A 115,343-nucleotide genomic window follows, 5' to 3' on the forward strand; every position below is an offset into this window, starting at 1 on the left:
TTGGTACAGTATTTAAAGCCTTTTCAATTAAATGTGTACTGCTGTTGAGATGTAATACTTGCACCCCATTAGAACCAACTACTAAAAAAGCTACTGGACTAATGGAAACCCCAGCCCCGCTTCCTCCTCCAAATGGATGCCCTTGTTTGTTCTCTTTATGCTGATTTTGCCCACCGTTATGTTTTTCAGTAATGAAATCCCCTTTAAAATCACTTCCACCAGCTCCAAAACCAAAAGCCACTTGAGATACTGTTAATACTACATTTCCGTCAGCTGTTGAAACCGGGCTCCCAACAATTGTATTTACATCTACCATCTCTTTTAAATTTGTCATTGCCGTTTTCATTAAATTTTCAATTGGATGTTCCATTATGTATTGCACCCTTTCCTCATTATTCCTTTTTATATTTTCCAAAATAGAGGAAGTCATACTAACTTTTCCTATTTCAAGAAAACATTTTCCTCCTTTTAAAAGATACTACTCCCTGTACATGCTCCGGTATAGTGAAACTTTAATCAGTGGGATGTGCACGTTTCTCGACTCCCACAAATAGCGGGATAAAAAAGAAAAAGAGATACATACTACTATTGAACCTTGTTATGAAAGGAGTCATGACTTTGACTGAGAAATTTGATGATTATAAAAGAAAAGATAGAATAGATAGTGATTATAGTGACTATAAAGAAGAGTACGCCGCTGAGGTTGCACCACAACGCATTGATTATGATTACGATGATAAAGACGATAAAGATGTTGTAAAATCGTCCGCTGCTGGATCAACTGCTGGTTTTATCGCTCTTGCGCTATCTATCTTATCGCTATTTACATTTCCAACACTATTTGGTCTTGTTTCTGTTTTACTCGGTATTTACGCTTATAATCGCGGAGCTACTGTAACTGGCGGTATCGCTGCAGTTGTCGGTGGAATTGCTGCACTTATCGCAATTTTATTCCGAGTAGCACTTATTGGTCTATTGTTCTCCCTGTTCTAAAAAAGAAAAAGGTATCTCGCTTAACGCGGGATACCTTATCCTGTAAACACATCTTCCGATGGATATTTTATTTTTTGTTTTGCTGGTCGCGCTAAAGAGAACACAAGTGTTAATGGTCCAATTAATCCGCAGAACATAACAAACATAATAATACATTTTCCGAATGCCGATAGCTTTGCAGTAATTCCCATCGTTAATCCGACTGTGCCAAACGCTGATATTGTCTCAAATAATAATTGAATAAAGCTGAAGTTTTCTGTAAGCATTAATATGAATACCGCTGCTAAAATAAGTATTTGACTGGCAACAGCAATCGCTAAGGCCCTCGTTACTGTCGACATTTTAATTGTACGCTGAAATAAAACAATTTCCTCCTTTTTTCTAAAGAAAGAAAGGACAGATGTAATTAAGATAACAAACGTCGTTAATTTAATTCCTCCACCTGTCGATACACTTCCTGCACCAATAAACATCAAAATCATCGTAAATAATATAGATGATTCTTCCATACCTCCATAGTCAACCGTATTAAATCCAGCTGTCCGCGGAGTAATACCTTGAAAGAAGGAAGCCCATAGTTTTTCATTTAAAGATAAATTCCCTAACGTCTTCACATTATTATATTCCAATACAAAAATCACAATCATTGCTATAATATTTAGCACTACTGTTCCAATAATCATTATTTTTGAGTGAAGTGATAATTTTCGAAAACTGCGGCTATACCATATATCAATTAATACGGTAAAACCGAGTCCCCCAATTACAATTAAAGAGCAAATCCCAATATTAATAATGGGATCCCCTACATATCTTGTTAAATTATCTGGCCATAAAGCAAATCCTGCATTATTATAAGATGCAATTACATGAAAAATACTATAATATAAACCTTTTCCAAAACCAAACTCTGGAATAAAGCGAAACGATAAAAAGATGACCCCAATAAGTTCAATACAAATCGAAAATATAAAGACACGCTTTACTAATTTTACAAGACCACCTATATTTGTTTGATTAAATGCTTCTCCAATTAATAAACGATGGCGTAATCCGATTTTTTTACCTAGTACCCAAACAATTAAAATGGCAATTGTCATAAGACCTAGACCACCTGTTTGAATTAAAAACATAATAACAATTTCGCCAAACATCGTAAATGTACTTGCTGTATCCACTACTCCCAAACCAGTTACGGTCGCTGCTGACGTTGCTGTAAAGAAAGCATCTACCCAACTAATATGTACTTTCGTTGCGAATGGTAATTTTAATAACAAACCGCCAACCACAATTAAGCAGAAAAAGCCTAATGCTAATATTTGTGGTGGGTTTAATCGTATAAGACGATTATACAGCCCTTGTTTTTTTGTTATGTCCATATCACTAACTCCCTTATTAAAGTGAAGCTTTCCCCTCATACAATAAAAAGCTTTTTAAAAGCCCTTAAATAATTGGGACAAACCTTATATTCTCATAATATAGTTGAGCATAATCCTTTTTTTCATAGATTACAACTTTTATTTATATTCAGATTCCTTTTCGTTTTATGCTGGGAAAACTCTATATCCTAACTCAATATTGCTAGCAATAACAATTTCATATGTACTATTTTTCAAATCCCCATATCTTTCACTCTATGTTCACATAGAGGTCACATCCACCTTTTATAGTATATGTATCGAAGCTGTTCCTCCCTAATTTATAAGACATTCCCCAGTGTCTTTGAATAGCTTCCATCCCTAATTAAATTGACATAAATTGTCCCCTTCCTTGACCATCTTATATATGATGGTCTTATTTTTTTGTTTTCTCTATCTTTTATTCCGCTATTTGTGGGCAATAAACGCCCGATTGGTTAAGGCTAATAATCAACAGGGGATGAACAAAAAACACTCATTAAATTTTCATTTTATTTAAAACTCCCTCTCTCTTTCACTCTATATTCACACAGAGGTCACATCCACCTTTTATAGTATATGTATCGAAGTTGTTCCTCCCTAATTTATAAGACATTCCCCAGTGTCTTTGAACAGCTTCCATCCCTAATTAAATTGACATAAATTGTCCCCTTCCTTGACCATCTTATATATGATGGTCTTATTTTTTTGTCTTTCTATCTTTTATTTAAAACTCCCCCTCTCTTTCACTCTATGTTCACACAGAGGTCACATCTACCTTTTATAGTATATGTATCGAAGTTGTTCCTCCCTAATTTATAAGACATTCCCCAGTGTCTTTGAACAGCTTCCATCCCTAATTAAATTGACATAAATTGTCCCCTTCCTTGACCATCTTATATATGATGGTCTTATTTTTTTGTCTTTCTATCTTTTATTTAAAACTCCCCCTCTCTTTCACCCTATGTTCACATGAGAGTCACACCTATCTTTTATAGTATATGTATCGAAGTTGTTCCTCCCTAATTTATAAGACATTCCCCAGTGTCTTAAAGCAACTTCCATCCCTAATTAAATTGACATAAATTGTCCCCTTCCCTTGACCATCCTATGTGATGGTCTATTTTATTTTCCAAACACAAAATCGGTCTATCTACACTTAAACAAAAATGAAAAATTCAGAAAATATTGTCAAATTAGGTATTTTTTCGGTATAATTACTTTAGAAAGAAATTTCGCAAAAACAAAAGGGGGGATTTTATTGAAACAAACAAAAGCAATCTTAATCGCATTATTTCTAGGTCTAGTTGTTGGACTCACTCTAAATTTAGCTGCTCCATCTATCTTTGAGCCACTAAATCAATATGTGTTCAACCCAATTGGTCAATTGTTTATTCGACTTATTAAAATGCTAGTTGTTCCTGTTGTGTTCATTTCTATCGTACTTGGTGCTGCCGGCCTTGGAGATCCGAAACAACTTGGAAGAATCGGTTTAAAATCAATTTCATTCTTTCTCGTAACAACTGCGGTTGCCATCTCTATAGCGGTTACATTTGCACTTATTATAAAACCAGGAGCTGGCGGTAATTTTAAAACAGAAGGTCTTAAGTATGAAGGTGCAAAAACTGAAACATCTTTCGTCGACACATTGCTAAATATCGTACCAGATAACCCAGCAAAAGCGATGGCTGACGGAAACATGTTACAAATCATTGCCTTTGCCGTATTGATTGGACTCGGTATAGCTATTTTAGGAAAACGAGTTCAAGGTATCCATTCATTACTTGAACAGGGCAACGAATTAATGATGTATCTTGTTAATCTCGTTATGAAATTAGCCCCAATTGGAACATTCGGTTTGCTCGCTTCATCCGTTGGTAAAATGGGGCTTGCAGGCGTCGCTGCGATGTTCAAGTATATGATTGTCGTTATGTTAGTACTCATTATTCACGGGGTCTTTGTATATGGCGGCTTATTAAAGGTATTAGCAAAAGAAAGTATTGTTCGTTTCTTTAAACATTTCGGACCAGTAATGGCAATTGGATTTAGTACATCTAGCTCTAATGCATCGCTTCCATTTGCAATGAAAACAGCACAAGATAAGCTTGGCGTTCCAAAAGCGATAAGCTCATTTGTACAACCACTAGGGGCAACTATTAATATGGATGGTACTGCCATTATGCAAGGAGTAGCCACTGTATTTATCGCTCAAGTATACGGAGTTGAACTTACATTACCGCAATTAGCTATGGTCGTATTAACTGCTGTACTAGCTAGTATCGGTACTGCTGGTGTACCTGGTGTTGGACTTGTAATGCTTACAATGGTTTTAAATCAAGTAAATCTACCAGTAGAAGGTATCGCTTTAATTATCGGTATTGACCGTATTCTAGATATGTCTAGAACAGCTGTAAACATTTCTGGTGATGCAATTTGCGCAATGATTGTCGCAAAATCAGAAGAAAAATATAATACGGATCAATCGGCAGCATCGTAAATCAAAAAAGGAGTGAATTATTTCACTCCTTTTTTGATTTACTCCCTTTTTTAGAACGATATTCTTTCCCTTTATTATCATTACCAGTTTCAAATTCAGTGCTAAATTCCTGATTAAACTGGCCGGACTTTGGTGATCCTTGATTACCGCTCCCTTTACTACCGTTACGATTCGTCATATTTCTCCCTCCTTCCTTGTATTAGTAGTATGGCGCTCTATCTTTTTTCATACACATTTTATTTATTAACATCTATTACACACGAAAGAAGATCTCCCATCTATAAGGAAGACCTTCTATTTTATCACGTAAGCGTTTTCTTGTTTATAATCACTTAAATAAGTTTTTTGGAAATTGAAATCATTACATTCATTTCATCTTCTGAAAGTGCAGAGAATCTTTCTTGTAAATATTGTTTTTTCGCATCTTCCATTTTCGCAACTAAATCTTTCCCTTGTTCTGTAATCTCTAAATACACAACTCGGCGATCTGATGTAGAACGTGAACGAGTTACAAAACCCTTATTAATTAATTTTTCTGTAACAGCTGTAATATGACTATTCGACACATTTAATTCATTTGCTACACGCGATACCATTTCTTTATTCGTACGATTTAATATTCTTAGGACGATGAATTCATTCCACGGTATGTAACCACCAAATATTTTTCCGATATCATTACGCAACGTGCGAAACATAGCAAACACATTTGTCGATAGTTCTTCCATTAATTGCTCTCGATTTTGAGACAACATTGACAGCTCCTTTTATTTCATTTAGTTAAATAAAAACCTTATTAATAATTTTACATGAAATCTTACTTTTTGTCACCTTATTTTCCCATAATTCGTAGTTTTTTAATATGTATTTCATGATAAAATGAAGTCAACTTCCAGAAAAAGGGGTATTTTAATGCATGAGGAGGATAGGTTCTCAAATCTCAGCCTAAAAGATAAAACAATTATCATTAGTATTATTGCTCTTTTTCTCATTATAGTTTTTACATTTATATTTTTTGTATATGTAGGAATCTTTCAAATTACAGGTATAGCGTATAGTTCACGTACTGCTTTACTTCTCTTTTTTTTATTAATCACTTTCTTAGATGGTATTACATTATTTATTTTCAGTTTCTTCAAAGCGCTGCTATATCCATTGACTCAAAACATGTCAAATTGGATTTCTCTCACTCTTTTCTCATTCATTGAAATTACACTAGATTGGTTCGTCATTCATACTGCTGATGATTGGATAGAAAGCGTACAAATGTCCAACTTAACTGAATTATGTGTCATACTATTCTTTTTTCTATTAAATAAATTATTAAGTGACAAGAAAGAGTAAGATTACAAGCTTTTCTATATAAAAATTGGTACAATGAAAGCAAATCTTACTAAAGAGGTGTTAATTATGAACTTACAACAATGGGCTGATAAAGGTATGTCCTTTGATACATATGTGAATGAAATGCAAGTAAACCAATACGAGCTACTACACATTTACAATAATTTTTTAATTCCAAATGAATTACTTCCTGTATTAGAAGAACGTCAAAATGATGGCTGGCGTGTTATCGTATTAACTGCTGATTGGTGTGGCGATGCTCTTTTATGCGTACCTGTTATGAAACGAATTTCTGAAGTTGCAAATATTGATATGAGTTTATTAATTCGCGATGAAAACTTAGAATTAATGGATCAATATTTAACAAATGGAACAGCACGTGCGATTCCAATCTTTATTTTCATTGATAAAGATGGAAATGAACAAGCTGTTTGGGGACCACGCGCTCCAAAAGTACAAGAATTAGTAACTTCAATGCGCGCTACATTACCTGAAAAAGAAGATCCAACTTTCGAAGAAAAACAAAAAGAAATGTATGCTAATTTCCGTGCTACATTAGCTGATGATACTTCTCTTTGGGAACATGTAATGGAAAACATGATGGAAAAAGTAGTAAAATAAAAACCTGCCGAGCTCGGCAGGTTTTTTTATTACATAATGAAGAAATAGAATACCGCAGCTAAAATGAAACGATAATAAGCGAACGGTGTTAGTTTTACACGAGATAATAATTTCAAGAATGAAACAATTGCAAGCATCGCAACAACGAATGCAGTTACAAATCCTGTTACAAATAGCGTTATATCTGCTGAGCTTAATACATCCCAACTTTTAATTAAATCTAAGCCACTTGCAGCTACCATCATCGGTACCGCTAAAATGAACGTATATTCAGCTGCCGCTGTATGCGACACGCGAGCTAATAAACCACCACTTATTGTAGAACCAGAACGAGAAAATCCTGGCCAAAGAGCTAAACATTGGAACATTCCAATTGTAAATGCCTGTTTATATGTGATTTCATCTAACGTTCTTGCTGTACTTGGTTTCGAAAACTTCTCAGCAACAATCATTAAAATACCACCGGCTACTAAGCTAATAACAACTGGTCCTGGACCAAATAAAACCTCTTTAATAGTGCTATGGAATAATACGCCAAGTACCCCGGCAGGAATCATCCCGATAATAATATGTAATAAATTTAACGATGGTCCGTCTGTTACTTTACCTATTCCAACTAACGACCATAGACGCTTCCAAAATATAACAACAACTGCTAAAATCGATCCCAATTGGATAACAACTTCAAAAACTTTCGCTCTCTCATCGTCAAATCCAATTAAATGTCCTGTTAAAATCATATGTCCTGTTGATGATACTGGTAGAAACTCTGTTAACCCTTCAACAGCACCCATGATTAAACCAATTAACCAATCAGCCACAAGTAGTGCCTCCTTAATAACAAATAATATGTAATTTTTTCACACCTTATCATAATACCTTATCCCTTTTCAAAGTGCATCCTTTTTTTATTGGCTTCATATGTTATAGGCGCGTATTTCTTTTCTAATCTTTGATTAAATTGTATGATAGTAAGAGTTTGTTTTTTTATACGGAAAGGGGATTTTATGAAAGAAACTACTTCATTCTCACAAAAGTTAAAGCAATTTGTATTACTATTTTTTCCGATTTTCGTAACGCAAATGTCATTATTTGCGATGAGTTTTTTTGATACAACGATGTCAGGACATGCAAGTCCAACTGATTTAGCAGGTGTTGCAATTGGAACAAGTATATGGATTCCAGTTAGTACGGGGTTAACAGGAATTTTAATGGCTACTACTCCCATTGTTGCACAGCTCGTTGGATCCAAGAAAAAAGAGGACGTTCCCCACGTTGTCATACAAGCAGTTTATTTAGCAATTTGTGCTAGCTTCGTTGTTATCCTCATCGGTTTTTTCGTCGTTTCACCTATTTTAAATGGCATGCGCTTAGAAGAACCTGTGGAACGTATTGCAGCGCAATTTTTAAGTATTATCGCAATAGGAATTATACCTTTATTCACTTACACTGTTTTACGTGGATTTATTGATGCATTAGGAAAAACTCGAACAACGATGATTATTACATTATTATCATTACCAATTAATGTAATATTAAATTACCTATTAATTTTTGGTAACTTCGGTTTCCCAAAGCTCGGTGGTGTCGGAGCAGCAATTGCTTCCACTGCAACATATTGGTGCATTTTAATTATTACAGTCATTATTATTCAGACGAAAGAGCCTTTTGCCTCTTTCAACATTTTCAAACAATTATACCGACCTTCTCTTTCGAGTTGGATAGCATTCTTAAAACTTGGCGTCCCTATCGGATTTGCTATCTTTTTTGAAACGAGTATTTTCGCTGCGGTAACGCTCATGATGAGTAATTTTAGTACGACAACTATTGCAGCTCACCAAGCAGCTATGAACTTTGCTTCCTTGTTATATATGACTCCGCTAAGTTTAGCAATGGCAATGACTATTGCGGTTGGATTCGAAGTTGGAGCAAAACGTTACGATAATGCAAAACAATACGGACTGATTGGAATTGGATTAGCCCTTGCCTTTGCTTTATTATATTCGATTCTTCTCTACTTCTTTGATGATCAAATTGCTTCTATTTATACGACAGATGCAAAAGTTCATCATTTAGCAAAAGAATTTCTTATCTTTGCAATTTTATTTCAAATTTCAGATGCAATTGCAACCCCTGTACAAGGAGCTTTGCGTGGTTATAAAGATGTAAATGTTGCTCTAATTATGACTTTAATTGCTTATTGGATAATAGGTCTACCACTAGGTTACATATTAGCGACGTATACAGAATGGGCCGCGAAAGGCTATTGGATCGGTCTTATTATCGGTCTAGCATTTGGCGCTGCCTTCCTACTTATCCGTCTCTTTCAAGTACAACGAAAATATACAACACAAAACAGCCGCTAATAATAAAGCGGCTGTTTTCTTTATGCATATTTTTTCTTGTAACGTATAATATAATGAAAAAGAAAGGTGGGTACATATGGACGACAAAGAAAAAAAGCAATCATTCGATGAAGAATTTGCCCCTGAAATTTCACCTGGATATCGGCAAGATGTACATAAGCCACCTAAATATAAAAACACTTCGTTTTTAATGGGCATTACCATTTTCGCTGCTGTATTACTCATACTTATCATTTTCGTTTATTTTTGATGAAAGGTGGCCTATTATATGAAGAAACAAGATTCCAATCGTTCAAAAAGAACTGTTAAAACACAAAAAGGATATGCAGGAGATTCTGTTCATACTCTTAAACAAGTCGAGCAAGGGAATTTATATATTGCTCAAAAAGAACTTGGTCAACAAAATGAAAATCTTTAAAGGCCCTTTATTCCTTAAGGGTCTTTTTATTCCGCATTAAGTAATACACCCTCAAATGTTCTATTGAGCAATGAATTTCCTTTATTGTACGCGCTGCTTTTGTTCTAGCACCATAAATATATTATTAACCTTTACAATTTTCACTTCATAATTCAATTTCATTTCGCTTCTCTTACTCTTACCATTTTCAGTACCCGCAACGTACGCTACAGCTTGATAAAGAAAACTCTCATTGGTCTCTTCACGTATCTCCTCGTTTGTAAATTTATACTCTAAATCTTGAAAACGATTTGGATAATAATTTCCCATTAATTGTTCATACCCTCTATTTAAAAATAGTTCTTCACCTTTTCGTTTCACATCTTCTTTATTAGTAGACCCAAACACTGATAGTTGCTCGGTCACAAAATGCTCTCCTACCTTTTTCATTTCATTATGAGTTAAGTTTTCTATACTTTTGTTCTTTAACTCCTTATTTAACTCGTACTGATCAATCGGTTTAAAGGTAGCAAAAACCTCCTCTTTATATGACCAAAACAATACAAAAGCGATACATAGAGAAATGATTAACAGTCTTTTTTTCGTAATACTCCCGCCCTTCTTCATAATAATAGATATATTTTAACATATAGAAAGAAAATTCTGATATCATAAAATAGAATAACTTAACTCAGAAACGAGGAACAATTATGGACTCTTACAAACATTATATAAAAGAAGCTTTGCCTAATCTTTCTATACATTCATATAAACAAAATGAAGAAGGATGGGATAATGTAGCAGTTATAGTAAATGATGAGCTACTGTTTCGTTTCCCGCGAAAACAGGAATATGCGATGCGAATTCCGTTAGAAAAAGAACTATGCGCAATTCTCACTCAATCACTACAAGAAATCGAAGTTCCACAATATCACCTAATTTATAAAAATGAATCTGATGAGGTTCCTCTTTGTAGTTACTATACTCTCATTCATGGTGAACCATTAAAAACAGAAACAGTTGCCACGCTGGAGGATCCAAAGCTGAAAGCAATTATTACACAATTAGCTACTTTCCTTGCGGTACTACATAGTATTCCTTTACACCAAGTTACAACGCTATGTTTCCCTATTGAAAAAACATGTACCTACTGGAAAGAGCTACAAACAAAATTAAACCAATATCTCACTACTAGCCTTACTTCATTACAGAAACTAGCCTTAAATCGCTTATTTGAAAATTTCTTTGCATGTTTAGCTACATCCACTTTTCAAAACACAATCATTCACGCTGATTTTACTCATCATCACATTTTATTTAACAAGCATAACAAAAGCATTTCAGGTGTTATCGATTTTGGTGATGCGCAAATTGGCGATCCTGCTTTTGATTTTGCAGGACTATATTATGATTTCGGACATGAGTTTACTACATCTGTATATGAACAGTACAGTACACTTATTTCTCATCATGATCCATTACTCATTCATCGTATTACTACCTTTTATCAATACAGTCCTTTACTACATAATATTATTTATAATTTTGAGTCAGAGAATGAACTCGAATTCATTACAGGCACAGAACAGCTAAAAACGATATTACAGGGATGAGATTACATTCTCTCCCTATATACTCTCTCCTCATACATCATTAACTTTTTATCCATTTCAACAATAACTTTATACAATTGAAACGCCTGTAAAATTTGCAGTTGAATTTCAAAAGGAGCATTTTGTTCTTTTAACCATTGAAATACTTTTGTTTCATCTTTCATTGATTATTCCTCCCTTTATTCTGATTTGTGGGTAGCCCGATTAATGAGGGCTGATAATCAGTGGGTGATTGACAAAACCCCCACTGATTAAAGTTTCACTTTATTAAAATCTGCTACAAATATACCGTAAATGATGAAAAGCTTTTCATGTCAATAACAAAAAAGGATGCAAAGTTGCATCCTTTAATGAACTATATTTTTCTTCTGTTTCGCTTCTGTCTTTACTTCTTCCCCTTGGCATTCACTACGAAACGCACAACTTATACACTCAGAACGAAAATGACGCTCTGTATAATGCTCAGGTTGCTCTAACATTTCTTTCATTCTAGATAAATCAGCCATTCCAGTTATAATATCTTCCTGTTTCGGAATGTACTCATACTTAGTTCCTTCTATTAAATTAATAACTTCAATTTTTCCTGGAAGAACTCCGAAAGCTTTATAACTGAATACTGTCATTAGCTTCTGACAAAGAGCAAGCATTTCCTCATCTGCATCGACAACATACTTTTTAATTACAAACGACTCAGCACTCCACTCACCAACTTCAAATGTCAATGACATGTGGACACCTAACTCTTCCATATATGTTTGAAACTTCTCGTATAAAAACAATGGTGGTGTCTGACTATCATCCTTTTCAACGAACTGTAATAAGTGATCCGTTAGCTTCGCTAATACAATATAGTATTCCGTCTTCGAAGCAAACATATTAATCCTTACTTTTTTCCAATACTTTTCTATTAATATTAAAAGTACAATTTTCGTTTGTTGACCCGCAGGTAGCGTGTAATACTCGTTAATAATTTGATTGACAATCATTTGTGCTATTTGTTGCCATTCAAATGAAGAAGGTTCTCTTCTTTTTATGTGACGAAAATAAAATTTATGCGGACAACGCATAAAATCATACAAATGATAATCTGTCATCGTTTTGATTGAGATTTTCTCATGCACTTGCTCTTCAGCTCCCTTCTGCCATTAAGAAAGGTGTTTTACAAATTCAGCTCCAAACTGTAAACATTTTTCTACATCTTCATCTTCTGGCGTTAATTCTACTTTTAGTCCTTCTAACACAACTGCTGCCCCGCGCTCTTGTAGCTTTTCTATTAAAATGTCAACTGCCACTCCGTATTTCGGATAAGCCGAATCACATGATCCGAATACTGCCGCTTTTTTCCCAGTTAAATCAATAGAATCCATTGCATCATAAAAATCTAAGAAATCATCAGGAAGATCGCCATCTCCCCAAGTGTATGCACCTAAAATAATTCCATCATACTGTTCTAATATAGAAGCTTCTGGTGAATCCATAATATCAATAACTTCAATTTCATTTTCTGTTTCACGAATTACGCCGGCAATATGGTCAGCCATTTCCTCTGTATTTCCACTCATACTTGCAAAAATCATTACTAACTTACTCAACTGAACCTCTCCCTTTACTTTGTATCTCTTTTTCTGTTTGAATGCTCTTCTTCTCATCTACATATTCAGACCGAATTACATTTCTTTGCCATTCCATATGCTGATCAACATCTTTATTTTTATCTTTTAATCCCCTCCGCAGAAGGTGAAAATTCTTTCTCATTAACATGTCGCATCCATCCTATTGATAATAATTATCAATTTCAACTATATTTAGATTAATTGACATTGATTATCAATGTCAATAACTATTTTTAAAAAAATGATTAAAATGTACAAGCTTGTCCGTTAGCTATTCATATACTATGAATGAGCATAGTTCTTTCTCAGCCCTCTCTGACGGAAAGAAATAAAAGCAACTGCAATAGAGTGCAGTTGCCTTTTTTTGTTTTTCTATAATTTTAGTAATCTTATAGTCGTCTCTAAAAATAGCTCCACTCCACAAATTAATGCTGATTCATCCACGTCAAATTTCGGATGATGATGTGGATAACAAGTATATATATTTTCATTACCTGTTCCTAATTTAATGAAACAACCAGGTGCTTTTCTTAAATATGCTGAAAAATCTTCTCCACCCATAGAAGGTTCAAGCTTCACAACACGCTCATTCCCAAACAAATGTAGTGCACTTTCTTCTACTATTTTCGTAATATATTCATCATTAATAACCGGATCATATCCATATCGATACGTATATGTATACGATCCTCCATGTGCTTCTGTAATTCCTTTCACAATTTTCTCGATTTTCCCTTCTGCTTCCACCCTCAATGCTTGATTAAATGAACGAACAGTTCCCATTAAAGTTGCTGTACTAGGAATAATATTGTCAGCCGTTCCCCCATGAAATTGTGTAACTGAAACAACCCTTTGCATAAAAGCACTTGTATTTCTTGATACGATATGTTGTAGATTTGTAATAATCTGTGCTCCGATAGCAATAGGATCTATCGTTTCTTCTGGTCGCGCCGCATGTCCTCCTTTGCCTTGAATCTCAACTGTAAATACGTCTGGAGCTGCCATCATCGGTCCATATGCAATTCCTATCTTTCCACTCTCAAGTCCTGACATAACATGTAAACCTATTACATAATCAACACCGTCCATTACACCTGCCTCAACCATTTCTTGTCCCCCACCGGGATACACCTCTTCTGCGTGCTGAAAGAATAGACGAATCTCACCTGCAAAATCTTCCTTTATATTTGATAACACCTCTGCTGTACTTAATAAAATAGCTGCGTGAGCATCGTGCCCACATGCATGCATCATTCCTTTATTCACAGATGTATAAGATTTACTTGTCTCCTCTTGAATTGGCAAAGCGTCTATATCAGCTCGAATCGCAATTACTTTCCCTTGCTTCACACCTCTTTTAATTGCTAGTACACTATACTTCGTCGGTCTCGTTACTTCAAAAGAAGAAAATGAGCATAATGTATCATATATAAATTGCGAAGTTTCTTTTTCATGAAATGATAATTCCGGATACTTATGGAAATGCCTTCTCCATTTCACGATATTTTCTTCCGAAATTAGATTCTTCCACACTCTATTCATGATAATTTCCTCCTTTTCAAAAGAACTAGAAATTTAAAAGTTTACTCCGTCTTAAATGATTAATAAAAACAAACACTGTATTTTTACGTATTCTTATAGTCCACTTTTATGTATTCACACAATCCACTTTCTATTTACATGTCAAACCCATTACAAATTCATGCTGAATGTAATATAATTGCTAAGTTAGGGATTTTCTTTTTTAGTATTTAGTGCTAATATCAAAAAAGAGCCTTTTGACTTATTTTTACCTAAAATGTGGGATTTTGTTTTTTTCACAATAATGTAGGACATGATACCTACAAAGAGCTATTATTTCATTAAGAGAGGGAAAGACATGGAAAGATTAAAAGAGATATGGTCTCGACCACTCACACAATGGGTTGCAAAGACGGTTTATTATCTTGCAATTTTATTTGCATTACTTTGGTTGTATGGATTCCATGATACAAACACAAGTACATTTATTTACAATGAATTCTAGGGTGGGAACGTTATGAAGTTATTAGAACAAATTGAAAAGTGGGCTGCAGAAACGCCTGATCAAACCGCTTTTGTTTGGCGAGATGCGAAAATTACGTACAAACAATTAAAGGAAGATTCTGATGCGTTGGCACATTGGATTTCTTCTGAGTATCCAGACGATCGTTCACCAATTATGGTGTATGGCCATATGCAACCTGAAATGATTATTAACTTTTTAGGATGTGTAAAAGCTGGACATGCTTACATTCCTGTAGATTTATCTATCCCAGCTGATCGTGTACAACGTATTGCTGAAAATTCTGGTGCGAAATTACTTTTATCGGCAACAGCAGTAACTGTAACTGATTTACCAGTTCGCATCGTAAGTGAAGACAACTTAAAAGATATTTTCTTTACTCATAAAGGGAACACTCCAAATCCTGAACATGCGGTAAAAGGTGATGAGAACTTCTACATTATTTACACATCAGGAAGCACAGGTAATCCGAAAGGGGTTCAGATTACTTATAACTGCCTTGTTAGCTTTACAAAATGGGCTGTAGAAGATTTCAACTTACAAACAGGGCAAGTATTCTTAAACCAAGCACCTTTCTCATTTGATTTATCTGTAATGGATATTTACCCATCATTAGTAACAGGTGGTACACTTTGGGCAATCGATAAAGATATGATTGCGCGTCCAAAAGACTTGTTTGCTTCTTTAGAGCAATCGGATATTCAAGTATGGACTTCCACACCTTCTTTCGCTGAAATGTGTTTAATGGAAGCATCTTTCTCTGAGAGTATGCTACCGAACATGAAAACATTCTTATTCTGCGGTGAAGTGTTACCAAATGAAGTAGCTAGAAAATTAATTGAGCGTTTCCCTAAAGCAACAATTATGAATACGTATGGTCCAACAGAAGCTACTGTCGCTGTAACAGGTATTCACGTTACAGAAGAAGTGCTTGATCAATACAAATCACTTCCAGTTGGCTATTGTAAATCAGACTGTCGCCTTCTTATTATGAAAGAAGATGGCACGATCGCACCTGATGGTGAAAAAGGTGAAATCGTAATTGTCGGTCCAAGCGTAAGCGTTGGATATTTAGGAAGCCCTGAATTAACAGAAAAAGCATTTACTATGATTGACGGTGAGCGCGCCTATAAAACAGGCGATGCTGGCTATGTTGAAAATGGTCTTCTATTCTATAATGGTCGTCTTGATTTCCAAATTAAGCTGCATGGTTATCGAATGGAATTAGAAGAAATTGAGCATCACCTTCGTGCGTGTTCTTACGTAGAAGGAGCAGTTATCGTTCCAATTAAAAAAGGTGAGAAATACGATTATTTATTAGCGGTTGTTGTTCCTGGGGAGCATTCGTTTGAAAAAGAATTCAAATTAACATCTGCAATCAAAAAAGAACTCAATGAGCGATTACCAAACTACATGATTCCACGTAAATTCATGTATCAATCTTCTATTCCAATGACACCAAATGGAAAGGTAGATCGCAAAAAATTATTGAGTGAGGTTACAGCATGACCGCATATGGATCATTTTATTTTTTCGCTATAGTGGGCATTTTATTAATACCTACTATCATAGCTGGATTAAAAGGTAAAATGTTGCGCAAATATAATGCCGTTTTAACATTAGTCATGATTGCTATTATCTTCTCAGATAAACCAAAGCAAGCAATGATGCTAGCTGCATTTATTATTTGGCAATATGTCCTTATTAAAGGCTATTTAATTTTAAGAAAACAAAATAATAGTACATTCACATTTTGCATAGCTGTTATTTTATCGATTTTGCCTCTTATTTTGGCAAAAATCGCGCCGTTTGCATCGTTTTTACCTGAGTTAAAACTTGTTGTTTTCCTAGGTATATCTTACGTAACATTCAGAGCAGTTCAAATGGTATTTGAAGTTCGTGATGGTTTAATTAAAGAGCTTTCTTTCTTTAACTTCTGGGAATTCGTTTTATTCTTCCCTGCGATTTCAACAGGACCTATCGATCGTTACCGAAGATTCCAAAAAGATATTCAAAAGCCACCTAGCGCTGAAGAATATCAAAATTTACTATATACAGGACTAAATCGTATTTTCCAAGGTTTCTTGTATAAATTTATTATTGCTTACTTAATAAAGCAATATTGTATGGATCCAGCATTCGCTCAACACGATACAATATTTTCAAATATGATTTACATGTATAGCTATAGCTTATATCTATTCTTTGATTTTGCTGGTTATAGCTCTTTTGTAATTGGTGTAAGTTACATGATGGGAATTAAAACGCCAGAAAACTTCAATAAGCCATTCCTTAGTCGTAATATTAAAGACTTCTGGAACCGCTGGCACATGAGTTTATCATTCTGGTTCCGTGATTTTATTTACATGCGTTTCGTCTTTTTTGCAACGAAGAAAAAGTTAATTAAGAACCGTTACACCATTTCGTATATCGGGGCATTTTTAAACTTCTTCATTATGGGAATTTGGCACATCCAAGGAAGCGCTGTTGCGCAGTATGTTATTTATGGTCTATACCATGCCGCACTGTTTATTTTATTCGATATTTTTGAACGAAAAAACAAGAAGCATAAGTTTTGGCCAAACAATAAATTTACACACATCCTTGCGATTGTAATTACGTTCCACGTTGTATGTTTCGGTTTCCTAATCTTCTCTGGACACCTTAACAGATACTTTTAATGCACCCTTCTTATTCCATTAAGAAGTTGCACATATAATAATTTCGGATATAAAGGAGATTTTAAAAATGGCAGAATTCAAAGAGCAAGTATTAGATATTTTAGAAGAAGTATGTGAAAACGATATTGTGAAAGAAAACTTAGATGTTCAATTATTTGAAGAAGGTATCCTTGATTCTTTCGCTGTAGTATCTTTATTAGTTGAATTCCAAGAGCGTTTAGATATTGAAGTTTCTATTTCTGATTTTGACCGTGACGAGTGGGCTACACCAAACATGGTTATTAAAAAGTTGGAAGAAATCCGATGAACAAAGCAAAATTTGGTCCGATGCTTTTAGCATTGGCCCTTTTTGCTGTATTCTTACTTATTCCAACGCGCTTCCTACTTCCACTTTTAAGTGATGAAAAAGTAGAACAAGCTGCTACTTCTTTAAAAGAAGAAAAAATTCAAAGTATGATTTTACAGCAAAAGATGTTAGCAGATCCAAAATATCTTCCGATGTACGGTTCATCGGAATTCGCACGTATGGATGCTTTCCATCCATCTAATTATTTTAAAGTAAAGCCTGAAGGATTTACGCCATTCCTTCTTGGACGCGGCGGAACACAAGACCTTGTACATGTATTAAACTTCTTATCTACAATGGATCAATTGAAAGATAAGAAAATGGTATTCGTTCTTTCTCCACAATGGTTTGTACCACAAGGTATTGACGAAACGCACTTTGCACCTAACTTTTCAAAACAACAAGGTTACCACTTCATTTTCAACAATGATTTAAAACCTGAAATGAAAAAACAAATTGCAAAGCGTTTATTAAACTTTGAGATTGTAAAAAAAGAAACTTTATTAAAAATTTCGCTTGAAGGTATCGCTTATGATGATACGAAGTATAAAGTAAAAGCACTTGCTGCTAAACCTTTCGCTTATATTTACCGTAACATTTTAGATCGTAAAGATTTATTTACAGCTATGTTTAATATTAAACCGCACAAAGAGAAGCTCGATTCTTCATTAAAACAAATGAACTGGGAAGAGGCTCGTAAACATGCGGATCAAACAGGTGCAGCAGAATCTAGATCTAATGAATATGGTATCGAAGATGGTTACTTCAATAGCAAAATTAAGAAAAAATTAAAGCAACGTGAAGGTTACTTAAAAAATGATGCTTATGACCAATCGCCAGAATATGAAGATTTACAAATTGTACTTGATTTATTAAAACAATCTGGTGCAAAACCACTCTTCATTTCTGTTCCTGTCAAAGGTCCTTGGTACGACTACGCTGGCTTCCCGAAAGAACGCCGCGAAGCATACTATAAGAAAGTTCATGAGCAAATTGAAAAAGCTGGTTATCCAATTGCCGACTTCTCAAATCATGAATACGATAAATACTTCTTAAAAGATCATATGCACTTAGGTTGGAAAGGCTGGGTTTACATCGACGAAGCCATCCAACAATTTTATAAAGCAAACTAACGAAAAGACCGCTTGAATTACTCAAGTGGTCTTTTTGTATATATTTTGTAATTGCTCGATTGCATTCGCCGCTTCTTTCATAACTCGCTCCACTACATGCTGAGCTGATTCGATTCGTGCCAATGATGCTGCCTGCCCTGCCCAAAGTGACATATATTCTTCCTTATTTTGCTTCGCTGCCTCTTGGCGTATTTTAGAAGTTAATACGTTTTGCACTGGATATACCGGAAGCCCTTCTTCTTTTCCTTCATGTCTCTCTATAAATTCATTCCGAATACCGCGTGCATATTTCCCGGAAAACGCACGAGTTACAGTTGTGCTCGTATCTGTACTATGTAAAACCGCTTCTTTATACACATCGTGCGTAATACTCTCTTCACTTGTTAAAAAGGCTGATCCCATTTGAACACCTTCTGCTCCTAGTGCCAATGCCGCAACAAGCCCTTGTCCGTTCATTACACCACCTGCTGCGACAATTGGGATATGCGGAACAGCCCCTACTAACTGAGGTATTAACGCAAACGTACCAATCATAGCATCTCGTTCTTTCCCAATAAACGTTCCTCTATGCCCTCCTGCTTCGCTACCTTGCCCAATAATAATATCTACTCCTAGCTCAGCAAGTACTTTCGCTTCCTTCACATGGGTAGCTGTTCCGATAACTTTTATTCCACTTCTTTTTAAATCATTTATTTCTTCTTTTTCTAACGTTTGAAATGCAAAGCTAACGACCGGTACTTTTTCATCTAATAGCACTTGTAATTGTTCCTTATAGCTTTTTGGAAGCTTTAACGTTCCTTCTACTTCTATACCTAATTCTCTATTCACTCCGCTTAGTAATACTTTCGCCTCATCTACCTTCTCTTCTTCTATTTCTATCTCTTTCGTTACAAGTAAATTAACACCGAAAGGCTTATCTGTTAGTTCTCTTATTCTATAAATCGCTTCACGAATTTGTTCTGGGCTCATATAGCCCGCTCCAAGCGTCCCTAATCCTCCACTATTACTTACTGCTGCAACAAGTTCTGGCGTCGTAATCGCGCCTGCCATACCGGCTTGAACAACGGGATACTCAATTTTTAATATGTCTGTTACTCGACTTGTAAACATCATTTCCCCTCCTATTTCCTTTATATCTTCTTTATTTGATAAGCTTTCCCCTGCTTTTGCAAGGGTTGAACTTCATATGAAGCGAATATATTGAAAGAGAAGGAGGCTGAGCTTAATGATTTATCCAAATGCATTAAAACAAGGTGATACAGTAATGATTATTGCACCATCTGGTCCACCTACAATCGAAAATGTATTAAAAGGTGTGAATGTATTACAAGAGATGGGGTTATCCGTAATAATCGGGAAGAGTGTTTACGAGAAATATGGATTTTTAGCCGGAAGTGATCAAGTTCGGCTTGACGATATACATGAAGCATTTACAAATAATGAAGTGAAGGCAATTTTTTGTGCACGAGGTGGTTATGGAAGTGCTCGTCTTCTTCCTCACATTCAATATGAAGTTATTAGGCAGAATCCAAAAATCTTTTGGGGATATAGCGATATTACAGCTTTACATACTGCTGTTTCACGTTATGCAAAGCTTATAACATTTCATGGTCCGATGATTGAAGAACTAGGAAAAGGCATTGATTCCCTATCTTTATCCTCTTTTAATCAGCTATTCCATCCGTATTCAACCATTTTATCTGCATCAGAATGTATCGTACCTAGCTCTCACAGTACAGTTACAGGTACGTTAGTTGGAGGAAATTTAGCTGTGTTAACAAGTATAATTGGCTCGCCCTACGAGATAAATACGGACAATACACTTTTATTACTTGAAGACATTGGTGAAGAACCGTACCGCATTGACCGTATGTTAAATCAGCTACTTTTATCTGGAAAGTTTAATGAATGCAGGGGCGTTATTTTCACAAGTTGTCACGACTGCACTCCTTCAAAGCCCTCTCAATCATTGCAAACAATATTATATGAATATTTCGCGCCATATCATATACCTGTCCTATTCGATTTACCAATTGGACATATAAGTCCAAACATCGGTATTCCACTTGGAGCTACAGCAACAATAAACACGAATAATAAAACAGTCTCTATTTCTTCTGGTATAGCCACTCCATATTCAAATTAAAAAGGAAAAGCGATTACGCTTTTCCTTTTACTTATAATAATTAAAAATTCGTCCAGATGCGATATCTGCAATTTCTTCTGGAATAAATGTTTTACTTATATCAGTGCCAACATTTAATACAGCTGTAGCATCTTTCTCAATGCTACCAAATAACTCTTTCCCACGTATCGTAATAAGGGGCGTTCCTTCTGGCAACACATCTTTTACAAATTCCATTTGTGTAAAGAACGGAACGATCCATCTACCTTCTCCTTGGAAATGACGCAAACGAAGTATTCCTTCTGTTGCCCCGTCCTCTGCTTCTAGTGAACCAGCAACATAAAACTCAGTAGATAAGAGCAATTCATAAAATTCCTTTTGCTTCTGTTTATCATCCCCTGCTACAACAAGTACCTCTTCTAATTTCTTTACTGAAATTTGCTCCATATGATGCCACCCCTATTTTCAAAATGATTGTACTTAGATTATACGAAATATTCTTATTTTTTTCTACATAATTCGCAATTATTTTCTTAAAATAATTTTAATACTTCTTTTGTCGTCACAATCGTAGCAAACTCTTCATGTAAATTTACAAGTGTCATATTGTGAATATCCTCTGCACTATACTCCTTACCATCTAAACCTTTACGGTTAAACGTAGCCGTTGCATCACTCACTAAATATGTTGTAAATCCTAAATTCCCTGCCATTCGTGTCGTAGTTTCCACGCAATGATTTGTCGTTAATCCTACAACCACTACTGCATTACATTTGTTCTTTCTTAATTGCTCTTCTAAATTTGCCCCAATGAACGCGCTGTTAACGAATTTCTGAATAACCACTTCACCAAGTAGTGGTTGCACTTCTTCTTTAAAGTTTACCGTTTCCGCTCTCTCATAAAACATTGACTGAGCATTTTCTTTATTTACATGTTGAATATGAAAAACTGGTCGTTCCCTTTTTCTCCATTCTTCTAACAAAATTCTCATGTTTTCTTCAGCAAAAATATTATTTCTCTCGCCCCAATCTGGTAATTGAAATGCCTTTTGTACATCGATTATGATAAGTGCTATTTGATTTGTCATCATTTCCCCCTTAATTTGGCTGTAATTGAAATAGAAAACCCAGTTGTTGTGACGCAGTAATAAAGCAAACATAGGCGCAAAGCTCTACAATTTCTTTTTCTGTCCAATATTGTTTTAATACGTGAAACATAGTATCATCTATTGCTTTTCGGTCATGAACAAATGTATGCGCAAAAGTAACAGCTACACCAATCTCCTCTGCCTTTTGCACATCATCAGGTCTTCCCTTTGCCATACAGTACGGACATTCATTCCCATACGCTAATGTTCTTCTCACTTGCTCCTTCAACTCTGCTGAAAGAGTTCCTGTATTGTACAGTGTATCTTCTAACGTACTCCACGAATGTAATATATCCGAATTATGCCCTAATAACTTTTGAAACTTTGTATCTCCTACATTTGATAATGAAATTCTCTCCATCATTTCCCCTCCTATTTCCTTCTGTTTTATTGTAAAATAAATAACGTTCACTTTACATTTCATATGAATCTTAATTTATATTTTCCCTTTACAAAAATCATTATTTTACTGGAGGTATATTTACAAATGCAATTAGACCGTGTTGATCGAAAAATTTTAAATGAATTATATAATGATAGTCGCCTTTCGATGCGTGAATTGGCGAAACGAGTAAACTTATCTGCTCCGTCTACTTCAGAACGTGTTCGTAAGCTCGAAAGCGAAGGTGTTATTCAAAAATACACAATCGATATTGATTATAAAAAGGCAGGACTCGTTTTAGATTGTATTTTAGAAATCACTTTAAAAAATGGTGATACAACACGTATGCAACAATTTATTCAGTCTTATCCATCTGCAAGTTTTTGTTACCGAGTAACAGGAAGCTTATGCTACATTGTAAAAATTTCTGTTCCTTCACTCGTTGAACTTGAAGAATTTATCAATGATGTTTCTTCATATGCAACGACAGTTTCTCATATCGTATTATCAGAAGTATCTCTTACTCCTGATATTGAACATATCTTCCCAGAAGATTAATTTGTTTTTATTCAAAAAATATAAAAAAACCCCTTACAATAAGAATAAAAATAATATATTATGTATTAAAATACATAAAGTTCGAGAAAGGGGCTTTACATTGAAAATCTGGTTTTATGAAAAAACGGCACAATTAGATGACTTGCTTGGTATTTGGGACAATGTTCCAACCATCCCGCGAATTGGTGAAAAAGTGGAGATTTTAAAGACGGTCCGCACTGTTACAGATATTAAATATGTAAAGAACGGTAATAATTTTCGAGTAGAAATTATTACAAATTAAAAAGTAGCTCTTTAGGAGCTACTTTTTAATTATCTATTATGTGCTTTCTTTATAACGATTTTATCTTCTTCTACAGATACTGTTACATAATCATTTTCTTCTAACCGAAGCTTATTTACAGCCTCATCTGGTAACTCTATGGCCATCAATCTATCGGTTAAGATCACTTGACTATACACTTCATTTTCTTGTGATGAACTCACTACTTTTTGCTCATTTATAAAACGTACTGGTGGCACGCCAACTTCTTTTACTGTACGCCATTGTTTCCAAACATAAGGAATTAACCATAGTAATCCAACAACTGTAAGACCGATACCAATCCATAAATTACTTTGCGCTTGTAATTCAGTAATTGAGATTGTACCGCTTTCTTCTCCACCGAAAAATTGCATACTTGTTGCAATCAAATTATTTAGAGCGTGCACAGCTATATTCGTCCATATATTTTTTGTCTTTATGTATAAAAGACACATAACGACACCAAACATGAACGCACCAATAACATCAAAATGTCCTAAGCCAAAAATAATTGAAGATATAATTACAGCTTTTTTAATTCCCCATTTATAAGCCATTCGCTGTAAGAAAAATCCCCTAAAAATAACCTCTTCCATAATAGGTGCTAACACACATGCTGAAATGAAAGTAAATATCGTCATATATACGTTACTCGTATTAATAACATTTCCGTCTTCTAGCATAGTAACTAAGAAATTCGGTAACGTATGTGCTAATATGTAAAATTGAATCTGAGATATGCCAACTGAAAAAATCATCCCCATTATCGTTGCTAATACAATTAATCCCCAAGATAAACGTCCTGGCTTATCAAAAAAACTGTTAAATACAACATTATTTTTATTTGTTTTTACGTATAGCCAAAGTAACGGAAATACAAAAAATACAGTTATTTGTGAAATAACCTCCATCGTATTCTCAGAAACATTTGTTAGATCTAATGGAATCATTATAAGGAACACCCCTATAATCATCCATCCAAAAAAGCTACGTAGCCTTATACGTGAAAATGCATAGTGCATATAAAACACCCCCAAAGATAGTAAAAATAAACTTTAATTAGTACTTTATAGGCAATCCTTTCCCTATAAATAGCAGGATAACTAAATTATAATATGAATATAGTTGAAATCCTTCCTATTTTTCTCATTTTTTTAAACAGCATATCTCTTAAAATACCATATCGCTGTTCTTCAAGTTGCAATCCAAGTGAAATTTATGTAATAAAAATCCCCGTTTTTACAAGCGGGGATTTCTTTTATTATAATACGTCACGTTTTTGGAATAATGCACTTGATGCTACAAGTAACACAACAAAGTATGCAGCTACAAGTAATAATGAAGTTGTAAACGTAAATTCTGTAAATGTTGGTTCCATTCCACCATTGATTAATTTATTGCTATCGTAAGCTCTTAAATCCAAATGGTTGAATACTACAAACTTCGCTACACCTTTTGCAAACATTATTAATACCATATTAATTGCACCTTGTAAGAAGAATAGGAACATCGTAATAATTAATGGTAATACAGATTTTCTAAATACGTTTGCTAAGAAAAATGCAAGTGTTGCAAAGAAAAATGGTGATAGCAGCTGATATAATATTGTTTTTAAAACAATTCCTAACGTTAATTCAGTTTTACTACCGTCCATTACAATTAATCCAATAATCATAGCAATTAACGTACTAGCAAATACAATAAATAACATCGTTAATAACACTGTAATATATTTAGAAAATAAAACTGTCATTCGTTTTCTTGGACGAATTAATAATTGTTTAATCGTTCCTTTTTGGAATTCATCTGTAATTGTACGCGAAGCTGTTGTAATTCCAAAAACCGTTGCGAATATCATAATTAAGCCGATATCTGAACTTACAAAATCTAAGTAAGATCCATTTAAACTACCAGCTTCACCCCATTTCGCCAGTACTACTGCTCCTAAAATCTCCAATAAAGCAATGACACCAATTAAAATATACATACCTTTTTTCGCATGCAACTTTAAAAATTCATTTTGAATTAATTTAAACATTACGCTTTCACTCCCCCAGTAATCGCTAAGAACTCATCCTCTAACGTTTTATTTTGAACAGTAACTCCGTATACAAGCACATCAGCATGAACAAGTTTTTTTACAAGTTGCGGAATGTTGTCTTTTGTTACAGATGCTACAATTACATTCCCTTTTGCTTTACCTTTAATGATTTCATTCGCTTTCTGAACTTCATCTACTTCAAACGCTACAACGACTGCCTCATCATGTTTCACTTTTTCATGTAAGTTGTACTCTTGTACAAACTCACCTTGTTTAATAATAACGACGCGATCACACATTAATTCAATTTCACTCAATAAGTGACTTGATACGATTACAGCAATATTCTCTTCTTTCGCTAAACGTTGTAAATAATCACGAATTTGGCGAATACCAGCTGGATCTAATCCATTTGTCGGCTCATCTAAAATTAAGATTTTCGGCTGATGCAGTAATGCCTGTGCAATTCCTAAACGTTGTTTCATACCAAGTGAATATGTTTTCACCTTTTTATGAATCGCATGCTCTAACTCAACAAGCTTTACAATCTCAGCAATGCGCTCTTTACTAATTGGTGTAATGGCCATGTTCGCAAAATGCTTTAAGTTTTGCATTCCTGTCATATAATCATATAGTTCAGGATTTTCTACAATCGCTCCAATTTGCTCTAGTGCCTTTTCACGCTCCGAGCGAATACTATGTCCACAAATTGTAATATCGCCCTCTGTCATTGAAATAAGACCTGTCATCATACGGATCGTCGTCGTCTTACCGCTACCGTTCGGTCCAAGGAATCCGTATACTTCTCCTTCACGAACCTCAAATGATAAACCACGAATAATTTCCGTTCCACCAATCTTTTTTCGAACATTCTCTAACTTTACTACTACGTTTCCCAATGCTGATTCCTCCTTTAGACTTCTAGTTTTTTATCGATAATATAAGCAATTACATATATTATTAGAGCACTAACCATTACCATGAAACTTATATTAAAAATGTTAAATCCATTTTCTTGAAACATATTAATAAACAGACTCTTGCTTTCACTATGATATTCTACTCTTCGCAATACTTGGAAAGCTGGAGCTAATTTTCCTAGCAAGGTTGTCGCTAAAGTAATCGCGATATTTATTACTAGAAAAATAATAACGATTAGTATATTTTGCGCCTTTTTCTTTTTCGTAAGTAACTTTACTAGAGTAATTACCAATATGATTTGTAAAACACTAAACAAAAACTCAAATAAATCGCTTATCGTATATATTAAATTATTAATTATGCCTACTTGCATAATCTCTTTTGCTTCTACATATACAGAAGTCGTAGGAAAAGCTAATACATAACTTACGTAGAAAAGAATTCCACATATCCCATACCATATAGCCATTGCGATAAATGAGAAAATAAGCATAGAAATTACATATTGTTTCCCAGATATTGCTGTAAGTCGTAACATTGGATTAGTTAGTAAGCGTGAATATGATTTCATTGTTTGTATAAACATATAAACAATATAAAAGAAAAATATAATCATAATGATTCCAAATATACCCTCTTGTCTACTGATAGCCGCATCACTTTTTCTTACAATCATTTGTGAAAATAACACAGCTTCAATTAGCACAAAGAATAAAAAAGTAACAATATATCTTTTCTTATTTACATTCCATAAATAGGAAAGTACTGACTTCACTTACTAAACACCTCCTTAAACAATTCATGAACTGCTTTTCCTCTCTGAAAACGAATTTCTTCTACATTTTCATATAGAACCATTTCTCCATCTTTTAAAAAGATCACTTCATCAAAAATATTTTCAATTTCATTTATTAAGTGAGTGGAAATTAATATCGTACAATCTTCCCTATAGAACTGTAGAATTAGATCCAATACATGTTCTCTAGAAAGAGGATCAATCCCGCCCAATGGCTCATCCAGTACATATAGCTTCGCTTTTCGAGAAAACGTTAAAATAATCTGCAACTTCTCAACCATACCTTTTGACAATGCTGTAATTTTTTCTTCTAACGGTATTTTAAATTCTGCAATCGTATCTACCGCTTTTTGAATATCGAAGTCTTTATAAAAATCTCGATAGAAAAATACAGCGTTTTTTACAGTCATCCAATCATCAAAGATTGGCTTATCGGACATAAATGAAACAATTTCTTTCGTCTGTAACCCTACCTTTTTACCGTCTATTGTAATACTACCTTCAGAAGGGTGTTGCAAGCCTGCAATCATTTTCAATAACGTCGTTTTCCCGCTCCCGTTATCTCCAACAAGCCCAACGATTTTCCCTTCCGTAATCTCTATGTTTAATTCACGGATCACTGCTTTTAATCCGTATCTCTTCCATAAGTTTTCTATTTTCAATAGCTCTGTCATTGGCTCTCCTCCCTCTTATCATGTAATGAAGAACGAAGAATTGTAAGAATTTCTTCTTCTGAAAAACCTAAATTGTCCATTCCATCTATAAAAGAATGAAGTAATTCTTTCGCCATCTCTTTTCGCAGCTCCATAATTTTCTCCCCTTCATTCGTTACATACCGTCCCATTCCTCTACGTGTGACAACAACTCCATCCCGTTCTAGCTCTTGAAATGTACGCTGAATCGTATTTGGATTCACTTGTAATTCACTCGCTAATTCACGGACAGAGGGAATTTTATCACCAGGCAATAAATGTCCTGTTACGATCTCTTTTTTTATGTATTCCATTACCTGAATGTAAATTGGTGTATTTGGAGAAAACTCTATTTTCATTTCTTCCCTCCTTTTGTATCGGTGTACTAGTTAAATAATACACCGATACAAAAGGTTTGTAAATACCCATTTAATTACAAAAAAGTTCTATCCGTTAAACGAATAGAACTTCCCAAATATAAATCGCTATACAAAAATAATAGTGTTATGTAAACAAAATTATAAAGAAAAACTGTCTTATCAATGAATAAGACAGTTTTTCTTTATAATCCTATATTAAAAGTTAAACACGAAGTCATCGTCAGCTAACTTTTCAACGTTCGTTGCTTTTACGTAACCATTTCCTTTTACAGAGAAGAAATCATGGTTTTTCGTATCTGTACGTAAACCATTTAAAACGATTGGGTTAATTTCTTCTTCTTCAAACTTCGGCTCAAGTCCTAAGTTCATAAGCCCTTTATTCGCATTGTAACGAACGAAACGATTTACATCTTCTACAAGACCGATAGAAGTGTAAATTTCTTCTGTATAGGCCATTTCAATTTCATATAGTTCCATTAATAAATCTTGTGTTTCTTTTTGCACTTCTTGTTGCTCTTCTGCAGAAAGTTCTGCGAAGATTTGTTGTGCTAAAATACCGACGAATACGCCGTGAATTGACTCATCACGAATTATCAAGTTGATAATCTCACCACTTGCTGTTAGTTTTCCTTGACCAGCTAAGTAAAGTGGATAGAAGAATCCGCTATAGAATAAGTAACTTTCTAAGAACACACTTGCTACCATTGCCATGTATAACTCTTTTTTTGTTACTTCAGGCTTTAATAAACGACGATAGTAACTAGTAATAATACCAGCTTTTTTCTCAAGTAACGGATGATTGTCTACCCAGTCAAAAATATCATCAATCTCTTCTTCTGTAGCTAATGTTGTGAAAATGTGACTATAACTTTTCGCATGTACTTCTTCCATAGCTCCCATGAAAGCTAATACACTTTTCGCTTGTAAATTTTCAAGATGAACCAGTACAAGTGGCATTCCTTCGCCACCTTGTTTCGTATCTAAAAGTGTTAAACCACCTAATACACGCTTATAAGCAATTTGCTCTTCTTTCGATAATTGCACCCAAGTATTTTTGTCAGACGAAACCGCAATTTCTTCTTCTGTCCAAAACTGAGCGATGTTTTGCTTCCAAAACATTAAACTAAAATCATCTTCTTTTTTGTTCCAGTTTACCGCACGCATTAAATCGCCCCTTCTCTAAATATGATAACTAAGCATGAGCAGGGTTCAGAAAACCCTGCTCATCATGTCTCACTTTTTATATTAAACGGTACAAGCCACACACTCTTCCACGCTTAATTTACGTGTTCTCGTATAATACAGACTCTTTAAGCCTTTTTTATGTGCATAGATGTAGTAACGTGCTAATTCACGTGTTGAAATATCACTATTAACGTAAAGAATTGTACTAATTCCTTGGTCAATATGTTCTTGAATTTCTGCGATTAAATCAATTAATTTAAACTGATTCATATCGTAAGAAGATTTATAGTACCAGAACGTATCTTTTGATAAATACGGCATTGGATAATATGTTGTCGCATTCGCATATGTTCTTGATTCGATTTGACTTACGATCGGCATTACGCTTGAAGTTGCATTTTGAACGTAACTGATTGATTGTGTTGGAGCAATGGCAAGACGATATGAGTTGTATAAACCATTCTTCTGTACTTGCTCTTTTAAACTTGTCCAATCTTCTTTTGTTGGAATATGAATTCCTTCAAATAGTTGCTGAACTTTTTCAGTTACTGGGCTGTAATCTGTCGTTTCATACTTTTCGAAGTATGTGCCATTCGCATAATCAGATTTATCGAAGTCCTTAAATGTCTCGCCTTTTTCTGTAGCGATTTCCATACTTTTCTCAATAGAGTAGTAATTTAACATCATAAAGAATGTACGAGCGAATTCTTTCGCTTCTGCACTTTCATAAGCGATTTTATTTTTTGCTAAATATCCGTGTAAGTTCATTGCTCCAAGTCCAACTGAATGAAGCTCGTCATTTGCTTTTTTCACAGTTGGTGCATTCGGAATAATCGTCATATCAGAAACAGCTGTTAAAGCTTCCATTCCCGCATGAACTGCTTCACGAATTTCTTTATTTTCCATTACGTTTACGATATTTAACGATCCTAAGTTACAGTTAATATCACGACGGATAATGTCATCTGTACCGTAATCATTTATTTCTGAAGTTTCTTGAAGCTGGAAGATTTCTGTACATAAGTTCGACATCTTCACAGTTCCAATATCCTTCAATGGATGTTGATTATTTGCATTTGATTTAAACATTAAGTATGGGTAACCAGACTCAAGCTGAATCATAGCGATTTTAATAAGCATATCACGTGCACTAATATCTAGTGGCTTCTTCTTCACTTTCGGATTGCTCATTAATTCATCGTACATTTCATCAATGTCAATATCATCTAAATGCTTGCCATATTCTTTATAAACCGTATAAGGCGCGAAAACATGGAAAGGTTCGTTTTTCTCAGCAAGCTCAAAGAACTTACTTGGAACGATAATTCCGATTGATAGAGACTGAATACGGCTCTTCTCATCGGCATTTATTTTTTTTGTATCAAGGAATTCAATAATATCCCAATGGAAAATGTTTAAATATACTGCACCGGCACCTTTTCGTTGGCCAAGCTGATTCGCATATGAAAACGAATCTTCAAGCAATTTCATAACAGGTACTACGCCACTTGCAGCGTTGTCGATACCTTTAATTTGCTCACCGCGTGCGCGTAGCTTAGATAAGTTTAAAGCTACTCCCCCGCCGATTTTCGATAATTGCATCGCAGTATTAATGTTAAAGCCGATCGAATTTAAGCTATCGTCCATCTCTAACAAGAAACAAGACACCATTTCTCCTCTTCTGCTTCTTCCCGCATTTAAAAAGGTTGGTGTCGCTGGTTGGTAGTTTTGTTTTACAATCATGCTTGCGAATTGTCTTGCCTTCGAAACATCACCGCGTCCTAAGTATAATGAAACAATTGCTACACGATCTTCATAGCTTTCTAAGTATTGTTTTTGATCATTCGTTTTTAACGCATAATCTTTGTAGAACTTAGATGCTGCCATATAAGATTGGAACTCGAAGTTTTCACCATAAGCGATGTTATATACTTCCTCTACTTCCTCCAAGCTATACTCGTCCAGAACGTTGTAATAGTAATCATGTTCTTTCATATACTCCATTCGCTCTGCCACGCTATTAAAAGGAACGGTATTCTCTCTAGCTTCTTCCATAAAGACTTCTAATGCCTCTTTATCTTTATGAAGCTGATAAAAACCGTCCTGCATTTGCGTGATTTCATTATTCAGTTCAATGTGTCGCAATCTCCCGCACCCTTTCCTTAAAATATTCTACATCGTTATTTGTTCCAGATAACTCAAATTTTGATACAATAGGCACTTCATATTTAGTAGAAATCTTGTCAGCACTTGCACCGAACATGTCTCCCCAGTTACGATTGCCGCTTGCAGATACGCCTTTTAATTTTTCATTATTGCGCTCTAAAAAGTCTAAAACACGTTCTGGTACATTGCCAAAACCTGTTGTATACGTAATAAGAATAAAGTCTTCATCTATTACTAGATCTTCATCAATTTGAACGGCCGGCATATTTAATTTGTGAATGAAACGCTTCACGTTTCCTGTCATAGAATCATATGCAACTAACATTTCCGACCCTCCCTCTCAAATCTATATTCTCTATATGTTGTTCTTGATTTCTCTATATATTGTATTACGTTTCAAAATAAGACACAAGATATATGTATAAATTCTTTCTTTTTTTAACTTTTACTTTTCGACATGATAGCCGTTTTTTTTCAATACAATGACTATGAAACAACATTCTAAAACTCATGTCAATAAAGTGCTTTTCAAAAAAGTTGTCAACGAATTTAACCTTATTTTTAAAAAAGTTAACAATATATTTTGTCATAAAACGGTAGATGCTGAAGAAATATATTTCTCCAGCATCACGCAAAAAAGAACAGATATGAAACTATAATCTGCTCTAAAAAACGATTACATTTATCAAATTTACCTTATTAAATATATTATACATATACTTTCGTTTCTCGTTACATACTAAAAGATAACTATTATAGAAAAAGATTATTATTATGGAACTTCAATTTATTTATGAAAAGTTTATTCAGAGTGCTCAATGCGCAAAATATCTTTTACAAATATATGATGCGGATTTTCATCTTTATCAATCATTGTACATACCGGAGCCTCTTCATCAAAGTATACAATCATTCCTTCTACGTACTGATATGTATGTCGAACTTGTACAGTTACTTTAATTTCTACTGCTTCTTCATATGCTCTTTTTATTTTCTGAAGCATTTTTGCTGAACATTTTCGTTTCTCTGGATACATAACCATTCCCATAAATCGATTGCCGGCTCTATCTTTCCACATATAATCCCAATGTGGTAAAATGCCTTGTTTAAAATCGCCCATAATTCCCCTCTCCTTTATCTTTTATTTATCCCGCATTAAACGTCCGATTGGTGAAAGGCTACTAATCAGTGAGAGATGCCCTGCTGATCAAAATTCCCCTTTATGAACGTGGCGTTTCTGAATATGTATAAATCACTTGCCCGCCTCGCTGTGCGTTACCAATGAAATGCTTAAAGTCTTCTCTATTTACAACAACTTCTCTGAACGTATAAAATACATCTTTCGTAACAACATACTCCTTTATTTCACCATTTTTTAGCTGATCTAAAATTGTATTTGCTAATTCTTTATCCATGTATTTCACCTCTCTGCAATATTTTATTTTATCGTATATTCTATAGGTCAACAACTGTAAATTTATCCCGCTATTTGCAGGTAGTGCGATTGGTGTTGACTACTAATCAGTCGTGGAATGAACAAAAAATCTTACTGATTAACGTTTCACTTTATCTCGTTATTATGCCATGATTTTATTTTCGTTATTTCGCAAACAATATCGTTTTACTATATGTCCACTAAATATCATATACTAACATAGCTACTTCTCTATATCAAACATTTCGGCATTCAATTATGCAAAGTTCCATACCACTATGCTACAATATACAAATAGAACTAGGAGGGATACTATGATTCGGAAAGCAAAAAAGACAGATGCAATGGCAATAGCTCCTTTATTGTATAATGCTCTGCATGAAATTGCTGAAAAAATCACAGGTAGCACAGATGAAGCAGAAGTATTACTAGGACTTGAGACATGGTTCTCAAAAGAAAATAACCGTCTGAGCTACGAAAACTGTTTTGTCTATGAACAAGACGAGAGTGCAGTTGGAGTTATTGTCGCTTATCACGGTAGTGAAGCAACACAGCTTGACGCACCAATTGTACATCACTTAAGAGAATTACATAAAGATGAATCAATTACGTTAGAAAAAGAAGCTGAGCTTGATGAGTATTACATTGATACACTATCAGTTTCAAGTGCACACGGCGGAAAAGGTATCGGTTCTAAATTAATTGAAGCTGCCGAAATCTATGCAACTGAAAAAGGACATGAAAAAATCGCTTTACTTGTTAATTTAGAAAACACACGCGCCTATTCACTATACGAAAAGTTAGGTTATAAAAAAGATGAAATTGTTATGCTAGTAGGCGAACCTTATGCTCATCTCGTAAAACCATTAAACGTCAAAATTTCTGTATCTTAAAAAGAAAGCACACGATTTATATAAATCGTGTGCTTTTATGTTAAATTCGTATTTAATATATTTCCATCCATCGCCTCGTGAAACGTATATGTTGTACATCCCCATGGCTTTCTATGCAAAATAGGCGAACCAGACCATCCCATTGCCCTCAGCTCCGTTCCAATCATCGAATTAAAATAATTATGACCTACAAGAGCAATACTTCCATGTACGAGAGCATAACGATGTAATACGTAAGCTGCTTGCCTTGCCCTCTCTCTTACTTCCTTATAAGATTCAACATTTTTATGGTAACCAAGTATCCATAATGCTCGTCCAATACACATCCATACGTTAAGTTTACACTTCAACCATTTTGGCGCATAAAAGCTCGCCGGAACTGCCACTTCCCTAAAAAGAGAATTTTGTATAAAACATAAAGAATCCATTAATTCAGCTGCTGACTGTACAGCACACTTTTGATCACTCGTTACAATCAATTTCGCTACTTCAACCGCTTCTCTTGTTTCCAATGGTATAGGTTGTTTTTCTGTTATAGTATGTAAGTCATATACTTTTATCCATTCATGAAAGGATGTAACCGTCATTGGTTCTATAGTACAATCTAAGCGACCATGACGAATAAAAGAAATCTTCATTCTTTTCACTCTCCATTCATCACTTATGAACTCTATTATGCACTAGTTCTAAACATCATACCACGCAAGAAAATAAAGTTATATACCTTTACATCTCCCCACCATTATCATGTGTTATCGAAGCATGGATACCATCCATCCCATCAAAATATGTACTCGTATCATATTGACGAATCTTTTTTAAATGCATATAAGAAAATAAAAATAAAATTAAAGCTATAACACTCCCCACAAATTCAAACATCATTTTACCGCCTCTAATTTCTCCCACTTCAGCAGGTTATTCTACTTTTTCATTATACCTCGATATAAAGATTCTCGCATTTTTGCTATTTTTTTCAAAAAACATGGATTTTCTACATATTTTCTTACAAAAAGTGAATATTTTTCGAATTTTTACTTTGGAAACATTTACAAAGTAGGAAATATGGTTCAAAATAGGAGGAAATAAAAAAACCCAAATTTATTCTTTTTTTGGGAAAACTGTAACAAGGAGAGTTGCTTATGCAGATCGCAGAAACTGGAGATATCATCGAATTTAAAGGTGGAATGCAAGGCCGTGTTCAAAAAGTAAATCAAAACTCTGTTATTGTTGATATAACAATTATGAAGAATTTTAGAGAACTAGATATGGAACCTCTTACAGTTGTAAGTCATAAAAACTATACTGTCATTAATCAAAATGCATAATATAATAGAAAGAAAGGGCCTGTATACTATACAGGCCCTTTCTTTCTATTAACGATTATCAATTGTTTCCGGATATAGATCGTGGTTCATCATGCGGTAATCAGCCATTTGTTCATACTTCGTCCCTGGGCGCCCGTAGTTGCAGTATGGATCAATTGAAATACCACCACGTGGTGTGAATTTCCCCCATACCTCAATATAACGTGGATCCATTAATTTAATTAAATCGTTCATAATAACGTTCATGCAATCTTCATGGAAATCACCATGATTGCGGAAACTAAATAAATACAACTTTAAAGATTTACTCTCTACCATTTTTTGCTCTGGAATATAGCTAATATAAATTGTTGCAAAATCTGGTTGTCCTGTTTTCGGGCATAAACTTGTAAATTCAGGACAATTGAATTTTACAAAATAATCACGGTTTGGATGATTATTATCAAATACCTCTAATATTTCTGGGCTATATTCAAATAAATATTTTGTATTTTGATTCCCTAGTAATGTTACATCTTTTAAATCTTCATCTAATCTTCCTGTCATTTTAAACATCCCTTCTCGTTATACGCCGCGCTTATTTCCCCATACTAACGCATGAAGCTGAGGCAATACTTTTGCATCATTCATCTCTTTACAATTTACAGCTTTATCAATCAGCCATTCATACTTATCTAATAATTTTTTTATAAGCATCGCATCATCCACTGTTTTTGTATCATCGTTTCCTACTTGTAAGAAAAATGGTACCTTTGGATAACGTTCGTGCATCTTAACTGCATATTCAAAATCATGATCATCGAATACTACTACTTTTAAACTAATATCTTTTCCTGCTAGTTTCTGAATAATAGCATCTAACCTCTGAAAATCTGTTTTCATCGTTGAACTTGGTGGTTTTGGAGAAATTGTTATCTCATCAATTTGAAGTAACCAATCTTGCCATTTACTCCCTTGCGTTTCAATTGCCGTTCGCATTCCATTTTCTTTTAATATAGAAAGAAGAAACTCAATATTTTTCAGTAATGCCGGATTTCCACCTGAAATCGTAACATGAGAAAAATTTTCTCCTCCAATTGCAACAAGCTCATCCCAAATATCTTCTGGTGTCATCTGTCTAATTTGATCTTTAGCTGATCCATCCCACGTAAAAGCAGAATCACACCAAGCACAGCTATAATCACAACCAGCTGTACGGATAAACATTGTCTTTTGCCCTACAACCATTCCTTCACCTTGAATAGTCGGACCGAATATTTCTAAGACAGGGATTTTACTCATCAAGCATCCACTCCCGTCTTACTTCCGCATAACTAGTCGGCGTCTCAAATAGACGAACAAATTCAACGCGAGCTCCTTTATATTCGTTCACTCGATTCTCTTTTGTTAGTGCTTCTGCCATCTTTTCATAAATCCAAACGACCATATTTTCAGCAGTCGTATTCATTGCAGGTAACGTTTCGTTTAAATAACGATGATCTAGATAAATTTCTATTTCATTCTTCCAAATTTCTTTTATATCTCCAAAGTCAATTGCAAGACCTATTTCATTTACATATCCACTAATTCCAAATACAACTTTATATGTGTGACCATGTAAGTTTTTACATTTCCCTTCATAACAGTGTAAATGGTGTGCTGCATCAAATGTAAATTCCTTGCTGACCATTACTCTTTTATTATGGTATTTGAGTTGTTTACGCTGAATATCCTTGTCCATTTTTTGCAAATTCTCTACGATGCGAAATCCAAAAAAGTTATCCATTAGTTGTTCGCTCCTTCGCGTTCTTGTAGGTACGTATCTAATCCTGCTTTACGAAGTTGACATGCTGGACATTCACCGCAACCATCACCAATGATTCCGTTATAACATGTTAATGTTTTTTCTCGAACAAACTCAAATGCTCCAAGTTCATCTGATAATTTCCATGTTTCAGCCTTATCAATCCACATAAGTGGCGTGTGAATGACAAACGGGTAATCCATAGATAAATTTAAAGTAACATTTAACGATTTCACAAACACGTCACGGCAGTCTGGATAACCACTGAAATCAGTTTCACATACACCCGTTACAATATGACGTGCTCCAACTTGTTTTGCTAATACAGCAGCAAATGATAAGAAGAGTAAATTTCGTCCATCTACAAATGTCGATGGCAATTCACCTTCTTCATGTGTAATCTCCATATCCGTTCTCGTTAAAGCATTTGGAGCAAGTTGATTTAATAGACTCATATCTAGTACCGTATGCTTTATTCCTAGTTCTTTTGCAATTTCCGCTGCACAATCAATTTCTAGCTTATGACGTTGATTGTAATTAAACGTTACAGCTTCTACCTCTGCAAACTGCTCTATTGCCCAAAATAAACATGTCGTACTATCTTGTCCTCCACTAAAAACAACAACTGCTTTTTCTTTTTTCATTTCACTCATTCTCCTTCTCTACTATAAATAAGAAGAAAGAACGTTCTTGAACTGTCACAATAAAAAAACAAAACAATACCTAAGGATATTGTTGTTTCCATAGTTTTTTATAGAGGGAGTTCGCGAACCTCTCCCGCGCGGTGCACGGAATTTCTTCTTTCATTGACACAGCTTATTGTAACATATTGTATACTAGCGTAAAAATTTCTGATTTTTCAGCTATTTATTATTTCATTTCTTTCATTTTATAGTATGATTAATTTAATATAAGAAGAGAGGAGGCATCCCACTGAAACCCTTTATTATTTATCTCTTTTTAAATATATTATTCATCCTGATTACAATGCTCGTATATCATTTATTTTGGAATCAAAAAGGGAAACGCTCTCCTAAATTAAATTCAGCTATATTCATTGTACTCTGTTGCCTTGCTACCGTACTCTGTATTACATTTGCAGCAAAAACAAATAATGGTTTTCAATTTGATATGCGCCATATTGTATTAATTGTCGGTACATTAACGGGAGGGCCTATTGCTGGTGGTTCTATCTTAGTTGTATTAAACATATATCGCTTATTATTAGGTGGGATAGGTGTTTTCCCATCTCTTATCGGTTCTGTTCTTCTATTTATTGTTCTATTATTAACATATAAATTTTTCAATCGAACTTCTAATCGTATAAAAATAACACTTGCTATTATCTACAGTCTCACATACGGATTTAGTTGGATACCCTTCTTCCTTTCAAAGGTTACAAATAAGACTGATTATATACCGCATATTATTGTGTATGAATTATGTTCAATGCTTGGTACGATTCTAATTTTATATTTACTACACATATTACAAACTCAAGTTCGTCTCCAAAACGAACTTATAAATGCTGAAAAGTTTCATTTAATTGGTGAAATGGCAGCGTCTATCTCTCATGAAATTCGCAATCCATTAACTTCAACGAAAGGTTTTTTACAACTGTTACAATCAGATACATGCACTGAGCAGGAACGAAAATTATATATCGACATTGCCATTAATGGCATCGAACAAGCAAATCATGTTCTTACAGATTATTTAACCTTTGCTAAACCAAGCATTGAAAAAGAACAAACATTACAGTTAGAAGAAGAATTACTACATGCATTGTCGTTAATTACACCGCTTGCTAATTTAACAAATGTACGTACTCATTATATAAAGCAAAGCACTTCTTTTTTTATCGCTGGAGAAAAGCAAAAACTAAATCAATGTTTATTAAATATTTTAAAAAATTGCATTGAGGCTATGCCAAAAGGCGGTGATCTTTATTTCACATTAGTTCCTGTTCATAAGCATATTCAGTTATATATAAAAGATACAGGAGTCGGTATGGATTCAGAACAAGTAAAACGTCTTGGTTCGCCCTTTTATTCAACGAAAGAAAAAGGTACTGGACTTGGAATGATGGTCGTATTCAGTGTTGTTCAAGCTATGAATGGAAAAATTGATATTATAAGTGAAAAAGGAATCGGTACAACCTTTTTATTAACTTTTCCACTCATACAAAAAACGTGATGAAATACTCATCACGTTTTTTCTGTTCCTTCAACTAATTCAGCAAAAGCTTTCACTTTTCCGTGCGGTTGTTGATTTTCTTTACGTGCTTTCCAGGCGCGCTCTTCTTCTCGCTTCTTCTTAGACATGTTTTTTCAACTCCTTCTTTTCTTTCTCCATGTAGTATTCCAAAATAAGAAAGAAAACTATGCACGTATCAAAAAAGAAGTGGTTTCCCACTTCTTCCACTTTAGCGTTGCAAAATTGCATGTTTCGCCTCTTTTAACTGCGTAAGATGTCTTTGTTCATGCAAATCAAGAAATTGAACCCATTGATACAAATTCAGATCATTAAAAACAGGATGCTTTAATCCATTTTCAAATAAATCTTTTTCATCTATAACACTATGAAGCGCGTGTAATAGTTCTTGGCGTGAATGTTCTAGTAATTGAATTCCTTGCTGTTTTTTCATTAAAGTTTCTGTTGGTTGCATTTGCTGAGGAGCTTCTCGTTTATGTGTGCGATCAAGCGTAAGTTGGAGGTCTTTAAATGGAGTCATGTTTCTTTCATTTTTTTGTAAAGCATATACAAGGGCAGACGTGACAGATTGTTCAACTAAATGCAAGTGGTGTAAAATTTGAATAATACTCCATTTATCACGGCGTGGCTTTACATTCACTTCTGTGTCATTTAACATTTCAATTTCTGATAATAGCGTGCTTCGAGTAGCCTGTAATGAGTTTACTAAACTTTCTAAACTTACATCCATATTAGATTGAAGCATACTTGTTCCCCCCTTTTGTTGGTGAAAAGAGGTGCTCCTTATTAGAAACACCCCTTCAGTATTCTGAATTTTCTTTTATTATCTCATCATTTTCCCATTATGTCGATGTTAAACATGTGAAAAAAGCGCATGTTTTTTACAATTTTGTGTCGTCAATCGCATGTAACCATGCTTCAATTTCTGTAATAACACTTTTCACACAGCCTTCAGCAAATGGTGATGTTAAATTTGCAACCTCTACTAATTCTAAGAACGATTTACTTCCACCTTGTTGGCACAGATTCACATAATCTTCCCACGCCTCTTGTCTATTATCTCTTGCACGTTTCCAAAATTGTAGCGCACAAATTTGAGCAAGCGTGTAATCAATATAATAGAACGGTGAGCTATAAATATGCCCTTGACGTTGCCAAAAACCACCGCGCTCTAAATAATCATTCTCCTCATAATCACGATGTGGTAAATATTTCTTCTCTATGTTACGCCATGCTGTCTTACGCTCTTCAGGTGATGCTTCAGGATTTTCATATACATAATGTTGATATTCATCAACAGATACACCATAAGGTAAAAACAGAAGTGCTGAACTTAAGTGAGAGAAGTAATATTTATCTGCATCTTCTTCAAAGAATAGCTTCATCCATGGCCATGTAAAGAATTCCATACTCATAGAGTGGATTTCACACGCCTCATATGTTGGCCAATTATATTCTGGAATTTCAAATTTACGACTTTCATATACTTGGAAGGCATGACCTGCTTCATGTGTTAATACATCAATGTCACCAGATGTTCCATTGAAGTTTGAGAAAATAAATGGCGCTTTATAATTCTCAATATATGTACAATATCCGCCACCAGCTTTTCCTTTTTTCGCAACTAAATCTAATAAATCATTATCTAGCATGAAATTGAAAAATTCATCTGTTTCAGCCGATAACTCTTTATACATTGTCTTTCCATGATCAACAATCCAATCCGCATCTCCTTTTGGAGTTGGGTTACCTGTAGCAAACTCAAAGTTTTCGTCGTAATAAGCTAACTTCTCTACACCGATACGTGCTTGTTGTCGCTTTCTTAATTCCGTTGTAACGGGAACGATATAATCTAGCACTTGCTGACGGTAATTAGCCACCATCTCCGCATTATAATCTGTACGGTACATTCTTGCATATCCAAGTTCAACAAAGTTTTTGAAACCTAAAGATTTTGCGATTTTCGTTCTCACTTTAACAAGCTCATCATAAATACGATCTAGTTCTTCCTCATTTCCAGCTAAAAATCCGTAGTATGCTTCACTTGCTGCTTTACGTTCGCTTCTTTCTTTTCCTTGCATAAACGGAATCAGTTGCGATAACGTTCTTTCTTCTCCAGCAAAGTCAATTTTTGCAGATGCTAATAACTGTGTATATTGCGATGATAATTTATTTTCTAATTGTAAATCTTTCACGACTTCATCTGAATATGTTTTTAAATCACATTCTGCTAGAGCAAATAATTGTTTTCCATAATACGCCTCTAATTCTTCACGAAATGGAGAATTAATGAGTGCCTTATAATATTTTGTACCATATCCTTGTACAACTGGAGAGAATTCATCAAAGAAATCCTGCTCCTCCTTATAAAAAGTATCCGTCGTATCAACAGAATGGCGAATGTAACAAAGGTTTCCCATTGTACCAAAATCGTTGCGAATCTCATTAATTGAATGAATGACTTGTTTTTGTTCTTCTACAGTTTTTGCGTTATCAAACTTCTCTAAAGCAACAGTAAATTTCTCTTTTAACTCTTCAATATTTGGGCGTTTATATTCATAGTCTTTAAATGACATGAACGAGCCTCCTCTCCATTACATACCTTTATTATAATTCAATACGTCTTCTTGAATTCCCTCTTAATTTTCAACAAATTTCGGCAGTGACTGCCCTGAGTTCATTACAAATAAAAAAGCCTTGGATTTATTTATCCAAAGCTCCTTTGGAACATATTATTTTTCATACTTCCCAATTTTTTTTAATAAATCAAGTAATTCATCTTTTTCATCTTTCGTTAACATTTCAAAAGACTGATGTATAACTTTCTCATGCCCCGGAAAAATAGAAGCAATAAAGTTCTCGCCAGACTCAGTTAATTGCGCGTAAATAACACGTCTGTCATTCGGACATGGAATTCTCTTTACTAATCCCTTTTTCTCCAGCTTATCTACAACATATGTAATGCTGCCACTAGCTATTAAAATACGCTCACCAATTTGCTGAAGTGGTTGACCGCCTTTATGATATAGCAGTTCTAATACAGCAAATTCAGTTGGATTTAATCCGTTACTTTGTATAGATTTATTTGTAGTATCCATAACAGAACGATGTACACGAGATAATGCAATAAATACTTTTAAAGATTGAGAAATATCTTCTCGTTCATTATTTGATGTCATACAACTTTCAACCCTTCACTTAAATTCTCAGCAATAAAAAGAAAATGCCACTTCATACTTCATGTGAATTCCGAATGAGCATTCACTCATCCATTTCCTCTCCCCTAATATATTAAGAATCATTCTTGAATAAAAACATGACAATTTTAACATAGTTTATATATAATGATAATAAAAAAAGAAGGAGTACCACATTTGAAAGTCAAATTCCAAAGCATAATTGTATATATATTGCTTGTTATCCTACCGACAATAGGGATTGGTGCTACATTTTATTCGTATCATACATATAAAATGAAACAGGAAAACAAATTATCTGCTCATACAGTTCTCTTTTTATATAGAGATTATTTGGATCATCATCTTGGTGAAGCAATTTCTGCTTTAGACATGCTTGCAAAAGTTGTAGGCACCGAGACTGGTAATATAAATGGCATTAAACAAATTGTACATGATACAGATGGAAACGATGCACGCTTTTCTGGTCTATATTACGCTACACCAGAAGGAGTCATTACAATCGCATCTGAAGATGAATCAAAGCCTATAGATGTTTCAGACCGTAAATATATTCAAGACGCGCTCCAAACTAAAAAAACCACTGTATCATCAGTCATTACTGATCGCGTTCTTGGACATAAAGCTATTATAATTGCTGCCCCCATATTTAATAAACAGAAGGAGCTCTCAGGATTATTATTAGCTAGTTTACGCTTTGATTACATTTCATCTTCTTTAAATGCCATTAAACCACAATACCATTTTGAGGTAACTGATAAACATGATGTAGTTTTTCTAACCGATGATAATAACGACACAAGTGATACGCATTCTAATATGCTTACTACCCCACTCCAAAGATTAAATTGGAAGGTCTCTGTTTCTCCATTACCTATTCATCAAAAAACCTTATACCAGTGGATTACAATAGAGTGTATAGCTACTTTATTTTTAATGTCTATTTTATTTTTACTTGCTCAATATATTTTGTTAAAACGGCAAACAAAACTTGAAAGACAACAAAATGAACTACAGAAAATTGAATTAGTTGGAACTTTTGCAGCGAGTACAGCACACGAAATCCGTAATCCTCTTACTGGAATTAAAGGGCTCGTCGCTCTATTAAAAGAGAAATATAAAGATGAGCAAGATCAGTTCTACTTTTCCGTAATTGAACAAGAAATAGAGCGAATCAATGAAATTGTAAGTGAATTTCTTATTCTCGGAAAGCCAACCGCCATCATCGAACAAACGTATGATGTAAGAACAATTCTAAATGAGGTAGCATTAATTATTCAATCTGAGGCGAATTTACATAACATTGTATTCCATTTACATTTGCCAGACCATCCTGTTCATATCCGTTGTTCGAAAGACCATATGAAACAAGTGGTTTTAAACATTACAAAAAATGCAATTGAGGCCATGACTTCTAGTGATACACTAACCATTGTAGTAAAAAACAATGAAACACACGCACAATTGCAGATTATAGATACTGGAAAAGGGATTCCGCAACATATTCAAAAACACCTCTTTCATCCGTTCTTTACTAATAAAGATACTGGAACAGGTCTTGGACTTGTCATATGTAAACGAATTGTAGAGATGTATAATGGGCATATTTTTATTGACAGTACAGAAAACGAAGGAACAACAGTTCATATCGAAATTCCGTTACACATAGTATAATTATCCTTATCCTATAAGGGTAATTATACTTATTTCATAAAACCAGCCACAAGCATTCGCCAAAAATTATTTGATTTTCCTTCATACCCGATTTGGAAAATAGGTATTTTTATAATTGAAAACCATTTCGGTGTTTGTTTTTCTTTATAACATTGATATTGTAAAATAAGCTTGTCCAATTCTTGACTAACTTGAATTGTCTCCCTACTATTTAGCCCACTTGTTAATCCTAGTTGAATCATTTCTTCACGTTTCATATGAATATCACGTGAAAGCTTTTCTAATGTGTACTTCCTTTTTACAGTAAACATCCATATCCCCCTTATTATACTTCCATGCTCTTAACTTCACTTCTCCATTGACTTTTTTAACTACTTAATCATATGCAAATTTGAAGAATCAGAAAATTTAACATTTTCTCCCTGTAATTTACAAATCTTTACCCTCACTTTGAGAATTATTACAAATTATTCTATCTTTGTAAATACATTCGCAATAATAGACATTTTTTTCATCTTGTTTTTTTATAAATTCTACGTAAACCGGGGATTCTTAATTTTCCATCTACTTTTCTTCGACATTTTTTGTTTAATTTATATAAAAAAGCAAAACATAATGATGATTGATAAAGTGAAACTTTAATCAGTGTTTTTTGTTCAGCCCCCACTGATTATTAGCATTCACCAATCGGGCGTTTATAGGCAGTGGGTCTCCCACCTATCCAGCCCAATGTTGAGGTGGGAGTCTTACTCCCCACAAATAGCGGGATAACAATAGAAAGGAAATATTTATATGCGAAAATATACGATTGCATTACTCATCATTGTTTTGTTTTTACCGTCCTTCTTATTTCCTATTCAAGCAAATGCTCATACGAATAAAGTTGCTATTGTCATTGATGATTTCGGAAATAATATGAAGGGGACTAATCAAATGTTATCACTTCCCATTCCACTCACTGTTGCTGTTATGCCTTTTCTTCCTTCCACAAAAGAAGATGCAATAGCTGCCCATAAGAAAGGCCATGAAGTTATTATACATATGCCAATGGAACCTATAAAAGGTAAAAAAGAATGGCTTGGGCCGAAAGCAATTACAACTGATTTAAGCGATGAAGAAATAAACAACCGACTTGAACAAGCGATTCAAGAAGTACCGCATGCAATTGGAATGAACAATCATATGGGGTCAAAAGTAACAGCGGATGAAAGAATTGTTCGCCTTATACTTGCTGCTTGTAAAAAACACGGTTTATTTTACTTAGATAGTAAAACGAATCCTAATAGTGTCGTCCCAAAAATCGGAAAAGAATTAGGAGTTCCTATTATTGAAAACCAACTATTTTTTGATGATGTGTATACAGCAGGACATATTTCAAAACAAGCCCAATTACTCATCAAAAAAATTCAAGAAAAACCTATTATGGTAGCTATCGGGCATGTGGGCCCTCCAGGTGAAATTACATCACGCGTTATTGAAACTTCTATCCCTAAAATTCGTGAGCATGCAGACTTTATTTTCTTATCTGATCTAGCATTATCCCCGCCTCCTGTTTCAAAATAAAGTTCATTACTCACATATAATCAGCCCTCACCAATTGGGCTTTTATGGGCAATCCGTCCCCCCACTTAACTTCTTTACTTGCGCTGAATTTTGAGGCTCGGATTTTACTGCCCACAAATGGCGGGACAAAAAAGTACCTATCTATATATAACAGATAGGTACTTTTTTTAACTTAAATATAATCTACATGACTCACTCTGAATCCTTTTTTCTCTATTTTTCCGATTAATTGCTTTAATCTTGTTTCATCTAACTCATCTGATATATTTACAATAACGCGGCGGATATATTGATCACCGTTATCTAACGTAAATAGGCCACCGATATTATATGCTTTTAACAATGTCCCAAGCTCTTTAATCGTTCCCTTACAATCTTGTGTTGCAATTGTTAATATATAACCACCTGTTCGCATACCAAATGAATCTTCAATAACATCAAATATATTCGAATGCGTTAACATACCGACAAATTCATTATAATCATTTAGCACGGCTAAAAACGGAAGCCGACGAATTACATAAAAAGCTCTGAAGAATGAATCCTTTTCAAAAATAAATGCATTGGAATCATCAAGCATATCCCCTGCACTTACATGCTCTAATCCGCTATTGCATTTTTTTTCTAATAAATCTACTTTATAAATAATCCCCGTGAATTTCTTCTCATCTTCTGCTAATACCGGGATGGCTCGAAATCCCGTTTCGTTCATCATTTGCAGTGCCTCTTCACCAGAATCATTTATCTTGCAAAATGTTACTTGCTGCTTTGGCAGAAAATGATATTTAACTCGCAAAATATGTTCCTCCTTACATGTCAACATGTAATCTATATATAATAAGGAGACCTATATTTTATGAGTGAAATTATTTTTAAAACGCTTTCATTTATTTATTAACTTGTATCCATATCACATCCATTTTTATATAACAGAGCTCCTTGCACCCTTAATCATTAATAACTTTACATGATAGTTCATTAAATATTCTATACCCTCTAGCCATTTTTTCGCTTCTTCTGGCGTTTTTCCCCACACAATCATGCCGTAATTATGAACAAGAACTACTCCTCCACCTTCAATGAAATTCGGAACATTGCTTTCTAATAAATCAGCGAATTTTTTTTCATCTTCTACAATTGGAATTGTCATTTCTGTTATACCTTCTTTTCCGAAAACACGCTCCACACTGCGTTTATCGAACGTTACTTCTCCTTCTTCCCCATATAACTCTGATATTAAATGACTATCTACAGTCTGCACTTGTAAAATACATCCTGCACTACTTTTTTTATAAATATCCGCATGCATAAATGACTCTGTAGCTGGTTTTTCTTCATTTTCAAATACTGACTCGCACATGCAATTTACGACAATAAAATCTTCTTCCGAAAATAGCCCTTTATCTCTTCCCTCAACATTTACTAAAAATGTTAACGGCTCTTTTGACGTACATAGCGATAAGCTAATTTTGGTACCATAAAACCAATCACGAAGTGCCAATTCAGATTTCACATCTTTTAATTCATTCCATTTCTTCAGAAAAAATAACATTTCGTCACCCCCGGCATAATATTCATATAAGGTTCGAATCCTTTCTATGTAAAAGGAATATTTTTTGATTATTCTAAAAATTTAATTGAATTATCACATGAGAACGCTTTTTTGTCAATATAGTTTCGTGGTTCTTCTTTAAAATAGGCTATTCATATGTCTATACTCCTATCTATTTCCTATTTCATTTTGCACATAAAAAATACGCTATTCTTTAATTAAAGAATAGCGTATTTTCCTCATTTTTTATTCCGCATTAACGGGCAGCCCGATTGGTGAGGGCTACTAATCAGTGGGGAATGAACAAAACCCCCACTGAATAAAGTTTCACTTTATTTCTTTATTGCATTATACAAAAACTGTGCGTATTGTTCACGTGTTACGAAATTATCTCCTAAAAAATTCCCTTCCCCGTCGCCTTTTGATATTTTATTATCCACTAAAGCTTTCACATATCCTTTCGCCCAATGGCCATTTGGTACATCTTTAAAATTCTCTGCACTATTTTCATTTTCTTTTAACTGAAATACTCTTTGTAGTACTACTGACATTTCATATCGAGTTAATACTCCATCCGGACGGAACATACCATTTCCATAGCCTGTCATAATTCCAGCTTGAACCACTGCATCAATAGCCGTTTCATACATATTTCCTTTCGTATCTGTAAATGCCGTTTTTTGTTCTAGATTATTTTCTAATTTTAAATATCTTTGTATTAGAAGTGCTACTTGTCCACGAGTAATGTTATCACCAAATCCAAATTCACCATTTCCATAGCCTATAAATAATTTTTCTTTCGCTAAGTAATTAATTGCTTCTTCTGACCAATGTCCCTTTGGTACATCTTTAAATTCTACCACTTCTGTTTTCTCATCTTCTTTAGATGTATTACCGTCTTTACTTTCTACTACATTTTGAATAACAGATCCTGTAAAGAAGATTCCTGTATCCGCGAATGGATCTTTCACACCAAATTCATATACTTTCTCACCTGGTGTACTCCATTTCACTACACCATTACTATACGTACCATTATCGCTCTTCAGACGGATTTTCGTAGAAATCTCACCATCTTTTTCATATATAGGTACTTTTACTTCTTTATTTACTTCTGTTTCCTCTAAAAATACTTTTTGATTTTGGACATTAATATAAGCCGTCTTACTTAGTTCTATAACTGGTCGGACATCACGGATTTCATTTGCAACAAAACTTAGAAATACTAATTTTTTTAAATTACTAACTGGTGATAAGTCTGAAATATAATTCGCTTCTAAATCAAGCTTTTGTAAGTTTACTAAACTTGATAATGGAGTAATATCTTTTAACTCGTTGTTGGGTAAGTTTAAAATTTTCAACTGTGTCATCTTACTTAGAGGAGTAACATCTGTTATTTCATTTTTCCCTATCCATAGCTCTTGTAATTGATTCAATTGATCAATGCCTGATAAATCTTTCACTTTATTACGTGTTAATACTAAATCTTTTAACGGTAACGTATAAAGCGGTTTAATATCTTCAATTTGATTACCTGCTAAAGTTAAGTATGTTACATTTTTCAAATTGCTTAATGGAGCAACGTTCGTAATTTTATTATTTGCTAAATTCAAGTAATCTAGTTGTTCCATTTTCGCTAATGCTGTTACATCTTCTATTTGGTTGCCTGATAGAAATAAACTTTTTACATTTTTCATTTCAGTTAGTGGTGCAACGTTTGTAATTTTATTATTACTTAAATCAAGGGATTCTAAATTATCCATCTTAACAAGTGGCATTACATCTGCAAATTCATTACCACGCAAAGCTAAATGATTTAATTGCTTTAAGTTCGCAAAGAACGACGGATCCTTTATCTTCGCATTCGCAACTGTTAAAGATTTTAAATTTGGCATATATTTTAATGCACTATAATCAAGTATCTCATTTGTATTTAAAAACAAATCCTTTACTTGTAATAAATCTTCTTTCGTAATTGGTGTATTTAAATCTTTTCTATTAAATACTTTTTTATTAACAAGCTCTCTTAATTTGTTATCTGTTATCATATTTTGATTATCAACTGGATTATCCGTTTCCGTATTTCCTGAATTAGAGTTATCATCTGGTTTCTCTGTTTCTTTGTTACCTACAGTTGGATCTTTAATTTCAAATTGAACTTGATATTTGTGATCATATCCAATAGCTGGAATAAGTATATGCATTTGCATATTGTGCTTCTTCTCAAACTCGCCAATTTCAAATTGAACTACCTTCGTTCCATTCTTCCTCTTATCTTCTGACAAAACCTTCACATCATGAAATACACCAGGCTGGTTTTTATCTTCTATTCTAAGATATTGAAAATAATCGCTATCTTGCATTGTTACAGTGACAATTTTTTTGCCAGCTGCAATCGTTACTTTAGGATCTTTTATATATTGAGAAACCATAGATGGCTCATCTTTTTGGTCCTTATATATTTTAATCTCAGTATCATACGTGCGATCACTCGCTGCTGCTACCGATTGATTTGCTTCAACTTTTAATGCCGCTAATGCTGGAGTAGAGTACGTAGCAAATGGAATCGCTAATGTTGTCGCTACTACTAGCGCCTTCATATAATTTTTTTTCAAAATAATATCCCCTATCATATATAATTTTCACAATTGATAACATTTATCAATTAATCACAAATAAATGATAATGAATCTCATTATCATTGTCAATGAGAATATTACATTAAATTTATATTTTTAAAGGTACAAAATAAAAAAGCCCTTTATTCAAAGGGCTTTTTTACCTATCGTATGAAGAATTTCACTTTTTTCCTTCTCATTGATGACACCTATTTTTTGCAAAATATTCGCGTACAATACAAGTTTATTATATATTCGTTCTGACATGTTCTCCCTTCTTTCCTTCGACCAACTTTTTTTGTATTGGTAAATTATATGAAAGAGGTGAGAAAATGTGTCCACTTTTTGCATAACTGCAAATCTTTTATTTTACGATTTACAGATAATAAAACTCCCTCCTAAAAATTAGGTGGGAGTTTATGTGCTTTCACTGTATTTAACAAACTGTCCACTGAATATTATGCTTCATAAGTTCTTCTTCAAAGCTATATGGCATTTTTTTATCACAAATTACGTGTTGAATACGCGAAATTGCTGCTATACGATAATTCCCTTTCACGCCTACCTTCGTATGATCACATAAAATATATGTTTTCTCAGCTAATTTCATCATCGCCTCTGACAATTTCGCTTTCTCTAATTCAAAGCTGGAAACTCCAAAACTAGGTAATAACCCATCAATCGAAACAAACGCTTTATGAAAATGGAATTGCTGTATGACTTGCTGAGAAATAGACCCTGATACACGCGAATGCTTTGGAGATACTTTTCCACCTATAAATAAAACTTCACCATGAAACATCTTTTTATTAATAGAAGAAATTAATTGTGTTGCGACTGGAAATGAACTTGTTACAATTGTTAAGTTCTTACGATGAACAAGGTATGGAACCATCTGAAGCGGTGTACTTCCATCATCAATTGCAATGACATCACCATCTTCTACAAATGTCGCTGCTTTATAACCAATTCTTTTCTTCTCTTCTATATGTAGCATTTCTCTTTCTAACATTGGTGCCTCTACTCCAGCGCCTGGAAGTTGAACAGCTCCACCATACACTTTTTTCAGCTTCTTTTCACGATCTAATTCTTCTAAATATCGACGAATCGTTTCTGTTGATACAGCAAATTCTCTCGCTAATTCTGAGACCTTTACTTTCCCTTTAAATTCTACCTTTTCAAGAATGGTTCGCTTTCTTTCTTCTCCTACTACAGACATAGCTTCACCTCATTTATATCTCCCTTATAAACTTCCTTACTTATACAAAGTTATAATTTTCTTTATAAGTAGAAACTTCTTCATGAATATGAATACCGCGCTTTGCTAGCTCATCAAAAATCAATTGTGGATTTTCAAAGGCTTCTTCAGGCGTAACAACACCCACCCTATTTACATTTCCATTTGCAATTAACTCTGTAGCAACCCCAAATGGAATACCGACGTTTCTCGTATACGCTCTTAATTTTTCCCATCCTACAACAGAACCATCAGATAACGGATGTGTATGATATAACACATGTCTTTGCTTCTCATTATTTTTCATACCTATTACTTCTACATGAAGTGCATAACCATAAAGCTCTGTTTCTTGACCTTCTTTCGATTGCAATAAATACTGCGAAATACAATCCATAATTCCTATTTCTTTCCCGTTTATTTCAATCTGATCATTACGCAATATGCCGTAATCATATAAAGCACGTACAAGTTGCATATTTTGCTTTGGCCAAGTTCCTCTCGTCTCTATCAGTTTGACACCTTTATTTTCTAGTGCCTTTGCTAACGTAATCGTTTCAGAATGCGGAATGATATACTGTGTTGCCTTACCATAAGGCGCTGGCAATTCTATTTCTCTCGGACGCGCAAACGGAAGTACTTGCTTAAATTCACCATCTTCATACACTATACGCGATGATAAATGTGGATCATATTCATATGTCGTTGTCTCTGTAATTGAAGCAGAAAAAGCAATCGGACGATACGAACCGTGACTTACACGGACGGACTCTACAGTATCCAGTTGATTTGCTGCATGCATTGCCATCATTTGCGTTACACCTGGCGTCATGCCAAATCCAGGTAAACATGTTTTTTCATTTTGAACAAATATAGCATGCGATTCATTTTCTTCACCAAATCCATTTAAGTTCACACCGTGACAGCCTGCTTCTGCAATACAGCGAGTCGACAATCCGTTTAGCTTTATCGTCGTACCGTCCATTACAATGTCATAACCTTTCATTTTTGCAACCGTATCCTCGTGATTCGTTACATCTACTTTTACAAAATCAACACGAGGATCGTTGAGCCATTCTACTACTTTACGGCCCTCTTCCTCGTTAAAATCGGCTACAGTAATCGTCTCAAAAGATGAAAATTGAACTAAATCCAAAATAGCTTCACGACAAATTTTACCTGCTCCACCTAAGCAAAATACTTTCACCCAATAACAGCTCCTTTAGCCATACAATCAACTAAGCGATTAATATCTTCTTCATGTACATCACCGATATTTCCAATGCGGAACGTATCTACTTTCGAAATTTTCCCAGGGTAAATAACAAATCCATAACGCTTTAATTCGTTATATAACTGTTGAAACTCAAACCCCTCTTTTGGATAAATGAAAGATGTAATAATAGGAGATTGATATTTCTTATCTACTAGTGGCTTAAATCCGATTTCTCCCATTCTATTCACTAGTAGTTTTTGATTGTTGTAATATCGATTGTAACGCGCTCTTACTCCACCTTCTTTTTCTAGCTCAAGTAGCGCTTGATAAAAAGCATGTACAACATGTGTAGGCGAAGTAAAACGCCATTTCCCATTTTGTTTTTCCATCGTTTCCCACTGATCATATAAATCAAGAGATAAAGAGCGTCCTTGCCCTTTACACTTCAATAATTCATCACGTTTTGCGATTACAAATCCGAATCCAGGAACCCCTTGAATACACTTATTTGCACTACTAATTAAAAAATCAATTTGTAAATCAGCAATGTCTATTTCAATCCCGCCGAAACTACTCATCGCATCAACAATTGTAACCTTTCCATACTGTTGTCCTAATTTACATACATCTACAATTGGATTTATAATTCCTGTCGTTGTTTCACAATGAACAACTGCAATATGCGTAATCTCTTTATCTTCTTGCAATAACTTTTCTACTTCTACAATATTAGTAGGTTCCCACTCTTCTGTTTGACTGATCACTACATCAATCTGTAACATCTCTGCCATTTGCACAATTCGCTTACCGTACGCACCATTTGTACAAACGAGAAGCTTCCCATTTGCCGGAATAACAGAACCAATTACTGCTTCAACTGAAAACGTACCGCTTCCTTGCATTAACACTGTTGTATATTTCTCTTCTTCCTTCGTCGCTAACGAGACAAGTTTAGCTCTTACTTCTTGCACCATCGTATTATATTCATCATCCCACGTACACCAATCGTATAGCATAACTTCTTTTACTGATTTTGTTGTCGTTAATGGTCCTGGTGTTAATAATAAGTAGTGATTTTCATTCATGATCCCGTGCCCCTTTTATGAAATAATAAGTTCTTGTTTCTCGATATGTTCCATTACGTTTTCGAGCTCCTGCATCGTTTCAATCGTAAAATGAGCCCCATTTTCAACAAACCGATTACGAACTATTTCTATTTTTTCACGAAGCTCTACCGAATCCATACTCTCCACTTCCTCTTCCGTTAAACCAAGCTCACTACTTCCAAGAATTACACCAACTGTCCACATTCCAGCATTTCTACCTTCTTTCATATCTGATACTGTGTCCCCTACTTTTATCATATGGTTCATCGGATACACACCAAGTTCCATTGCATTTTTATAGCACATCCATGGATATGGACGGCCTGCTGGAACATCATCTGGCGTAACAAGAAAATCAGGTTTATATCCTTGTAACGCTGCTTCCTTTGCTACAATTCCCATCATTTCTCTCGTATAGCCCGTTGTTGAACCGATTTTAATGCCTCTCTCACGTAAAGAAGCGATTACTTCTTTTACCCCATCAATCGGCGTAGCATAACTTGGTAAAATAGAAAAGAGAATTTCTTCAAACTCTTCATACATCTCATGAATGTCTGCTTCTGTTGGTAATTGACCGAAGACACGCTTCCACTCATCCGCAATACGAGGCATTTCTGTTAGTGCCCTTACATGATCTATTTTTAATAATCCCATTGGCTTACGTGCTTCTTCTGCTGTAATTTCAACGCCGCGTTTTTGAAAAATCTTCATGAATACTTCTAGCGGTGCAAAACATCCGTAATCAACCGTCGTACCTGCCCAATCAAAAATAACTGCTTCAATTTTCATTCTGTCCATCACCCTTCTTACTTATCTTTTTTGCCATTGTGAAGTTCGGTTACGAAGTGCTTTCGTTCCCCATTCATATACAACTCTCACTACAATATTTGTAACAACAATAAGTACACTCATTGCAGCTGCTGGCGCTACATTTCCTGCATCATCCATATTTACGATTGATACGGCAGCTAGTTTAAAATCAGCTGCATATAGGAATACAACTGCCGATACAGTTACCATTGAATTTACGAAGTAGTACATTACCATTTCTAAAATTGCTGGTAAACACATTGGTACTGTTACTCGGAAGAATGTTTTATAAAACGGAATACCCATCGACTGCGAAACAAGCTCAAACTCTCGGTCTAATTTCTTTAAGGCAGTCGTTGCCGTGACAAATGTTACAGAATAAAAATGAATGATATTTACTAGTACTAATACAGCGATTGTTCCGTATAAAGAATGAAACGGATTCGTTACTGATAGTCCAAGAATTTGAATCGTTGGTTGACTAAAGAAAAAGACATATCCTAATCCGAGTACTAAACCTGGTATCGCTAACGGCACTATAGAGAAAAAGTAACCTGTTTTTCTGAAAAATTGTAGCTGGTCTATTTTCTCAATTGCATATGCGAATGCAAATGTTAAAATCGCCCCAATAACTGCTGTAACTGCTGAAACAATTACGCTATTTTTAAATGCTTCAAGTCCATCTCCTGTTAAACTTGAAAAATTAAAATGCTCAAATGTAAAACTCATATTATATGGCCATACTTTCACACTTGCAGCAATACCAACTGCAACAAATAATAGAATGATCATAAGGGTAATCACACTACAATATATGAATGAAATTACATCTCTTTTCTTATTAGCTATTATTCTGTATGGTACTGCTTTTGAAGATAAGAAATTCGCCTGCTTTCTTTGCGTAATACGATCAACTGCAAATGCGAATATAGCTGGGATTAATAAAATCATTCCAACTGTTGCACCCATCGACATATTTTGCTGTCCAATTACTTGTTTGTATACGTCAGTAGCAAGCACATTATATTGTCCACCAACAATTTTTGGTGCCCCAAAATCAGTGAAACTAAGTGTAAACACAACAAACATTGCACTAATTAATCCGTACTTTACACTAGGTAAAGTAACCGTGAAAAATTGTTTTGTTTTACTCGCCCCTAGCATATTAGAAGCTTCATATAAACGATAATCGGATCCTTGAAAGGAAATTAGTAATATGAGAAAGGCTTGCGGAAATGTATACATAACTTCAGCTATTACAATTCCTACTGGTCCATATAAAGGGATTTGTATACCTTCAAATAACCCAAACATTCCTTTCGTTACTAGCCCTTGATTACCAAATAAATATGTAAGTGCTATACCATGCATCATCGTTGGTGCAAACAATGGTAATAACGCTACATACTGAAATACACGCTTTCCAAAAACATTCGTACGGGCAATTGCATATGCGTAAACGAATGCAATTGAAACTGAAATAATTGTTGTTGCGCCCGAAATCCATACCGTATTTTGTAAAGACTGAACTAAAGTCGGTGTTGTGAAATATTTACTGAAATTCGCTAAACCAATGAAAACTCCATCTTTATTATAAAAAGCTTGTGTAAATAGTTGTAATAGTGGTAATACAAGTATGATAAGGAAAGAAAAAATCATACCGATAATTACAAGCCTTTGGATCCATTCCTCTTTCCCTATACTTCTCTTAATCTTTTTTTTCGCACTTTCTACCTTGTAGTTTTCTAACATCTCCATCTATACAATGACCTTCTTTCCATATGACAACATATGATTTTCTGAGAAAGAGATTTGAATCGGCTTTCCTTTTCTAATATCAGCTACTTCTACTTCTGATGCTAATATATCCACTACAATTTTCTCATTATAAAGGTGTGTGTTTTCTTCTACGACTCGCACTTCCGTCCGATATACAGATCCACGAAACTCCATACTTTCCACAACTGTTTTAATACCGTCCTTTTGTACAATTGTTACATGTTCAGGACGAATTGCATGCTCTTCGTTATTTTTCGAAAAGAAATTAATAGAACCAATAAAATCTGCCACAAACGGATTGGCTGGTCTTTGATAAATCTCCTCTGGTGTTCCAATCTGCATAATTTCCGCATGATTCATTACAACAATTTTATCAGCCATCGTTAATGCCTCTTCTTGATCATGCGTGACCATAATAGTTGTTACTCCTACTTTCTCTTGCAAATCACGCATTTCTCTACGTAACTTTTCACGTACTTTCGCATCTAAAGCAGATAACGGCTCATCAAGTAACAAAATATCTGGAGACAGAGCGAGCGCACGTGCAAGTGCCACTCGCTGCTGTTGTCCACCAGACATTTGAGCAGGATATTTATCTTTTACATTCAGTAAATCTACAAGTTTTAACGCCTCTAGCGCTTTCTCTTTTACTTCTGCTTTTCCATATTTTTTTGTCTTTAAGCCGTATTCAATATTTTCAAGTGCTGTTAAATTCGGAAATAATGCATACGATTGAAACACCATTCCGAAGTTTCTCTTTCCAGGAGGTAATGCTGTAATATCTTTTCCATTCACAGCTATACTACCTGTTGTTGCCTCTTCTAGACCTGCTAAAATTCGAAGCAATGTCGTTTTCCCACAACCACTTGGGCCTAATAAACATACAAACTCATTTTTGTTCACAGTAAAAGAAATATCTTTTAACGCTGTAAATGCATCAAACTGTTTTTGAATGTGTTGAATTGATAAATATTCGCTCATTTTTTCTCTCTCCCACTCACTTACTTTTTCGGTTCTGCTTTTTGTCCAAACTCTTTTTCCCATTTTTCTAAAATTTTGTCACGATTTTCTGCTGCCCACTTAAAGTCATTCTTTTTGTATAACTTTTCTGTTACATCTTTAGGGAATCCATCTGGAAGTTTATAATCATTTTTAATTGTCGCAAATCCATTTTTCTCGAAGTATAACTTCATTACATCATCAGTAATCGCCCAATCTAAAAATGCTTGCGCTAATTTTTCATTTTTTGCATTATCTTTTTTAATAAGTGCGTTCGCTTCTACTTCCCAACCTAATCCTTCTTTCGGCAATACAACTTCAACTGGTGCACCTTTTTGTTTCTCTTTCAAAGCACTATAAACCATTGATACGCCAACTGGATATTCACCCGCTCCTGCTAATTTCGCTGGTTTTGATCCTGAATGCGTATAACTTGCCATATTATCATGAAGTTTCTTCATGTAATCCCAGCCTTTATCTTCACCCATGATTTGTAGCCATGCAGAAACTGTTAAAAATCCTGTTCCAGATGATGCTGGATGTGGCATAACAAGTGTTCCTTTATACTCTGGTTTCGTTAAATCTTCATATGATTCTGGCATCGGTAAATTTTTCTTCTTTAACTCTTCTTTATTTACAGCAATCCCCGTCATAAATGCAGTATTTCCTACCCATTTTTCAGGTTGCTTATCATCTTTAAATTGTGGAAGAACACGATCTGCTCCTTTTGGAGAGTATCCTTTTAACATATCTTTTTTATCTAAAGCTAATAGACTTGATGCCGCAGTTCCCCATACAACATCTGCTTGTGTATTTTTCCCTTCAGCTAGCAATTTCGCAGTAATAACTCCTGTTGAATCACGTACAATGTTCAATTTCACATCAGGATATTTCTTTTTAAAGGAATCAAGATAAATTGGTACAAGCTCTTCTTCAATTGCTGTGTAAACAGTTAATGATCCAGATAATTTGTCATCTTTCACTTTCGCTCCAGCACTTTCTTCCTTCTTTGCACCACACCCCATTAATAACGAAAATACCATTCCAGTCGCTACAGCTTTAAAGATTGTTTTTTTCACTGTTTCTCTCTCCTTTTACAAATCTTATGTACAACTCAAATATAAACAACTAGTGTAAAAGCAGTATTAAACCAACATTAATCTTTTGTTTGTTGTTTGTTTTTGTGTAATACGTTGCTACTTCTATGTTTTTTCGCATTTTTCTGCTCATAGAAAACACTAAATTTACAAATAATTAAAAAAACCTTTATAATCCCACAAAAAAATGAGGCGTTTGTAAAAAACGCCTCATTTTTGTTTCCCTTTTTTTGAATTACGATTCGCATACTTTGCGCTATTTTCTCCTTCATACTCTAATGCAAATTCTGCATCTGGTAAGCTTTCTTTCGGAGTTTTATTATTATTGATTGCCGCATTTTGTTTCACTTTTCTTTTTACCAATACATTCACCTGCTCTCAAGAAATCACTTTCTACTCTAGTTTGAAACAACTTAAAATAATTATTACTGGCAAGTGTTAACAAGTACATAAGAGGCGTTAGATGGAAATACTACATATGAAGAAATCATTATAAAAAGGAGCGATAATTTTGAAGAAAAAAGAAAAGATTCAATCACCCATTTTAGACGAAACGCTCCCGCATCAAATGAATTTTCCATCTTTTAAAGGAACAGGAAAAACGATGCAACAACCTTTTGTGAATCAATATAATGTTGTAATTGGAGACAGTAAATATAATTCCGAGAACAGTCCGCTTAACAATTGGAGTGATGAAGTAGATCCTGCCATTATGGCTGGCGATGAGTGGATCCATCCTACAAATGATATTGGGTGGATTTCAGAAGAAAATCAAGAGTTGCTAAAAAACGAAGCGGATAATAAAGATGAAGCTTTCATGCATCCACAATTTGGAATTAACGACTAAAAAACCATTCTACCTAACGTAGGTAGAATGGTTTCATACTATCCAATAATAATCCGCTCTTTCGGGTATTTATAGCGAGGTGGTTGTTCCCTTCCACCACTAGCTAAAATAAATGTTAAAATACCAACGCGTCCGATAAACATAAGCACAATAAGTACAAGTTTCCCAACAGTTGTTAAATCAGGCGTGACACCTGTTGATAGTCCCGTCGTTCCGAAAGCAGAACAAACTTCAACAATTAAGCTCATAAGCGGTACATTTTCCGTAATAGATAAAATGAATAGCGCAGTAGCACATAACAAAATCCCCATCGTCATAACGACAGATGCTTTCAGTACATCCTCTTCATGTAGCTGACGTTTGAAGACTCTAACTGTTCTACCGCCCCTTGCAAAGGTGTATAGTGACAATATACTAACAGCAAATGTAGTTGTACGTATTCCGCCCCCAACCGAACTTGGAGATGCCCCTATAAACATTAATATACTCATAAATAAAAGCGTCGGTTGTGATAATTCACGTATATCCATTGTTGCAAGTCCACCACTTCGCGTCGTCACAGATTGGAATAATGTATAAAATACAGTTTCATGCCATGACTTTCCTACTAAAAAATGATTTCTCTCCAGTAAAAAAATCATAATTGTACCAACAACAACGAGTGCAAAAAATGTTGTTGTCGTCAATTTTGTAAATAATGAAAAACGGAATAATTGTTGTCTCCTTTTACTAAGGAATTGTTTCACTTCCATTAGCACAGGGAAACCAATCGCTCCTAAAATAATTAGTAACATATGAATCATTTGAACAATATAATCTTTTTTATACGGAATTAATGATTGTCCTGTTAAATCAAATCCGCCGTTCGTAGTCGCACTAACAGCTGCAAAGAAACCGTGAAAATAAGCTTCTTGCCAAGTCGGAAAGTAAAGTAAAAATCTTGTCCCCAATAAGATTGCTCCAATAAGTTCTATTGAAATAATTACAATTAAAATAGAACGCATCAATTCTACGAGACCCGATAAATTTCCTTGATTATGGTCTGCCATAATTAATCTTCTTCTTTGCAAACCAATCTTTTTCCCCGTAATGATCCAAACAAATGTCCCAAGCGCCATAATTCCTAAGCCGCCTAATTGTAAAATAAGAGCTAAAACAATAATTCCTGCTGTAGTAAACGTATCTGAAATCGTAATAACAGACAGTCCCGTAACACTTACCGCACTAACCGATGTAAAAAGCGCATCTATAAATGTCCATTTCACACCAGGCTTCGTAACAAACGGTAAACTAAGCAATATCACCGATACAACTACCGCTAATAAATAAAACAAAACGATGAGTTGTACAGGACGTAATTTTTGTAAAAACTTTTTTATATCTCTCATTCCATCACTTCGCTACCTTTTTTCTATCGATTAAATAAAGAAAAATCTTTACTTTCTTTATTTGTAAATAACTGCTCAAATAATTTGGCAAAGACCATTCCATATACAGTTCCATTACCTCCATACGGCAATGCATAAAACAAATTATGTATCTTTTCGTCTTCTTTTAAAATGGGGAGACCATCATGAGTACCACCAAATGCGGCTGCCCAATAGTAGTCTGCCTGTATATTTTTATACTGCGGGAACATCTCTTTTACAATATTAATAAGGATATCACGCTTATGCAATAATTTCGTATCACCAATTGTTTGAATTTGTAGCGCTTCATCTAATCCGCCTACAATAATGCGGTTTCGATACGTTCGAAAATATAAGTAGGGCCGTGCCGTTTCCCAAATTAACGATCGCTCATGCCAGCCTTCAAATTGATCTATTTCATTTGTTACAATTGCATAAGAGGTGTCTACTGTTGTATTTTTTTCTTTCTTTCCAAAAAGCGCCTCATAACCTGTCGCCATAATAATATTCTTTGCTACAATTTGATTTCCTGTTTTCGTGTAACAAATTAAATCATTTTTGCGTTTTTTTATATGTATTGCCTCTGTATGTTCATATATATTAGCTCCCATTTGGTTTGCTTTATGCAAAAGACTGTGCGCTAATAAATACGGATTCACCTCGGCATCACCGTGTGTATATAATGCCGCTTGTTTTATGAAAGGATAACGTTTCTTAATATCAGCTTCTGTAAAATATTCAACTGGAAATCCATAATTCTGTAACGTATTATATTCCTCTTGTAAAAATGAGACATCCTCACTTTTACTTGCATAATATAAACTATTTCGCGGAATAAAATGGGGATTAATATCAAGAGTCGGTATAACCTCTTCCATTGTTCTTAGCGCTTCATAACAAAGCTTATATGCTCGTACCCCTTTTTCTTTACCCAATGTATGGATAAGAGAGGTTAACGATTTATCATGAAGAAATTGTAGTAAACCTGTATTAGCAGCTGTGCTACCACATGCAATTACTCTTTTTTCAATAAGTGTAACACTCATGCCAATTTTCGCTAACGAATGCGCTATATGAGCACCGGCTTCGCCACTTCCGACTACGAGCACATCACATATCATATCATTTTCTAACAGTGGATAACAAGGTACAGAAACTCCTGTATTCCAAAACAACTTACCCATCATAAGTTTCATAATTATACTCCTAAAATATAAATTTCTCCTTTCTATGTTTTGTTATTTTTCATAAAAAAATCCAACTAACATAGGCTAGTTGGATTTTTTATTTTTAATTAGAACGCTCTTCAAGCCAATTTCCAATCGTCGGATATGTTTGTTTTACAGCTGTTCCACCGTAAACGATAGACATATGCCCTGTCGGTAAACATACATATTGTTTATCTGTGCTAGAAATATGGTCTAGTAATGCTTCTACTTGACATGGCAAAGCGATATGATCACGTTTCCCGGAAATATTTAAGACATTCGCCTTAATATTTGCAAGATCTACCTTTTGTCCGCGAATAACGAGTTCACCCTTAACCAATTTATTATTTTGATAAAAATCACGAATCCACTGTCTGTATGATTCACCTGGGAACGGAATACCATCACCAACCCACTTTTGAACCAATCTCCAGCTTTCGACGAAGCGTTCATTCTCTGAACGATCTACTAGAGCAACATATGGACCAACAAAGTTCGTAATTGGCTTTAACATTTTGTTTCCGAAATCAATCATTTCTGGCGGAATATTTCCAAATGTATCAACCGCTTTATCTAAATTGAAGTATTTCTCATCTAATAAAGGACCATACAATCCTGTTTCAGAGAAATCAAAAGGACTTGTCATGAAAATTAAATTACGAATTGGCATGTGCGGATGAAGCGCTGCATAAATAGAAGTTAGCGTTCCACCCATGCAATAACCAAGTAAAGAAATCTCGTCCGATTTTGCAGTTCGCATTACTTTTTTTACTGCTTTTGCAATATAATCAAACACGAAATCATCAAATTTCAAATGACTATCTTCTAAACCAAATGTGCCCCAATCAAGCATATATACATCAAAACCACGATCCACTAGATATTCCACTAAACTATTTCCAGGAGTTAAATCCATAATATATGGTTTATTAATAAGAGCATATATTAACAGAATTGGAACTCTTTGTGTTTTTTCTTGTTTTGGAATGTAGCGATAAAGCTTCGTCTTATTCTTCGTCCAAATAACCTCTTTCGGCGTTAATCCGACTTGCGGCTCTGGTTCACGTAATAAAATTTCACTCGCCCTTTTCACTCGGCGGTATGCTTTTCGGTACTCTTCTGGGTATAGCTCTAATTGCTTTTCCCATTCTGTTGCGAATGTAGTCATTTTTCTATCTCCTTTTTGGTCGATTTCCTTCTTAAAAAAAAGAAGTGCATTCCTGCTATGGATATGCACTTTTTTCTTACTTCATTACATATATAATCCGCCGTTAATGTTTAATTGTTGACCTGTGATATACGCACCGTCACGGCATAGGTATACTACACCTTTTGCAATTTCATCAGCTTGACCAAAACGTTTTTTCGGGATTTTTGCAACGATTTTTTGACGTACTTCTTCTGGTACTTCTGCTACCATTTCAGTATCAATAAATCCTGGGCAAATAGCATTTACAGTGACATTTGTTTTTGCAAGTTCTAACGCTAATGATTTTGTAAATCCTAACATCCCCGCTTTTGCTGCTGAGTAGTTTGTTTGGCCAAATCCACCTGCTTGACCAATAATAGAAGAAATGCTAATAATTCTTCCTTCTTCTGCTTCCGTTATGTATGGAAGAACCGCACTTGTCGTATTAAATACGCTGCTTAAATTCACGTCAATTACGCGCTCCCAATCTTCACGATTTAACTTTTTGAATGTACGGTCTCTTGTAATACCAGCATTATTAACAAGAATATCAACTTTACCAAAATGATTCACAGCTTCTTCTACAAGTCGGTTTGCATCTTCTACTTTAGAAACATCCGCTTGCACTGCATAAACGTCATGTCCGTCTTTTCCTAATTCATTTACTAAATTTTCAGCTGCTTCTTTACTGCTATTATAGTTAATAACTACTTTCGCTCCCTCTTGTGCTAATGCTACTGTAATTGCTTTTCCAATTCCTTTTGCTCCACCTGTTACGATTGCTACTTTTCCATTTAATTGAACCATTTCTTTTCCCCCTTAAATGAATTTGTGAACGATTGTTATGAATCATTTTGGTACTCATACTATAGAGTCCATATATAATTATGTTTCGCTGTTTATACGTGAAAAGAGATTCTCCCTCTCTCTTTTATCTGTTATAAACAAGCGCTTTTATCATTTTTTATTTTCTGGTTTATTCGCAGGCTTTACCTCTTCTTTTACAGGTACTTGTAGTTTAGCTAGTACTGCATTTTGCTTTTCTAGCAATTCTAAAATTTGATCTACTTTTGTTTCAAGCGTACGAATATCTTGTTTTACTTTCGTTACATCACGCTTTAATGTAGGAGCTTGCCCTAAAGAATCTACTTTCTCCTCTAGAAACTCCTCAATGTTATCTACTTTATTTTCTAAGTTAATAACAAGCGTAGCCACTCTTGCGATATCCTCTTTCGTCGGCACATTTACTTGTTCTAAATAGTTTTTTGTCGTATCATTTAATGCTTTTTGATAAAACAAATTCAAATCTAGAACGCTGCCCATCCAAGCAGAATATTCTTCTGTTTTAATTGTTTCATTGAGCGCTTTTCCCCAAAATGTTTCGGTTTGTTCATAAGCATTTTTCCATGCTTGTAGTGGATCGAATTTTTGATCAATCACTTTACCTACACTCCCTTTTTCGTTTTTGAAACAATTCAACCTATTCACTATTTTCTAATATTCTGAATAAAACTTCAAGTCTATATTTTATTTTTTTCTATTTTCTAACAAATGTGTTGACTTTAAAAACAGATAGGTGTAAATTGCACTTATAAGCAAAAAATTCCATCTAACTGATTCATGAGGTGATGCACAATCATGCTACAAAATGAACCAGAACAACGCGAAAGTTTGGAGAGCAACCAAGCGAAACAACCAAACTCCATGCCAAAAAACTTCTTAGTTCCCTTCTTACTTCTCTGTCTAAAAGACTGGAGTCTTCATGGTTACAAACTTATTCAAATGCTAATGGATATCGGCTTTTCTTCTGTTGACCAAGGTAATGTTTATAGAACACTACGCAAATTAGAAAAAGAAAACCTTATTTCTTCTACTTGGGATACAAGCGATGGAGGGCCGGCAAAAAGAATTTATTCTTTAACTGAATATGGAGAGCAATATTTAACAACATGTGCGACTTCTTTTGAACATTATCAAAATATGTTGCGAACGTTTTTCACGTTATACACCAATGCATTCTTTCCATTTTCTACTTCTCCAGAAAAGGATGAAACGGATTCTTCATCTTCACCTGGTGGTACAGCAGAGTAATCTGCGTTCACAATATGCAAAAAAACATTTGGGGGTCAAACAATGGAAACTAAACCATACGAATTAGTCGATGCATTTTGGAAAAACTGGTCTCAATCACTTTCCCTTTTCTCTTCAGCTGGGAAGCAATTAGAGCAACTTACTTTAGAAACATTAAAACAACAACAAGACGCTTTGCATAAATTAACATCAGGAGTAGATGAACTAGAAAAAGAACTACAACAACTCACTGCTCAGTTCAATAACCAATATACAGATTACGTGAAACAATTAACTGGAAACTCCTTAAATGATCAAATTAACGAGTGGCAGGACAAATGGAAGGAACTTTCTGCTCATATGCATCAGCTTACTGTTTCTCCTACAAAAACATCATTGTCAATTCTTACCCAAACAAGCGGCCAATTTGAAGAAACAACAAAACAATTTATTGAGCAACAACAATTACAACGTGAAGAGGCTCAAAAACAGTTAGAGGGTTTTTTGGAAGAGTTCAAGTCAAAACAGTTGGAACTCGCAAAAAAGTTCGAGGAAAACTCAAAAAATCTATTTACTTCCATCAAGTAAGAAAAATGTGGGAGCTAACCGCAGCACAAACAAAACTCTTTCTTCCTCCTACTACATCAAGATGGCTAACATTTTTCGATATGGAAAAGAAGGAGGACAAAATGAATCCATTTCAAGAAGCACAAACTGTTCCGGAGCTTCGTTATGATGAGATTCAAGTCGGTGATCAAGCATCCCTTACAAAAACAATTACAGATGAAGATGTTATCAATTTTGCAAAATTGACTGGGGATGTGAATCCTATTCACATTTTAGATTCTTTTGCAAAAACGACAATGTTTAAAGAACGTATTGCTCACGGTATGCTCGTTTCGAGTTTTATTTCTACCATCCTTGGAACGAAACTCCCAGGCAAAAATACGATTTATTTATCCCAAAATGTTTCATTCCGTGCCCCTGTCAAAATCGGTGATACACTTCGCGTTGTGGCAGAGGTTATTAAGAAGCGTGATGATAAAAAAATCATTACGCTGCAAACAAACATATATAATCAATCAGATGATATTGTCGTGGAAGGAACAGCGACAATACTAAAAAAAGAGTAGCAAATTTGCTACTCTTTTTTCTATCCAAGAACTTCTAATCGCACCGATTACTTCCGCGTATGAGTACGTCGTTTCCACATAAAATAACGTTACCAGTTTAGATAAGAACTTAGCTGAACTGGACTACTCATAAGGATGTGTATCAACATGGTAAAAACAAACAAATTATTAGTTCCAGGTGCAGAACAAGCACTTGAACAATTTAAATATGAAATTGCACAAGAATTTGGTGTAAGTTTAGGATCTAATACAGCATCTCGTTCTAACGGTTCAGTTGGCGGTGAAGTAACAAAACGTCTTGTTGCTTTAGCTCAACAACAATTACGTGGATAATAATATAACATATGGCTTAGAGGCAGATATTCTCTGCCTCTTTCTATTTTCAACATACATAATGGTGCTTTTTCACATACTAATCAAAGCAAAACGAAAGGAGCGATATGTGAAATGAAACGGATTAATATTAGCATGAGCCCTCCCCGCGTTCTTACTTTGTCTTTTCTTGTATTATCAGTTGTCGGCACATGTTTATTAAAACTACCCATTGCTACGACAACGTCCATTTCATGGCTCGATGCCTTATTTACAACCGTTTCCGCTTGTACTGTTACTGGGCTTGGTGTTGTAGATACTGGAAAAGTATTTACTTTGTTTGGACAATGTGTCATTTTAACGCTTATACAAGTTGGCGGGCTTGGCATTATGAGCTTTGCTGTCTTAATTGCGATTATGCTCGGAAGAAAAATCGGTCTTCAAAATCGGATTTTACTGCAACAAGCATTAAATCAAACGAATATCGGCGGCATCATCCGTCTTGCCAAAGCATTATTTTTATTCTCTTTTACAGTCGAATGTATCGCTACTATAATTCTTTCTTTTGAATGGGTACCAAAATATGGGGTTATGAAAGGGATCTATTATAGTTTTTTCCATTCAATCTCAGCCTTTAACAATGCTGGCTTTTCTGTGTGGAGCGATAATTTAATGTCCCATTCTCATAGCATTCTTGTCAATCTCGTCATTTCCTCTCTCATCATTTTAGGTGGAATTGGTTTTACAGTAATCGTAGACATAAAAAGAAAGAAAAACTTTAAAAACCTTACACTACATTCAAAACTTATGCTCTCTTCTACTCTAATCGTCAACATTATTGCTACCCTTTTTATTTTTATATTCGAGTTCCATAACTCCCTTTCTATGAGAGGTTTTACCCCATTTGAAGAAGGATTAGCCTCTTATTTCCAAGCAATTTCAACGCGAACTGCCGGGTTTAATACAGTTGATATTTCTACATTGTCAAAACCTTCTCTTCTATTAATGATGCTCCTTATGTTTATTGGTGCTGGTAGCGCTTCAACTGGTGGTGGGATTAAGTTAACAACATTTTTAATCATATTTTTTGGCGTATTTAAATTTTTACAACAACAAGAGGATATTGTCGTATTTAAAAAATCCATTAAAGATACTCTCATTGTCAAATCATTAACCATTACTATTATTTCAATTTCATTTATCTTTTTTGCTATTTTAATTTTGAGTATTACTGAGCGAGTTCCTCTATTGATGAGTGCTTTCGAAGTATTTTCAGCATTTGGGACTGTTGGCCTCAGTATGAATTTAACACCCCACTTAACTATAATCGGAAAAGCTATTATTATCTTTATGATGTTTTTCGGGAAAATGGGTCCTTTAACATTGGCTTTTTCATTTGCTCGTAAAAAGAACCTGAAAATAAAATATCCGAATGAAGATATTTTAACAGGTTGACAACCGTATAAATTATCCATATAATGAGAATACAATAACATATCTCCAAAGGGGAGTAGCGTCCAAGAATATTTCTTGGAAACAAAGTCGTCATTACGTAGAACTTAGTTCTTCCGGCTTTGTTGGCATTTTTTATTACATATGTCTAGCAAGACCTTTGCCTATTAACGGCAGAGGTCTTTTTTGCATTCACTTCCAGATTCTTCCAAAGTTAATAGGCAGGAGTATGGGGAAACTAAATAGTGGGGAAATTCTTCACTTATTTAGAACTTATAGAAATGAGAGGAGAATGTACATGGATGTATCATTATTATTGGAGTATGGTTGGGTATTACTCATCCTAATTGCACTTGAAGGGATTTTAGCGGCTGATAACGCTCTTGTTCTTGCAATTATGGTAAAACATTTACCAGAAGAAAAAAGAAAGAAAGCACTATTTTATGGATTAGCGGGGGCATTTGTTTTCCGATTTGGATCGTTATTTATGATTTCGTTCTTAGTCGATGTATGGCAAGTGCAAGCAATCGGTGCCATCTACCTTATGTTTATCGCTGGTAATCACTTATTTAAAACATATGTTAAAAAGAACACAGATGAAGAAACAGAAGAAAAAGAAGCAAAGAAAAAACAAGAGAACTTTTGGTGGACTGTATTTAAAGTTGAGGTTGCTGATATCGCCTTCGCAGTTGATTCAATTTTAGCTGCTGTTGCACTAGCAATGACTTTACCAAAAACAGGATTAGGTACAATTGGTAGTCTTGATACTGGGCAATTCGTTGTTATCTTTGTAGGTGGACTTATCGGATTAATCATTATGCGATTTGCAGCAACTGCTTTCGTACAAATCTTAAAACGTAAACCAGGACTTGAAACCGCAGCATTCTTAATTGTAGGTTGGGTTGGTGTGAAGCTAGCAGTTTATACATTAGCACACCCTGCATTAAATGTAATTCCACATTCATTCCCAGAATCCACTCCGTGGAAGCTTACATTCTGGATTGTATTAGTCGGAATCGCAGTTGGTGGTTGGTTCTTCTCAAAAGAAGTAGAAGTAAAAGTAGAAAAGAATTTAGACGAAAAAGCGCTGTAATTACAGCGCTTTTTCTTTTTCTTTCTTCCTCCCAATGTCCAGAAAAAATTCCATTATACTACCTTTTGTAAACGTTTTCTTAATGTATGTATGTCCTTTTTGTGAAACATTGCACAAACTTATTGAAAGTGAGAACAATTCCATGTACTTTATTCATATAAGGAGTATTTATAGAAGATTTACTAAAGGAGCGTATTACTCATGCTAGAACAAGGACTAGATTATGTTGTCAAACTGGCTAAAAGCAAAAAGAAAATACTAGATACAAACCCAATGCAATATTTCATTCGTGCTGCACTTGCGGGTATTTATATCGGTTTTATTATTGTACTATGTTTTAAATTAGGTAACTTTTTTCACATTGCAGATTCACCAGCAACTTATTTAGCTGCTTCTATGTTTTTCGGGATTGCTCTCGTACTTATTATATATGGCGGTGCTGAATTGTTTACTGGGAACACAATGTACTTTACTGTAGCAACTTTAAGAAAAGAAACAACGATTTCTGATACACTACGTAACTGGGTTGCTTGTTATGCAGGTAACTTAGCCGGCGCGTTATTCTTTGCCTTACTATTTTACGCAACTGGAATTTTTGAAGCAATTGATCACGGTCACTTAATGAGTAAAGTCGTTGAAGGAAAGATGAACACACCTACAATGCAGTTATTCTTTAAAGCCATTTTATGTAACTGGCTCGTATGTCTTGCTTGTTTCTTACCTTCTCAGGTTAAAGGTGACACAGCAAAAATAATAGTCATGATGCTACTTGTTTTCACATTCTTCTTATCTGGTTACGAACATAGTATTGCAAACTTATCACTCTTTGCTTTATCTTTAGTTTCACCGCATCCTGAGACAATTTCTTTTTCAGGTGCTATTCATAACTTAATTCCTGTTACAATCGGTAACATTATTGGCGGATCAGTATTTGTCGGTATGGTATACCACTACTTAACAAAGAAAACACCTGAAGTTCAACAGGAAGAAACTGAAATCGCAGCAGCTCAACAAGAAGAGATTATTCCTTTACAAGCACATATGAAACATTAAAAACTCCAAAGTTTTACTTTGGAGTTTTTAGCTTCCCACGTATTTAACAACAAGGTGAGGATTAATTTCTCCTTCTTCTTTTCCCTTATCCATTCTCTGTTTCATCTTGTGCATACCGATGACATCATTCGTATGAAGGTGAATTTCATTCACATATAATCCCTCTGTACAAAAAGCTTCTACAAAATCTAGTCCATTTTTTGCTCTCCACCCCATATTAAAATCAAGGGAAAGAATATTCACATCATAATTCCGAACCATTTGCAAGGCACATTCTACCGTAGTTGCGGACACATACCCGAACGGGCAACTTCTTTGATCATCCATATATACGTTCATTTTTGACTCCCTCTCTAATTTGAATATGCGGCCAATACATAACACATTGCCCCAAGACTAATAAAAGGACCAAATGGAATTGGCTTTCCTACTTCTATACGTTTTAATACGATACCAATCCCGAAAAAACAAAGACTAAAACAAGATGCTAAAAATAAAACGATAAAAACTCCCTTCACTCCTACTATAAAACCAAGTAACGAAAGTAGTTTTATATCTCCTCCGCCAAGCCCTTCTGGATATATCTTTTGCATGCAATATAACAAAAGGAATATAACACCACTACCAACTATACTATCTGTCCAAGTAACTAATTGTACAAAAATACTTTCGAGAATGAGTAAAACGGCAAACGAAATTAAAATACAATCAGGAATTAACATATATAAGTAATCTGTAACTGAAATAATAAGAAGTAGCGAAAAAAGGGATAAAACGATAATAAGTTCTCGTTCTATTCCAATCATATACACGGTAAGAAGAAATATACTTCCTGTTATACATTCAAATGCTACATATATAATTGGAATTTTCCTCTTACAATTCGTACAACAGCCTCTTTGTATATAAAATGAAATGATGGGGATTAGTTCTTTTGGCCTTAGCACATATTTGCAATAATAACAATGTGAACGCGGGGTAATAATAGACGCACCTAATGGAACCCTCACCGCAACTAACATAAAAAAAGAACCAAACACCATCCCTGCTAACAGTGCATATAAATAAGTGAACATCCCTTCCTCTCCTTTCCAAAAAAACATAGCAAAAAAAGGAGAGAACTTCTACTTCATATTATCCTTTATTCTACTAAAAAAGCAGGCCATTTTCCGGCCTGCTTTCCCCTCTTTTATACGATGAAATATACTGCTTTTAATGGTCCATGTACTCCGACAACAAGATTCATCTCAATGTCAGCCGAGTTACTTGGCCCTGTAATAAAGTTAATACAAGATGCCGCTGTCTCCCCATTTTCTACGCGTGAGTTCATATCCTGAACTGCTTGTGTAATACGAGGCACAAGTGTTTCACGTGGAATAATAGCAAAATATACAGTCGGTAAAAAGTGTAAAGAACGTCCCTGCCCTTTATGACTTTGTACAACAATTGTACCAGATTCGGCTAATGTATAATCACTAAATGCAATACCAATATTCGCTTTTTCAGCTAAACGCATATTTTCGTCTTTTCTCTCTGGATCCCATACGTTTACTTCAACGTCTCGCTTTGGAAGTTCTTCTTTAAATAAAGATGTTAAACCATATGCATCAAAACGATCATCTGCTGATAATAAAATAGGTCCCCCGCCGTTTTCCATGATTACTTTTTGAAGGTCTTCACCTAAACGGTCATTTGTCGTTTCTACTACAGTTGTATGAATGTTTGTACATTGCTTTTTAAACACTTCTAGTAATTCTTCTTGTGAATAATCTTTTAACGTTTCTATATTCACATTACTTTTCCATACTGGACGCTCTACACCTTCTGTTTTACGTGCGCGCCCAAGTTCTTTTGCAATGTTATCTAGAAAGGCATCACGGTTTTGAATTAATCCTGTCATTATTTATCCCCGCCTTTCTTATGATCTTTATACCAATCACGGAATCGTTCTTTACTTGGAGCTGGGAATTCACGAATATCCGTCCAGTTTTTAAGTGGTCCAACACCTTTTGATACACGATTACCAGATGTAAATGGACTCATTGCCGCTGGTGCCATTTTTGAACCCATTTTATATAAAGCAGCTGAAGAAGCACCCATACTAAACATTTTCATCGCTAGTTTTTCTGCAAGTGGTGCACGACCTTCTTGCTCAACGATGACTTGACGATGTTTTAATAATAAATCATGCAATGGAATTTTTACTGGACAAGCTTCTGTACATGCTCCGCATAAACTAGATGCATAAGGAAGCTCTTTGTAATCATCATATCCACCTAGAAGCGGTGTTAATACCGCACCGATTGGTCCTGAGTAAATCGATCCATATGAATGTCCACCAACGTGACGATATACAGGACATACGTTAACACAAGCAGCGCAACGAATACATTGTAATACGGAACGGAATTCAGATCCAAGAATTTGAGAGCGACCATTATCAACAACCACTAAATGGAATTCTTCAGGTCCATCAACTTCCTCTTCTTGAATTGGTCCTGCTACTGTTACATAACTTGTTAATTTTTGACCTACTGCACTACGACATAGTAAACCAACTAAAACATCTAATTCTTCCATTGTCGGAACCATACGTTCCATACCCATTACCGCAATTTGTGTTTTAGGAATTGACATAACAAGATCTGCATTACCTTCATTCGTTACTAAACAAAGAGATCCAGTATTTGCAACAGCAAAGTTACAACCAGTTACACCAATTTCTGCATCCATAAATTTCTCACGAAGTTGTTTACGAACAAACTTTGTCATTTCATATGGGTCATCAGAATTTTCATAGCCTAGCTTTTCTTTAAATACATCGCGAATTTGCGTTCTATTTTTATGAAGTGCAGGTGCAATAATATGTGAAGGTGGATCGTTATCTACTTGCAAGATATACTCTCCTAAGTCACTCTCTAACACTTCACAGCCAATCTCTTCAAGCGCATGGTTCATACTAATTTCTTCTGTTACCATCGACTTTGATTTTACTACTTTTTTCGCTTGTTTCTTTTTGGCAACGTCTTGAATATACTTTGCAGCTTCCTCTTTCGTCTTCGCAAAGTACACGTGTCCGCCTCTTTTTGATACATTTTCACTTAACTGCATTAAGTAATAATCCAGATTTTCTAACGTATGTTGACGAATTTGTTCACCTAGTTCACGCCACTCTTCCCAGTTTCCTAATTCATCTGCAGCTTTTAAGCGATTCGTATATAAACGCGTTTGTGCAGAAGATACTGCTCCGCGCATAAACGAATCTTGAATTCCATCACCAACGCGATCATTAAATTTTTTCTCACTGATTTTCATAGACATAGCTTATGTTCCCCCTTCATGAGCGACTATTCAGTACCTCAGCAATATGCATTACTTTTACTTCTTTTCCTAAACGCTCAATACGTCCGCCAATGTTTAACAAACACCCACAATCTGCACCGATTAAATAATCTGCACCTGTTTCCATGACACTATCTACTTTTTCGTCTACCATTTGCTCAGAAATTGGAGTCATCTTAACTGAAAACGTTCCCCCAAACCCGCAACAATTTTGCACGTTTGGCAAATCTCTCACAGTTAATCCTTTTACATTTGATAATAAAATTCCTGGTGCTTCTTTTACTCCAAGCATACGCGTCATATGACATGATTTATGAATAGTAGCTATCCCTGGTAAACTTGCACCAACATCTGTAACTTTTAAAACATCTACAATAAACTGTGTAAATTCATAAGTTTTATCAGCAACTTTTTGTGCACGTTTAGCCCACTTTGGATCATCTTTGAAAACATGCGGATACTCATGAAACATTGTCGCACAAGAACCAGATGGCGTAACAATATATTCTGCATCTTCGAAAGTTTCAATCATATGTTTCATCGCTTCTTTTGCTGCTTCTACATGGCCGCTATTATAAGCAGGCTGACCACAACAAACTTGTGCTTCTGGAAATTCAATTTCACAACCTAAACGCTCCAACACTTCAACTGTTGCTTTGCCGACATTTGTTTCAAACATATCGACTAAACAAGTAACAAATAAAGTAACTTTCATAACTATTACTCCCCCTTTTTACAACTTCACCAACAAACATATGGTCATCAGATGACTTAGTAGAGAAGAAATAGGCTCAACCGTGGCCTATCCTCTCCCTCTTCTAAAGAAAACGCTTACTTAATCTTTCTCTATTTTATCAGAAAATTAAATTTTTAAAAGATTAAATTACGAATTTATATCGTTTTTACCTGTGACAATATGTTCTACATTTGTTAAATGATCTAGCATTGCTTGCTGCGCTAATTCTACATCTTGTTTTAACACCGCATCATATATAACTTGATGCTCTTCTATAAGTCGTTCTGATGTCGTTTGTTCACCATATAAAATAATGCGTCTTGATTCACCAATTGTTTCAGCAATCATCTCTGAAACATGATTCATGAGTTCAAGCAAAATGTTATTATGCGAAGACTCTGCAATTCCCATATGAAATTGAAAATCGGCTTTTTCGCCAGCCTTTTCATCTCCAATGCTCTTTGCCATTTCATCTAACCAATGTTTCATATTTTGTAAATTATCTTCCGTACGTTTTGCCGCCGCTACTCGAACTGCCCCCACTTCAAGCACCTTTCGTACTTCTAATAAATTCAAAATATCTTCTTTCTTCATTAATAATCTATTGTTTAATGATTTCGTTAATGAAGAAGAATCGAAGTTCTTCACATATGTACCTTCTCCTTGTTTCATCTCAATTAAGCCCATCGCTCTTAGCGCACTTAGCGCTTCACGAACAGCAGATCTGCCAACTTGAAACTGCTCAGCTAATTGATGCACAGGGAGTAGTTTGTCACCAGGTTTTAACGTACCATTTTTAATCATTGTTAAAATAGCTTCAGATACTTCTTCGTAAATTTTTTTCGGTTTAATAGATTTGTACTCCAGTTAAATCACCTCAGTATCTTCCAAACAACAATTGAAACGATTTATAAGAACTTTGCATCATAACTATTTTAGACCGAATTGATAAGAAGTACAAATGTTTTGTTCATAAAATAGTCAAATTTTCGATATTTATTACATATTAATTTATATTTTTACGTATAAAGTGAAACTTTAATCAGTGGGGGTTTTGTTCATCGCCCACTGATTATTAGCCCTCACGAATCGGACTTTTACGGGCAGCAGGGCCTCCACCTAACTTCTTTGCTTCCGTTGAATTTTGAGGTGAGGGTCTTACTGCCCGGCGAATATCGGGATAAATATTTTCTTCAATATAAAGAACATGTCCTAAAAATTAGAACATGCTCCCCTCATCCTGTACATTCAGTTTAATAATAACCGTTGTTCCCTTATCTTTTTCACTTTCAATTTTCCACTGTCCACCATGTATATGAACAATTTGTTTCACAATAGCAAGGCCTAAACCTGTTCCACCATGTTGACGACTTCTCGCTTTATCAACTCGGTAAAAGCGTTCTCCAAGATTCTCCAAATGTTCTATATCAATACCAATTCCTGTATCTTTTATTTTTAATTCACAGTAATCATCGATTTGCTCTAAAGTTATAACGATATTTCCTTTTTGATTTGTATACCGTATCGCATTATCTAACACATTATGAAGCACTTGTTGCATACGATCTTCATCAATCATGACAATGACCTCTGGATTTAAATTAGTTGAAATATGAATTTCCTTTTCTATAAACTTAATCTCATACGTATCTAATACGTCTTCAATCAGCTGTGAAAAAACGATAGGTTGCTTCTTTAACGGAAAGTGCTCACCTTCTAATTGTGCTAAGTCTAACAAGTCATGAACGAGACGCTGCATACGACCTGCTTCTTTATGAATTAGCTGCGTTACTTTTTCCTGTTGCGGTCCCTTTGCAACACCATCTAAAATAGCCTCGCTATACCCTTTTATATAACTAAGTGGTGTTCTAAGTTCATGCGAAACATTTGCTAAAAATTCCTTACGCTTTACATCTTCTGTTTCTAATGAATTTGCCATTTTATTAAATGCTTTTCCTAATCGTCCAATTTCATCCTCTGAAGAAACTGTAATCCGCTCCGAAAAATCTCCCGTAGCCAAATGATTTGCAACCCGCTCCATTTGCGAAAGTGGCTTCGTAATTGCAATTATAATTTTCCTTCCAACCCATATCGTAATTAAAATCATAGCAATTGCTAACGGTGCTAAAATAAGACCCATATCATAGATTAAATCTTTTATACTTTTTAAAGGAATATACGAATAGACAATTCCGACTAATTTTTTATTTTCCAATACAGGGATGACAACCCCCATAATATTACGGTCAAAATGTTCTTCATATCCTATTTTTGTCACAGTTTTCCCGTCTAATAGCGTTTGCCTATCTCCTTCACTTATAAGAGAATGATGATGCACATCAAAAGGCAAACATGCGCTTAAATCACGCGGATTAGACACGAAAATAACGTCTGAACTAGATATTTGATCAAACGATCTTACTTTCTCTTCAAAAGTTGATATTCCTTCACTCTTATCATATTGAGCAGCAAGACTTTTTCCTTCCATTACTAACGAAGCTTTTAAATTATCAACGTATAATTTTTCATACGAGTATAAAGATACGAAATAAAGAAAGGACACTGTTACACATACTGCACATACTACTGTAAGCCAAAGTTTTTGTACCATCGTAAACATACGTTACACCTCAAATTTATAGCCTACACCCCAAACAGTTTGAATGTAGTTTCCACTTTCTCCAAGCTTCAAGCGCATCGTTTTCACATGCGTATCTACCGTTCTTGTACTTCCGGCATAATCATATCCCCATACCTTTTCAAGTAATTGCTCCCGGCTAAATACTTGTCCTGTATGTTGGCAAAGAAAATATAATAAATCAAACTCTTTTACAGTAAGAGAAATCGACTCACCATCCGCCTCTATTCGTCTACTTTTTTCATTGATAAGAATTGGTCCAAATTGAATCTCTTCTTGCTGTTCTTGCTTTGTATATCTTCTTAGCACAGCTTCCATACGGGCAACCAATTCACCAGGACTAAACGGTTTTACAATATAGTCATCTGCTCCCATACGTAAGCCGTTCACCCTATTCCACTCTTCACCTTTTGCCGTTAAAAATATAATCGGCACATCTGACGTTTTTCTAATTTCTTTACAAACTGAAAGTCCATCCATTTCTGGCATCATTATATCTAATACAACGAAATCATAATGATCCGTTTCTAGTTTTTTAAGAGCCTCTTTTCCATTCTCAGCTTCTCCCCACTCATATCCAAAGTTATCCAAATACATTCCAACAAGCTGTCTCATATCACTTTCATCATCTACAACTAGCACTCTATATTTATTCATTGTCCTTCCCTTCCCTCTCTATGAGTTGAAACGGTCCTTTTCCGACTTTAATTGTTTGTTTTATTTTCAAATTCTTCATATCTATAACGCACACTTCATCACTATCATAACTGGCTACATACCCTTCTGCTCCGCTCTCAAAAAATGCAAATGGATTCGACCCTACTTCTACAGAAGCTATTTCTTTATATGTTCTAATATCAAACTTTCTAAGTGTATTCGACCCATGACTGAGTGCATATACGTACTTACTATCCCTCGTTATATTCACAGGCATAAATGGAGCGTGTAAAGAACGCACCATTTCTCCACTCTGTAAAGAATACACTAACACTTTCTCATTTACTTGATTTCCATCACCATGTCCGCCAATCCATATTTCTTTCCCATCAGGACTAATCGTCGCTCCTGTTGATGCTGGCGGAATCATAAAGGATTGAATAACTTCTTTTTTCTTCGTATCAATTGTCGTTAGTTTCGTATCATAAAAGTTTAGTACAGATAACCGATTCTGATACTCTACCATCGTTATAGGCCCTTTTCCTGTTGAAACATTTCCTGTCTCTTTCCCATTTATCGTAAAGAACCTTACCTTTTGAACATTTTGATCAGCAGCAAATAATTGTTTTTTATCTGCTGATACGACCACATTTACAATGCCCTTTCCAGTTTTATATTTTCCCACTTGCCTTCCTTCCGCTAGTGAATATACATACATATATTCTAATTGCTTACCGTATACAAGTATTTCATCGCCATTTGGAAGCAGTGTGATTCCGGCCATTGGCTCATTTAGTTCCCATGTCGTAATTAACTTTTTATCTTTTTTATCAATAAAACTAATGCTGCCTTCTTTTATATTCGTAGTTATAATAACATTTTTATCTTTAGCAATTGGTGTATATGAACTTCCTTGACACCCTACTAGTAGAAATAAAAAACAGAGAAGAAAAACATACTTTCTCAAAAGATTCCCTCCATCTTCGGATGATTTCGTTATAATTGTAAAATAACAAATAAATGTGTGGAAAGTGTGAAATTTCCCTTTCTTACTCAATTTACATATATAATGTACAACAAATAGAATTTGAGGTGTGTCAATTATGCTATTTCCTGATTTAGCGAATAAAATTGTACGAGAAGTACGCAGACTAATTACAGAAAATATTATTATCATTAATATAGAAGGCGTTATTATCGCAAGTACAGATACAGAAAGAATTGGTCAATTTCATGAAGGTGCACTCCGCTGTGCCAAACAAAAGAAAACCGTCATCATTACAAAAGAAGATGAAAGGCGATTGCAAGGTGTAAAGGCTGGGATGAATCTTCCTTTATTATTTCATGATGAAGTAATTGGTGTCATTGGAATTACAGGAGAACCTGAAAATATTTCACGCTACGGAGAAATATTGCGTAAGATGACCGAATTATTAATTCATGAAAACTACTTTTTAGAGCAACTAGAACTTGAGCACCGTTCTTATGAAGCTTTTGTCTTTGATTGGCTTCAAAATACAGAGTGGTCTCCAAGTTTTCTTGATCGCGCCAAAACACTTGGCATTGATTTATATAAGAAAAAACAACTTATTTTGTTTTCTATTGGCAAAAATGACACGATGCTCCAGCGTAAAATATGGCAACACATACGTAATATTTTAACAAAAGAGCATCTATTTGTTCGCTGGGGAAATGATCGTTTTATTTTATTTACAGCGATGAGCTCCAAAGAACAAACTTATCAATTTTTAAAACGGTTAAAACAAGACTGCGAAACTTTATTTTCTATTCCTTTATATATAGGGATTGGACAAACAGTTACCCCAAACAATATGAGCATATGTTACGAACAAGCATTACGCGCTCTTTCTGTATCATTGGAGACGAAAAAAATTGTATTTAATGAAGATTTACGTTTAGAAATGTGTTTACAAGATATTTCTGTCGAAACGCGTGAACAATTTCTAGAGCGTACCATCGAAAACTTATTATCATTTCCTGAGCTTATGCAAACTTTACGCTTATTTATCGATTATAACCAATCTTATAAACAGACGGCTAAACAATTACATATACACATTAACACATTACATTACAGGCTAAAAAAGATTGAAGAACATACAGGACTTGATCCAAAACAATTCAAAGACTTAAACGTTTTGTACTTCGCACTTCTCCTATTAGATAATTATACAAAAAAGAATGATAAAACAGATTAATCTTTAGATGATTATACATAGAAAGAATCCCTCGACTTTTTTATCATTATAATGAAAGCACTGTTACCACGTTGTTTATTATAACTAAACACGTTAACAGTTTGAGGGGGATTTCCAATGTTAGACAAACAAATTATTCATTCATTCGTATCTATTGTTGGCGAAGATAATGTAGATACATCCAATATGGGGCGTTTAACTTATAGTTATGATGCCACTCCAAACTTCCAAGCAATGCCTGATGCAGTCATTGCTCCTCGTAATACAAATGAAGTAGCTGAAGTGTTAAAAGTATGTAACACTCACAAAATCCCTGTGTATGTGCGCGGGTCTGGAACAAACCTTTGCGCAGGAACATGTCCACTTGAAGGCGGTATCGTCCTTATTTTCCGCCATATGAACAATATTTTAGAAATTGATGAAGAAAACTTAACAATTACTGTACAAGCTGGTGTCATTACACTTGATATTATTAAAGCGGTAGAAGAAAAAGGTTTATTTTATCCACCAGATCCAAGCTCGATGAAAATTTCTACAATCGGCGGTAATATTAATGAAAACTCAGGTGGATTACGCGGTTTGAAATATGGCGTAACACGTGATTATGTAATGGGGCTTGAACTTGTCTTACCAAATGGCGATATTATTCGCACTGGTGGTAAATTAGCAAAAGATGTAGCTGGTTACGATTTAACTCGTTTATTTATCGGTTCTGAAGGAACACTTGGCGTGGTAACAGAAGCTATATTAAAACTTGTTCCTATGCCTGAAACAAAGAAAACAATGCTTGCACTATATGAAGATATTAATGAAGCTGCACGTGCTGTTTCTTCTATTATTGCAAATAAAATCATTCCAGCAACACTGGAGTTTTTAGACCAACCGACAATTGAAGTAGTAGAAGCGTTTGCACAAATCGGTTTACCTACAGATGTAAAAGCAATTTTATTAATCGAACAAGACGGTCCGCCCGAAGTAGTCAATCGAGATATTGAAAAAATGGCTAACGTTTGTCACTCTATGAATGCGGTTGATGTTCGCGTTGCAAAAGGTGAAACAGAAGCAGATGCGCTTCGTACCGCTCGCCGTAGTGCTCTATCAGCGCTCGCACGATTAAAACCTACTACAATATTAGAAGATGCGACTGTACCACGTTCACAAATCGCTCCGATGGTTGAAGCTATTAATGCCATTGCAAAAAAATATAATATTCCTATTTGTACGTTTGGACATGCTGGTGATGGTAATTTACATCCAACTTGTATGACAGACGCTCGTAATGCAGAAGAGATGCACCGAGCTGAGCAAGCTTTTGCTGAAATATTTGCGAAAGCAATTGAACTTGGTGGCACAATTACTGGTGAACATGGTGTTGGTGCAATGAAAGCTCCATATTTAGAAATGAAATTAGGTAAAGAAGGTATTGCAGCTATGCAAGGAATAAAGCAAGCTTTCGATCCAAATAACATTATGAATCCTGGAAAAATGTTCGCGAAAGACACTCGAAAAAGAGTGGTGGTTGAGCGATGACCACATTAAATAAAGAAAATATTCAAAAAGAATTTAAAGAACGATTAAGTGAAGATGAATTACTAAACTGTATGCGATGCGGTTTTTGTTTACCTACTTGTCCTACCTACATTCAATCCGGATATAAAGAGTCACATTCACCGCGCGGACGTATTGCATTAATGAAAGCAGTCGTTGATGGTTTAATCGAACCAGATGAAGATGTTGAAAAGACATTAAACGTTTGTCTTGGTTGCCGTGCTTGTGAGCCTGTTTGTCCATCTGGTGTAAATTATGGACATTTATTAGAAGAAACTCGTGATATTATTAATCAAAATAAAAAATTCTCAGTGCCAGTGAAAGCTGTTCGAAAAGTCGTTTTTGAAGGATTATTCCCCCATCAAAATCGAATGAGAACATTAACTGGACTAATCGGATTTTATCAACGTTCTGGTTTACAAACGCTAACACATAAAACAGGGATTATGAAGTTATTCCCTGAAACCCTTGCAACGATGGATCTCGTTTTACCAAAAGTCCCTAAAATGAAAGCGATGAAAGATCGTCCTTCATTTTTACCTGCAGAAAGTACAAAGAAAAAACAAGTTGCATTCTTTACAGGCTGCTTAATGGATACGATGTTTTTAGAAACAAATAATGCAACGATGAAACTTCTTCAATTAGCTGGTTGTGATATCGTTATTCCGAAAACACAAAGTTGCTGCGGTGCATTGCATGGACATGCTGGTGAAAAGAGTGGAGCAAAAGAATTAGCAAAGCGAAATATAAAAGCATTCGAAAATTTAAACATCGACTATATTATTACGAATGCAGGTGGTTGCGGGGCTTATCTTGTAGACTATGATTATCTTTTAAAGGATGATCCGGATTGGGCTGAACGTGCTAAGCAGTTTGTTTCTAAAATTAAAGATATTACTGCTATACTAGTAGAACTAGACTTCCATAAGCGAACTGACTTACGACTCACGCCGCAGGTTATTACGTATCAAGACTCTTGTCATTTACGCAATGTTATGCGCACATCTTCTGAACCTCGTATGTTACTAGAGGCTATCCAAGGTGCAACATATCGAGAAATGAAAGATGCCGACCGCTGCTGTGGCTCTGCTGGTATTTACAATATTGTTCATTCAGAGTTATCAATGGAATTTCTAGATTACAAAATGGACCGTGTGCATGAAACAGAAGCAGCAACCATTGTTACTGCAAATCCAGGTTGTTTATTACAAATGAAATTGGGCATTGAGCGAGAAGGGCTTTCTCATAAAATGAGAGGAATTCACATTGTGGATTTATTATTAGAAGCAATTGAAACTAACTCGTAATAACTCGTAACATACGTAATAATAGGAAAACGGCTATCTCCTTCGTCTATGTAAAGAGATAGCCGCTTTTTTGTCTGCTACAACATTAAAAATATGTTACTTTATTATAAAAAAGAACAACAGAAACATTACAGTTTTGTAAAAATCAATCCATTATATTCCTCGAAAAATCGTTCAAACCATTGATACAATAGGATTCTTCATTTTCTATTTAGGTAACTTTATCCAAAAATCCCCTCTTAAAACCAAGTATAAAAACACTATAAATTCCTTTTATACTCTATATTTCTCTTATTTTTACCCCCTTCTTCTCTTAGGATAAATTAGGTAATTTTAAAGTCTATGAATTTTTTTCCATCTTTTTTCTCGCAAATTGTATGCTACGATGAATTTGTCAGTCAGACAGGCTGTCAAAAACAAATCGTGTGAAAACAAATTAAAACTTTATATAGGGGGACACACATCATGAAAAAGCGTGTTTTATTATCTGTAGCTGCTGCAACAGCTCTTACTTTAGGAGTATCTTCTCTAGATGCACAAGCTGCAACAGTACAACCATCTAACGTAAAGGTTCAAAATATTCAGCATTCAAAAGTAATGATGAAACAAATGAGCCAACAAGAATTACAAGCATTCTTACAATCTATGGGAGTTGAATCATTAGCACAATGGCAACAAGGAAACTTCCAACCAAACTGCTTCATTCCTGGTCAACAACCTACTGAAAATGTTGTAACTGAGCAACCAACAGCTAAGCCAGAAACTCAAAAGCCAGTTGAGCAAAAACCTGCCGAGCAAAAGCCTGCTGAAGAAGTTCAAAAACCAGAAGCTCAAAAGCCTGCTGAAAACAACAATACTCAAAAACCAGCTGAGCAAAAACCAGCTGAGCAAAAGCCTGCTGAAGAAGCAAAATCTTTAAGCGAGTTTGAACAACGTGTTGTTGAATTAACAAACGCTGAGCGTGCAAAACAAGGCTTACCAGCACTAAAAATCGATACTGAATTAAGCAAAGTAGCACGTATTAAGTCTGAAGATATGCAAAAAAACAACTACTTTGATCATAACAGCCCTACATACGGGTCTCCGTTTGACATGATGAAGAAATTTGGTATTTCTTATACATCTGCAGGTGAAAACATCGCTCAAGGTCAACGTACACCTGAAGAAGTAGTACAAGCTTGGATGAACAGCGCTGGACACCGTGCAAACATCTTAAATAACGGCTTCACTCACATCGGTGTTGGTTATGTAGAAAGCGGCAACTACTGGACACAACAATTTATTACGAAGTAAATAGATTAAAAGAGTCTTCTCATAATGAGAAGACTCTTTTTTAAGTTTCATAGCTTTCTATTATGTATGAATAGAAAATATATAACATAAACAACATAGATCCACAGCTTACTACACTAAGCAATACATAAAATCCCCACTCTAAGTTCAAAAACAATGAAAACAATATGCCACATGCCATCACTTGAAAAATCCGTCTACTCACTAAACAAATTTTTTGTAATTTAATTGGATCTTTTTCTTTTTCTTTGCCTTTTATTTTCTTAAATTCTTTACTCAGCATAAAAAGAAACATACTAATCCCAATCGTTAATCCTGTTTGAAAGGATATCAAATCCCCAAAATTAATAAAGAGGATAAGCGTATGAATAAACAACATAAATAACGTAATTTTCTTTATAAATCCGCCTATAATACCATGCTCTCTTTCATTAAACTTAAATATATTATGTGAAATAATATACAAAAATCCATATGAAAAAATAATAAAACAGGGAATAAATGCTACAACGACTTGTTTACTCATAAACTCGTTTGGCTGACCATTTACATTCCAATGTACTGCCATACGATTTGGTAAATAGGGATAGAGAAATAGAGTAAGTAAAAGACAAGCGAAAAATATTCCCAGTACATACTTATATTTAATCAAGTGATTCTCACCTCTCTTTTCTCTTAACGGCTTCGCTTCTTTTAGAGAAATCCCTGCAAAAATCTACTTTTTTCAAGTTAAAACTTATACTTTACGCATTTTCTTTTTGAAATTCTTTTATTTTATTATTTAACTTTGTAGGAAACGGCACATCAACTTCAATCGCTTCTTTCGTAATTGGATGCAAGAAATTTATCTTCATCGCATGCAATGCTTGACTGGACATATATTTTGTTTGTCCACCATATAATACATCCCCAACTAATGGATTACCATTATGACTCATATGAACACGAATTTGATGTGTTCTACCCGTTTCTAATTGTAACGTTACGAAAGTCGTGTTTTGCTTCTTAAAATACTTTTCTACTTTATAATATGTGATAGCTTGGTCACCTTTTGGAGAAATACGACGCCTTGTAGCATGATGGCGATCCCTTCCGATAGCAGCATCAATCTTTCCTTTTTTCTTCTTTACTTTCCCTTCAACGAGCGCTGCGTACGTTCTTTTAATTTTTCTTTCCATTAATAAGCGATCCATAATTGAACCAGCAATTCTATGCTTAGCAAACACGACACCACCTGTCGTATCTTTATCTAAACGATGAATATGACGCACCTTCGTCTCTAAACCTTGCATTTGAAAATGAAAAGCAACAAGATTTGCAAGCGTCCCGGTTCCACCTTTTTCAGCAGGGTGCGTGTCCATTTGCTCTGGTTTATTTACGATAAGTACGTGATCATCTTCGTATACTACATGTAATTCACCATATTCTGGATCTACACCGTACTCTTCCTCAGCAAACATATGGACTTGTAACTTATCGTTCTCTTTTAAAAGCTCATTCCATCTTCTTTGTTCCCCGTTAACCGTAACACCTTTTTCCATACGAAGCTGATGTAATAGCTTTTTCGGTATTTCCCATTCTACTTTTAATACCGATTCAATACTTATACCATTCCATTTAGCTGGAACGGTAATTTCACACCATTCACCCTTTTTGTTTGTTTCCATACTGTTTATCACCTTATTTCTATTGATTCTCTCATTGTAACGGAAAACACACTTTGATGCACCGTCAAAAATAGAGGACAGTCTTATAATAGACTGCCCCTCAAGCTCTAAGTCTTTTCATTTCTAACAATACTTCTTCAGCTTTTTGTTCATACGATAAATCTTTAAAGAAATCCGCCAACCTTTTATAATCATTGTAAGCATCTAATAAATCGTCCATCTTTTCTATTTTCATCACTTGTTGTTTTTGTTTCATTTTTACTGGATAGCGATAACCTGATACTTCTTGTATTTTGTAATACTCATCCTCTACTTGAACGACCTTTACAAGTTCTTCCTCTTCTGCATCCATCGTATACCCGTCAAATTCTCTAAGTAGTTCATAAATGATATGAGTCCATTCATCTTTTGGATAAAACCCTTTTTCTAACCGATAACCGACAATGCGATACATATGCCCATCGTTCTCGGCAAACTGTACTGTATCATTTAACTTAAACTTAAAATAACGAAACATTGCCTTCACCTACTTATTATGTAATGTTCTTATCACATACTATTTGCAAAATGTAGGCTTTGCTATTCATAAAAAATGCTCATCATATTGATGAGCATTTTTTATGATGCTTTTTCTCTTTTTTTTCGAAATGGTAACCACCAGTTCCAGTCTCCAAATAACTTCATTAAGCTTGGTACGAGCATAAGACGAATAATTGTTGCATCAAGAAATATTGCTAATGCAACGCCAAGACCCATCTGCTTTACTGGTAAAATATCAGTAAATGCGAATGCACCAGTTACAACAATCATTATTAAAGCAGCTGATGTAATAATTCTACTTGTTGAAACGAGCCCTTCTAACGTTGCTTGATCGTTATCTCCTGTTTCTTCATAGAGCTCATGAATACGTGAAATAAGAAATACTTCATAATCCATACTAAGCCCAAATACGAGGCCAAAAATGAAGATTGGTAAGACAAACAGAACCGGACTTGCTTCTAAACCGAAATGACCACCTTCAAATAACCAAACAACAATTCCAATGGTTGCACTTAAACTAAGTATATTCATAACAATTGCCTTAATTGGAATGAGTATAGATCGGAATGCAAATAATAATATAACAAAGGTCGATCCAAATATAACAGACATACCAATTACAACTTTATCTTTAATTTCATCTTCTAATTCTTGTTGAAACGTCGTCATTCCGCCTAGATAATACGTAACATCCGTTTCTTTATAGTTCTTTTTAAAGTCACGTACCCACTGTTTTGCAGTCTCTGTACGTGGTTTTGTTTTCAAAAAGATTTCTATCGTCGTCTTATTCCCTTGCGTGTATGCTTCAAATACAGGAGTTAGTTTCGCTGATTCTGGCGACTGCAACATTCCAACAACTTGATCTGCTTTCATTCCAGTTAACCCGTCGTATAAACTTCTTACTTCATGTACTTTCTTATCATCTTTTAACTTTTGAACGACTTCTTCTATCTTTTGTAGACTTTCTTTTTCTTTCATATCTTTTTTCGTCTCTACAACTAATGTAACATCAGCGTGTGTTTTGACAGTTTCATTAAATGCTTCTTCATACTTTTCATATGCAATCCTTGTATCACTCTTTTCAGGTAAAGCTTCAACACCAGGGAACTGCAAATTAGCTGTACGTAACGGTAATAAGCAAATAACAATAAATGTTGTAACAACAATAATCATTGCAATTGGATGTTTCATCACAAATTGTGCAAATTTACGCCATGCTTTTGCCGGCGTATGTGCTACTTGATTCTTTTTTAATATTCTTTTACCGATTAACGATAATAGTGCTGGAAGAAGTGTGAGTGAGAATAAAATACTCATAATGACAACAATCATTCCGCTAATCGCGACAGATTGAATATAATCTATCTTAAAGAAAAACAAACCGGATAACCCAACAAATACGCATAATCCTGAAAATACAATCGCACGTCCTGCCGTTTGATATGTAATTGCTATCGCTTCTTTTACCGTTCGTTTAGCAACTTCCTCTCGAAAACGGTTCACAAATAATAGCGCAAAATCAATAGATAATGCAAGTCCAATCATCGGTGCAACATTTAACACGAAAATAGATAGTTCTTTATCAACACCGATGAAATACAATATACCCATCGTACTAATAACACTAAGCGCCCCATTCAAAATCGGTAAAATTGATGCCAAAAGACTACCAAACGAAAATAGTAATACAAGAAACGCAATTGGTAATCCAATCATCTCTGCTACTTTTAAATCATTTTGCGTTCTTTCATTAATCTCTTTATTAATTTTCGGAAACCCTGTAGGTGTTACTTTTAATGCTATATTACTTTCTTTCTCAATCTCATCAGCAAATTGTAATGTCTTTTCCATTCGTTCCTTATTTGTTTTCCCGGAAAATAAAATTGTCGCATAGCCGATGTCATCTTGTAGCATTTCTTTATTTTGGATTGGGTGATGGAAAGATTCATAGTTCTCTTTCTCTTGAACATTCTTTACAATTTCATTTATTCGCTTTTTAAATTCCTCATGCGAAGCATCTTTATTTTTCTCAAAAACGAGCAGCAGCGTATCTTGAGACTTCTTAAAATCTTTATCTAAAATTTCTTTCGTTTTTTGATAGTCGCCTTCCGTTTGGAAACCGTCACCACCTAATACTCCCGGTAGCTTTGGAGCAAAAATCCCAAGTGCGATTGCGAGCAACAGTAACGCTACAATTACTGTATAACGAAACTGATACAAAAAGGCTCCTAACTTCCCCCACTTATCAACTTTATGTACATTTGTCTTCACACATTTTCACCTACTTTACATAATTCAATTGTCACTTATACTGTATCACATCTTGATATAAACAAAAAACGTCTGGAAAAACTATAATAATAGTTTTTCCAGACGTTTTTCTATCTCTCTTTATTAAGCCCTAATCTCTCAGTAAGTAAACGATGGTAGTAAATCGCGATAATTAACAAAATACCACCTACGCAGTAACCAGCTAAAATATCAGTTGGGTAATGTACATTTAAAATGACTCTACTTAATCCAATCGATAGAATTACTATACCCATCAAAATCGTTGTGACACATTTCCCAGCTACGCTTTTCAAATTAGCAGCAATGATATAAGTAAGAAATCCAAATGTCATAATCGATAACATTGCATGTCCACTAGGAAAACTATACCCAAGTGCATCTAGCGCTTCATTTAATGACGGACGTTCTCTCTTTACAATCTCTTTTATCCCTTTATTCACAAGATGTGTTATTAAAATTCCCATTGGATATACAATCATCGCAGCATAATAACGCTTCTTCCAAAAAACAAGCAAACTTATAACGAGCGTAGCGACTATCCCAATTGCTGATCCCAATTTTGTAAAGTACGAGAAAAATGTAAGAGAACTTTCCGTTTGTAGCCCTCTTACTAATCCACGGACATATGTATCCATCACTGTAACGCCACCTGCATGTACGCGCCAAGCAACAATACCAAATACAGCAAATAACAAACCGATACACATTACCTCATACTGATGTAACTTCTTCTTCAAACGATTTCCTCCTACTATGAAAAAATGCGATTTCTACTTTAGAAACCGCATTTCCTTGCTTATTTACCTTTTGTTTTTAGCTCTGTCCAGTAACGATCATAGTCTTTTAACTTATCGTCTACATCAACAAGCCATTCTGTACGATCTAACTCTTCTTTCGTTAAGAAAATCATGTGATTATCACGGTATTCTTTACTATGAAGAGGATGAGCTTTTTCATTTGGATTACTGTAACCAATTGACTCGTAGTTTTTCACACTTACTTTTTCATCTAGTAAGTAGTTCATAAATTTCTCAGCAAGCTCTTTATGTTTTGCACCTTTTGGAATTGCTAACGTATCAGCCCAAATTGTGCCGCCTTCTTTTGGTACAACATATTCTACATCTTTATTATCTTTTGCGATAAATGCTGCATCTCCAGACCAAACTGTTCCGATCCAAGCATCTTCTGTAATGAATTTTTGTTTAATGTTATCTGTATCAAATGCTAATAAGTTTGGAAGCAGCTTCTTTAAATCATCTGCTGCTGTCTTTAATTGTGCATCGTCTTTCGTACTGTTTGAGAACCCGTGCTTCTTAAGACCCACTCCTAATACTTCACGAGAATCGTTCAGTAACGTTACATGTCCTTTATATTTCTCATTCCATAAGTCCGCCCAGCTTGTAGGTGCTTCTTTCACATACTTTTTATTGTATGCAATCCCTGTTACACCCCAAGTGTACACTAAAGAATATTTATTCTCTGGATCAAACGCAGGTGTTTTAAAATTAGAAACCATATTTTCGATATTCGGGATATTCTTTTTATCTAACGGCGCTAATAAGTCCATTTTCGCCATTGTTTTAACCATGTAATCCGACGGCTGAATTAAGTCATACTTTGCGCCACCAGCTTGTAATTTCGCAAGCATTTCTTCATTACTTGCGTACTTGTCATAGTTAATTTTCACATTATACTTCTTTTCAAAATCTTTTAGCACTTGCTCATCAAAATTGTCAGCCCAACTATAAATATTTAATTCTTCTTTCTTTTCACCACAACCAGCAAGCACACCAGCAACAAGGCTAAAGCTAATTGCTGCGCCAGCTATTCTTTTCATTAATTTCATCGGTTTATTACCCCCTTGTACTTTCTATATCGTTCGTATTATAAAGGAAGGTGTCCTCCAGAGTTTTCTTCACCATCTGCACCTTTGTTCCGGAAGATTTCAGATAGAACCATTAATCCTACGATAGCAACAATTAAAATTGTAGAAAGAGCATTAATTTCTGGTGATACTCCGCGCTTAACCATACTGTAAATGTATAGTGGCAATGTTGTTGATCCTGGTCCTGATACGAAGAAACTAATTACAAAATCATCAATTGATAATGTGAATGTTAATAATGCTGCCGAAATAACTCCCGGTGCAATTGCTGGGAACGTTACATAACGAAACGTTTGCCAAGGTGTTGCTCCTAGATCATTTGCAGCTTCTTCTAAGTCACGTCCCATACTTGAAAGACGCGCAGCTAAAATAACAACAACAAACGAAATACTAAATGTAATATGTGCAATAATAATCGTTGTTTGTCCAAGTTCCATTCCTAACTGACTGAAAAGAATTAGTAAAGATAATCCCATTAAAATATCAGGAATTAAAATTGGTAAATATACAAGGCCATTAATAGCCCCTTCGAAACGATATTTATAACGATGTAAAGCAATTGCAAAGAATACACCAAGTACCGTTGTCACAATCGTTGTTATAACTGCAATCGTAATACTATTTACAAATGCATCAATAACATCTTGTTTTTGAAATAAATCTGTATACCAATGGAATGTAAAACCTTCCCACTCCGCATTAATGCGAGAGTCGTTGAAAGAATAGACCATTAAAACCATCATTGGAAAATACAAGAATAACAAAATTAACCAAGAATAAGAAACTAAAAACTTCTTCATCTTTGCCTATTCCCCTCCGTTCTCATTATATTTATATACTTTCGTTGCACGATAATATAAGTAAATTAACAGAACAGAGAATAGAACAACGATAATCGATAACGCAGATCCAAACGGCCAGTCACGTGCACCTAAGAATTGATTTTGAATAACGTTTCCGATTAATGCTACTTTCGATCCGCCCATCACGTCTGATACAACAAACATTCCGATAGAAGAAACGAATACTAAAATAGAACCAGTCGCAATTCCTGACATCGTCATCGGCACTGTTATATTCCAAAATGCCTTTATTGGTGTTGCTCCTAAATCATAAGCCGCTTCTAGCTTACGCTTATCCAGCTGCTCAATTGCTGCATACACTGGTAAAATCATAAATGGTAATAAAGAATAGACCATTCCGAGTATTACAGAAGGAGTATTATATAATAAATTTAACGGTTCACTAATAATGCCAAGCTTTAATAACAACGTATTCACAAGACCTTGTGAACGTAAAATAACAATCCATGCGTATGAACGAACAAGAAAGTTAATCCAAAACGGGATCGTTGCCAATAATAAAAGAATAGAGCGGTATTTGCGGTCAACAATTGTAATTGTATACGCAAACGGATAACCAATTAATAAACATATTACTGTTGTAATAACTGCGATCTTAACAGTTTCCCATAACGTTCCTAAGTACAATGGATCAAATACACGGGATATATTCTCCAGCGTAAATTGCATTTCTACTGTCCCGTAAGCTCCGCGCTGCATGAAGGCGAATCCTAATACGAATACGAGCGGGATTAGGAAGAAAATTAACAGCCACGCGACTGTAGGTAGTGCGAGTAATTTCCCTTTTTTCAATTTAAGGTCACCTCGTCCTCTTGCTCCCAGCCTACATATACATTATCTCCAATGCTCCACTGCGCTGCCTCTTCAGCAGTTTGATATGCCATTAGTAATTCTGATGTTTTCTCATCACGTACATAAAGCTTCTCCATATTTCCGACAAACTCAATATCTTCAATATGTCCAAGATGGTATTCTTTTAAAATTGGTTCTTCAACCGAACGTACTTTTACATTTTCAGGGCGAATTGCTACATAGCCTTCCCCGTTCTTCACAATATTATTTTCACCGATGAATGTCGCAACGAATAATGTTTTCGGCTTATTATAAATTTCTTTCGGCGTTCCGATTTGTTCGATATGTCCTTTATTCATAACGACAATACGATCGCTCATGCTCATTGCTTCTTCTTGATCGTGCGTTACGTATATGAACGTAATTCCTAAATTACGTTGTAAGTTTTTCAATTCACGTTGCAAGTCTTTTCGTAACTTAAAGTCAAGCGCTCCAAGTGGCTCATCTAATAGTAATACACGCGGATTATTTACAATCGCTCTTGCAATTGCAACACGCTGCTGTTGTCCACCAGAAAGCTTCGCAGGTTTACGATTACGGAACTCAAGTAACTGCGTTAAACGCATTGCCTCTTCAGCACGCTCTTTCTGCTCTGCTGCTGATACTTTCTGCATTTTCATACCAAAACAAATATTCTTCTCTACTGTCATATGTGGGAATAGTGCGTAATGTTGGAACACTAGGTTCATATGACGCTTATATGGTGGCAAATCGTTAATTCTTTCATCATCTAATAAAAGATTCCCTTTAGTTGGAGTTTCAAATCCTGCGATCATACGAAGTAAAGTCGTTTTCCCGCAGCCACTCGGCCCTAAAATTGTTAAAAACTCTCCCTCTTTAATATCTAAAGAAAGAGGTGGGATAATCACTTGATTTCCAAAATGTTTTTCAACTGCTTCAACTTTAATAATCTTTTTCATTTTCCCGTCCTATCTACCTTAAATTTTAAATTTTTATATTCATGAATAAATATTTATGTTCTATAGACTATTTTTTGTTTCGATCCAAACAAAAATGGTTATTTAACAAGCGTTCGTTTCTATTCTTTATGTAGTATGTTTGATTCATTTTCGCATGATACATAACGTCGAACAGAAAAACCCCTTCCATTGCGAAGGGGCTATTATCATACGGCTACGCCTACTGATAAACACCATCATCATTTTAACAACTTTCGTATGAATTTTAAAGCACTTTTTGTAGAAGAGTAACGAATTTTCATGTCGAATGCTGTAGATTGGGCTAAAATGCTTTTATAATGTGAAAAAGTCCGAAAACTTTCTTTCCCATGATAACCCCCTAATCCACTACTTCCAACACCCCCAAAAGGTAAATATGGCGTGGCAAGATGATAGACAACATCATTAATACAGCCTCCACCATATGAAATATTACTCGTCACTTTCTTTTGTACTTCTTTATCTTCAGAAAATACATATAACGCTAACGGCTTCGGATGTTGCTGGATTGTGCCAATTACATCTTCTATGTTGTCGTACTCTATGATTGGTAAAATCGGACCAAAAATTTCATCTTCCATAACAGTATCTTTCCATGTAATATCCGCTAGTACTGTCGGTTCAATATGTAATGTATCTTTCTTATAGTTTCCACCAATTACGACTTGACCATCTTGTAAAAATCCACATAATCGTTCGAAATGGCGCTCACTTACAATACGCACATAATTTTCATTTTGCAAAGGTTCTTTACTATACTGCTCTATAATTTCATGTCGCAGTGCCTCAATTAGCTTTTCTTTCACGGAAGAATGCACATACATATAATCAGGCGCTACACACGTCTGCCCCGCATTTAAAAACTTACCCCAAACAATTCTTCTTGCTGTCATCTCTATCTTTGCATCTTTATGTACAATACAAGGACTTTTCCCGCCAAGTTCTAAAGTGAGCGGCGTCAACTGCTTCGCTGCTGCTTCCATTACAACTTTTCCAACGCCAACACTACCAGTAAAGAAAATATAATCAAACGGTTCCCTCAGCAAAGATGTACTCTCTTCAACGCCACCTTCTACTACCGCTACAAGCTCTTCTGGGAATAATTCATCTAACATTCTCTTAAGCACTTTTGAAACGCTTGGTGTTAACTCTGACGGCTTTAAAACGATTGTATTTCCAGCTGCCAGTGCTCCTACAAGTGGTGCAATTGCTAATTGAAAAGGATAGTTCCACGGTGCAATAATAAGCGTCACACCATACGGTTCTGGCACTACTTTTCCTTTTGATCCAAAATGAGTAAGTGCTGTTCGAACTCGTTTCGGTTTACTCCACGATGAAATATGTTTCAATTGAAAGGAAATTTCTTTTAATACATATCCAACTTCCGTTGTAAACGACTCGTGAACTGACTTATTTAAATCTAATTTCAATGCCTGAAATATTTCTTCTTCAAAATGCTGAATGCCTTCATAAAGCTTCTTCAAATTATTCTTTCGCATTTCGATGCTTCTCATATGCCCTTTTAAAAAATATTCCTTTTGCCTACTTACAATAGAGGAAATACTCATTCACTCACCTTCTCCCACTATTTTTATCCAATTCTTTCATTATTTATATAGACTTCATATATAACAAATTTCTATTCTTAAGGTTACATTATATATGACTTTTTCAGCTATATAAAATTCATTGCTCACAAAAAAACTACCGAAAGAAAATCTCTCGGTAGTTTTACAGTATTAACGATATAAACGAACAGCACCTGCAGAATTATCATCAGCTTGTCCTACTACTTCAAACTTCAGACCAAGCTTCGGTAAAATACGTCCTGCATCTGGAATCTGTTGATTAATATACGTTTTAGAATCATCAAACTTCGGTACACCTGCTAAACCATCATACGTATACGTTCCACGCGTTGGAGATACGACTTTCCAAGCTGGCGTTTTATCAAATGAGAACGCCGCATCTGCGATTTGGAATCGTGTACTACTTTCCACTGTCGGTTTACCATTTAAAGTTCCTACAATTGCTTCTGGATGAGAATCAACTACACCTAGGAAACCGTGCCCTGGATGTACACCAACCCAGTTATCTGTATAAGCTGAATCTGCATACCATACGACCATACCAGCGTTATATACTGGACCACGTGCAAATTTTAACGCGTTATCTGAACCAGCATAGTTTCTCCACTCAACATAGTAGTTATGGCTTTTCTTCTCTGTTCCGTTAGAAACAGCAAAACCATCTAATTTGAATTGTGGCGTACCTTCTGCGTCATCAGAGAATACTACTTTATCATCTACTGTTAATGAAGCATTATCAAGTAAGAAACCATTTAATGCTAAACCACCATCAGTAATGTAATCAAATGTTAATTTTACTTTCTTACCTTTGAACTGGCTTAAATCATATGATTTGTCAATCCATTTTCCATTTGTCGAATCTGCATTTCCACTATTTGCTTTCTCACCAAGTCTTTCAATTAACGTTTGTTGACCATCTTCCGTTACAGCGTGTACTTCAAGGAAATCATACTCTGCTTCAATTTCATATAATGATTTGAAGTCAAATTTTGCAGTCGTTGCATTTGTTAAATCGAACAGTGGTGTTTCCATCTTCGTATGAAGATCATCACCTTTTGTGCTGTAGTAATACTGTTTTCCGAATGCCGGTTCAATTGTTTTTATATCTTTGTCTGGTAAGTTAACACGAATCATACCTGGACGGTTAGATTTCGTAACACTTTGGTCTAAATATGTTGCTAGGCCGATACCTTTATTTAATTTCTCGTAATCTACTTCTACGATATTTGCCCAGTTACCACCGATTGTTTTTTGGAAAAACTCTTTATTTTGTGGTGATAAGCTCGTTGGTGTTGTACCTGCAATTTTACCAGCCCAGCTTCCGCCACTCATGATAGACCAAGCTTGAATTGGCTCACCAGCACCGCTATATTGTGTATCATACTCATCTGGTAAACCTAAATCATGACCATATTCATGCGCGAATACACCAACTGCTCCATCTTCTGGTTCAATTGTGTAGTCGAACGCTGCCATCTTTCCACCCCAATATGGAACTTTCGCTTGTGTACCTTCAATTGCGAATGGTTTTGGTCCAACTGTCCAGCGATGTGACCAAATTGCATCATCACCTAATTTACCCCCACCTGCTTCTTGTCCAACACCTGCATGAATAATCATTAAGTGATCAATTAAACCATCCGGTTGATTTTTATTTCCATCACCATTTACATCATATTGATCAAATTGATCAAACTCTGATAGATCAAGACCGCTATCTACAGCTGCTTTTAATGCATCTTTTACTAAATCACGTGGGCCTTTTGGTCCTTTATTATCATGACCGCCGCTAGCAGCATCTGCACCGTAATCAGCAGCTTTACCAGGAACTGTTAACCATTTTGTAACTGTTCCGTCCACTGTGTAACTACCACCAGATTGCTCTTCGTAATATTGTTTAAACGTTTCAATTTTACTTCCATCATCTAATGTAAACGGCTCGTTGCCGAATAACATTTTTTCATAATGTTCTTTATTAAAATCGTTAGAATACATATATCCAGGCTCTTTGTCGATATTATTATGTTTAAAGTCAGCGTACTCTACAAGTAAAACGAGTACTTTATCTTTACGAACTTCACCGTTATAGTCTTTTTGTTTCGCTGGAGAAGTTGGTACTTTACCATTTAGACCGCCTTTAACTGGGCCTGTCGCTGCAGGTGTTCCTGTTGCAGGGTTATCTAATTTTTCTTTCGTGTCTGCTTTCGCATCTTTCACTTTCTTTAAAAAATCAGATGCTTCTTTCGTAAGTTGATCCCCATTCGGTACTTCTTTCCCAGGATTTTCACCCTTTTTGTTCTCTACATACTTTTCGACAGCTTTCTTTGTTTCTTTCTCTGAAGCTGACGAATCAATTACCCCACGTTTTTTTAGCGCATCTGCTAAACGTTCTTCCGGAATTAAGTGATCATCAACTGGGCTCGTAGCCGTTTTATTCGCAGGCGTTTCAGCATATGCAGATTGAGTGCCAGCCCCGAATGAAAGGCCTAATACAGCTGTTAAAGCGATTGATGACAAAACTTTGAACGGTTTCTTGTTCATCCCTTATTTCCTCCCCTAATAAATAATATGTATTACAAATTGAATTTTATTAAAAATTCAATATTTTTTCAATATTTAGTCATATTATGTAATATTTTTAATATATTTGTAAAAATTTCATAGTTAGCATACGAATATATCACAATTCAACAATGTTTTCTGAAAATATTGAAAGTTTTTATCGAACAATTTATAATTTCCATAGAGGGAGTTTAATGGGGATTTTATCTTTGTTTCATCTACACAATATTTGATAATTCACTATATAAAACACAAAATCCAATTGCATTATCATGTATTCTGTAGCAGCAATTATGACCGATAATTAGGGAGGAATTACATTTGTACAAAGATAAGACAGACGCACTGGATCAAGAATGGATTGATTTAATACTTGAAGCTCTAGATGCTGGTATCGCCATGCAAGACATCGAGCAATTTTTCCAACGTATGAAGCCATCCAGTCAGGCTCAATAGGTTTGTTCTTTTTAACGAAGTTTATGTTATAATAATGACATCATAAGACAACTACATATTGATAGAAAGGTGCGCAAATATGATTGGAGAACGTATAAAACGCCTTCGTTTACAAAAAGGGATTTCATTAACTGAACTTGCCGAAAAAGCTGGCGTTGCTAAATCTTACATTAGTTCTATAGAACGAAATTTACAAAAAAACCCTTCCATTCAGTTTCTTGAAAAGATCGCAGCAGTTCTACAAATTCCAGTTGATACTTTACTTCATGATGAAACAACAAAGGAAACTAACCTAGACTCCGAATGGACACAACTCGTTAAAGATGCAATGAACTCTGGTGTCTCCAAAGAACAATTTCGTGAATTTCTTGAATTTACAAAGTGGAAGCAAAATAATAAATAGAAAGAAGTGCTTACAAGTAGCACTTCTTTTTCTTTATAAAAAAAGCGGGGGATACCCGCTTTTTTATTATTTTTCTTCCCCAGCTTCTTGGTTAGCATTGAATGTCCATTCTAAATTCAATGTATCACCTTGGAAGATATTTTGATCTTTTCCATTATCTACAAATTCAAATTGTACCCATAGATAATCCTCTGTACCAGCTGCTAATCCACCCTTTTCTCCCCACTCAGGAGCAAAGATGTCTTTAGCTAAAAGATCTGGATCAACTTTTTGTAAGTCTGCTAAAGTTGTTTCGTATACAGGCTCACTTTGTTTATCCCAGTTCCAAAGGAATTTTACTTTAACGTGCTTACCAAAGTCTTCACCAGCATTATCACCTTTTGCATCTTTAACAGTATACTTTGTTGCTAATTTAACATCTTTAATAGTTAACGAACCGCTGTTTTGTAATAAGAACTCTTTCTTAACAGAATCCCCTGGTTTTAAATCTTTAATATCTACAAGCGTCTTAGGGTTTAATGTAAGGTCTAACGTCCCAGCTGCAAATGTATTGTTTGATACTTCTTTATCGCTAAAGAATGCAAATGTTCCTCCACCAATTAAAGCTAACCCCAATGCTGCTGATGCAACTCCCATACCTAATTTCTTTTTCAGACTCACAATCAATTCCCCCTAGCTTTTTTTTATATTTTTATCACTTATTTTTCAATAAGAGATGTAAAGAAAACTATATTAGCTTAGCTAATATGTGTTCTTTTTTAAAAACCTTATGTTCATTATAACGAACAACCCTATATAAACACAACACATATTTATTAATATTTTCAGTTATTTTTATTTCTCAATATTATTTAGACTTTTCAGAAAAAATGATGATAATTTATAACTTTTTTCACACTCAAATCATTTAATACTATAAGAAAAAAGAAAAACAAAGAGGTGAGGGCTAACGTTCCCTCACACTCGTATAAATATTACTAGTCTTGCTTATTCGTTCACACTCTCTTACACCACATTCTTGTTTTCTAGCTGTTTCACTAAAGCAGTTCCTCCGCTTTCTTCTGCTCTTCTAGCTTTTTCTGTTCTTCCGCTTTCTTTTGCTCTTCTACTTTTTTCTGTTCTTCTACTTTTTTCTGTTCTTCTACTTTCTTCTGTTCTTCTACTTTCTTCTGTTCTTCGGCTTTCTTCTGTTCTTCTACTTTCTTTTGTTCTTCGGCTTTCTTTTGTTCTTCTACTTTCTTCTGTTCCTCTGCTTTCTTTTGTCCTTCCGCTTCAATTGCAACGTTTAATTGTTGCTGAAGAGCCTGAATTTGCTCATCAATAGCTTTCAAGCTAATTTCTTTCTCAATATAGTCACGCTTCTCTTTGATACTGCGAAAGCCTTCATTTACATATATGGACACTTGCTGCATCGACTCATCTTTATTTACCTTTAATTCTTCTTGTATTTGATTGTAAGGAGCTTCTATTTCAGTATATACATTTTGCAGAGCTTCCTTCTCAGCAACAATTTTCTCACGCCCTTGTTGCCATACAGAAATCGCCTGTTTTATTTCTTCAATAGAAGTTGCTTTCGATTTCCCCTTCATCGTTCCATACTCACGCTCAATAAACTGTTTATGTTTCTCAGATTGCTCTTTTAACGTATTAACTGTTTTCGGAAATATAATTGCTGTAGAAAGCGTCGCTTCTACTTTCGTTTCATGAATGAACGCCGCTTCTGTATGCGTCATAATTTGAGATCCTAAATAAAACGTAATAGAACACATACACGGTAATATAAGCATCTTTTTAAAATTACGCGGTCTTTTCAGCATCTTAATCTCTCCCATCGAACATTACGTTCTTTATACAGAACATTATCTATATTATAGTAAAGAACTATTAAAATTGATAGACAAATACTAGAAAAATAGAAAAAGGGCTATCCATGTGATAGCCCTTTTTATTATTATCTTTCTTCACCTGCTGTTTGTTGTGCATCAAACGTCCAATTTAATTGTAACTTATCGCCTTGGAATTGATTTTGATCTTTTCCATTATCAACGAACTCAAATTTCACTTTGAATTTATCAGATTTACCTGCTGAAATACCTTTTTCATCCCAGAACCAAGCCGATAAATCATTATCTACAGCTGTAAGTGTGTCACCTTTTAATTTATCTAAAGTAGTTTGTTTCACAATTGTCTCATGCTTATCTACATTTTTTAAGAATGTTACTTTAATATGTTTACCAAAATCATCTTTATTATCTTTCTTTACATCTTCTACATTATAATCTGTTTTCAGTAGAACCTTTTTAATATCTAAAGAGCCTTTATTTTCTAGTTTAAATTCTTTTTCAATTGTATCCCCAGGCTTTAAATTCGATACGTTAACAACTGTTGATGGATTTAATGCTAAATCCAGTGTTCCAGCCGCAAATGTATTGTTTGACACTTCTTTATCACTGAAAAATGCAAATGTTCCTCCACCAACTAAAGCTGCTCCTAATACTGCTGATGTAATACCCATTCCTAATTTTTTCTTTAAAGTCATGTCCATATCCCCTTAATATATATTTGTTAACTTCCTAAACGGAAAGTATAACCAAACGAACTAGACGGATTGTTCTACTTTTTTATCTTTCTTTTCTCCGTCAATGCTACGAATAGCACCAAAAATAGAAATAGCGGAATAACCAAGCAAAAAGACTCCTGGAATAATAAGAAGTAATGCTGCTCCTGCTTTCGAATTCGCATAATTCAGTAAATAACCAACATATGGAACTGTAATATCTGCATACTTTCCAACTACATTTTCTGCAAGTACTGGCTCTAAATCTGGTCCGTTGTTGTTATCCCCTTTTGTTTCATACATTACTTTTCCATTTGTATCTTTCACACCGATAATACGGTGAGTGATAATTTTTTGATCTTTCTCTTTAAAGGTAATAACATCACCTTTTTGATATTTAGAACCATCTTTGTTTGGTTCTATTGCAATGATTGATCCTGTTAAAAACGTCGGCTCCATTGATCCTGAAAGAACGCTCTTAAATTGATATCCCATCACTGTCGGATCACCACCGCTTGCTTTTGAAGAAATAACTACAAAAGCTAAAAAAACCATCAATGCAAATAAAACAAATGAGATCGCGTTGCTAATTATCTTCCATATTAATTTCATCGTCTCTCTCCCTCTCCGTTGTTTTATATTATTTGAAGTATGCAATATCCATTGTGTTCTTTAACAAGAACACAAGTAAATGATATAACGAACTTTAAGTTATTGCAATAAGAAAATTTACAATTATTAGTTATTTAAGATATATAAAAAAGACTGTGCCAAAATTTTACACAGTCTTTTTATTAGTAATTTATTTACCTTCTGATTTCATTCCTTTTGTATTTCGGCGCAACACTACATATAAAATTGCTCCAAATAATACAATCGCACCTATCCCAACACTTATTACTTTCATATTTGAGTCTTTTACTTCAGGCATAGTTGTATCTTTTTTAGGCATCGCAAAAGTGACATCTTCTGTTGAAAGAACATTTACCGTCGCAATTGTTTGATTATTTTTCGTAATATCAACTGCACCAACTACCTCACCACGATGTATTCCTTTATGATATAAAGATTCTTTATCTAATGAAGCCGCCCGGAAAATAGTTTTCACATTTTTCCCTTCATCTTTCTTAAGCATAAGCTCTGCACTTTGTTCTAACTCAGAATTAACATCTTTATTTAAATATGTTGTTTTTTGATGCCAATTATGTTTATCAAGCACCATTTGCTTCGTAAATTGACCGAAAGAATATTCCGCCATCTGCTTCAAATCTTCATAAATTTCAGGTCTTTGAGAAGCCATTACTACGCTTATAATACGATTTCCATCTTTCTCATTTAATAAAACAAGTGTATTACGCGCTTCATTCGTAAACCCTGTTTTACCGCCAATGCTATATGGATTTTCAAAAAAATTAGATTTATTAAAAATAGACACCGTCTGCCTAGACGTCGTAACTGTCGTTCTTTTCGTATTCATCGCTTGTAAAATTTCAGGATACTTTTGCACACCCTTCGTAATCATAGCCATATCATACGGCGTCGTATAATGGTTCGGATCATGTAATCCATTCGGTGTTACAAAGTGGCTATCTTTCGCCCCTAATTGCTTCGCTTTCTCATTCATCATATTAGCGAAATTCTCAACACTCCCGCCAATCCGCTCCGCAATCGCATACGACACATCATTCGCACTCAGCACCATTAAAATCATAAGCGCAGTATTTCTATTAATTGTCTCTCCAGGTTGAAACTCAATTTGATAATTACTCTTCTCTTGATCTAATGCTAATTGTGAAAATGTAAATTGATCCTCTGGCTTTGTATGCTCCATGAGTAAAATCGCTGTTAACACCTTCGTCGTACTAGCAGGATATGCTCGGTGATATGCGTTTTTATCATACAAAACATCTCCTGTTTTCGCATCAATTGTCGTTGCAAACTGACTAAAAACATTCGGTCCTTCCGCAGGTGGTGGTGCAACTTGTTCTGGATTTACTCCAATATTCGTCTCAGCACGCAATGTTATGGGCGTCAAAAAAAACGAACAAATAACTGTAATAAAAACCAAAATTCCCTTAAAATTTACCATATGACTCTCCCTTTTCCATTTACTCCTTAACAAAATAATAAATCTACCAATCATATGTAATTTGTATTATATTGGAAGAAATTTCACTATTTTTTACTATATCATACTTTTACGATAAAGAACATAAATATACAATAAAAATAAGAAGGAATTACTCTTTCTTATCCTTCTCATCAATCAACGAATCTATTAACTTTTGACTAGCTTCCTCGGGCGTAATCTCATCTGTTATTCCCATAAACGACCAACCTTTAGAATCAACCCACTCAACAAACTCTTGTAAAAATTCATCATGTGTAACATCCACATCAAGAATCGATCCATTAATCGAAATCGTTCTATTTTTAGACACGCGCATCTTGAACGTTTTTCTTACCATTACAACTTTTCTCCCTCTACTTCTGAATATTTATAAAGTGAAACTTTCATCAACCCTCACGAATCGGACTCTTACGGGCATTCCGACCCCAACCTAACTTCTTTACTTTTGCTGAATTTCGAGGTAAGGGATCTTACTGCCCGCAAATAGCGAGATAAAATAATCATGTATCTCTGTTATACATGATTTTCAGTAAATTGTAAAAAGGATATATTGGCCAATTTAAATAGCAAAAATGAAAATCTCTTACCTACGTAAACGTAATACGACATACAATCGCTCATAAATTATTAAATAAATCCATAAAAATATACACTTTAAAACATAATTGAGTAAGCCATTATAGTCTTTTGGAAGATATTATCTAAAATAGTATACTAAACGGATAAAGGATATTTGAATAAAGAAACTGAGGCCCTCTATTTAGCTGGATTCTTAAGTTGTAGACTTAGAGACTGATGCCGGAATTCATATTTAATTTCTATTTCTGTACATCATATCGTAAGAAAGAAGGTAGTACTGTGAAAACAACAGAAAATTTTACTGACAGGGCCGATATATATGCAAAATATCGCCCTAGTTATCCTAATGAATATATTGATTACTTGCTTTCAGCTAACCAACTGAAAGGGAATCGGATTGTGGCTGATATTGGTTCAGGTACGGGGATATTTAGCCACCAGCTGCTTGAAAGTGGTTTACATGTTATTGGAGTTGAGCCAAATGATGATATGAGAAAGATGGCTGAGCAATCGTTAAAACTATATTCTCGTTTTCAATCCATAAAAGCAACTGCTGAAAATACCACTTTAAAAGAAAATAGTGTAGATTTAGTAACGGTTGCCCAAGCATTTCATTGGTTTGATAAAGAGGCTTTCAAAATCGAATGCCAACGAATTTTAAAACAAAAAGCAAATGTTGCACTTGTTTGGAATAGTAGAGATTTAACTAGTCCACTTATTAAAGAGAATGCAGAAATTTGCCAGAAAACCTGTCCAAACTTTAAAGGCTTTAGCGGTGGAATAGATGAAACTCCAGAAGTATTTAACAACTTTTTTAAAGATGGAAAGTATGATTTTAAAGAATATCAAAATGATTTACTTTTTGATTATGAAGGGTTTTTGGGAAGGAATTTATCAGCATCTTATGCTCCGAAAGAAAATGACGAACAGTATAAAAATTTTATTTTTCTCCTATCAGAGCTATTCGAAAAATACAGTAAAGATGGAAAAATTATTCTCCCGAATTTAACACGAAGCTATCTAGGCAATGTATAAACAGCCTGATACACAGAGACTTTGAACGGAATTAAAACAAGCCTAACCCCTTCCTGAATGTAGAAAGAGGTTAGGCTTGTTTTGCATTTTACCACATCAAATTCAAATGACTTTCGTACAATAAAGTAGAATATATTAGAAAACACCTTAAACTGAGGAGGAACTCAATGGCGCATTGTACGTATTGTAAAACGAAATGGAAAGTAAAAGATGTATGGTCAATACTCGTGACATTTGAAAAAGATTGTCCGTATTGTTTTGGGAGGCAATATCTATCAAAGAAAACAGTGAACGCTATGCCAGAACTTATAAGCTTACCTTTACACTTCTTGTTCCCTTTTCTTGTTGATTTGAGTGATGAAGGTCCTTTGGATTGGTATCGGAAATAATATAACCTCTACATCCAAAGACTACTTTCTACTAAATTCGCTTCTCATCATTATCCCTTCATACATTACTCTCATAATCGCTTATACTTTCCCTTTTAAAGATCCCATAGCTCAACAGGAAGAGCGTCCCCTGAACAAATTTTATCAATTATGACTAAAAAATCAGTGATATATGTATACTGTTAAACATAAAAAATTAGCATTGGGTTCCAATTAAATATTAATTGAAACCCAACACTACTTGTATTCTGTAATTCAGAATACAAGTAGTGTTTTTATTATGCATTTTTGCATACAGTATTGTTTTCTCTTGTAAATAGATAATAATGGTATATAATAAAATCAACGTTTTACCAATAAAAGGTAATAAAGAGTAGTGGGATAAGCAAATAACCAAAACGTATTAACAGATTTGCTCTATGTAAATCATGATACATATATGGAATCAAAACTATGAAATTATATGTAGAGGTTAGATTACTACAAGATGAAAGATTCATAGCGAATACACTCGAGGAAAAAAGCGTTCGATTAGATTAATGTTATAAAACTACTTAATGTGATATCTATGGAACGAATTGAGAATATACTTAGGGGGAATTTCAAGTGAAAACATTTAGTAAAGTATTATTAACAGGAGCTTTAGCTTTAGGCGGTTTAACGGTTATGAACATTGAAACACCAAAAGCACATGCTGACGAATGGGATGGTTGTCATTACATTTGTGGTCCTGGTGAAACGGTGAACGGTGTTACAGTTCAGGTACACTCTACACAAGTTACTTTTGGTAACAGCGTAATTGCAAGAATTACAAATGACCGAGCTGAAGAAATTCATTACAATGTCAGCCTTGAAAAGAAATATGGCGATAGATGGGGAGAATTTGAAACCAACTTCCGTTGGCAAAATCAATGGGTCCCAGCTGGAAGCAATGATGAAATTGCAACTTTCACAGGATATGGCGATGATATTTATGAGGATGGAACATATCGTTATAAAGTCGAAATAAAAGGCGCTGACGGTTCTATTGATACAATTTACACAGCAGGAATGACAGTTACAGGACGATAGCTTATGAACAAGCTCCATTATTTATGATTGTATTTTTGAAAATATCATTGATAATTGCGTTGATATTATTATTAAAATAAGCTCTTCGGGGCTTATTTTTTTATACAAAAATTAGAATATAAATATTCGGAAAATTACATCTTTACACCATTAAAGTTCGTTACTATTATAGGAATACATCAAATGTTACAATACTCAACAAATTGTACAAATCCTCCGATTACACGAATGAAATGAAAATACATTGCTGATGGTAACATTTATAGTTGGGATCCCGTAGCTCAGCAGGGAGAGCGCTACCTTGACAGGGTGGAGGTCGTGAGTTCGAGCCTCTCCGGGGTCATATAAAAAAGAGACACCATATCAACCTTCTACGTGATATAGTGTCTCTTTTTTATCTCATTCAATTACTTCCCACCAAACATCTTCTCCAAAGACTTTGCATTGGCAAACAATACTTCTTTCAAGTTATCGTCAGCAACGATTTTATAGTCGCCATCTTTGTCTTTCTTTAAGTTCAATGTAACTTCGCGAGTTGCCATTGCTGCATCTTTATCCGTTAAGTTTTTGATGATAGTTGAGGTCATTGTTTTTTCGATCGCTTTTTCAGATTGTTCTCTGTCTTCGCTAAATGCGCTAGCGAAGGCCATTGGCATAACTTCTCCCACTGCTTTTGTTACAGCAACGGATAGATCAGCAGATGTAATTTTCACTTTCACTTCTGCTTTGTCATCCTTTTTCGATACTTCTTCTAGCTTTTCAAATTTAAAGTTCTTTGTAATTGCACTTATCATTGCTTTTGCCTCAGCATCATCTGTTTTTTCATTTAGTTTATTAAATTCCTTGTCACTCTCAACAAATGTACGAGCTTTTTCTATATCACCTTTTTGTATCGCTGTTAAAAATTCTTCTGTAGTATCTTTCGGATTTGCACACCCTGCTAAAACACCTGCTGTTAATCCTACTACCATCATTAATAGCAATAATTTCTTTATCTTTTGCACGCTCATTCTCCTCTTATCTTTTCTAGTAAGTCAGCATCATACAATATTATGAAACTGACATTACAAACATTTTTTAGTATAGCATTTATATGATTCGTTTTCTATTAATTCCCAAAAGATAAAGGGCCTTGCAGCATTCCTACAAGGCCCTCTTCTATCAATCTGTATCCGTAGCACAAATGAACCACATTTTCTGTTCCCTACTATCTAACACCATCCAAGTAACATCCCACGCAACATCGTAAAACCAATCTGTCCAAGGGCGATAGCTTTCGAACACTTTAATATCTTCGTATCGATCTTGGAACATATATTGACATACATTGACTGCTAATTGTTTTGCGATAACTGGTCGTTCCTTAAACCCTTCATATGCTCCGCCCCACAAAATTTGCGCAGCAATGCTACCATCAAGCATAACTGCCAGCTGCTCTTTAAAACGAAACTTATATTTGTCTGATGTATGTATTTTTAACTCTTCTAAGTTATTGATTATGTCTAAAGAGTTGAAGATTCTTCTAAAGAAGTGCTCATGTCCATCTTTCGAATGTGGTATTTCTTTAAAAAAATTTTCGTTATGCACTTTAAAACAGCTTATTATTGTTCCACCAATTAAGTTTTGTTCCTTAAACGTGTTTATAAGTTGCTCAACAGATGAGTCATTCGTGTCTATTTTTTCAAACGTTCCCTCTTTCCATCTCATAACGCCCACTACTCTCTATTAAAAATTTGTTTCTTCATTATAAATAGCAAAATAAAAACCAGCAACTTTAAGGTTGCTGGCTTAGCTCTTATTCATATTCGAAAAAACAATAACAACTGCTCCAAACAAATAATGCCCTACTACCATCCACATACTCCAATCAAAAATCATAAACGATAACCAAAGCGATATATTAATAGCAGTAAATAATAAATATAAAATGAAATCTCTCTTTTGCATTGCTCCTCTATTCATCAAAATGTAAACGGCACCGATAGGAGGAAAAGACAAATATTTTTCTTAACGACCACGAATACTAAATTATTGTCTACAAAAGATTCTCCTTTTCATCACAATACCTGCTTCGACATCGGCCTCACTACCCTATATTCATCACTATAAGCTTCCTTTATGATTAAAGGCGGATATTCACTTTTTTCTTTCTCAATCATTGTGAATGCTTCTGTTTTCTCTTGTAATGTATTAGATTCTCTATTTTTAGTAGGTTTTTTACTTGTTTTAATCTCCCTTGTTACTTCGCCAAGTTTTCGCCCAACTTCTTCTACTTTGGCAGGTTCATTCGTAACATAATATTCTTGTTCGTCCCATACTAATATAGGTGGCACTTGTTCTCTTTTGTTACATATTATATAAGTAGTACTAGCTACAAGTAGTAGACAAGTTAATAAATAGAAGATAGTTTTTTTATTCATATACTACACTCCTTATCTATCATTTCATTGGATTATATAATATAAGTTATTTATAGTAAATGGATTTAATGGTATTTTTTAGGTTGAATAATATAAAAAAACCTTACCGAAGTAAGGTTCCGTTTTTACATTCTATAGTGACTGACTTATTAAAACAATCATTACAATAATCGCTATAAGCATAACAACTAAACAGGCGATTAATTTATAAAATCCTCGTTTCGTTAACGTCCCGCCTTGAACGTCTTTACGAATAAATAAGAATACGGCTAAAAATAATACAAGCCCAATGCCAAAAGCATACATCATTTGCATATGTTAATCTTCCTTTCTCTCTTCCATCTTAATATCTTTTTGATAAAACAACAAATGAGATAAAAACTGTACTCATTGTAAGTGCCATAAGTATATTTAATAATTCAGTAGCAGATAGTGTAAGTATTTTTAAGTTTAAGCCGATAGAGAAAAGAAGATAATATGCCGTTAACGCAAAAAAGGTTACAAACATTCCTTTATAACGAATAAGTTTCATTCGCTCATCTTTTTCTTTAAATTGCGGGTGCAAGTAGCTTAGACAGAAACTCATAATCATCATCCCAAGCAATGGATACGTTATGGCTGGCGGTGCAGAATGCGTCATTATACCTGTTAATATCATAAATCCACTCATAAATAGAAAAATAATCCCCATAATTACAAAGTACTTTTGTGAATAATTCATCCCTATTCCCCCTCTTCTTTTCCTTCATAAATAAATACATGTTCTATCGTTGTCTGAAATGTTTTCGCTATTTCAAATGCTAGCGGAAGTGATGGATCGTATTTCCCTTTTTCAATTGAGATAATGGTTTGTCTGGAAACTCCAAGTTTCTCAGCCAACTTTTCTTGAGATAATCCAAATTTTTTTCGGTATTCGACCATTTTATTTTCCAAGGAAATTTCTCCCTCCTTCCATATACCGAGTATATATGTAAAGGAAACTTTACGTCAAGTTCCCTTTACATATATTTTGATTATTATTCACGCTATTTATATAGAAGAAACTTTTTTCAATTTCAGCACGTCTATTTTGAAGCGAAACACGGAACACTGTAAATAACTGTTACTATATCTCCTCACTTCTTTTTTTAAAATTTAATATCTCCATATTTGTTTTATCCTTTTAAAATATTTCATTTATTTCTTTATTTCACGAAATACGTTATTTGTTTTACGGTGTTTTTCGTCATATTTATAGAAACTAACTGTTTATGGAGCATTTTTTATGTTTAGCAACTTTTTTTGTAGAAATCCTTCACTTTCCTTTCAATATTTAACACTATCTAAATAAAGTTTACGATAAATTCATAATTTTTTATTTTTTATACTATATTCCGTTATATTGTTGTATAATATCTATGAAAGCGCTTATTATTTCAATATACATAATTCAAACCGATTTTATCGAAACATTCTAACTATTATACCTATATTTAAATGCAACAATTATAGCTATTAGTATAGGCATACCAAATATATCCACCCCATTTTTCTGTAAAATTACTTTATAACATGAAAGATTAACTTGGGTGATAAGTTATTGTGAATGTTTTTTTACAAAACAGATAAGTAATAGTGTTTGGTATTATGTAAATTATTGTAATAACATAAGAGTAAAGAAAACATTTACATTGATTATTGATTCATTACTTATTGAAAAAGAGCAAAATGCACCTTTGTATGGAAAAGGATTATATGCATTGGGAGGTTTAAACAAATGACGAGGAAGAATACAACGACAAACCCTTGGGCCAAGTTCCACGGTCCGAACCTTGGTTATGTTATTGAACAGTATGATCTTTACGTAACTGGAGCAGGTTCTGTTGATCCGGAATTACAAGAGCTTTTTGAAATTTTTGGAGCTCCTTCGTTTCAAGATGATGTCGTAACAGGGGACAACACAGCAACACATTTTTCTCCTCAAAACACAGGTAACATTGAAAAAATTCTTAAAGTCGTTCAACTAGTTGAGCAGATTCGTTCTTTCGGGCACACGTTGGCTCACATCAACCCGATGGAAGATGCTGCAAATGGACAATCTCTTCTTGAGAAAGCAATGAGCGAACTGAGCGATGCTGACTTGAAAGCGATTCCAGCGAAAACAGTATGGCAAGATGCACCAGAAGGTATTCACACTGCACTTGATGTAATTCATAGATTAAAAGACGTTTATACAAAATCTTTAGCTTATGAATTTTCTCATATACAAGATAGTGAAGAACGCGCGTGGTTGCATCAAATGGTGGAATCAAATTCATTGCGTCAACCACTATCAAATAAAAAACGAACTGCTCTTTTAAAACGTTTAACAGCTGTTGAAGGTTTCGAGCAATTCTTGCATAAAACATTCGTTGGGCAAAAACGTTTCTCTATCGAGGGCGTTGATATGCTTGTACCTGTTTTAGATGAAATTGTTCTAGAAGGTGCTAAAAACGGCGTTGAGGATGTCATGATTGGTATGGCTCACCGCGGTCGCCTAAGCGTACTTGCTCACGTATTAGAAAAACCATATAGCCACATGTTTGCTGAGTTCAAACATGCAAAAATAGAAGGCGCAGTGGCTAATTCTGGCTGGACTGGCGATGTGAAATACCACCTAGGTAGAGAACAAGTCGTTAGTAACGAAGAAGTTAGCACTCGCGTGACATTAGCAAATAACCCGAGTCATCTTGAGTTCGTGAATCCTGTAGTAGAAGGTTTCGCACGTGCTGCTCAAGAGAATCGTAAAAAATCTGGTCTTCCAGATCAAGATACTTCAAAATCATTCGTAATTTTAGTTCATGGTGATGCTGCATTCCCTGGTCAAGGTATTGTATCTGAGACACTCAACTTAAGCAGATTGAACGCGTATCAAACAGGTGGAACGATTCATGTTATCGCAAACAATGCAGTTGGTTTTACAACTGATAGCTATGATTCTCGTTCTACGAAATATTCTAGTGACCTTGCAAAAGGTTTCGATATTCCGATTGTTCACGTGAACGCTGATGATCCGGAAGCTTGTCTTGCAGCTGCTAACCTTGCAATTCAATATCGCATGTTGTTCAAAAAAGATTTCTTAATCGATTTAATTGGTTACCGCCGCTACGGTCATAACGAAATGGATGATCCAGCAGTTACGCAACCACAAGTGTACAAAAAAATTAAAAACCATCCAACTGTAAGAGCAATTTATGCAGATCAATTACAAGCTGCTGGTGTTCTAAATGCAGATGAGGTTGAAACAATTACACAGTTTACACAAGAACAATTAAAATCTGACTATGCACAAGTACCACCAGCTGATACGAGCGATGCAACAATTCACGTTAAAGTGCCAGATGTTGTTGCAAAAGGTATTCAGTCAATTGATACTGGTGTTGAGATTGACTCACTTCGTGCAATTAATGAAGGTCTACTATCTTGGCCGGAAGGATTTAACGTATATCCGAAAGTTAAGAAAATTCTTGAGCGCCGTAAAGATGCTCTTGAAGAAAATGGTAAAATCGAATGGGCACTTGCTGAATCGTTAGCATTCGCTTCTATTTTACAAGAAGGTACGCCAATTCGTTTAACTGGTCAAGATTCACAGCGTGGTACATTCGCACACCGTCATATCGTATTACACGATACTGATACAAACGAAACATATTCACCATTGCATCGCTTACCAAACATTAATGCATCGTTCTCTGTTCATAACAGTCCGTTATCAGAGGCTGCTGTTGTTGGTTACGAATATGGTTATAACGTATTCGCTCCAGAAACTCTTGTTATGTGGGAAGCGCAATATGGTGACTTCTCAAATACTGCGCAAGCATTATTTGATCAATATGTTTCAGCTGGAAGAGCAAAATGGGGTCAAAAATCTGGCTTAGTTCTCCTATTACCACACGGTTATGAAGGTCAAGGACCAGAGCACTCTAGTGCACGTCCAGAGCGTTTCTTACAGTTAGCTGCTGAGAATAACTGGACAGTTGCAAACTTAACGAGTGCGGCACAATACTTCCATATCCTGCGTCGTCAAGCATCTATCTTAGGAACAGAAGCTGTTCGACCATTAGTATTGATGACGCCGAAGAGTTTATTACGTCACCCACTTACGCTTTCAACTGCTAGTCAGTTAAGCGAAGGACGTTTCCAACCTGCTTTAGAACAAGAAAACCTTGGCATGAAACCAAATAAAGTAAAACGTCTTGTTTTAAGCACAGGTAAAATGGCGATTGACTTAGCAGCAGAAATCGAGTCTGGTAAACATGAGTACAACTTAGACGAAGTTCATGTCGTTCGTATTGAGCAATTGTACCCATTCCCTGCTGAGAAAGTTCAATCTATTATTAAACGCTTTAAAAACTTAGAAGAAATCATTTGGGTTCAAGAAGAACCTCGTAATATGGGTGCATGGCATTACATGGCTCCAATTCTGTTCGAACTTGCTGGAGATAAAGTGAAAACAGGCTACATTGGACGTCCTGATCGCTCTAGTCCATCTGGCGGCGATCCATTCGCTCACAAAGCTGAGCAAGAACTAATTGTTGCACATGCTTTAGATGTGAAGTATAACTTCCGTCAAGATAAACAAGAAATTGAAGTTTACAGCAACTAAAAAGTAACAATGAAGGTTTCTAGCTTGTTCCTTGGGCAGATATTCTGCCCAAGGCCAGGCTAACAAATGGAGATTACCGAAGACAAAAGAAGAAAAAACACACCGTTAGGCAAATAAGGGGAGGACATTTAAAATGATCGAAATTAAAGTACCTGAGCTTGCAGAATCTATTACTGAAGGAACTATTTCACAATGGCTTATCAACGTAGGCGACAAAGTTGAGAAAGGTGGCAGCGTTGTTGAGCTTGAAACTGATAAAGTCAATGTAGAAATCATTGCAGAAGATTCAGGTATTGTATCGAAGTTACTAGGCGAACCTGGGGATACAGTTGAAGTTGGCGCAACTATCGCAATTTTAGATGCTAATGGAGCACCAGTTGCAGTAAGTACACCTGCACCAGTGGCTGAGCAACCAAAACAAGAAACAGCTGAAGCACTGAAAGCTGCGGCACCAAGTGCTGAGCAAACTGCAACACTACAAGGGTTACCAAATACAAACCGTCCTATCGCATCACCAGCTGCTAGAAAGATGGCTCGTGAATTAGGAATCGACTTAAACGACGTACGTAGTACAGATCCACTTGGACGCGTGAGACCACATGATGTACAAGCTCATGCTGCAGCACCAAAAGAAGCACCAGCTGCTCCAAAGAGTCCAGCTCCTGCTCCAGTTGCAAAAACGGAATTCGAAAAACCAGTTGAGCGCGTGAAAATGTCCCGCCGCCGTCAAACAATTGCAAAACGTCTTGTAGAAGTTCAACAAACATCTGCAATGTTAACAACATTTAACGAAGTTGATATGAGTGCGATCATGGAATTACGTAAAGAACGCAAAGATGCTTTCGAGAAAAAACATGATGTACGTCTTGGCTTCATGTCATTCTTCACAAAAGCAGTTGTTGCAGCATTAAAACAATTCCCATTATTAAATGCTGAAATTCAAGGTGACGAGCTTATCATTAAAAAATTCTATGATATCGGTATTGCAGTAGCAGCTCCAGATGGATTAGTTGTTCCAGTTGTACGCGATGCTAACCAATTAAACTTCGCTGAAATCGAAAGCGAAATTCGTGAATTAGGTAAAAAAGCACGCGATAACAAACTTTCATTAAAAGAACTACAAGGTGGTACATTTACAATTACAAACGGTGGTGTATTCGGTTCTCTAATGTCAACACCGATCCTAAATAGCCCTCAAGTTGGTATTTTAGGAATGCATAAAATCCAAGTACGCCCAGTTGCAATTGATAACGAGCGTATGGAAAACCGCCCAATGATGTACATTGCTTTATCTTACGATCACCGTATTGTTGATGGTAAAGAAGCAGTTAGCTTCCTTGTTGCTGTTAAAGATATGCTTGAAGATCCAAAGTCATTATTATTAGAAGGTTGATAGATTAAAAATCTATTAAAGGCTGTAGAATGAATCATTCTACAGCCTTTTTTTATTGTGTTCATACGGGACAAATTTCATGACATAAGGTAATAATGTATGCCTAAACGTAAGGAGGATTAAAATGAATAACCTTCCAATTCATGCAAAACTTAAAGTAAATAAGGATACTTTCTTCCTCCCCGATTCAAACGGGGGTGTCTATTTTCGAAATAACGCCAGTTCATTTCGTATGGACGGTGATGGAATTTATGACTGGATTGAAAAATTAATACCAATGTTTAACGGGAATTATTCTTTAGCCGAAATAACCGATGGCCTCCCTCTCCCCTATCAAAACCGTGTATTTGAAATTGGAGAGATTTTATATGAAAATGGTTTCGTTCGTGATGCAAATCAAGATGCACCTCATGAATTAAACAGTACATTACTCGACAGATATGCTTCGCAAATTGAATTTTTAGAAGCCGATTCTCATTCAGGTGCTTTAAAATTCGAAACGTACCGCGGAGCAAATGTCCTTGTACTTGGTTCTGGGGATATGCTCACTTCCTTAGTTTCTTCTTTATTAGAATCTGGTTTACCTACATTTTATTACCTCGTTACAGATCGGGATGAAACAAACTATGACAGAATACATGAGCTAATAGAACGTGCATATGAAGTTGATAACAGTGTACTCCTTCAAGAAATCGATACTACAATTGACCGTCCCTTGCATGAAGTATTCGAACCTTTTGATTGGATTTTATATGTTTCTCAAAACGGAGACATTGACGGTTTAAAAACAGTTCACACTATTTGTAGAGAAACGAAAAAGAATTTTATACCAGCTATTTGTTTATCAACACTCGGTATAGCTGGACCTGTCGTAATGGAAAACCGTGATGAATGCTGGGAATCCGCATGGCATCGACTACATGAAACGACTTTGCAAAATGAAAATTCATCGGATTCCTTCTCACAAATTACATCTGCCATGTTAGCAAATGTAATCGTTTTTGAATTGTTTAAACATGTCGCGGATGATTCATATCGTGAAAAAGAATCACAATTCTTTTTATTAAACTATGAAACACTTGAAGGAACGTGGCATCCTTTTATAAAACACCCTCTTGCAACTGATGAAAGTTTTACAATTGATACGATAGAAAATCTTTCTGAAAAACTTGAGCATCGGTCGAACCAACATACTTCAACTGATGTATTCCGCTTTTTCGACTCATTAACTTCTAAAGAAGCCGGTATATTCCATGTATGGGATGAACAAGATTCATATCAATTACCGTTATCACAGTGCTATATTCAAGTAGCCACTCCACTATC

At 35.0% G+C, this 115,343-nt stretch carries 125 protein-coding genes, 1 tRNA gene, 1 pseudogene and 2 riboswitches (2 of these 129 running past the window's edge); of the genes and pseudogenes, 42 read left to right on the forward strand and 85 right to left on the reverse strand.

Translation table 11 applies throughout. The features are described 5' to 3' along the window. On the reverse strand, positions 1 to 430 hold the 5' portion of the coding sequence (gene ytfJ, locus HMAS_RS17230) for a GerW family sporulation protein (protein WP_000204234.1). 38 nt of this gene lie to the left of the window's left edge; 430 of the gene's 468 nt are visible here — the first part of the coding sequence; it begins with the start codon at positions 428 to 430; its stop codon lies off the left edge, out of view. Between the two features lie 188 nt (positions 431 to 618). Here ytfJ and HMAS_RS17235 point away from each other — a divergent pair, with 188 nt between their 5' ends. Further along, positions 619 to 993, forward strand: a complete 375-nt coding sequence (locus HMAS_RS17235) for a hypothetical protein (protein WP_000136541.1) — start codon at positions 619 to 621, stop codon at positions 991 to 993. 35 nt (positions 994 to 1,028) lie between these two features. On the opposite strand, the gene HMAS_RS17240 is transcribed toward HMAS_RS17235, so the two are convergent. Further along, the gene (locus HMAS_RS17240; protein WP_116344936.1) at positions 1,029 to 2,372 is read right to left on the reverse strand and encodes a TrkH family potassium uptake protein; all 1,344 of its coding nucleotides are present in this window, start codon (positions 2,370 to 2,372) and stop codon (positions 1,029 to 1,031) included. Positions 2,373 to 3,651: 1,279 nt separating this feature from the next. Between HMAS_RS17240 and HMAS_RS17245 the strand changes: the two genes are divergently transcribed. Then, positions 3,652 to 4,887, forward strand: coding sequence for a dicarboxylate/amino acid:cation symporter (locus HMAS_RS17245; RefSeq protein ID WP_000814809.1), 1,236 nt, complete (start codon positions 3,652 to 3,654; stop codon positions 4,885 to 4,887). 22 nt (positions 4,888 to 4,909) lie between these two features. Here the strand turns inward: HMAS_RS17245 and HMAS_RS17250 are convergent, their stop codons facing one another. Both HMAS_RS17250 and HMAS_RS17255 read right to left on the reverse strand, forming a co-directional pair. After that, entirely contained in the window at positions 4,910 to 5,065 is a 156-nt protein-coding gene (locus HMAS_RS17250) for a hypothetical protein (protein WP_000184928.1), read from the reverse strand. A gap of 154 nt (positions 5,066 to 5,219) precedes the next feature. Next, positions 5,220 to 5,639 carry a MarR family winged helix-turn-helix transcriptional regulator gene (locus tag HMAS_RS17255; RefSeq protein ID WP_000081432.1) on the reverse strand — a complete coding sequence of 140 codons (420 nt, stop codon included), beginning with the start codon at positions 5,637 to 5,639 and terminating at the stop codon, positions 5,220 to 5,222. A 160-nt stretch (positions 5,640 to 5,799) separates the two neighbouring features. Between HMAS_RS17255 and HMAS_RS17260 the strand changes: the two genes are divergently transcribed. Both HMAS_RS17260 and HMAS_RS17265 read left to right on the forward strand, forming a co-directional pair. Next, positions 5,800 to 6,231, forward strand: a complete 432-nt coding sequence (locus HMAS_RS17260; protein WP_098905961.1) for a YrvL family regulatory protein — start codon at positions 5,800 to 5,802, stop codon at positions 6,229 to 6,231. A gap of 33 nt (positions 6,232 to 6,264) precedes the next feature. After that, positions 6,265 to 6,852, forward strand: coding sequence for a thioredoxin family protein (locus HMAS_RS17265; protein WP_002023667.1), 588 nt, complete (start codon positions 6,265 to 6,267; stop codon positions 6,850 to 6,852). Positions 6,853 to 6,881: 29 nt separating this feature from the next. Here the strand turns inward: HMAS_RS17265 and uppP are convergent, their stop codons facing one another. After that, positions 6,882 to 7,673, reverse strand: coding sequence for a bacitracin resistance undecaprenyl-diphosphatase (gene uppP / locus HMAS_RS17270; protein WP_000796256.1), 792 nt, complete (start codon positions 7,671 to 7,673; stop codon positions 6,882 to 6,884). Positions 7,674 to 7,859: 186 nt separating this feature from the next. Here uppP and HMAS_RS17275 point away from each other — a divergent pair, with 186 nt between their 5' ends. The 3 genes from HMAS_RS17275 (at position 7,860) to HMAS_RS27725 (ending at position 9,636) form a co-directional block, all read left to right on the forward strand. After that, positions 7,860 to 9,218, forward strand: coding sequence for an MATE family efflux transporter (locus HMAS_RS17275; RefSeq protein WP_000665546.1), 1,359 nt, complete (start codon positions 7,860 to 7,862; stop codon positions 9,216 to 9,218). Positions 9,219 to 9,294: 76 nt separating this feature from the next. Then, a complete protein-coding gene (locus HMAS_RS17280) occupies positions 9,295 to 9,468 on the forward strand; it encodes a hypothetical protein (RefSeq protein WP_000341062.1) in 174 nt (57 codons plus the stop codon). An 18-nt stretch (positions 9,469 to 9,486) separates the two neighbouring features. Next, positions 9,487 to 9,636, forward strand: coding sequence for a hypothetical protein (locus tag HMAS_RS27725; RefSeq protein ID WP_000743742.1), 150 nt, complete (start codon positions 9,487 to 9,489; stop codon positions 9,634 to 9,636). An 81-nt stretch (positions 9,637 to 9,717) separates the two neighbouring features. Here the strand turns inward: HMAS_RS27725 and HMAS_RS17285 are convergent, their stop codons facing one another. Continuing rightward, positions 9,718 to 10,242 carry a hypothetical protein gene (locus HMAS_RS17285; protein ID WP_000715254.1) on the reverse strand — a complete coding sequence of 175 codons (525 nt, stop codon included), beginning with the start codon at positions 10,240 to 10,242 and terminating at the stop codon, positions 9,718 to 9,720. 83 nt (positions 10,243 to 10,325) lie between these two features. On the opposite strand from HMAS_RS17285, the gene HMAS_RS17290 reads away from it, so the two are divergent. Continuing rightward, positions 10,326 to 11,228 (forward strand): aminoglycoside phosphotransferase family protein, encoded by a 903-nt coding sequence (locus HMAS_RS17290; RefSeq protein WP_000378982.1) that lies wholly within the window; start codon positions 10,326 to 10,328, stop codon positions 11,226 to 11,228. Positions 11,229 to 11,230: 2 nt separating this feature from the next. On the opposite strand, the gene HMAS_RS27730 is transcribed toward HMAS_RS17290, so the two are convergent. The 4 genes from HMAS_RS27730 to amaA form a co-directional block, all read right to left on the reverse strand. Further along, positions 11,231 to 11,392: a hypothetical protein gene (locus HMAS_RS27730; protein WP_000651086.1), complete on the reverse strand. Its 162-nt coding sequence runs from the start codon at positions 11,390 to 11,392 to the stop codon at positions 11,231 to 11,233. Between the two features lie 183 nt (positions 11,393 to 11,575). Continuing rightward, complete coding sequence (locus HMAS_RS17295; protein WP_000544574.1) at positions 11,576 to 12,349, reverse strand: hypothetical protein; 774 nt, start codon at positions 12,347 to 12,349, stop codon at positions 11,576 to 11,578. A 24-nt stretch (positions 12,350 to 12,373) separates the two neighbouring features. After that, on the reverse strand, positions 12,374 to 12,820 hold the full coding sequence (locus tag HMAS_RS17300; RefSeq protein WP_000041153.1) for a flavodoxin: 447 nt from the start codon (positions 12,818 to 12,820) through the stop codon (positions 12,374 to 12,376). A 393-nt stretch (positions 12,821 to 13,213) separates the two neighbouring features. Then, positions 13,214 to 14,383 (reverse strand): N-acyl-aliphatic-L-amino acid amidohydrolase, encoded by a 1,170-nt coding sequence (amaA, locus tag HMAS_RS17305; protein ID WP_006928846.1) that lies wholly within the window; start codon positions 14,381 to 14,383, stop codon positions 13,214 to 13,216. Positions 14,384 to 14,720: 337 nt separating this feature from the next. On the opposite strand from amaA, the gene HMAS_RS17310 reads away from it, so the two are divergent. The 5 genes from HMAS_RS17310 (at position 14,721) to dltD (ending at position 19,045) form a co-directional block, all read left to right on the forward strand. Further along, entirely contained in the window at positions 14,721 to 14,867 is a 147-nt protein-coding gene (locus tag HMAS_RS17310; protein WP_000440293.1) for a teichoic acid D-Ala incorporation-associated protein DltX, read from the forward strand. A 12-nt stretch (positions 14,868 to 14,879) separates the two neighbouring features. Beyond that, positions 14,880 to 16,394 (forward strand): D-alanine--poly(phosphoribitol) ligase subunit DltA, encoded by a 1,515-nt coding sequence (dltA, locus tag HMAS_RS17315; protein ID WP_000770505.1) that lies wholly within the window; start codon positions 14,880 to 14,882, stop codon positions 16,392 to 16,394. Then, positions 16,391 to 17,566 (forward strand): D-alanyl-lipoteichoic acid biosynthesis protein DltB, encoded by a 1,176-nt coding sequence (gene dltB, locus HMAS_RS17320; RefSeq protein WP_000127933.1) that lies wholly within the window; start codon positions 16,391 to 16,393, stop codon positions 17,564 to 17,566. The genes dltA and dltB overlap by 4 nt, the downstream gene beginning before the upstream one ends. Positions 17,567 to 17,633: 67 nt before the next feature. After that, the gene (gene dltC, locus HMAS_RS17325; RefSeq protein WP_000807310.1) at positions 17,634 to 17,873 is read left to right on the forward strand and encodes a D-alanine--poly(phosphoribitol) ligase subunit DltC; all 240 of its coding nucleotides are present in this window, start codon (positions 17,634 to 17,636) and stop codon (positions 17,871 to 17,873) included. Continuing rightward, positions 17,870 to 19,045 (forward strand): D-alanyl-lipoteichoic acid biosynthesis protein DltD, encoded by a 1,176-nt coding sequence (gene dltD / locus HMAS_RS17330; RefSeq protein WP_116344937.1) that lies wholly within the window; start codon positions 17,870 to 17,872, stop codon positions 19,043 to 19,045. Before dltC ends, dltD begins: the two co-directional genes overlap by 4 nt. Positions 19,046 to 19,066: 21 nt before the next feature. Here dltD and HMAS_RS17335 read toward each other — a convergent pair whose 3' ends face one another. Continuing rightward, positions 19,067 to 20,155, reverse strand: a complete 1,089-nt coding sequence (locus HMAS_RS17335; protein WP_006928844.1) for an NAD(P)H-dependent flavin oxidoreductase — start codon at positions 20,153 to 20,155, stop codon at positions 19,067 to 19,069. Positions 20,156 to 20,270: 115 nt separating this feature from the next. On the opposite strand from HMAS_RS17335, the gene HMAS_RS17340 reads away from it, so the two are divergent. Continuing rightward, the gene (locus tag HMAS_RS17340; protein ID WP_000640062.1) at positions 20,271 to 21,191 is read left to right on the forward strand and encodes a S66 peptidase family protein; all 921 of its coding nucleotides are present in this window, start codon (positions 20,271 to 20,273) and stop codon (positions 21,189 to 21,191) included. A gap of 27 nt (positions 21,192 to 21,218) precedes the next feature. Here the strand turns inward: HMAS_RS17340 and HMAS_RS17345 are convergent, their stop codons facing one another. From HMAS_RS17345 to HMAS_RS17355, 3 genes are all read right to left on the reverse strand, one after another. Next, positions 21,219 to 21,617 (reverse strand): SseB family protein, encoded by a 399-nt coding sequence (locus HMAS_RS17345; RefSeq protein WP_000435265.1) that lies wholly within the window; start codon positions 21,615 to 21,617, stop codon positions 21,219 to 21,221. A gap of 86 nt (positions 21,618 to 21,703) precedes the next feature. After that, positions 21,704 to 22,258: a cysteine hydrolase family protein gene (locus tag HMAS_RS17350; RefSeq protein WP_000184428.1), complete on the reverse strand. Its 555-nt coding sequence runs from the start codon at positions 22,256 to 22,258 to the stop codon at positions 21,704 to 21,706. Positions 22,259 to 22,268: 10 nt separating this feature from the next. Next, positions 22,269 to 22,679, reverse strand: a complete 411-nt coding sequence (locus tag HMAS_RS17355; protein ID WP_000439759.1) for a carboxymuconolactone decarboxylase family protein — start codon at positions 22,677 to 22,679, stop codon at positions 22,269 to 22,271. 126 nt (positions 22,680 to 22,805) lie between these two features. Between HMAS_RS17355 and HMAS_RS17360 the strand changes: the two genes are divergently transcribed. Both HMAS_RS17360 and HMAS_RS17365 read left to right on the forward strand, forming a co-directional pair. Further along, positions 22,806 to 23,258 carry an Lrp/AsnC family transcriptional regulator gene (locus HMAS_RS17360; protein WP_001175505.1) on the forward strand — a complete coding sequence of 151 codons (453 nt, stop codon included), beginning with the start codon at positions 22,806 to 22,808 and terminating at the stop codon, positions 23,256 to 23,258. 100 nt (positions 23,259 to 23,358) lie between these two features. After that, positions 23,359 to 23,541, forward strand: coding sequence for a DUF3913 family protein (locus tag HMAS_RS17365; RefSeq protein WP_000707107.1), 183 nt, complete (start codon positions 23,359 to 23,361; stop codon positions 23,539 to 23,541). 29 nt (positions 23,542 to 23,570) lie between these two features. On the opposite strand, the gene HMAS_RS17370 is transcribed toward HMAS_RS17365, so the two are convergent. From HMAS_RS17370 to HMAS_RS17425, 11 genes are all read right to left on the reverse strand, one after another. Next, the gene (locus HMAS_RS17370; protein WP_000558806.1) at positions 23,571 to 24,584 is read right to left on the reverse strand and encodes a CPBP family intramembrane glutamic endopeptidase; all 1,014 of its coding nucleotides are present in this window, start codon (positions 24,582 to 24,584) and stop codon (positions 23,571 to 23,573) included. Positions 24,585 to 24,823: 239 nt separating this feature from the next. Continuing rightward, entirely contained in the window at positions 24,824 to 25,600 is a 777-nt protein-coding gene (locus tag HMAS_RS17375; RefSeq protein WP_071732554.1) for an ABC transporter permease, read from the reverse strand. Next, complete coding sequence (locus HMAS_RS17380; protein ID WP_000528788.1) at positions 25,600 to 26,502, reverse strand: ABC transporter ATP-binding protein; 903 nt, start codon at positions 26,500 to 26,502, stop codon at positions 25,600 to 25,602. Before HMAS_RS17380 ends, HMAS_RS17375 begins: the two co-directional genes overlap by 1 nt. Positions 26,503 to 26,516: 14 nt before the next feature. Then, positions 26,517 to 27,299 carry a hypothetical protein gene (locus HMAS_RS17385; protein WP_000843921.1) on the reverse strand — a complete coding sequence of 261 codons (783 nt, stop codon included), beginning with the start codon at positions 27,297 to 27,299 and terminating at the stop codon, positions 26,517 to 26,519. Further along, a complete protein-coding gene (locus HMAS_RS17390) occupies positions 27,296 to 27,994 on the reverse strand; it encodes an ABC transporter ATP-binding protein (protein WP_044306632.1) in 699 nt (232 codons plus the stop codon). Before HMAS_RS17390 ends, HMAS_RS17385 begins: the two co-directional genes overlap by 4 nt. Beyond that, positions 27,991 to 28,371 carry a GntR family transcriptional regulator gene (locus HMAS_RS17395; RefSeq protein ID WP_000687512.1) on the reverse strand — a complete coding sequence of 127 codons (381 nt, stop codon included), beginning with the start codon at positions 28,369 to 28,371 and terminating at the stop codon, positions 27,991 to 27,993. Before HMAS_RS17395 ends, HMAS_RS17390 begins: the two co-directional genes overlap by 4 nt. Before the next feature lie 216 nt (positions 28,372 to 28,587). Then, positions 28,588 to 29,556 (reverse strand): class 1b ribonucleoside-diphosphate reductase subunit beta, encoded by a 969-nt coding sequence (gene nrdF, locus HMAS_RS17400; RefSeq protein ID WP_001203028.1) that lies wholly within the window; start codon positions 29,554 to 29,556, stop codon positions 28,588 to 28,590. An 81-nt stretch (positions 29,557 to 29,637) separates the two neighbouring features. Next, positions 29,638 to 31,722: a class 1b ribonucleoside-diphosphate reductase subunit alpha gene (nrdE, locus tag HMAS_RS17405; protein ID WP_001215839.1), complete on the reverse strand. Its 2,085-nt coding sequence runs from the start codon at positions 31,720 to 31,722 to the stop codon at positions 29,638 to 29,640. Further along, positions 31,709 to 32,068 carry a class Ib ribonucleoside-diphosphate reductase assembly flavoprotein NrdI gene (nrdI, locus tag HMAS_RS17410; protein ID WP_000959447.1) on the reverse strand — a complete coding sequence of 120 codons (360 nt, stop codon included), beginning with the start codon at positions 32,066 to 32,068 and terminating at the stop codon, positions 31,709 to 31,711. The genes nrdE and nrdI overlap by 14 nt, the downstream gene beginning before the upstream one ends. A gap of 477 nt (positions 32,069 to 32,545) precedes the next feature. Continuing rightward, complete coding sequence (locus tag HMAS_RS17420; protein WP_000502205.1) at positions 32,546 to 32,863, reverse strand: hypothetical protein; 318 nt, start codon at positions 32,861 to 32,863, stop codon at positions 32,546 to 32,548. Between the two features lie 100 nt (positions 32,864 to 32,963). Next, positions 32,964 to 33,158, reverse strand: coding sequence for a hypothetical protein (locus HMAS_RS17425; RefSeq protein ID WP_000356684.1), 195 nt, complete (start codon positions 33,156 to 33,158; stop codon positions 32,964 to 32,966). 334 nt (positions 33,159 to 33,492) lie between these two features. On the opposite strand from HMAS_RS17425, the gene HMAS_RS17430 reads away from it, so the two are divergent. Beyond that, complete coding sequence (locus HMAS_RS17430) at positions 33,493 to 34,071, forward strand: GNAT family N-acetyltransferase (protein WP_000619542.1); 579 nt, start codon at positions 33,493 to 33,495, stop codon at positions 34,069 to 34,071. A gap of 35 nt (positions 34,072 to 34,106) precedes the next feature. On the opposite strand, the gene HMAS_RS17435 is transcribed toward HMAS_RS17430, so the two are convergent. Then, positions 34,107 to 34,709: a hypothetical protein gene (locus HMAS_RS17435; protein WP_000703105.1), complete on the reverse strand. Its 603-nt coding sequence runs from the start codon at positions 34,707 to 34,709 to the stop codon at positions 34,107 to 34,109. Positions 34,710 to 34,797: 88 nt separating this feature from the next. After that, positions 34,798 to 34,980: a hypothetical protein gene (locus HMAS_RS27740; RefSeq protein ID WP_002023607.1), complete on the reverse strand. Its 183-nt coding sequence runs from the start codon at positions 34,978 to 34,980 to the stop codon at positions 34,798 to 34,800. A 233-nt stretch (positions 34,981 to 35,213) separates the two neighbouring features. Between HMAS_RS27740 and HMAS_RS17440 the strand changes: the two genes are divergently transcribed. Next, positions 35,214 to 35,399, forward strand: a complete 186-nt coding sequence (locus HMAS_RS17440; RefSeq protein WP_001165082.1) for a YkvS family protein — start codon at positions 35,214 to 35,216, stop codon at positions 35,397 to 35,399. 48 nt (positions 35,400 to 35,447) lie between these two features. On the opposite strand, the gene queF is transcribed toward HMAS_RS17440, so the two are convergent. Genes queF through queC form a run of 4 tightly spaced genes read right to left on the reverse strand, consistent with a single transcriptional unit; the run spans position 35,448 to position 37,826 of the window. Further along, entirely contained in the window at positions 35,448 to 35,945 is a 498-nt protein-coding gene (gene queF, locus HMAS_RS17445) for a preQ(1) synthase (protein WP_001986050.1), read from the reverse strand. 18 nt (positions 35,946 to 35,963) lie between these two features. Next, entirely contained in the window at positions 35,964 to 36,680 is a 717-nt protein-coding gene (gene queE / locus HMAS_RS17450; RefSeq protein ID WP_000036294.1) for a 7-carboxy-7-deazaguanine synthase QueE, read from the reverse strand. After that, on the reverse strand, positions 36,673 to 37,164 hold the full coding sequence (queD, locus tag HMAS_RS17455; protein ID WP_000368414.1) for a 6-carboxytetrahydropterin synthase QueD: 492 nt from the start codon (positions 37,162 to 37,164) through the stop codon (positions 36,673 to 36,675). Before queD ends, queE begins: the two co-directional genes overlap by 8 nt. Continuing rightward, positions 37,164 to 37,826, reverse strand: a complete 663-nt coding sequence (gene queC, locus HMAS_RS17460; protein WP_000711595.1) for a 7-cyano-7-deazaguanine synthase QueC — start codon at positions 37,824 to 37,826, stop codon at positions 37,164 to 37,166. The genes queD and queC overlap by 1 nt, the downstream gene beginning before the upstream one ends. Before the next feature lie 93 nt (positions 37,827 to 37,919). After that, positions 37,920 to 37,963: riboswitch (PreQ1 riboswitch) on the reverse strand. A 206-nt stretch (positions 37,964 to 38,169) separates the two neighbouring features. On the opposite strand from queC, the gene kinB reads away from it, so the two are divergent. Further along, the gene (gene kinB / locus HMAS_RS17465; protein ID WP_116344938.1) at positions 38,170 to 39,378 is read left to right on the forward strand and encodes a sporulation sensor histidine kinase KinB; all 1,209 of its coding nucleotides are present in this window, start codon (positions 38,170 to 38,172) and stop codon (positions 39,376 to 39,378) included. 11 nt (positions 39,379 to 39,389) lie between these two features. Here the strand turns inward: kinB and HMAS_RS28120 are convergent, their stop codons facing one another. From HMAS_RS28120 to HMAS_RS17480, 4 genes are all read right to left on the reverse strand, one after another. Then, a complete protein-coding gene (locus HMAS_RS28120) occupies positions 39,390 to 39,506 on the reverse strand; it encodes a DUF6254 family protein (RefSeq protein WP_000038355.1) in 117 nt (38 codons plus the stop codon). 101 nt (positions 39,507 to 39,607) lie between these two features. Continuing rightward, positions 39,608 to 40,141 (reverse strand): DinB family protein, encoded by a 534-nt coding sequence (locus HMAS_RS17470; protein WP_000941961.1) that lies wholly within the window; start codon positions 40,139 to 40,141, stop codon positions 39,608 to 39,610. A gap of 136 nt (positions 40,142 to 40,277) precedes the next feature. Beyond that, a complete protein-coding gene (locus HMAS_RS17475) occupies positions 40,278 to 41,972 on the reverse strand; it encodes a M3 family oligoendopeptidase (RefSeq protein ID WP_000008577.1) in 1,695 nt (564 codons plus the stop codon). Positions 41,973 to 42,128: 156 nt separating this feature from the next. Continuing rightward, entirely contained in the window at positions 42,129 to 42,575 is a 447-nt protein-coding gene (locus HMAS_RS17480; RefSeq protein ID WP_000203336.1) for a MarR family winged helix-turn-helix transcriptional regulator, read from the reverse strand. Between the two features lie 195 nt (positions 42,576 to 42,770). On the opposite strand from HMAS_RS17480, the gene HMAS_RS17485 reads away from it, so the two are divergent. Next, positions 42,771 to 44,267: a DUF3149 domain-containing protein gene (locus tag HMAS_RS17485; protein ID WP_116344939.1), complete on the forward strand. Its 1,497-nt coding sequence runs from the start codon at positions 42,771 to 42,773 to the stop codon at positions 44,265 to 44,267. A 29-nt stretch (positions 44,268 to 44,296) separates the two neighbouring features. On the opposite strand, the gene HMAS_RS17490 is transcribed toward HMAS_RS17485, so the two are convergent. Further along, the gene (locus HMAS_RS17490) at positions 44,297 to 44,578 is read right to left on the reverse strand and encodes an aspartyl-phosphate phosphatase Spo0E family protein (RefSeq protein WP_000495536.1); all 282 of its coding nucleotides are present in this window, start codon (positions 44,576 to 44,578) and stop codon (positions 44,297 to 44,299) included. A 481-nt stretch (positions 44,579 to 45,059) separates the two neighbouring features. Between HMAS_RS17490 and HMAS_RS17495 the strand changes: the two genes are divergently transcribed. After that, a complete protein-coding gene (locus HMAS_RS17495) occupies positions 45,060 to 45,830 on the forward strand; it encodes a divergent polysaccharide deacetylase family protein (protein ID WP_001234119.1) in 771 nt (256 codons plus the stop codon). A 172-nt stretch (positions 45,831 to 46,002) separates the two neighbouring features. Here HMAS_RS17495 and cbpA read toward each other — a convergent pair whose 3' ends face one another. The 11 genes from cbpA to HMAS_RS27745 form a co-directional block, all read right to left on the reverse strand. Further along, positions 46,003 to 46,626 (reverse strand): cyclic di-AMP binding protein CbpA, encoded by a 624-nt coding sequence (gene cbpA / locus HMAS_RS17500; protein ID WP_001264208.1) that lies wholly within the window; start codon positions 46,624 to 46,626, stop codon positions 46,003 to 46,005. 126 nt (positions 46,627 to 46,752) lie between these two features. Then, complete coding sequence (locus HMAS_RS17505) at positions 46,753 to 47,382, reverse strand: class II aldolase/adducin family protein (protein WP_116344940.1); 630 nt, start codon at positions 47,380 to 47,382, stop codon at positions 46,753 to 46,755. A 332-nt stretch (positions 47,383 to 47,714) separates the two neighbouring features. Continuing rightward, positions 47,715 to 50,015, reverse strand: coding sequence for an NEAT domain-containing leucine-rich repeat protein (locus HMAS_RS17510; RefSeq protein WP_016122153.1), 2,301 nt, complete (start codon positions 50,013 to 50,015; stop codon positions 47,715 to 47,717). 421 nt (positions 50,016 to 50,436) lie between these two features. Next, positions 50,437 to 51,219 (reverse strand): DeoR/GlpR family DNA-binding transcription regulator, encoded by a 783-nt coding sequence (locus tag HMAS_RS17515; protein WP_000117668.1) that lies wholly within the window; start codon positions 51,217 to 51,219, stop codon positions 50,437 to 50,439. Positions 51,220 to 51,259: 40 nt separating this feature from the next. Continuing rightward, on the reverse strand, positions 51,260 to 52,444 hold the full coding sequence (locus HMAS_RS17520; protein WP_000862165.1) for a saccharopine dehydrogenase family protein: 1,185 nt from the start codon (positions 52,442 to 52,444) through the stop codon (positions 51,260 to 51,262). Further along, entirely contained in the window at positions 52,441 to 53,538 is a 1,098-nt protein-coding gene (phnW, locus tag HMAS_RS17525) for a 2-aminoethylphosphonate--pyruvate transaminase (protein ID WP_001004775.1), read from the reverse strand. The genes HMAS_RS17520 and phnW overlap by 4 nt, the downstream gene beginning before the upstream one ends. 15 nt (positions 53,539 to 53,553) lie before the next feature. After that, a complete protein-coding gene (gene phnX / locus HMAS_RS17530) occupies positions 53,554 to 54,348 on the reverse strand; it encodes a phosphonoacetaldehyde hydrolase (protein ID WP_016122152.1) in 795 nt (264 codons plus the stop codon). A 21-nt stretch (positions 54,349 to 54,369) separates the two neighbouring features. After that, the gene (locus tag HMAS_RS17535) at positions 54,370 to 56,127 is read right to left on the reverse strand and encodes a putative 2-aminoethylphosphonate ABC transporter permease subunit (RefSeq protein WP_116344941.1); all 1,758 of its coding nucleotides are present in this window, start codon (positions 56,125 to 56,127) and stop codon (positions 54,370 to 54,372) included. Continuing rightward, entirely contained in the window at positions 56,128 to 57,129 is a 1,002-nt protein-coding gene (locus tag HMAS_RS17540; RefSeq protein ID WP_000006190.1) for a putative 2-aminoethylphosphonate ABC transporter ATP-binding protein, read from the reverse strand. 20 nt (positions 57,130 to 57,149) lie between these two features. Further along, complete coding sequence (locus tag HMAS_RS17545; RefSeq protein ID WP_000750895.1) at positions 57,150 to 58,226, reverse strand: putative 2-aminoethylphosphonate ABC transporter substrate-binding protein; 1,077 nt, start codon at positions 58,224 to 58,226, stop codon at positions 57,150 to 57,152. A 228-nt stretch (positions 58,227 to 58,454) separates the two neighbouring features. Beyond that, positions 58,455 to 58,607 (reverse strand): hypothetical protein, encoded by a 153-nt coding sequence (locus tag HMAS_RS27745; protein ID WP_000240799.1) that lies wholly within the window; start codon positions 58,605 to 58,607, stop codon positions 58,455 to 58,457. Between the two features lie 148 nt (positions 58,608 to 58,755). Here HMAS_RS27745 and HMAS_RS17555 point away from each other — a divergent pair, with 148 nt between their 5' ends. After that, on the forward strand, positions 58,756 to 59,091 hold the full coding sequence (locus HMAS_RS17555) for a DUF3905 domain-containing protein (protein WP_000726027.1): 336 nt from the start codon (positions 58,756 to 58,758) through the stop codon (positions 59,089 to 59,091). 38 nt (positions 59,092 to 59,129) lie between these two features. Here the strand turns inward: HMAS_RS17555 and HMAS_RS17560 are convergent, their stop codons facing one another. The 5 genes from HMAS_RS17560 to phaR all read right to left on the reverse strand — a co-directional run bounded on the left by HMAS_RS17560 (position 59,130) and on the right by phaR (position 64,337). Further along, on the reverse strand, positions 59,130 to 60,479 hold the full coding sequence (locus tag HMAS_RS17560; protein ID WP_001204707.1) for a TrkH family potassium uptake protein: 1,350 nt from the start codon (positions 60,477 to 60,479) through the stop codon (positions 59,130 to 59,132). Positions 60,480 to 60,502: 23 nt separating this feature from the next. Beyond that, on the reverse strand, positions 60,503 to 61,696 hold the full coding sequence (locus HMAS_RS17565; protein ID WP_025710309.1) for an NAD(P)/FAD-dependent oxidoreductase: 1,194 nt from the start codon (positions 61,694 to 61,696) through the stop codon (positions 60,503 to 60,505). 94 nt (positions 61,697 to 61,790) lie between these two features. Next, positions 61,791 to 62,876, reverse strand: a complete 1,086-nt coding sequence (gene phaC / locus HMAS_RS17570) for a class III poly(R)-hydroxyalkanoic acid synthase subunit PhaC (protein WP_000206336.1) — start codon at positions 62,874 to 62,876, stop codon at positions 61,791 to 61,793. 84 nt (positions 62,877 to 62,960) lie between these two features. Further along, positions 62,961 to 63,704, reverse strand: a complete 744-nt coding sequence (locus HMAS_RS17575; RefSeq protein WP_000250407.1) for an acetoacetyl-CoA reductase — start codon at positions 63,702 to 63,704, stop codon at positions 62,961 to 62,963. A gap of 150 nt (positions 63,705 to 63,854) precedes the next feature. After that, a complete protein-coding gene (gene phaR / locus HMAS_RS17580) occupies positions 63,855 to 64,337 on the reverse strand; it encodes a polyhydroxyalkanoic acid synthase subunit PhaR (protein ID WP_000566942.1) in 483 nt (160 codons plus the stop codon). Positions 64,338 to 64,535: 198 nt separating this feature from the next. Between phaR and phaQ the strand changes: the two genes are divergently transcribed. The 7 genes from phaQ (at position 64,536) to HMAS_RS17615 (ending at position 70,010) form a co-directional block, all read left to right on the forward strand. Next, a complete protein-coding gene (gene phaQ, locus HMAS_RS17585; RefSeq protein ID WP_000939956.1) occupies positions 64,536 to 64,988 on the forward strand; it encodes a poly-beta-hydroxybutyrate-responsive repressor in 453 nt (150 codons plus the stop codon). Between the two features lie 42 nt (positions 64,989 to 65,030). Further along, positions 65,031 to 65,555, forward strand: a complete 525-nt coding sequence (gene phaP, locus HMAS_RS17590; protein ID WP_000448594.1) for a polyhydroxyalkanoic acid inclusion protein PhaP — start codon at positions 65,031 to 65,033, stop codon at positions 65,553 to 65,555. A 101-nt stretch (positions 65,556 to 65,656) separates the two neighbouring features. Further along, complete coding sequence (locus HMAS_RS17595) at positions 65,657 to 66,100, forward strand: MaoC family dehydratase (RefSeq protein WP_001067916.1); 444 nt, start codon at positions 65,657 to 65,659, stop codon at positions 66,098 to 66,100. 147 nt (positions 66,101 to 66,247) lie between these two features. Further along, entirely contained in the window at positions 66,248 to 66,433 is a 186-nt protein-coding gene (locus tag HMAS_RS17600) for an alpha/beta-type small acid-soluble spore protein (RefSeq protein WP_000241212.1), read from the forward strand. Positions 66,434 to 66,547: 114 nt separating this feature from the next. After that, positions 66,548 to 67,867, forward strand: coding sequence for a TrkH family potassium uptake protein (locus HMAS_RS17605; protein ID WP_000822361.1), 1,320 nt, complete (start codon positions 66,548 to 66,550; stop codon positions 67,865 to 67,867). Between the two features lie 38 nt (positions 67,868 to 67,905). Next, a riboswitch (yybP-ykoY riboswitch) is annotated at positions 67,906 to 68,072 on the forward strand. A gap of 90 nt (positions 68,073 to 68,162) precedes the next feature. Continuing rightward, positions 68,163 to 68,957, forward strand: a complete 795-nt coding sequence (locus HMAS_RS17610; protein WP_000383326.1) for a TerC family protein — start codon at positions 68,163 to 68,165, stop codon at positions 68,955 to 68,957. Between the two features lie 201 nt (positions 68,958 to 69,158). After that, positions 69,159 to 70,010, forward strand: a complete 852-nt coding sequence (locus tag HMAS_RS17615) for a formate/nitrite transporter family protein (RefSeq protein ID WP_000893026.1) — start codon at positions 69,159 to 69,161, stop codon at positions 70,008 to 70,010. Positions 70,011 to 70,037: 27 nt separating this feature from the next. Here the strand turns inward: HMAS_RS17615 and HMAS_RS17620 are convergent, their stop codons facing one another. From HMAS_RS17620 to HMAS_RS17660, 9 genes are all read right to left on the reverse strand, one after another. Further along, positions 70,038 to 70,349 (reverse strand): cyclic-phosphate processing receiver domain-containing protein, encoded by a 312-nt coding sequence (locus tag HMAS_RS17620; protein ID WP_001103771.1) that lies wholly within the window; start codon positions 70,347 to 70,349, stop codon positions 70,038 to 70,040. Between the two features lie 14 nt (positions 70,350 to 70,363). Further along, positions 70,364 to 71,086, reverse strand: coding sequence for a prepilin peptidase (locus tag HMAS_RS17625; RefSeq protein ID WP_016122146.1), 723 nt, complete (start codon positions 71,084 to 71,086; stop codon positions 70,364 to 70,366). A gap of 113 nt (positions 71,087 to 71,199) precedes the next feature. Further along, on the reverse strand, positions 71,200 to 71,910 hold the full coding sequence (locus HMAS_RS17630) for a LutC/YkgG family protein (protein WP_000147187.1): 711 nt from the start codon (positions 71,908 to 71,910) through the stop codon (positions 71,200 to 71,202). After that, positions 71,910 to 73,331 (reverse strand): LutB/LldF family L-lactate oxidation iron-sulfur protein, encoded by a 1,422-nt coding sequence (locus tag HMAS_RS17635; RefSeq protein WP_000061930.1) that lies wholly within the window; start codon positions 73,329 to 73,331, stop codon positions 71,910 to 71,912. The genes HMAS_RS17630 and HMAS_RS17635 overlap by 1 nt, the downstream gene beginning before the upstream one ends. A 16-nt stretch (positions 73,332 to 73,347) precedes the next feature. Beyond that, the gene (locus HMAS_RS17640) at positions 73,348 to 74,067 is read right to left on the reverse strand and encodes a (Fe-S)-binding protein (RefSeq protein ID WP_000869148.1); all 720 of its coding nucleotides are present in this window, start codon (positions 74,065 to 74,067) and stop codon (positions 73,348 to 73,350) included. Positions 74,068 to 74,235: 168 nt separating this feature from the next. Next, on the reverse strand, positions 74,236 to 74,925 hold the full coding sequence (locus HMAS_RS17645) for a FadR/GntR family transcriptional regulator (RefSeq protein ID WP_254904515.1): 690 nt from the start codon (positions 74,923 to 74,925) through the stop codon (positions 74,236 to 74,238). Positions 74,926 to 75,307: 382 nt separating this feature from the next. After that, on the reverse strand, positions 75,308 to 76,708 hold the full coding sequence (locus HMAS_RS17650; RefSeq protein WP_044306956.1) for a sensor histidine kinase: 1,401 nt from the start codon (positions 76,706 to 76,708) through the stop codon (positions 75,308 to 75,310). Between the two features lie 3 nt (positions 76,709 to 76,711). After that, the gene (locus tag HMAS_RS17655; protein ID WP_001046397.1) at positions 76,712 to 77,383 is read right to left on the reverse strand and encodes a response regulator transcription factor; all 672 of its coding nucleotides are present in this window, start codon (positions 77,381 to 77,383) and stop codon (positions 76,712 to 76,714) included. Next, a complete protein-coding gene (locus HMAS_RS17660) occupies positions 77,376 to 78,350 on the reverse strand; it encodes a YncE family protein (protein ID WP_001234152.1) in 975 nt (324 codons plus the stop codon). The genes HMAS_RS17655 and HMAS_RS17660 overlap by 8 nt, the downstream gene beginning before the upstream one ends. 127 nt (positions 78,351 to 78,477) lie before the next feature. On the opposite strand from HMAS_RS17660, the gene HMAS_RS17665 reads away from it, so the two are divergent. The 4 genes from HMAS_RS17665 (at position 78,478) to HMAS_RS17680 (ending at position 83,750) form a co-directional block, all read left to right on the forward strand. Next, positions 78,478 to 79,602 carry a CdaR family transcriptional regulator gene (locus tag HMAS_RS17665; protein ID WP_116344942.1) on the forward strand — a complete coding sequence of 375 codons (1,125 nt, stop codon included), beginning with the start codon at positions 78,478 to 78,480 and terminating at the stop codon, positions 79,600 to 79,602. 117 nt (positions 79,603 to 79,719) lie between these two features. Further along, positions 79,720 to 81,132 carry a glycolate oxidase subunit GlcD gene (gene glcD / locus HMAS_RS17670; protein WP_061113680.1) on the forward strand — a complete coding sequence of 471 codons (1,413 nt, stop codon included), beginning with the start codon at positions 79,720 to 79,722 and terminating at the stop codon, positions 81,130 to 81,132. Beyond that, on the forward strand, positions 81,129 to 82,457 hold the full coding sequence (locus HMAS_RS17675) for a (Fe-S)-binding protein (protein ID WP_116344943.1): 1,329 nt from the start codon (positions 81,129 to 81,131) through the stop codon (positions 82,455 to 82,457). Before glcD ends, HMAS_RS17675 begins: the two co-directional genes overlap by 4 nt. A 465-nt stretch (positions 82,458 to 82,922) precedes the next feature. Continuing rightward, positions 82,923 to 83,750 (forward strand): CAP domain-containing protein, encoded by an 828-nt coding sequence (locus HMAS_RS17680; RefSeq protein ID WP_000747596.1) that lies wholly within the window; start codon positions 82,923 to 82,925, stop codon positions 83,748 to 83,750. Positions 83,751 to 83,790: 40 nt separating this feature from the next. Here HMAS_RS17680 and HMAS_RS17685 read toward each other — a convergent pair whose 3' ends face one another. The 11 genes from HMAS_RS17685 to inhA1 all read right to left on the reverse strand — a co-directional run bounded on the left by HMAS_RS17685 (position 83,791) and on the right by inhA1 (position 96,938). Further along, positions 83,791 to 84,402 (reverse strand): DUF1648 domain-containing protein, encoded by a 612-nt coding sequence (locus HMAS_RS17685; protein WP_000599003.1) that lies wholly within the window; start codon positions 84,400 to 84,402, stop codon positions 83,791 to 83,793. A gap of 91 nt (positions 84,403 to 84,493) precedes the next feature. Next, positions 84,494 to 85,417, reverse strand: coding sequence for an RluA family pseudouridine synthase (locus HMAS_RS17690; protein WP_088867695.1), 924 nt, complete (start codon positions 85,415 to 85,417; stop codon positions 84,494 to 84,496). Positions 85,418 to 85,517: 100 nt separating this feature from the next. Beyond that, positions 85,518 to 85,934: a hypothetical protein gene (locus HMAS_RS17695; RefSeq protein ID WP_000490301.1), complete on the reverse strand. Its 417-nt coding sequence runs from the start codon at positions 85,932 to 85,934 to the stop codon at positions 85,518 to 85,520. Between the two features lie 101 nt (positions 85,935 to 86,035). Continuing rightward, complete coding sequence (locus HMAS_RS17700) at positions 86,036 to 88,228, reverse strand: MMPL family transporter (protein WP_000856409.1); 2,193 nt, start codon at positions 88,226 to 88,228, stop codon at positions 86,036 to 86,038. Positions 88,229 to 88,338: 110 nt separating this feature from the next. Continuing rightward, positions 88,339 to 88,986 (reverse strand): phosphatase PAP2 family protein, encoded by a 648-nt coding sequence (locus HMAS_RS17705; protein ID WP_000727792.1) that lies wholly within the window; start codon positions 88,984 to 88,986, stop codon positions 88,339 to 88,341. Positions 88,987 to 89,045: 59 nt separating this feature from the next. Further along, the gene (gene potD, locus HMAS_RS17710) at positions 89,046 to 90,095 is read right to left on the reverse strand and encodes a spermidine/putrescine ABC transporter substrate-binding protein PotD (protein ID WP_000772485.1); all 1,050 of its coding nucleotides are present in this window, start codon (positions 90,093 to 90,095) and stop codon (positions 89,046 to 89,048) included. Positions 90,096 to 90,133: 38 nt separating this feature from the next. Further along, a complete protein-coding gene (gene potC, locus HMAS_RS17715) occupies positions 90,134 to 90,934 on the reverse strand; it encodes a spermidine/putrescine ABC transporter permease PotC (RefSeq protein WP_000714192.1) in 801 nt (266 codons plus the stop codon). Between the two features lie 6 nt (positions 90,935 to 90,940). After that, a complete protein-coding gene (potB, locus tag HMAS_RS17720) occupies positions 90,941 to 91,789 on the reverse strand; it encodes a spermidine/putrescine ABC transporter permease PotB (RefSeq protein WP_000715500.1) in 849 nt (282 codons plus the stop codon). Continuing rightward, a complete protein-coding gene (potA, locus tag HMAS_RS17725; protein ID WP_000720333.1) occupies positions 91,786 to 92,769 on the reverse strand; it encodes a spermidine/putrescine ABC transporter ATP-binding protein PotA in 984 nt (327 codons plus the stop codon). The genes potB and potA overlap by 4 nt, the downstream gene beginning before the upstream one ends. Before the next feature lie 239 nt (positions 92,770 to 93,008). After that, entirely contained in the window at positions 93,009 to 94,376 is a 1,368-nt protein-coding gene (locus tag HMAS_RS17730; RefSeq protein ID WP_116344944.1) for an aldehyde dehydrogenase, read from the reverse strand. 171 nt (positions 94,377 to 94,547) lie between these two features. Beyond that, complete coding sequence (gene inhA1 / locus HMAS_RS17735; protein ID WP_001035937.1) at positions 94,548 to 96,938, reverse strand: M6 family metalloprotease immune inhibitor InhA1; 2,391 nt, start codon at positions 96,936 to 96,938, stop codon at positions 94,548 to 94,550. Between the two features lie 342 nt (positions 96,939 to 97,280). Here inhA1 and HMAS_RS17740 point away from each other — a divergent pair, with 342 nt between their 5' ends. Then, the gene (locus HMAS_RS17740) at positions 97,281 to 97,415 is read left to right on the forward strand and encodes an anti-repressor SinI family protein (RefSeq protein WP_000276219.1); all 135 of its coding nucleotides are present in this window, start codon (positions 97,281 to 97,283) and stop codon (positions 97,413 to 97,415) included. Positions 97,416 to 97,494: 79 nt separating this feature from the next. Next, positions 97,495 to 97,818, forward strand: coding sequence for a helix-turn-helix domain-containing protein (locus HMAS_RS17745; RefSeq protein ID WP_000578884.1), 324 nt, complete (start codon positions 97,495 to 97,497; stop codon positions 97,816 to 97,818). 66 nt (positions 97,819 to 97,884) lie between these two features. Here HMAS_RS17745 and calY read toward each other — a convergent pair whose 3' ends face one another. The 6 genes from calY to HMAS_RS17775 all read right to left on the reverse strand — a co-directional run bounded on the left by calY (position 97,885) and on the right by HMAS_RS17775 (position 102,843). Next, positions 97,885 to 98,478 (reverse strand): biofilm matrix protein CalY, encoded by a 594-nt coding sequence (gene calY / locus HMAS_RS17750; protein WP_000053714.1) that lies wholly within the window; start codon positions 98,476 to 98,478, stop codon positions 97,885 to 97,887. Positions 98,479 to 98,855: 377 nt separating this feature from the next. Then, a complete protein-coding gene (locus tag HMAS_RS17755; RefSeq protein WP_116344945.1) occupies positions 98,856 to 99,635 on the reverse strand; it encodes a DUF4047 domain-containing protein in 780 nt (259 codons plus the stop codon). Between the two features lie 134 nt (positions 99,636 to 99,769). Next, on the reverse strand, positions 99,770 to 100,357 hold the full coding sequence (locus tag HMAS_RS17760; RefSeq protein ID WP_000172852.1) for a CalY family protein: 588 nt from the start codon (positions 100,355 to 100,357) through the stop codon (positions 99,770 to 99,772). Between the two features lie 60 nt (positions 100,358 to 100,417). Beyond that, complete coding sequence (gene sipW / locus HMAS_RS17765) at positions 100,418 to 100,987, reverse strand: signal peptidase I SipW (protein WP_000767792.1); 570 nt, start codon at positions 100,985 to 100,987, stop codon at positions 100,418 to 100,420. Positions 100,988 to 101,177: 190 nt separating this feature from the next. After that, positions 101,178 to 102,464, reverse strand: coding sequence for a D-alanyl-D-alanine carboxypeptidase family protein (locus HMAS_RS17770; protein WP_071732549.1), 1,287 nt, complete (start codon positions 102,462 to 102,464; stop codon positions 101,178 to 101,180). A gap of 151 nt (positions 102,465 to 102,615) precedes the next feature. Continuing rightward, positions 102,616 to 102,843: a hypothetical protein gene (locus HMAS_RS17775; RefSeq protein WP_000251856.1), complete on the reverse strand. Its 228-nt coding sequence runs from the start codon at positions 102,841 to 102,843 to the stop codon at positions 102,616 to 102,618. Between the two features lie 521 nt (positions 102,844 to 103,364). On the opposite strand from HMAS_RS17775, the gene HMAS_RS17780 reads away from it, so the two are divergent. The 4 genes from HMAS_RS17780 to HMAS_RS17795 all read left to right on the forward strand — a co-directional run bounded on the left by HMAS_RS17780 (position 103,365) and on the right by HMAS_RS17795 (position 105,923). Continuing rightward, positions 103,365 to 104,120, forward strand: coding sequence for a class I SAM-dependent methyltransferase (locus tag HMAS_RS17780; protein WP_000858661.1), 756 nt, complete (start codon positions 103,365 to 103,367; stop codon positions 104,118 to 104,120). A 167-nt stretch (positions 104,121 to 104,287) separates the two neighbouring features. After that, positions 104,288 to 104,509: a hypothetical protein gene (locus HMAS_RS17785; RefSeq protein ID WP_000929654.1), complete on the forward strand. Its 222-nt coding sequence runs from the start codon at positions 104,288 to 104,290 to the stop codon at positions 104,507 to 104,509. A gap of 606 nt (positions 104,510 to 105,115) precedes the next feature. Next, complete coding sequence (locus HMAS_RS17790; protein ID WP_000847516.1) at positions 105,116 to 105,580, forward strand: hypothetical protein; 465 nt, start codon at positions 105,116 to 105,118, stop codon at positions 105,578 to 105,580. Between the two features lie 270 nt (positions 105,581 to 105,850). After that, positions 105,851 to 105,923, forward strand: a tRNA-Val gene (locus HMAS_RS17795). 64 nt (positions 105,924 to 105,987) lie between these two features. On the opposite strand, the gene HMAS_RS17800 is transcribed toward HMAS_RS17795, so the two are convergent. The 7 genes and pseudogenes from HMAS_RS17800 to HMAS_RS17830 all read right to left on the reverse strand — a co-directional run bounded on the left by HMAS_RS17800 (position 105,988) and on the right by HMAS_RS17830 (position 108,933). Then, positions 105,988 to 106,584: a hypothetical protein gene (locus HMAS_RS17800; protein WP_044307142.1), complete on the reverse strand. Its 597-nt coding sequence runs from the start codon at positions 106,582 to 106,584 to the stop codon at positions 105,988 to 105,990. Between the two features lie 157 nt (positions 106,585 to 106,741). Further along, positions 106,742 to 107,287: a hypothetical protein gene (locus tag HMAS_RS17805; protein ID WP_001267333.1), complete on the reverse strand. Its 546-nt coding sequence runs from the start codon at positions 107,285 to 107,287 to the stop codon at positions 106,742 to 106,744. Between the two features lie 81 nt (positions 107,288 to 107,368). Next, a pseudogene (locus tag HMAS_RS17810) lies at positions 107,369 to 107,582 on the reverse strand (hypothetical protein). Positions 107,583 to 107,637: 55 nt separating this feature from the next. After that, positions 107,638 to 108,000: a hypothetical protein gene (locus HMAS_RS17815; RefSeq protein ID WP_044307143.1), complete on the reverse strand. Its 363-nt coding sequence runs from the start codon at positions 107,998 to 108,000 to the stop codon at positions 107,638 to 107,640. A gap of 132 nt (positions 108,001 to 108,132) precedes the next feature. Beyond that, a complete protein-coding gene (locus HMAS_RS17820; RefSeq protein WP_001178291.1) occupies positions 108,133 to 108,315 on the reverse strand; it encodes a DUF3976 domain-containing protein in 183 nt (60 codons plus the stop codon). Between the two features lie 28 nt (positions 108,316 to 108,343). Continuing rightward, entirely contained in the window at positions 108,344 to 108,721 is a 378-nt protein-coding gene (locus tag HMAS_RS17825) for a hypothetical protein (RefSeq protein ID WP_001109902.1), read from the reverse strand. A 2-nt stretch (positions 108,722 to 108,723) separates the two neighbouring features. After that, positions 108,724 to 108,933, reverse strand: a complete 210-nt coding sequence (locus tag HMAS_RS17830; RefSeq protein ID WP_000428506.1) for a helix-turn-helix transcriptional regulator — start codon at positions 108,931 to 108,933, stop codon at positions 108,724 to 108,726. Positions 108,934 to 109,756: 823 nt separating this feature from the next. Between HMAS_RS17830 and odhA the strand changes: the two genes are divergently transcribed. The 3 genes from odhA to HMAS_RS17845 form a co-directional block, all read left to right on the forward strand. After that, positions 109,757 to 112,624, forward strand: coding sequence for a 2-oxoglutarate dehydrogenase E1 component (gene odhA, locus HMAS_RS17835; protein WP_000197161.1), 2,868 nt, complete (start codon positions 109,757 to 109,759; stop codon positions 112,622 to 112,624). A 133-nt stretch (positions 112,625 to 112,757) separates the two neighbouring features. Next, positions 112,758 to 114,017 carry a 2-oxoglutarate dehydrogenase complex dihydrolipoyllysine-residue succinyltransferase gene (gene odhB / locus HMAS_RS17840; protein WP_116344946.1) on the forward strand — a complete coding sequence of 420 codons (1,260 nt, stop codon included), beginning with the start codon at positions 112,758 to 112,760 and terminating at the stop codon, positions 114,015 to 114,017. 124 nt (positions 114,018 to 114,141) lie between these two features. Then, positions 114,142 to 115,343, forward strand: the 5' portion of a protein-coding gene (locus tag HMAS_RS17845; protein WP_044307144.1) for a putative thiazole-containing bacteriocin maturation protein. Its footprint extends 718 nt past the window's final position; the window shows 1,202 of its 1,920 coding nt (coding positions 1–1,202); its start codon is at positions 114,142 to 114,144; its stop codon lies beyond the right edge, outside the window.

It is taken from the genome of Bacillus sp. HMA207 (genome assembly GCF_003402455.1).
Taxonomy (GTDB): domain Bacteria; phylum Bacillota; class Bacilli; order Bacillales; family Bacillaceae_G; genus Bacillus_A; species Bacillus_A cereus.

Bases quoted from the DNA above. Each gene is read 5' to 3' on its own strand.
- HMAS_RS17240 (WP_116344936.1), bottom strand. From the start codon at position 2,372: ATGGACATAACAAAAAAACAAGGGCTGTATAATCGTCTTATACGATTA.
- HMAS_RS17250 (WP_000184928.1), bottom strand. From the start codon at position 5,065: ATGACGAATCGTAACGGTAGTAAAGGGAGCGGTAATCAAGGATCACCA.
- HMAS_RS17260 (WP_098905961.1), top strand. From the start codon at position 5,800: ATGCATGAGGAGGATAGGTTCTCAAATCTCAGCCTAAAAGATAAAACA.
- HMAS_RS17265 (WP_002023667.1), top strand. From the start codon at position 6,265: ATGAAAGCAAATCTTACTAAAGAGGTGTTAATTATGAACTTACAACAA.
- HMAS_RS17275 (WP_000665546.1), top strand. From the start codon at position 7,860: ATGAAAGAAACTACTTCATTCTCACAAAAGTTAAAGCAATTTGTATTA.
- HMAS_RS17280 (WP_000341062.1), top strand. From the start codon at position 9,295: ATGGACGACAAAGAAAAAAAGCAATCATTCGATGAAGAATTTGCCCCT.
- HMAS_RS27725 (WP_000743742.1), top strand. From the start codon at position 9,487: ATGAAGAAACAAGATTCCAATCGTTCAAAAAGAACTGTTAAAACACAA.
- HMAS_RS17285 (WP_000715254.1), bottom strand. From the start codon at position 10,242: ATGAAGAAGGGCGGGAGTATTACGAAAAAAAGACTGTTAATCATTTCT.
- HMAS_RS17290 (WP_000378982.1), top strand. From the start codon at position 10,326: ATGGACTCTTACAAACATTATATAAAAGAAGCTTTGCCTAATCTTTCT.
- HMAS_RS27730 (WP_000651086.1), bottom strand. From the start codon at position 11,392: ATGAAAGATGAAACAAAAGTATTTCAATGGTTAAAAGAACAAAATGCT.
- amaA (WP_006928846.1), bottom strand. From the start codon at position 14,383: ATGAATAGAGTGTGGAAGAATCTAATTTCGGAAGAAAATATCGTGAAA.
- HMAS_RS17310 (WP_000440293.1), top strand. From the start codon at position 14,721: ATGGAAAGATTAAAAGAGATATGGTCTCGACCACTCACACAATGGGTT.
- dltA (WP_000770505.1), top strand. From the start codon at position 14,880: ATGAAGTTATTAGAACAAATTGAAAAGTGGGCTGCAGAAACGCCTGAT.
- dltB (WP_000127933.1), top strand. From the start codon at position 16,391: ATGACCGCATATGGATCATTTTATTTTTTCGCTATAGTGGGCATTTTA.
- dltC (WP_000807310.1), top strand. From the start codon at position 17,634: ATGGCAGAATTCAAAGAGCAAGTATTAGATATTTTAGAAGAAGTATGT.
- dltD (WP_116344937.1), top strand. From the start codon at position 17,870: ATGAACAAAGCAAAATTTGGTCCGATGCTTTTAGCATTGGCCCTTTTT.
- HMAS_RS17335 (WP_006928844.1), bottom strand. From the start codon at position 20,155: ATGTTTACAAGTCGAGTAACAGACATATTAAAAATTGAGTATCCCGTT.
- HMAS_RS17340 (WP_000640062.1), top strand. From the start codon at position 20,271: ATGATTTATCCAAATGCATTAAAACAAGGTGATACAGTAATGATTATT.
- HMAS_RS17345 (WP_000435265.1), bottom strand. From the start codon at position 21,617: ATGGAGCAAATTTCAGTAAAGAAATTAGAAGAGGTACTTGTTGTAGCA.
- HMAS_RS17350 (WP_000184428.1), bottom strand. From the start codon at position 22,258: ATGACAAATCAAATAGCACTTATCATAATCGATGTACAAAAGGCATTT.
- HMAS_RS17355 (WP_000439759.1), bottom strand. From the start codon at position 22,679: ATGGAGAGAATTTCATTATCAAATGTAGGAGATACAAAGTTTCAAAAG.
- HMAS_RS17360 (WP_001175505.1), top strand. From the start codon at position 22,806: ATGCAATTAGACCGTGTTGATCGAAAAATTTTAAATGAATTATATAAT.
- HMAS_RS17370 (WP_000558806.1), bottom strand. From the start codon at position 24,584: ATGCACTATGCATTTTCACGTATAAGGCTACGTAGCTTTTTTGGATGG.
- HMAS_RS17375 (WP_071732554.1), bottom strand. From the start codon at position 25,600: ATGTTTAAATTAATTCAAAATGAATTTTTAAAGTTGCATGCGAAAAAA.
- HMAS_RS17390 (WP_044306632.1), bottom strand. From the start codon at position 27,994: ATGACAGAGCTATTGAAAATAGAAAACTTATGGAAGAGATACGGATTA.
- HMAS_RS17395 (WP_000687512.1), bottom strand. From the start codon at position 28,371: ATGAAAATAGAGTTTTCTCCAAATACACCAATTTACATTCAGGTAATG.
- nrdF (WP_001203028.1), bottom strand. From the start codon at position 29,556: ATGCGTGCGGTAAACTGGAACAAAAAAGAAGATGATTTTAGTTTAATG.
- nrdI (WP_000959447.1), bottom strand. From the start codon at position 32,068: ATGTTAGTTGCATATGATTCTATGACAGGAAACGTGAAGCGTTTCATT.
- HMAS_RS17420 (WP_000502205.1), bottom strand. From the start codon at position 32,863: ATGGGCGATTTTAAACAAGGCATTTTACCACATTGGGATTATATGTGG.
- HMAS_RS17425 (WP_000356684.1), bottom strand. From the start codon at position 33,158: ATGGATAAAGAATTAGCAAATACAATTTTAGATCAGCTAAAAAATGGT.
- HMAS_RS17430 (WP_000619542.1), top strand. From the start codon at position 33,493: ATGATTCGGAAAGCAAAAAAGACAGATGCAATGGCAATAGCTCCTTTA.
- HMAS_RS17435 (WP_000703105.1), bottom strand. From the start codon at position 34,709: ATGAAGATTTCTTTTATTCGTCATGGTCGCTTAGATTGTACTATAGAA.
- HMAS_RS17440 (WP_001165082.1), top strand. From the start codon at position 35,214: ATGCAGATCGCAGAAACTGGAGATATCATCGAATTTAAAGGTGGAATG.
- queF (WP_001986050.1), bottom strand. From the start codon at position 35,945: ATGACAGGAAGATTAGATGAAGATTTAAAAGATGTAACATTACTAGGG.
- queE (WP_000036294.1), bottom strand. From the start codon at position 36,680: ATGAGTAAAATCCCTGTCTTAGAAATATTCGGTCCGACTATTCAAGGT.
- queD (WP_000368414.1), bottom strand. From the start codon at position 37,164: ATGGATAACTTTTTTGGATTTCGCATCGTAGAGAATTTGCAAAAAATG.
- queC (WP_000711595.1), bottom strand. From the start codon at position 37,826: ATGAAAAAAGAAAAAGCAGTTGTTGTTTTTAGTGGAGGACAAGATAGT.
- kinB (WP_116344938.1), top strand. From the start codon at position 38,170: ATGCTCGTATATCATTTATTTTGGAATCAAAAAGGGAAACGCTCTCCT.
- HMAS_RS28120 (WP_000038355.1), bottom strand. From the start codon at position 39,506: ATGTCTAAGAAGAAGCGAGAAGAAGAGCGCGCCTGGAAAGCACGTAAA.
- HMAS_RS17470 (WP_000941961.1), bottom strand. From the start codon at position 40,141: ATGCTTCAATCTAATATGGATGTAAGTTTAGAAAGTTTAGTAAACTCA.
- HMAS_RS17475 (WP_000008577.1), bottom strand. From the start codon at position 41,972: ATGTCATTTAAAGACTATGAATATAAACGCCCAAATATTGAAGAGTTA.
- HMAS_RS17480 (WP_000203336.1), bottom strand. From the start codon at position 42,575: ATGACATCAAATAATGAACGAGAAGATATTTCTCAATCTTTAAAAGTA.
- HMAS_RS17490 (WP_000495536.1), bottom strand. From the start codon at position 44,578: ATGTTTACTGTAAAAAGGAAGTACACATTAGAAAAGCTTTCACGTGAT.
- HMAS_RS17495 (WP_001234119.1), top strand. From the start codon at position 45,060: ATGCGAAAATATACGATTGCATTACTCATCATTGTTTTGTTTTTACCG.
- HMAS_RS17505 (WP_116344940.1), bottom strand. From the start codon at position 47,382: ATGTTATTTTTTCTGAAGAAATGGAATGAATTAAAAGATGTGAAATCT.
- HMAS_RS17510 (WP_016122153.1), bottom strand. From the start codon at position 50,015: ATGATAGGGGATATTATTTTGAAAAAAAATTATATGAAGGCGCTAGTA.
- HMAS_RS17515 (WP_000117668.1), bottom strand. From the start codon at position 51,219: ATGTCTGTAGTAGGAGAAGAAAGAAAGCGAACCATTCTTGAAAAGGTA.
- phnW (WP_001004775.1), bottom strand. From the start codon at position 53,538: ATGAATGAAAATCACTACTTATTATTAACACCAGGACCATTAACGACA.
- phnX (WP_016122152.1), bottom strand. From the start codon at position 54,348: ATGAAAATTGAAGCAGTTATTTTTGATTGGGCAGGTACGACGGTTGAT.
- HMAS_RS17535 (WP_116344941.1), bottom strand. From the start codon at position 56,127: ATGGAGATGTTAGAAAACTACAAGGTAGAAAGTGCGAAAAAAAAGATT.
- HMAS_RS17540 (WP_000006190.1), bottom strand. From the start codon at position 57,129: ATGAGCGAATATTTATCAATTCAACACATTCAAAAACAGTTTGATGCA.
- HMAS_RS17560 (WP_001204707.1), bottom strand. From the start codon at position 60,479: ATGAGAGATATAAAAAAGTTTTTACAAAAATTACGTCCTGTACAACTC.
- HMAS_RS17565 (WP_025710309.1), bottom strand. From the start codon at position 61,696: ATGAAACTTATGATGGGTAAGTTGTTTTGGAATACAGGAGTTTCTGTA.
- phaC (WP_000206336.1), bottom strand. From the start codon at position 62,876: ATGACTACATTCGCAACAGAATGGGAAAAGCAATTAGAGCTATACCCA.
- HMAS_RS17575 (WP_000250407.1), bottom strand. From the start codon at position 63,704: ATGGTTCAATTAAATGGAAAAGTAGCAATCGTAACAGGTGGAGCAAAA.
- phaQ (WP_000939956.1), top strand. From the start codon at position 64,536: ATGCTACAAAATGAACCAGAACAACGCGAAAGTTTGGAGAGCAACCAA.
- phaP (WP_000448594.1), top strand. From the start codon at position 65,031: ATGGAAACTAAACCATACGAATTAGTCGATGCATTTTGGAAAAACTGG.
- HMAS_RS17595 (WP_001067916.1), top strand. From the start codon at position 65,657: ATGAATCCATTTCAAGAAGCACAAACTGTTCCGGAGCTTCGTTATGAT.
- HMAS_RS17600 (WP_000241212.1), top strand. From the start codon at position 66,248: ATGGTAAAAACAAACAAATTATTAGTTCCAGGTGCAGAACAAGCACTT.
- HMAS_RS17605 (WP_000822361.1), top strand. From the start codon at position 66,548: ATGAAACGGATTAATATTAGCATGAGCCCTCCCCGCGTTCTTACTTTG.
- HMAS_RS17610 (WP_000383326.1), top strand. From the start codon at position 68,163: ATGGATGTATCATTATTATTGGAGTATGGTTGGGTATTACTCATCCTA.
- HMAS_RS17615 (WP_000893026.1), top strand. From the start codon at position 69,159: ATGCTAGAACAAGGACTAGATTATGTTGTCAAACTGGCTAAAAGCAAA.
- HMAS_RS17620 (WP_001103771.1), bottom strand. From the start codon at position 70,349: ATGAACGTATATATGGATGATCAAAGAAGTTGCCCGTTCGGGTATGTG.
- HMAS_RS17625 (WP_016122146.1), bottom strand. From the start codon at position 71,086: ATGTTCACTTATTTATATGCACTGTTAGCAGGGATGGTGTTTGGTTCT.
- HMAS_RS17630 (WP_000147187.1), bottom strand. From the start codon at position 71,910: ATGACAGGATTAATTCAAAACCGTGATGCCTTTCTAGATAACATTGCA.
- HMAS_RS17635 (WP_000061930.1), bottom strand. From the start codon at position 73,331: ATGTCTATGAAAATCAGTGAGAAAAAATTTAATGATCGCGTTGGTGAT.
- HMAS_RS17640 (WP_000869148.1), bottom strand. From the start codon at position 74,067: ATGAAAGTTACTTTATTTGTTACTTGTTTAGTCGATATGTTTGAAACA.
- HMAS_RS17650 (WP_044306956.1), bottom strand. From the start codon at position 76,708: ATGTTTACGATGGTACAAAAACTTTGGCTTACAGTAGTATGTGCAGTA.
- HMAS_RS17655 (WP_001046397.1), bottom strand. From the start codon at position 77,383: ATGAATAAATATAGAGTGCTAGTTGTAGATGATGAAAGTGATATGAGA.
- glcD (WP_061113680.1), top strand. From the start codon at position 79,720: ATGTTAGACAAACAAATTATTCATTCATTCGTATCTATTGTTGGCGAA.
- HMAS_RS17675 (WP_116344943.1), top strand. From the start codon at position 81,129: ATGACCACATTAAATAAAGAAAATATTCAAAAAGAATTTAAAGAACGA.
- HMAS_RS17680 (WP_000747596.1), top strand. From the start codon at position 82,923: ATGAAAAAGCGTGTTTTATTATCTGTAGCTGCTGCAACAGCTCTTACT.
- HMAS_RS17690 (WP_088867695.1), bottom strand. From the start codon at position 85,417: ATGGAAACAAACAAAAAGGGTGAATGGTGTGAAATTACCGTTCCAGCT.
- HMAS_RS17695 (WP_000490301.1), bottom strand. From the start codon at position 85,934: ATGTTTCGTTATTTTAAGTTTAAGTTAAATGATACAGTACAGTTTGCC.
- potD (WP_000772485.1), bottom strand. From the start codon at position 90,095: ATGAAATTAATGAAAAGAATAGCTGGCGCAGCAATTAGCTTTAGCCTT.
- potC (WP_000714192.1), bottom strand. From the start codon at position 90,934: ATGAAGAAGTTTTTAGTTTCTTATTCTTGGTTAATTTTGTTATTCTTG.
- potA (WP_000720333.1), bottom strand. From the start codon at position 92,769: ATGAAAAAGATTATTAAAGTTGAAGCAGTTGAAAAACATTTTGGAAAT.
- HMAS_RS17730 (WP_116344944.1), bottom strand. From the start codon at position 94,376: ATGAGTATTTCCTCTATTGTAAGTAGGCAAAAGGAATATTTTTTAAAA.
- inhA1 (WP_001035937.1), bottom strand. From the start codon at position 96,938: ATGAACAAGAAACCGTTCAAAGTTTTGTCATCAATCGCTTTAACAGCT.
- HMAS_RS17745 (WP_000578884.1), top strand. From the start codon at position 97,495: ATGATTGGAGAACGTATAAAACGCCTTCGTTTACAAAAAGGGATTTCA.
- HMAS_RS17755 (WP_116344945.1), bottom strand. From the start codon at position 99,635: ATGCTGAAAAGACCGCGTAATTTTAAAAAGATGCTTATATTACCGTGT.
- HMAS_RS17760 (WP_000172852.1), bottom strand. From the start codon at position 100,357: ATGACTTTAAAGAAAAAATTAGGAATGGGTATTACATCAGCAGTATTA.
- sipW (WP_000767792.1), bottom strand. From the start codon at position 100,987: ATGAAATTAATATGGAAGATAATTAGCAACGCGATCTCATTTGTTTTA.
- HMAS_RS17770 (WP_071732549.1), bottom strand. From the start codon at position 102,464: ATGGTAAATTTTAAGGGAATTTTGGTTTTTATTACAGTTATTTGTTCG.
- HMAS_RS17775 (WP_000251856.1), bottom strand. From the start codon at position 102,843: ATGGTAAGAAAAACGTTCAAGATGCGCGTGTCTAAAAATAGAACGATT.
- HMAS_RS17785 (WP_000929654.1), top strand. From the start codon at position 104,288: ATGGCGCATTGTACGTATTGTAAAACGAAATGGAAAGTAAAAGATGTA.
- HMAS_RS17805 (WP_001267333.1), bottom strand. From the start codon at position 107,287: ATGAGATGGAAAGAGGGAACGTTTGAAAAAATAGACACGAATGACTCA.
- HMAS_RS17815 (WP_044307143.1), bottom strand. From the start codon at position 108,000: ATGAATAAAAAAACTATCTTCTATTTATTAACTTGTCTACTACTTGTA.
- HMAS_RS17820 (WP_001178291.1), bottom strand. From the start codon at position 108,315: ATGCAAATGATGTATGCTTTTGGCATTGGGCTTGTATTATTTTTAGCC.
- HMAS_RS17825 (WP_001109902.1), bottom strand. From the start codon at position 108,721: ATGAATTATTCACAAAAGTACTTTGTAATTATGGGGATTATTTTTCTA.
- odhA (WP_000197161.1), top strand. From the start codon at position 109,757: ATGACGAGGAAGAATACAACGACAAACCCTTGGGCCAAGTTCCACGGT.
- odhB (WP_116344946.1), top strand. From the start codon at position 112,758: ATGATCGAAATTAAAGTACCTGAGCTTGCAGAATCTATTACTGAAGGA.